The sequence below is a fragment of the Caballeronia sp. M1242 genome (assembly GCF_017220215.1).
Lineage (GTDB): Bacteria > Pseudomonadota > Gammaproteobacteria > Burkholderiales > Burkholderiaceae > Caballeronia.
This window is the reverse complement of sequence record NZ_CP071129.1, coordinates 2728875-2844217: the sequence shown is the minus strand read 5'-3', so window position 1 is coordinate 2844217 and position 115343 is coordinate 2728875. Positions and strand designations below refer to the sequence as shown.

Genomic DNA, 115343 nt, shown 5'->3' with positions numbered 1-115343 from the left:
CCGCCTTCGAACGAGGCGCTTGGTATGATAGCGCAGCGCAAACCCAATCTGGACAAGGGTTTCAAAGATTTACCCTTATGTAACGGGCTGTTCCGGGCGGCCTCCGTAGGGCCGATCACGCGCGGCTCGCTTTCGTATGCCGAAGCCGCCTGATCGGACAGCGCGCCGTTGGTTTTTGCCAACGTTTCATCGCCAATTCCTTGGCCGTTTCGCGCTGTAAGCCTTGTCGGTACTGGCTTTCGCGGATGCAACCGGTCGTGCTTCAGTGCGGCGCGTGTCGGCGTTCGCCGACTATCCGACGCCTCACAGACGCCCGCTTTCCCTCCCAGGTTCGATGCATGACCGATACATCGCCCGTTAGCGAGCCGCTTCTCGCGCTGCACGATCTTCCGGCGCGCTGGAAGACGAAGCGCGTGTTCACCTTCGTCGATGCCGCCGCGCGCTTCGACACTCACAGTCTCTTTCTGGCGCTATGGCGTCTTTGGCGCGACGACGCCTCGCGCTGCGAGCGCCTGCATGTGGTCGCGGTCGCGCCACTGCGCACCCTCGATACGCCGCCGGCCGCCGACAGCGATCCTCTCTTAGCCGAACTTCCCCGCGTCTGGCCGATGCGCGTGCCCGGCGTGCATCGGCTGGAATTCGAAGCGGGGCGCGTCGTGCTCACGCTTGCCGTCGGCGACGACATGCTGTCGAAGCTCTGGCTGCGCGCGGACGCTTTTCATGTCGACGCGACGCCAGACGACGATCCGCGCAAGTGGAGCAAGACGCTCGCGCGCTTCGCGGGCGATGGCGCGACGCTCTGCGTCGACGTCGCCGAGCCAGGCCGCGACTCGTGGACGCGCGCGCTCGCTGCCTCCGGCTTCGAATGCCGTCTTGGCGACGGTCGAATCGCTGGGCGCTTCAGGCCGCGCTGGCGCGTTCGGCGTCATGAGCCGCCGCTGCCCGCGAATGTCACCACGCGCGAGGCCATCGTCATCGGCGCGGGACTGGCGGGGTGCGCGGTGACGTCGTGCTTCGCGTCGCGCGGCTGGCGCGTGACGCTGATCGACCGGCACGCATCGCCCGCGCGGGACGCGTCGGGTAATCCTGCTGGCGTCTTTCATCCGATCGTCTGGCGCGACGACAGCATCGCCGCGCGCCTCACGCGGGCGGGCTTCCTGTGCGCGCTGCAACGATGGCAGACGCTCGAAGCCGCAGGCCACGACTTGGGGCGCAGCGCGGGTTTGCTGCAAATCGCCGATACGGAAGAAGACGCGAATGCGCTCGCCGACGCCATCGCGCGATTCGGCTATCCGCGCGACTACGTGACGCCGATGACGCGCGACGACGCTTCGCGCGTGGCAGGCGTAGAAGTCGCGCGAGGCGGCTGGCTCTTTCCGCGCGGCGGCGCCATTTCGCCGGCCGCGGTCTGCGCGGCTCAACTCGCGGCAGCCGGCGACGCGCTCACCACGCGCATGAATACGGCCGTCGCGCGGATTGCATTCGACGGCCGCGACTGGCGTGCTTTCGACGCCCAAGGCGAACTGATCGCGAAAGCGCCGGTTATGGTGCTCGCCAATGCGCACGACGCGGCGCGTCTGGCCAGCCTGCACGGCGATCCGACCCGCGGCGTGCGCGGCCAGCTTTCGATTGTCGAGGAGAGCCCGCTCGATGCGCTGACGCTGCCCGTGGTCGGCGACGGCTACGCGGTGCCGCTCAGCGCGCGTCGCGCGCTGATCGGCGCGACCTACGACATCGACGCGACTGATCCGCACGTGCGCGAAGCCGGGCATATGGAGAACGTCGAGCGCGTCGGGCGCATGCTCGGCGGGCTGGACGACATACGCGCCGCGCAGGGCCGGGTGGCGTTTCGCTGCGTGACGAGTGATCGCATGCCGATGATCGGCGCGCTCGCCGACGAAGCCGCCGGCCGCCGCGATGCCCGGCGTCTTTCCGGCGCATGGCCGCTCGACCTGCCGCGCACGCCGGGCTTGCACGGCGCGTTCGCCTTCGGTTCGCGCGGGCTCGTCTGGGCGACGCTCGCGGCAGAACTGATCGCGTCCCAAGCGGAGGGCGAGCCGTGGCCGATCGAACGCGAACTGGCCGAAGCCGTCGATCCCGCGCGATTCTTTTTACGAGCGTTACGTCACGGAGAAATCGGCCCGCCCTAGTTATCCTCGGAAATCTGTGGATAAGTCGGCGAAATCCGCAAGAAGGAGCTGTGGGCGCATTGTGTACGTAAACGGGACAAGCCGGAGAGCACCCGTTAACCGCTAAAAGTTGTTCCGAGTTAACGGCGCGAGACGACCGGGTTTACCGCGCGCCTTTTCGATTGGCATGTGCTTGATCGGAAAGCACAAAAGCTAGTTGTCCACAGCGGCTGCGGCGCCTTGTTAACTACTACTACGTTTATATACAGTAAACCTGTAAACACCTGAAGACGACGTCACCGGAAGCACTGGAAACGCGCGGACTGCCGGTCAGCTTTTCCGAAGAAGAACGTCTGCGGTCGGCTTTACCTCATAAGAATCATAAACTTGCAGTTTTCGCCGGGGACATGACTGTGTGGCACAATCGCGCTTCTTCCTGCGTCGCGCCGTCCAGACGGCGGACGCCTCAATGGAACGACGCTTGCAACGCGAAACTCCGATCATCGCGCTGCAACGCCGTTCGCTGCGTCCGGCCAGTCTCGCTCTAAGCGTCGCACTGGACCGGGACGCATCGTCTAATCCGTGCACGGCCGGTTCCGTGACGCCGTGTTCGTTCGTATTCGTTTCGCCTGAATGAACTACGCCCGTGGCGGGAGCGGGTCGTGAGCATGCGTGCCGTCCGCTGACGTTTTTCGCCCACCGCGCGGCCGGACGTGCCCCTCTGCCTGAAGCAACGAAGGAGAAGCCCACACGATGAATTCGGCATTTTCATTTCTGCCCGCCTGGCCGCTCGAACCCGACGCCATTCTCTGGGCCGGTCTCGCGCTCGTCACCGCGGGGCTCGCCGGAGAACTGCTATGGCGCGCGTGGCGTCTGCCGCGCATCACCGGCTATGCGGTGATCGGGCTGATCGCGGGCAACGCGGGCCTCGGCGTGATCGACGCGAGCGCGGGCGGTCTGTCGCGTCCGCTACTTGACGTCGCGCTCGGGCTCTTGCTTTTCGAACTGGGCGGCCGGCTCGATTTGCGCTGGATCCGCCGCAATCCGTATCTGATTCTGTCGAGCATCGCGGAATCGACGCTCACGTTCGGTCTCGTGCTGATCGCGCTGATCCTGTTCCATGTGCCGACGATGCCGTCGGTGGTGATCGCCGCCATCGCGATGTCCACGTCGCCGGCCATGGTCATTCAGCTGAAAACCGAGCTGCGCGCGGAAGGCCAGGTGACGCAGCGCCTGATGACGCTGACCGCGCTAAACAGCATGTACGCGGTGATCGTCGAAAAGCTGGCGGCGGGCGTGCTGCATCAGGAGATTTACGGCAACGCATTCGCGACGATCCTTCAGCCGCTTTATCTGCTGATCGGGTCGCTCGTGCTGGCGTTTTTGCTGGCGCGCGGCTGCAATTTGCTTTATCGACGCCTGAACGCCAACGATGAGCATTCGTTCGTGGCGCTCTTCGGACTCGTGCTGCTTGCCATCGCTATCGCTCACCTCTTCAAGCTCTCGACGATCTTCGCGTTGCTCGCGGCCGGCATCATCGTGAAAAACGCGGACGAGCGGCCGCAGTTGTGGCCGTCGCACTTCGGTTCGGCGGGATGGCTGCTCACCGTCATTCTGTTTGCGCTCACGCTGACATCGTTTGCGTGGCGAGATATCGCGCTCGGCGGCGTCGCGGCGCTGGGCCTCGTGCTCGCGCGCTTCATCGGCAAGCTCGTCGGCGTGCTGATCTTCGCCAAGCCGAGCGGGCTGGAATGGAAGCAGGGCGTGGCGCTCGGCGTGGCGTTGACGCCGATGTCGGCGCTCGCGTATCTGCTCGTCGACGATATGTATGTGCTGTATCCCGATTACGATCCGACGCTGCGCGCCATCGTGATGTGCTCGATCGTGCTGCTGCAGATCGTGACGCCGTTCGTGGTGTACCGTAGTTTGTCGGCGGTGGGCGAGCGGCGCGAGTAAGCGCATTCGAGTATCGCCCGGCCGGCAAAGCATTGATTCAACAAGAGGCGTCATGGCACTAGAACCCTTCATCAACTCGGAACCGTTCACGTTCGGCGTCGAGCTCGAAATCCAGGTCGTGAATACGCACGACTACGATCTGACCAAGGCCGCGTCCGACCTCATGCGTCTTATCAAGGACGAGAAGATTCCGGGCAATATCACGCCCGAGATCACCGAAAGCATGATCGAGCTGTCGACCGGCATCTGCACGACGCACGAACAAGCCGTGACGGACCTGCGCAAGATTCGCGATACGCTCGTGGCGGCGGCCGACCAGCTGAATGTCGGGCTGGCCGGCGGCGGCACGCATGCGTTCCAGCAATGGAGCGACCGCCAGATCTACGACGCGCCGCGCTTTCAGTACATCTCTGAGCTGTACGGCTATCTCGCCAAGCAGTTCACGGTGTTCGGTCAGCACGTGCATATCGGCTGCCCCGACCCGAACAGCGCGCTTTTCCTGCTGCATTCGATGTCGCGCTACATTCCGCACTTCATCGCGCTCTCGGCTTCTTCGCCGTATATTCAGGGCGTCGATACGGGCTTTCACTCCGCGCGGCTCAATTCGGTGTTCGCGTTTCCGCTTTCCGGCCGCGCGCCGTTCGTGCTGACGTGGGACAGCTTCGAGGAATACTTCTCGAAGATGGTCCACACGGGCGTCGTGAACAGCATGAAAGACTTCTACTGGGACATTCGCCCGAAGCCCGGCTTCGGCACCATCGAGGTCCGCGTGATGGATACGCCGCTTTCGGTCGATCGCGCGGCGGCCATCGCGTGTTATATCCAGACGCTCTCGCGCTATCTGCTGCTCGACAAGCCGCTCATGCCGCAGGAAGACGATTACCTCGTCTATACGTTCAATCGCTTCGAGGCATGCCGCTTCGGGATGGAAGGCACGTGCGTCCATCCGCAGACGGGCGAGCGGCGCACGGTCGCCGAAGACATTCTGGCGACGCTCGACGTGCTCGCGCCGCATGCGGAAGCGCTCGGATCGCAGGCCGCGCTCGCGCAGATCGCCGACATCGCGCGCGGCGGCGTCAACGATGCGACTTGGCTGCGCGGCGTGTTCGACAAGGAGAAGTCGCTGCACGAAGCCGTGAGACAGCAATGTCTGCAATGGCGTGCGTGACCGAAGGACTTGAATGCACAAGTCACGAAAATCCTTAAGGCACGCTTAAGACTTTTCGCGCATCGTGATGCTTTGACGGTTGCCCCACATAGGCCGCTTGGAACAAATCCTAAGCGGCTTTATTGTTTTCCGTGTGTATGGAATGCGTGCATGCCGCAGTGAGAATAAAATGCGCGCGCCAACGTTTGAGCAGAAGCTAATGCACTCTCCTCAAGATTTCTGTGAAGCGTCCGTATACATCGAGAAGGCTTCCGGCAATCGCAAACTTAGTCCGGACAACGCAGGAATCCTGTAGCGGTAAGAGTCGTTACCGTGCGTTACGGTCTGTGGAGCCGCTGGCAAAAAACCAGGCACCATGACGGTAATTGGCAATGAACGGCAGTCCTCTTGGCTTGAATGGCAGGTGCTTGGTGGTCCAGAGCGCAGTCTCAACGAAATACCGCGCTTTTCCACGGGTTATCCACAGTTTTGCGTGGATAATTAAGGTGTACGTTTGGTCTCAGTCGCTTAGAATGGCGACTTCGCTGATGGCGGGGTATAGTCGGCGAAAAAGCAGCGCCGGCATCACACAAGAAGGCGCAAAACGAAGAGGGTTGCAATGTCCCCATTCAGGCAAACCGAATTGGCTTGGTACGCCTGAATTTTGAGACGGCGGGGACCACAAACCGGGAGTTATCCCGAAGAACGGGCAACGTGAATCGGGGCGGCTTTCGGGGCGAGGTGTTCGCTTAACAGCGAACGGGCTGTCGAAACCCATAAAGCGGAAAACAAGCGAAATATTATGAGTGAAGGCGTTTACGGAGAGCAGGCGACGGGGCGGGTGACCCACGGCCTGCTGCGGCTGAGCACGGCGATGCGCAGCCAGGCATGGGAATGGGCGGAAGGTGCGGGGCTGACGCCTACCCAGGGTGAAATTCTCGTGTTGCTGATGCAGCGCAAGGGGCCCATGCGCCTCGGCGAAATCGCACGCGAAACGGCGCTGACGGCCGCGACCACGAGTGATGCCGTGAGCACGCTCGAAGGCAAGGGGCTCGTCGAAAAGCGCCGCGCGCTGGACGACGGCCGCGCGCTGGCCGTGCGCCTGACGTCGCGCGGACGCACGGCGGCGAAGAAGGCGCTGCAATGGCCCGACTTCCTGTCGAAGGCGGTCGGCACGCTCCGCGAAGACGAGCAGGCGACGTTCTATCGCACGCTGCTCAAGACCATTCGCCAACTGGAAGCCCAGCAGCACATTCCGGCGCATCGCATGTGTCTCTCGTGCACGCACTTCGAGGTCAGCAAGAACCCGAAGAAGGTCCCGCACCATTGCGCGCTCCTGCAGATCGACATGGCGGACACCGATCTTCGTCTCGACTGTTCGGTATACGAAGAAGGCGATCTGAACACGCAGAAGAAGAGCTGGAAGGTCTTCGCGCAGATCGCCTGAGTTCGGGCGCAGCGGCATTTGCGGCATTCAACGCTGTGAGGCGGCGGCCAGTCGGTTAGACTGTGCCCGTCGCGCCTCGCCGCGAGGCGCGGCTCGTCATTTAGAGACGTTCCGAGCCACGCACGCCGATCCACGGAAAGCCGCCGATGAAACCTGAAGTCTTGGCCATTCGCCACGTTCATTTCGAAGACCTCGGCAGTCTGGAACTCGTCGTCGGCGATCGCGGGCATCTCGTGCGCTATCTCGATGTCGGGCGCGGGCGCATCGGCGCGCCCAATCCGCTCGATCCATCGTTGCTCGTCGTGCTCGGCGGGCCTATCGGCGCGTATGAAGACGCGCAGTATCCGCATCTCGCTCCGCTTTTGTCGATGCTCGAAAAGCGCATCGCCGCGGGGCTTCCCACCATCGGCATCTGTCTCGGCTCGCAACTGATCGCGCGGGCGCTCGGGGCACGCGTCTATTCAACGAATGATCTGGAACTCGGCTGGTCGCCGCTCACGCTGACCGAAGCGGGGCGCGCGTCGCCGTTGCGTCATCTCGAAGCGGACGGTCACGCGGTGCCCGTCTTCCACTGGCACGGCGATACGTTCGATCTTCCCGACGGCGCGACGCTGCTCGCGTCCACCGAGCGATGCGCGCATCAGGCGTTCTCTTGGGGCGACCATGTGCTCGCGCTCCAATGTCACGCCGAAGTGCTCGCGGATCGCTTCGAGAACTGGCTCGTCACTTATCCGGGCGATCTCGCCCGCAGCGGCACGACCGCCGCCGCGTTGCGTGAAGCCACCGCGCAGCATGGTCCCGCGCTGGAACGCGCCGCGCGCGCGATGTTCGGCGAATGGCTCGACCGCTTTCCGGTCGACGCGCATCGCGACTAAGCCCGGCGGCGCTGCACGAACAAAACGCAGGTGCTATTCTCGTTCGCTTCTTTCTTCGCGACGGGCTTAACACATGAGCGCGCTGTTCACTCCGGCCACCCTGCGCAGTCTGCAGTTGCCGAATCGCATTGTCGTTTCGCCGATGTGCCAGTACTCCGCCGAGCGCGGCGAAGCCACGGCGTGGCACATGATCCATCTCGGCCATCTGGCGCTCTCCGGCGCGGGCATGCTATGCATCGAGGCGACGGCCGTGGAGCCGGACGGACGCATCACGCCGGGCGATCTTGGCCTTTGGGACGACGCGACCGAAGCGGCGTTGCGTCCCGTGCTCGCCGCCATCCGCCAACATTCGAAGATCGCGGTGACGATGCAGCTCGCGCACGCGGGCCGCAAGGCATCGAGCCAGAAGCCGTGGGAAGGCGGCCAGCTCGTCTCGGTCGCGGATGGCGGCTGGATGACGCATGCGCCGTCCGCCATTGCTCACAAGCCGGGCGAAACACCGCCGCTCGCGCTGGATACCGCCGGCCTCTTGCGCGTGAAGGAAGCGTTTGCGGCGTCGGCGCGGCGCGCGGCGCGGCTCGGCATCGACGCGCTCGAAGTTCACGCGGCGCACGGTTATCTGCTGCACCAGTTCCTGTCGCCGCTCGCTAATCAGCGCACGGACGAGTACGGCGGCTCGCGCGAGAACCGCATGCGCTATCCGCTCGAAATCTTCGATGCGGTGCGCGCCGCGTTTCCCGCCGACAAGCCGGTCGGCGTGCGCGTGTCGGCGACGGATTGGGTCGAAGGCGGATGGGATATCGAAGACACCATCGCGTTTGCCGCGCAACTGAAGGAGCGCGGTGTCGACTGGATCGACGTTTCCTCGGGCGGCGTATCGCCGCAACAGAAGATTCCCCTCGAGCCCGGCTATCAGGTTCCGTTCGCCAAGGCCGTGAAGGAAGCGACCGGCGTGAATACCATCGCAGTCGGTCTCATCACGGATGCGAAGCACGCGGAAGAGATCGTCGCGAGCGGGCAGGCCGATTTCGTCGCGATGGCGCGCGCCATGCTCTACGATCCGCGGTGGCCGTGGCACGCGGCGGCCGAACTGGGCGCGACCGTCAGCGCGCCGCCGCAGTACTGGCGCTCGCAGCCGCGCGAGCAGAAGCATCTGTTCGGCGACATCTCGTTCGGACAGCGTTGATGCCGAGCGGTTGAGATCGAAGCGCGCGGGAGTGTACGATACCGTGCTGACGGTCGAACGCGGCGCCTTCGAGGCCACCGCGTTTTTTTATTGCCGCAGGCCAAAGCGCCCCACATAGATTCGATATAGAAGGACCATTCGATGAGTTCACGGAGGATCACCGTTCGCCGCTCGGGCGTGCATGGCAAGGGCGTGTTCGCCGCGAAGCCCATCGCGGCCGGCGAAGAGGTGATGGAGTACAAGGGCGAGCGCATCTCGTGGAAAGAGGCGCTGCGCCGGCATCCGCATAACCCGGACGAGCCGAATCACACGTTCTACTTTGCGCTGGAAGACGGGCGCGTGATCGACGGCAAGATCGACGGCAACAGCGCCAAGTACATCAACCATTCATGTGCGCCGAATTGCGAGGCCGAGGAAATCGAAGGGCGTGTGTTCATTCGCGCGCTGCGCGACATCGAGCCGGATGAAGAGCTCAATTACGACTACGGGCTCGTGATCGAAGGGCGCATCACCAAGAAGCTCAAGAAGGAATACGAGTGCCGCTGCGGCGCGAAGAAGTGTCGCGGAACGATGCTCGCGTTGAAGCCGGAAAAGAACGCGAAGAAAGAGAAGAAGTAAGCGGACCGCCGCCTAGTGCCGCGCGGAATCCGTCGCCGAAGCATGCGCTTTGACCGGCAGACGCACGATGAACCGTGCGCCGCCTTCCGGCGCATCCTCGTAATGCACGCTGCCGCCGTGCAGCGCGACGATGTCGTGCACGATGGCAAGCCCGAGGCCCGCGCCGCCTTCCACGCTTTGTCCGTCGCCACGGAAAAATCGCTTGAAGAGATCCGGCTGCTGGTCGCCCGGCACGCCCGGACCGTTGTCCTCGATCACCACTTCGCCGAAGCGCGCGCCGGTCGCGTCGCGCCATTCGCCGACCGTCAGCGTGATGCGCGCGCCGTCATAGCGCGAAGGCGGCACGTACTTGAGCGCGTTGTCGATCAAATTGGCGATCACTTCCCGCGCCAGCACGACATTGCCGCGCACGACGATCGGATGTTCGTTCTCGGGATCATCCGTGCGTTGAAAGCCGAGATCGACGCCGGCCGAAAGCGCGCGCGGCACCCATTCGGCGCCGGTTTCGAACGCGAGCGCGGCGAGATCGAAATCCGCGAAGCGCGCCGCCTGCTCGCCCGGTTCGGCGCGTGCCAGCGACAACAACTGATTCGACAGCCGCACGGCACGGTCCGCCGACGCGCGCAGTTCCTTCACCGCTTCGAGTGCCTTCGCGGGATCGCGTGAACTGAGCGCCTGCTCCGCGTGCAGCTTGACGGCGGTCAGCGGCGTGCGCAACTGATGCGCGGCATCCGCGATGAACTTGCGCTGCGCATCCAGCGCCGCCTGCAAACGCACGAGCAGCGCGTTCATCGCGCTCGTGAGCGGACGGACTTCGCTCGGCACGTGCGATTCGTCGACCGGTTCGAGCGAGATGTGCGTCTGGCGATTGAGCGCGTCGGCCAGATCGGTGAGCGGATTCAGCTGCTGGTTCACGACGCGCCACACGATCACCCAGCCGGCGAGCAGCAACAACAGCAGCGGCATCATGATCGCGACGAGAAACTCGACCGCGATGCGATACCGCGACCCCACGCGCTGCGCCACTTCGACGACGATCGGATTGCCGCGCGGCTGCGGCACGCGAACCTGCGCGGCGCGCACGCTGGTGCCCTGATAGTGCGTCTCGAAGACGTAGGCGTAGTGAATGCGCCGCACGGACGTGCCCGTGAGCGGCAAGTCGGAATCGCCGGCGATTTCCTGATCGCCCGTGCTGATGCGATAGACGAGCTGCTCGATGGGATCGGAGAACATTGCCTGCGCGAGTGGCGGCACGGTGACGGGCGCATCGACGCCGGCAAGCTGAATCTGCTTCGAGATGGCCGTGGCGAGATCCGCGAGCGAGCGGTCCACCACATGCTGCGTGTACTGCCACGCGAGCCAGTACGCCATGAGCCCGCTCATCAGCGCGAGCAGGGACAGCGGCGCGGCGAGGCGGCGCAGCAGTGTGCGCCGCAGGCTCGGAGGCGCGGCAGGGTGAGCGGGCTTCGATCGCGCCAGATCGAGCCAGTCTTCGCGGGCGAAACGCTGATCGCCCGCGCGCCGGGTGGGAAGTCGCAAAGCGTTCTAGGGCAGAAGCGGCCGGTTCCTCACGCCGCCTGCCGGATCTCCTGAAGCAGATAGCCGAAACCGCGCACCGTGACGATTTCCACGCGCGTGTTCTCGAGCTTCTTGCGCACGCGGTGAACATAGACTTCGATCGCCGTGTCGCCGAGATCGCCGCCGAAGTGCGTCAGATGATCCTGCAACTGCGCCTTGCTCACGACGCGGCCATGACGCAGCAGCAGCATTTCGAGCACCGCGAATTCGCGCGGCGAGAGTTCGAGCGGGCGCTCGTCGTTGAAGATGCGGCGATCCACGCCCGAAAGCCGCAAGCCGCCGAGCGTCACTTCGGGGCGCGGCACGTCGCCGTGCGGGCCGCTGCGGCGCATCACGGCGCGAATGCGGGCTTCGAGTTCCTGCGGCTCGAACGGCTTGAGCATGTAGTCGTCGGCGCCGCTGTTCAGGCCCTGCACGCGGTCATGCAGTTCGTCGCGCGCGGTCAGGATGATGACCGGCGTGTGCCGGTTGCCCTGGCGAAAGCGCGAGAGCAGCGTCATGCCGTCGATGCCGGGCAGGCCCAGATCGAGAATGACGAGCTCGTGGCGGTTTTGCGCGAGCGCCTGCTCGGCGAAGATGCCGTCGTGAACCATGTCGACGGTGAAGCCGGATTGCTCCAGGCTGCTTTGAATGCCGCGCGCAATAGGGCGGTCGTCTTCAATCAGAAGGATTCGCATGAAGTCGCTCAGTACAATTGGGTTGCGCTCGAGTCGGCGCCCAGGCCGGTGATTGACGACGCGGCGGCGCAGGTTCGAGCCGGATCAAAACCGTTACCTCTTATGCGGCGCCGCCGGCGCCTCGTTCGCGCGAGCGGCTTTACACCGAATGCCTGTCCCTGGACGTGGCTGTCTGCCACTCGGCGCACCGTCGAGCCGAATCTTCGTGGATGCGGCCGCTTGCCGTCTCTCAGCGGCACTGCGCTGTCCGTGGTGCGCTGCTGATTGTACAGCTTCAAAGTCGCCAGCCTCGTCGACCGGCGAACGCCCGCCGGCAATGGAGCTGAACAAGTTTACGCCGACTTGAAATTCCGCCTACATGAATGAAAGATAGGCTGCGCGGCGGCTTACGGTCTTTCTTTTTTTGCCTTGCAGAGCGCGTGGCACCGGGCGCGGACGGCATTGCGTGCCTTTCGGCAATGTCATGGTTGGTAATACGCCTGTTACCTTGTTGGCTACCGTAAGCCGATGTTCAGGTCATGCACGAGCGGCGCGCTTCCCGCGTGGTTATGGCAGTTTTCCATGGCCGATGCGCTAAAGTCGCATCTTCTCCCGTCTTCGCGCGCGCCCGCCATGCTGGAACTGGACCATTTCGACCTCGCCCTGCTGGATGTCCTGCAACGCTTCGGGCGCGCGACGCATCAGCAGCTCGGCGAGCAGGTGCCGCTGTCGCCGTCGCAGATCGGACGGCGCTTGCAGCGGCTCGAAGCCATCGGCGTCATCGAAGGCTACCGCGTGATGTTGCGGCCTGAGAAGCTTGGGCTCGGCGTGACCGCGTTCACCAGCCTGAAGCTCAAGCATCACAGCGATTCGGTGATCGAGCAGTTCCAGCAGGAAATCGACACGCTGCCCGAAGTGCTCGAATGCCACGCGACGGTCGGCGATGCGGATTATCTGCTGCGCATCGTCGCGCCGGATCTGAACGCGCTTTCCGGCTTCGTCATGAAGAAGCTGATGCGCGTGCCGGGCGTCGACAGCGTGCGCTCGAACATCGTGCTCACGACGTTCAAGCGCAACGGCCCGCTGCCGCTCGCTCACCTCGCGGCGGACGCGTCCTGACCGGCGTTCAGCAGATCGACATACGCGACCGGCACGAGATCCGCCGCGCCCACGCCGAGGCGCTCGAACATGGCGTGCGCTTCCGCTTCGCCGCCGGCCTCGTCGTCGTCCTGCCCGAGCAGCACTTCCAGTTCGACGAAATCGCCGAGACCGTCCACGCGATCCAGATGAATGCGCGTGCGCCCGACCAGAAACACATGCCGCTCCTTCGAAACGATGCCGCGCGTGGTGAGCGCCTGCGCGAGCAGCGCGTGCATGGCTTCGGGATTCGTCACCGGGCTGCGCGAGTAATACGAGACTTTCGGGCCGTCACGGTCGTCGCGTTGATAGAAGATCAGTTCGGACGGCGTGCCGTCGTCGAACTGACGCAGCTTGAGGCGGCCGGTCGGCACGTCATAGAAAAAGTCCTGTTGCCGGAATACGAGCGGCGCATCCGTGGCGAGCGCGGCAGCGCGTTCCCGCAGTTGGTCGAATTGATGCGCGCGTGCCTTGATTTCGATGTTGCGTGCCATGAACGAGGTCTCCGGTTGTCCTTCGGGTGAGGGCGCAACAGCGAGACTAGCAAAGAAACCGTGAAGCTTGGGTTACACGGACCACTGTGAATCGATCAGGCGCAGCGCCGCCGCGATGGCCGGTTCCTCGCGACGCTCGGCGAGCGCGACGAACGAAAGCTGCGTCGGCACGGTGACGCCCTCGACGATCGTGAGCGCGTGCGCATGCGCCTCCGCAAGCGCGATGGAGTCCCGCGCGAGCGACAATCCCACGCCCGATTTCACGAGATCCAGCATCGACGGCTCCTGATCCACTTCCGCGACGATCACCGGCGTCGCGCCGGCCTCGCGGAACACGCGCGACAGCAGCCGGTTATGTGCGGATTCCGGCGGCGTCCAGATCCACGGCAGCTTGGCGAGCGTCGCCCACGCGCGCTTGCCCTTGTTCACGCGGTTGTGCCAGCCGGCCGGCGCGAGCACGCGATACGAGAACGGCGTGAGCCGCACAACATGAAAACGCTCGCCGTCGCGCGAACCGTCTTTTGTCGGATCGCCGATGTAATAGCCGACGTCCAACTCCCGCGAGCGCACGCGTTCCAGCACCCAGCCCGACATGCCGTGACGCAGCGCCGTTTCGATGCGCGGATGCGCTTCGACCAGTTGCCGCAAAAAGCCGCCGAGCCGCAGGAACTCGGGATCGAGAATAGTGCCGATGCGCAGCGTTCCACTCACGTCATGCCGCAGCGCAGCGGCCGCGCGTTGCACGTCGGCGGCGGCTGCGAGGGCGCGTTCGGCGTGCGGCAGCAGGGCTTCGCCATCGCGCGTCAGTAAAAGACCATGCGACGTCCGCGCGAACAGCACGACGCCCAGCGTCTCCTGCAGATTTTTGATCTGCAGGCTGACCGCCGGCTGCGTGAGATGCAGTTGCGCCGCGGCGCGCGTGAGGTTGCCTTCACGCGCCACGGTCAGAAATGCGCGGAGCAGGGTGTAGTCCATCGCCTGATATTAGCGCGTCTTATATCGCTCTTGAACATATCTCATTGGATCGGCGGACGGCGACCGCAGTACGCTTGAAAGAAAGGCGCAGACAAAGAGACACGCAGACGCCACGCAGAACAGGAGACACGTCATGAAACAGAACGCCCGCAAGCTCGAAGGCGAATTCGACTACATCATCGTCGGCGCGGGCACGGCCGGATGCGTGCTTGCCAATCGCCTCACCGAAGACTCCGACGTCACCGTGCTGCTGCTCGAAGCCGGCGGCAAGGACGACTATCACTGGATACACATTCCGGTCGGCTATCTGTATTGCATCGGCAATCCGCGCACGGACTGGCTGTACAAGACGCAAGCCGAACCCGGCCTCAACGGACGCGCGCTGTCGTATCCGCGCGGGCGCGTGCTCGGCGGATGTTCGTCCATCAACGGCATGATCTACATGCGCGGCCAGCGCGAAGACTACGATGAGTGGGCGCACATCACGGGCGATTCGAACTGGTCGTGGGACTCGGTGCTGCCCGTCTTCATGCGCAGCGAGGATCACCACGGCGGAGCGAATCCATGGCACGGCGTGGGCGGCGAATGGCGCGTCGAAAAGCAGCGGCTCAAGTGGAAGATCCTGGAGACGTTCGCGCAAGCCGCGCAGCAAAGCGGCATTCCCGCCACCGACGACTTCAATCGCGGCGACAACACAGGCGTCGGTTATTTCGATGTGAACCAGCGCGGCGGCATTCGCTGGAATGCGGCAAAAGCGTTTCTGCGCGAAGCGATGAAGCGCCCGAACCTCACGACGATCACCGGCGCGCACACGCAACGGCTCGTGTTCGAAGGCACGCGTTGCGTGGGCGTGGAGTATCGCGGCGGCGATGTCGAGTACATTGCGAAGGCGCATCGTGAAGTGATATTGAGCGCAGGCGCGGTGAACTCGCCGCAGATACTCGAACTCTCGGGCATCGGCAATGGCGCGCGCTTGCAGCGGCTCGGCATCGACGTGGTGCGCGATCTGCGCGGCGTCGGCGAGAATCTGCAGGATCACTTGCAGTTGCGCATGGCGTACAAGGTCAACGGCGTGCGCACGCTCAACACGCTTTCGGCGCGCTGGTGGGGCAAGCTCTTCATCGGCATGCAATACGCGTTCATGCGCAGCGGTCCTATGTCGATGGCGCCTTCGCAACTCGGCGTGTTCGCCAAGTCTGATCCGGACGATGCATCGATCAAGCGGCCCGATGTTCAGTATCACGTGCAGCCGTTGTCGCTCGAACGCTTCGGCGAGCCGCTGCATGCGTTCAATGCTTTTACGGCGTCGGTTTGCAATCTGCGGCCGACATCGCGCGGAAGCATCCATATCACGTCGCCGGATGCGCATACCCCGCCGCTCATCGCGCCGAACTATCTCTCGACCGACCGCGACCGCGAAGTGGCCGCGAACTCGCTGCGTCTCACGCGGCGCATCGTGAGCGCGCCGGCATTGGCGCGCTATGCGCCGCAAGAGATTCTGCCGGGCGTGCAGTATCAAACAGAAGAAGAGCTCGCGAAGGCGGCGGGCGATATCGGCACGACGATCTTTCATCCGGTCGGCACATGCCGCATGGGCATCGATAACGATCCGGGCGCGGTCGTCGACAGCCGCTTGCGCGTGCTCGGCGTGCAGGGTTTGCGCGTAGTGGATGCATCGGTAATGCCGGTCATCACTTCGGGCAACACCAATTCGCCGACGTTGATGATCGCCGAACGCGCAAGCGACATGATTCGCGAAGACCGGCGCACGGTGCGGTCGCAAGAAGTCATCGCGGCGGCGCTTGCGTAGCCACAAGCCGTCGCAGAGCACGCGTCATGCCTCGGACGCGTGCAGCGACGGCACTTCGAGGCTTGCATGAGTCAGTGCAAATCCCTTAGTGCAAATCCCAATGATTGCGCTGCATCATTGGCGCGACAATGGCCCCGGATCACGTGATGCTCGCTGTTTGTCGCGCCTGCTTTCCTGCGGTGCGCAACCGGCTACGAAGCGAAGCGGCATCGTGACGGAGACACCGTCCGGTGCGCGCGACAGAAAAATAAAGCGCAGGCGAACACATCGTTCAGCGCCTCACTTCGCATGGAAGGGGACATGATTCTCGGCGACACCATTCTGGAAACGCGAGGGCTCACGAAAGAATTCAAAGGCTTCACGGCCGTGAATGACGTGAACCTGCGCGTGCGCCGCGGCTCGATCCACGCGCTGATCGGACCGAACGGCGCGGGCAAGACCACTTGCTTCAATCTGCTCACCAAATTTCTGGAACCGACTGCGGGCCAGATCGTCTTCAATGGCACCGACATCACGCGCGAGCGCCCGGCGCATATCGCGCGGCGCGGCATCATCCGCTCGTTTCAGATTTCCGCCGTCTTTCCGCATCTGACCGTGCTGCAGAACGTGCGTATCGGCTTGCAGCGGCAACTCGGCACGTCGTTCCAGTTCTGGCGCAGCGAACGTTCGCTCGATGCCTTGAACGATCGCGCGATGGATCTGCTCACGCAAGTCGGCCTCACCGATTTCGCGGATGTGAAGACCGTCGAGCTTTCGTACGGCCGCAAGCGCGCGCTCGAAATCGCCACGACGCTTTCGATGGAACCCGAACTCATGTTGCTTGACGAACCGACGCAAGGCATGGGACACGAGGACGTGGATCGCGTGACCGCGCTCATCAAGAAGGTATCGGCGGGACGCACCATTCTCATGGTCGAGCACAACATGAACGTGATTGCCGGCATTTCCGACACCATTACCGTGCTTCAACGCGGCGAAGTACTCGCGGAAGGCAGCTACGCGGAAGTATCGAAGAATCCGCTCGTGATGGAAGCCTACATGGGCAGCGCCGACGCGGCGCTCACCGGAGCGCACGCATGAGCACGATCGCGGAAGAACGCCGCTCGCGCGAGGCGAACGGCGCGGCGGGGAATGCGCCGGCGCTGGAAATCGAAGGCTTGCAGGCGTGGTACGGGGAATCGCACATTCTGCATGGCGTGGATCTGAAGGTGAATCGTGGCGAAGTCGTCACGCTGCTCGGCCGCAACGGCGCGGGACGCACGACGACGCTTCGCGCCATCATGGGTTTGACCGGGCGGCGCACCGGCTCGATCCGCGTGGGCGGACGCGAGACCATTGGGCTGCCCACGCACAAGATCGCGCATTACGGGGTCGGCTATTGTCCGGAGGAGCGCGGCATTTTTTCGAGCCTGTCGTGCGAGGAGAACCTGCTCTTGCCGCCGCTCATTGGCGATCCGAAACAGGCGATGTCGCTCGACGAGTTGTATTCCATGTTCCCGAACCTCAACGAGCGGCGCGCGAGCCAGGGCACGCGTCTGTCGGGCGGCGAACAACAGATGCTCGCCGTCGCGCGAATCCTGCGCACGGGCGCGAACCTTCTGCTTCTCGATGAAATCTCCGAAGGCCTCGCGCCCGTCATCGTCCAGACACTCGCGCGCATGATCCTGATGCTCAAGTCGCGGGGCTACACGGTCGTGATGGTCGAGCAGAACTTCCGGTTCGCGGCGCCGCTCGCGGACCGCTTCTATGTGATGGAACACGGGAACATCGTCGAGCATTTCGGCGCGGGGGAACTCGAAGCGAAGATGCCGGTGCTGCACGAACTGCTCGGCGTGTGAGAACGCGTCGCGCAGGCAGCACGGCAATGCAAGCAACACCAGCAGCGCAGCAACAATCAAAAACTCATGGAGACTGGAATGAAAAAGAAGACCCTCGCGCGCCTCTCTACTCTTTGCTTTGCGGCTGCGGCGGCGAGTGTGACGCTGATGAGCAGCGGCGCGCAGGCCGCTGATGGCAATAGCGTCAAGATCGGTTTCGTCACCGACTTGTCGGGCCTCTATGCCGACATCGACGGACAAGGCGGGCTCGAAGCCATCCGCATGGCGATCGCGGACTTCGGCGGCAAGGTGAACGGCAAGCCCATCGAACTCGTGTATGCGGACCATCAGAACAAGGCGGATATCGCGGCATCGCGCGCGCGTGAGTGGATCGACCGCGACGGCGTGAACGCGATCATCGGCGGAACGAACTCGGCCACCGCGCTCTCCACCGCGCAAGTCGCGGCGGAAAAGAAGACGCCGTACATCAACATCGGCGCGGGCGCGGACAACCTCACGAACGAACAGTGCTCGCCGTACACGGTCCACTACGCATACGACACCATGGCGCTCGCCAAAGGCACCGGTTCCGCGGTGACGAAGCAGGGCGGCAAGACGTGGTACTTCCTGACCGCCGACTACGCGTTCGGCAAGGCGCTGGAGAAGAACACGTCGGATGTCGTCAAGGCGAACGGCGGACAGGTTCTCGGCGCGGTGCGTCATCCGCTGTCGGCGTCGGACTTCTCGTCGTTCCTGTTGCAGGCGCAAGGATCGAAGGCGCAGGTCCTGGGCCTGGCGAACGCCGGTGGCGACACGATCAATTCGATCAAGGCCGCGAAGGAATTCGGTATCACCAAGTCGATGAAAATCGCCGCGCTGCTGATCTTCCTCTCGGATATTCACAGCCTGGGACTTGAGACGACGCAAGGTCTCGTCGCGACGGATAGCTGGTACTGGAACAAAGACGACAAGACGCGCGAGTGGGCGAAGCGCTACTTCGCGAAGATGAAGAAGATGCCGACGAGCCTGCAAGCCGCCGACTATTCCGCCGTCACGACGTATCTGAAGGCCGTGCAGGCCGCCGGCACGACGGACAGCGACAAGGTCATGGCGCAGATGAAGAAGGCGAAGATCGACGACTTCTACGCGAAGGGCTACGTTCGCGAGGACGGCGCGATGATTCACGACATGTACTTGATGGAAGTGAAGAAGCCGTCGGAATCGAAGGAACCGTGGGACTACTACAAGATCACGGCCACCATTCCGGGCGATCAGGCGTTCGGCACGAAGGCCGAGTCGCGCTGCGCGGCCTGGAAGTAAGTTTCTCGGCGACTGATGCCGCAAGCGGTCCCGCGCGACTGCTTGCGGCCATGCTTCGATCCAACCCTCGGCAGGTTCAATGGAAATATTCGGCATCCCGCTCGCCGCGATGATGAGCCAGTTGCTGCTCGGACTGGTGAACGGTTCGTTCTACGCGATCCTGAGTCTCGGGCTCGCGGTGATCTTCGGCTTGCTCAACGTCATCAACTTCGCGCACGGCGCGCTCTTCATGCTGGGCGCCATGCTCGCGTGGATGGGCTATTCGTACTTCAACGTCCCGTATTGGGCGATGCTGCTGCTCGCGCCGATCATCGTCGGCTTGCTGGGCGTGGTCATCGAGCGATCCATGCTGCGCTGGCTGTACAAGCTGGACCATTTATACGGGCTCCTGCTGACTTTCGGCCTGACGCTCGTGATCGAAGGCGTGTTCCGTTCCATCTACGGTTCGTCGGGCCAGCCGTACGACGTGCCGTCGCTCTTGTCCGGCGCGACGAATCTCGGCTTCATGTTCCTGCCGAACTATCGCGCGTGGGTCGTGGTGGCGTCGCTTGTCGTGTGTTTCGCGACGTGGTTCGTCATCGAGAAGACGCGCATCGGCGCGTATCTGCGCGCGGGCACGGAGAACCCGAAGCTCGTCGAGGCGTTCGGCGTCAACGTGCCGCTGATGATCACGCTGACCTACGGCTTCGGCGTCGCGCTCGCGGCGTTCGCAGGCGTGCTGGCCGCGCCGGTCATTCAGGTGTCGCCGCTCATGGGCCAGTCGATGATCATCACCGTGTTCGCGGTCGTGGTGATCGGCGGCATGGGCTCGATCATGGGCTCGATTCTCACGGGCCTGCTGCTCGGCGTGATCGAAGGCTTCACGCGCGTGTTCTATCCGGAAGCGTCCGCGACGGTCGTCTTCGTCATCATGGCGCTGGTGCTGCTCGTGCGCCCGGCGGGACTCTTCGGCAAGGAAAAATGATGCAGAGAAAAGTGCTCTACGCGCTGTTGCTGGTCGCGTTGATCGCGGTGCCGTTCGCGGGCGTGTATCCGGTCTTCATGATGAAGGTGCTCTGCTTCGCGCTCTTCGCGGCGGCGTTCAACTTGCTGATCGGCTATACGGGCTTGCTGTCGTTCGGGCACGCGATGTTTCTGTCGAGCGCGGGCTACACGGCGGGCTATGCGATCCAGACGCTCGGCTTCACGCCCGAGCTCGGCATCGTGCTCGGCACGGCGGTCGCCACGCTGCTCGGCGTGATCGTCGGACTGCTCGCGATCCGGCGGCAAGGCATCTATTTCGCGATGGTCACGCTCGCGCTCGCGCAGATGGTTTACTTCGTGTTCCTGCAAGCGCCCTTCACGCACGGCGAGGACGGCTTGCAAGGCGTGCCGCGCGGCAAACTGTTCGGCGTCCTCGATTTGAGCAGCGACGTCACGCTCTATTACGTCGTGCTCGTGTTGATGCTGCTCGCATTCGCGCTGATCGTGCGCATCGTGCATTCGCCTTTTGGGCAGGTGCTGATCGCGATCAAGGAGAACGAGCCGCGCGCGGTCTCGCTCGGTTACGACACCGCGCGTTACAAGCTGCTCGCGTTCGTGTTGTCGGCGGGGCTCGCCGGTCTTGCGGGCGCGACGAAGACGCTGGTGCTCGGCTTCGAAACGCTCGGCGATGCGTACTGGACGATGTCCGGCCTCGTCGTGCTGATGACGCTCGTCGGCGGCATGAGCACGATGTTCGGACCGCTGCTCGGCGCAGCGATCATCGTGGCGCTGGAAGACCGGCTCGGTGATATCGGCGCGGGCATCGCGAAGGTGACGGGTGTCGCGTGGTTCAACTCGCTCGGCGAGTCGGTGACCATCGTGACGGGCATCATCTTCATTGCGTGCGTGCTGGCGTTCAGGCGCGGCATCGTGGGTGAGATCGTCGCGCGGGTGAGGCCGTTGCAGGGATAGGATTTAATTGGATATCCGAAATAAACGTGATCAGCAAGCCGGTAGTTAACGGCGCAAAGAGCGCCCTTTTAAGGTGCTTGTATGCACCACTAGGGTAAATGCTAGGTTGTGGCGAAATGATACGGCCATTAATATCCGTCCTAGTTCTGAAGCACCCAGATTTTTGAGGTGGAGAACGAGGAGACATGAGGCACGAAGTGCCCGAGACGAAAGGCGCTGTTGGATGAGTCCAACGGCGCCTTTTTATTTTCGCGGCCGATAATACGATTCGCCTGACGGATTCATTCGCCCCGCGCACCGAGCGCGATTCATCGGTCAGAGCATAGCCACTAAAACGTCTGCCGGATGTGGCCGAAACGCTTGATGCGTGGCGCTTGCATGGCTACACTGCATTTCCCGACTCTTCGGTCGGCGATTCGCAACAGATAATCCGCAGTAAAGAATCAGGCGTTACTTCTATTCGCACACACGATCGACGGGGTGGAAATCAATGAAGTGGGCATCACGCGGTAAGGCGGTCGCAATGGCCGTCGCGGGATTATCGGCGGTATTCAGCACTCAGGTTTTTGCAGACGTGAAAATAGGCGTGACGGTATCGGCCACGGGGCCGGCCGCATCGCTCGGCATTCCCGAAAAGAACACCATCGCGCTATTGCCGAAGGAAGTCGCGGGGCAGAAAGTGCAGTACATCGTTCTGGATGACGCCACCGATTCCACGCAAGCCGTCAAGAACGCGCGCAAGCTCACGAGCGAAGATCACGTCGATGCGCTGATCGGTTCCACGGTCGTTCCGAACTCGCTCGCGATGATCGACATCGCCGCCGACACCACCACGCCGATGATCTCGATGGCCGCGGCCGCGAGCATCGTCGAACCGATGGACAGCAAGCGCGCGTGGGTCTTCAAGACGCCGCAGAACGACTTTCTCATGGCAACCGCCATCGCGCAGCACATGTCGAATCACGGCGTGAAGACGGTAGCGTTCATCGGCTTTTCGGACGCGTACGGCGAGAGCTGGTTCAAGGAGTTCTCGAAGGCGGCGGACCTCGCCAAGATCCGCGTCGTCGCCAGTGAACGCTTTGCGCGCAACGACGCGTCGGTCACCGGCCAGGTGCTCAAGATGATGTCGCAGAACGCGGACGCGGTGGTGATCGCGGGCGCGGGCACGCCGGCCGCGCTGCCGCAGAAGACGCTCAAGGAGCGCGGCTACAAGGGCAAGATGTATCAGACGCACGGTGTCGCGAACAACGACTTCCTGCGCGTATGCGGCAAGGATTGCGAAGGAACGTTCCTGCCCGCCGGGCCGCTGCTCGTCGCCGAACAACTGCCGGACAGCAATCCCGTGAAGCAGGCCGCGCTAACCTACAAGAAGGCGTACGAAGGCGCATATGGCGCGGGATCGGTGTCTACGTTCGGCGGCCACGCCTGGGACGCGGGCTTGATCCTCCAACACGCGATTCCTGTCGCGCTGAAGAAGGGACAGCCGGGCACACCCGCGTTTCGCGAGGCATTGCGCGCGGCGATCGAAGACACGAAGAATCTCGCGGCATCGCACGGCATTTTCAACATGAGCGCGAACGACCACTCCGGCCTCGATCAGCGGGCGCGGGTGATGGTCGAGATCGTCGGCGGCAAGTGGAAGCTCTCGGGCAACTGACCGTCGATATGTAAGTCGATTCCAACCAAGGCGCGTTTCCACCAACGCGCCTTTTTTTCGTTCGAAAGAAGAGGGCGCACAGCCGCGCACGACAGCCTCATTGGTCAGGGAAAACGAGCCTAGGCATGCGCCGGGGTGGTCCATAGATTGGGGCGGCTGAATCGGCAGGGTTATCGATAACAACTCGCAGCAGCGCACCGCGGGGGTGCGCCACAAGCAAGATCGCGTTTGGAGACGAGCAATGAAAACGAAGAAAGCATGGGTCAAAAGCGGCATTGCGCTGGCAGTCGCCGGCAGCGCGATGCTCGGCGCGGGCGCAGTGTTCGCGCAGGTGAAGATCGGCGTGACGCTGTCGGCGACGGGGCCGGCCGCATCGCTCGGGATTCCCGAGAAAAACACCGTCGCGTTGTTGCCGAAGGAAATCGGCGGCAAGTCGGTCGAATACATCGTGCTCGACGACGGCACCGACACGAGCCGCGCCGTGCAGAACACGCGCAAGCTGATCGACGAAGATCACGTCGATGCGATCATCGGCTCGACGGTCACGCCGAATTCGCTCGCGATGATCGATCCGGCGTCGAGCGCCAAGACGCCGATGATCTCGATGGCCGCGTCCGCGTCGATCATCGCGCCGATGGACGCCAAGAAAGCGTGGGTCTTCAAGACGCCGCAAAACGACGCGCTGATGGCCGACGCGATCGCGAGTCACATGGAAAAGCACGGCGTGAAAACGGTGGGCTTCATCGGCTTCGCGGACGCGTACGGCGACGGCTGGTACTCGGTGTTCAACGCGGCGGCGACTGCGCACAAGCTGAAGATCGTCACGAACGAGCGGTATAACCGCCCCGATACATCGGTGACGGGTCAGGTGCTGAAGACGATGGGCGCGAATCCCGATGCCGTGCTGATCGCGGGCGCGGGCACGCCGGCCGCGCTGCCGGCCAAGACGCTGAAGGAGCGCGGCTATAAGGGCAAGGTGTATCAGACGCACGGCGTCGCCAATAACGACTTCTTGCGCGTATGCGGCAAGGACTGCGAAGGCGAGATTCTGCCGGCCGGTCCGGTGCTCGTGACCGAGCAATTGCCGGACAGCAATCCGGTGAAGAAGTCGTCGGCTGCGTACAAGAACGCGTATGAGAAGGCGTACGGCGCGGGCTCGCTCTCGACCTTCGGCGGCCACGCGTGGGACGCCGGACAGATGCTCGCCCGCGCTATTCCCGAGGCGCTCAAGAAGGGTCAGCCGGGCACGCCCGAGTTCCGCGAGGCATTGCGCGCGGCGCTCGAGAATCTGAAGGACCTGCCGGTTTCCCACGGCATCATGAACACGACGCCGAACGACCACAACGGCTTCGACGATCGCGCGCGCGTGATGGTCCAGATCGTCGACGGCAAGTGGAAGCTGCTGAACGATTGACCGCGCAGGGCAATTTCAAGACAGAAGAGCGGCGCGCCGGTGGTGCGCCGCTTTTCCCATGTTCATCGGCCGATCACGGCCCTCACGTTTCGAAGAAGCTCTGAAGAGGAAGTATGGACTTATCGATTGCGGCGATTCTCGCGCAAGACGGCATCACGACGGGCGCCATCTACGCGTTGCTTGCGCTCGCGCTGGTGCTGGTGTTTTCCGTGACTCGCGTCATCTTCATTCCGCAGGGCGAGTTCGTCGCCTATGGCGCGCTCACGCTGGCGGCGCTGCAGACGCAGAAGCTGCCCGCGACCTGCTTTCTGCTCATCGCGATGGGCGTGGGCTGCTTTATCGCCGAAGTCGTGGGTATGGTGCGGCATCCGGGGCGGCATCATCGGATAGGACGGCTCCTGGCCGTGCTCGCGGGCAAGTATCTGCTGTTCCCGGTCGCGGTGTGGGCGCTGACGCAGGCGGTCTTCGCACAGACGCTGCCGATGCTCGCCCAGATCGCGCTGACGCTTTTGATCGTCGTGCCGATGGGACCCTTCGTGTACCGGCTGGCGTATGAGCCGATCGCGGAGGCGAGCACGCTGCTGCTGTTGATCGTCGCGGTGGCCGTGCACTTCGCGATGGTCGGGCTCGGGCTCGTCATGTTCGGCGCGGAAGGCTCGCGCACCACCGCGTTTTCCGACGCCAGCTTCAACGTCGGCAGCGTGTCGATATCGGGGCAGAGCTTGTGGGTCGTCGGCACGGCGCTCGTGCTGATCGTCGCGTTGTACTTCTACTTCGACCGCTCGATTTCCGGCAAGGCGTTGCGCGCGACGTCGGTGAACCGGCTGGGTGCGCGACTCGTCGGCATCGGCACGGCGCAGGCCGGGCGTCTCGCTTTCACGCTCGCGGCGGGTCTCGGCGCGCTGTGCGGCGTGCTGGTCGCGCCGATCACGACCATCTACTACGACTCGGGCTTTCTGATCGGCCTGAAGGGCTTCGTTGGCGCGATCGTCGGCGGTCTCGTCAGCTATCCGCTGGCCGCAGCCGGCTCGTTGCTCGTCGGGCTGCTGGAGTCGTATTCGTCGTTCTGGGCGAGCGCGTACAAGGAGGTCATCGTCTTCACGCTCATCATTCCGGTGCTGCTATGGCGAAGCCTGGCCAGCCCGCATTCCGACGAAGACGAGGAGTAAGCCATGACCTTTCTCCATCGATATCGCTTCTTCTGGCTGTTCCTGCTCGTCGTCTTCGCGCTGCCGGTGCTGCCGGGTCCGGTCGCCGTGCCGGAATACTGGATCACGCTTCTGAACTACATCGGCCTGTATTCGATTGTCGCGATCGGGCTGGTGCTTCTGACCGGCATCGGCGGCATGACGAGCTTCGGACAGGCGGCGTTCGTGGGTGTCGGCGCCTACGCGACCGCGTTTCTGACGACGCGCTATGGCGTCTCGCCGTGGCTCGCGCTGATCGCAGGCGTCGTGCTGACAGCGTTTATCGCGCTGCTGCTCGGCCTCATTACGATGCGGCTGTCCGGGCACTTTCTGCCGCTGGGCACAATCGCGTGGGGGCTCTCGCTGTTCTATCTCTTCGGAAATATGGAACTGCTGGGCAAGTACGACGGCATCAACGGGATTCCGGTGCTGAACCTGTTCGGCTGGCAGCTCGAATCGGGGCGCAGCATTTACTACCTGATCTGGGTCGTGGTGCTGCTCGCGGTCGTGTCTGTTCAGAATCTGCTTAATAGTCGCCCCGGCCGCGCGATTCGGGCGCTGCGCGGCGGCGGCATCATGGCCGAAGCGATGGGCGTCAACACGGCCTGGATGCGTGTCGTCATCTTTATCTACGCGGCGGTGCTCGCGGCTATCTCGGGCTTTCTCTACGCGCATTTGCAGCGCGCCGTGAATCCAACGCCGTTCGGCCTCAACCACGGCATCGAATTCCTGTTCATGGCGGTCGTCGGCGGGGTGTCGCATGTGTGGGGTGCAATTTTGGGGGCGACGATCCTCACCGTGCTGCAGGACTATCTCCAGACGCTGCTGCCGAAGCTTATCGGCGCGAACGGCAACTTCGAGATCATCGTTTTCGGAGTCGTGATGGTCCTGCTATTGCAATACGCGCGGCAGGGCGTATGGCCATTCGTAGCACGTGTGTTTCCGCGAGGGCCGCGCGCGCACGCGCCGGACCACGGCGAGTCTTTGCCGCAGCGCAGCAAACCGGCGGCGGGCGAGCCGCTGCTGATCGTCAATACGGCGCGCAAGCAGTTCGGCGGCCTCGTTGCCGTGAACGACGTCAGTTTCGATGTGAAAGCCGGCGAGATCGTCGGCTTGATCGGGCCGAACGGGGCCGGCAAGTCGACCACGTTCAATCTCGTCACGGGCGTACTGCAGGCGACGAGCGGGGCGATCACGTTCCACGGCGAGCGCATCGACAAGCTGACGTCTCGGGAGATTGTGAAGCGGGGCATCGGACGAACGTTTCAGCACGTCAAGATGCTGCCTGGCATGACCGTGCTGGAGAACGTGGCGATCGGCGCGCATCTGCGCGGCAACACTGGCGTCTGGCGCAGCGTTGTCCGACTCAACGCGGCGGAGGAAGCGCGACTGATGTCCGAAGCGGCGAAGCAGATCGCTCGCGTCGGGCTGGAGAAGCATCTCTACGCCGAGGCGGGCAGTCTCGCGCTCGGTCAACAACGGATTCTCGAAATCGCGCGGGCGCTGTGCTGTGACCCGACTTTGCTGTTGCTCGACGAGCCGGCGGCAGGGCTTCGTTATCAGGAGAAGCAGCAACTGGCCGACTTGCTCCGGAAACTGCGGTCGGAAGGCATGAGCATCTTGCTGGTGGAACACGACATGGATTTTGTGATGAATCTGACCGACCGGCTCGTCGTCATGGAGTTCGGTACCAAAATCGCCGAGGGACTGCCGAAGGACGTACAGGAGAACCCGGCCGTGCTCGAAGCTTATCTGGGCGGGGTGGAGTAATGGCTGAAACCATACTTGAAGTCAGCGACTTGTCCGTACGCTACGGCAAGGTCGAAGCGTTGCACAACGGGAACCTGCAAGTAGCCGCCGGGCAGATCGTATCGGTCATCGGGCCGAACGGCGCCGGGAAGTCGACGCTGCTCAACGCCATCATGGGCGCGTTGCCGCAGAGCGGCCATGCGAAGGGCGTGATCCGCTACATGGGCGATGACGTGTCGACGCTGGCGATCGAGAGGCGCGTTTCGCGTGGAATGTGCCTCGTGCCGGAAAAACGCGAGCTCTTTTCGACGATGACGGTCGAGGACAATCTCGTGCTTGGCGCATACCGCCGTAAGCGGGCGGGCGAGCGCGATTATCTGGATCAGTTGAGCCACGTTTTCGAATTGTTTCCCCGGCTCAAGGAGCGACGCAAACAGGCAGCGGGGACGCTCTCCGGCGGTGAGCGGCAGATGCTCGCTGTGGGCCGGGCTTTGATGGGGAAGCCGCGGCTTCTGATGCTGGACGAGCCGAGCCTCGGACTCGCGCCGTTGATCGTCAAGGAAATCTTCCTTATCGTCAGCGCGCTGAAGCAGACCGGAGTCGCCACGCTTCTGATCGAGCAGAACGCTCGCGCCGCGTTGCAGATATCTGACTATGGATATGTGCTCGAGACCGGCGAGTTCGCCTTGGAAGGGGAGGCGGAAAGTCTGCGGCACAATCCGCGGGTGATCGAGACGTACTTGGGACTGGCGAAAAAGGCGGCGTAACGTTTCAGTCGGGGCAACTTCTGATGGCGTGTTTCACGTGAAACACGCCATTTTTTTCGGCTGTACGTACGGGCGTCGAAAACGACGGCGCGCGATGCCTATATAATCTTGCGATATTCCTTCTTCGGTTCGTGTCGTCCGCACACGAAATCTCCATGCTTTATCCCACAGAATTTGACGTGATCGTCGTTGGCGGCGGTCATGCAGGCACTGAGGCCGCACTGGCTTCGGCGAGAATGGGCTGCAAAACGCTGCTTTTGACCCATAACATCGAAACGCTCGGGCAAATGAGTTGCAATCCGTCGATTGGCGGAATCGGCAAGGGCCACCTCGTGAAGGAGGTCGACGCCCTCGGCGGTGCGATGGCAGCGGCGACCGACGAGTCCGGCATTCAGTTTCGCATCCTCAATTCGTCGAAGGGCCCGGCCGTGCGTGCCACGCGTGCGCAGGCGGATCGGGTGCTCTATAAGCAGGCTATCCGGCATCGGCTCGAAAACCAGCCGAACCTTTGGCTGTTCCAGCAGGCGGTCGATGACTTGATGGTCGAAGGCGACCGCGTGGTCGGCGCTGTGACGCAAGTAGGACTGCAGTTTCGCGCGCGGGCAGTCGTGCTCACCGCCGGGACGTTCCTCGATGGGAAGATTCACGTCGGTCTGAATAACTACGTCGGGGGGCGGGCCGGCGATCCGGCCGCAGTCTCGCTATCGGCGCGCCTGAAGGAGTTGAAGCTGCCGCAAGGGCGGTTGAAAACAGGAACGCCGCCGCGTATCGACGGGCGGACGATCGACTTCTCCGTGCTGGAGGAACAGCCCGGCGACCTCGATCCGATCCCGGTGTTTTCCTTCCTGGGACGCGTCGAGCAGCATCCGCGGCAGATGCCGTGCTGGGTGACGCACACAAATTCGCGCACGCACGACATCATTCGCTCGGGACTCGACCGCTCGCCGATGTACACGGGCGTTATCGAAGGCGTCGGGCCGCGTTACTGTCCGTCCATCGAGGACAAGATTCACCGGTTTGCCTCCAAGGACGCGCATCAAATCTTCCTCGAGCCCGAAGGGCTGACGACCAACGAGTTTTACCCGAACGGAATCTCCACCAGCCTGCCGTTCGACGTACAACTCGAACTCGTCCGGTCGATGCGAGGCTTGGAACACGCGCATATCCTGCGTCCGGGCTACGCGATCGAGTACGACTACTTCGATCCGCGCGCTCTGAAGGCGTCGCTAGAGACAAAAGCGATCAACGGGCTATTTTTCGCCGGGCAGATCAATGGCACGACGGGCTACGAAGAGGCTGCGGCACAGGGGCTGTTGGCCGGCATCAATGCGGGATTGCAGGTTCAAGGGCAGGACGCGTGGTGTCCACGGCGGGATCAAGCCTACCTCGGCGTGTTGGTCGATGACCTTGTGACGCGCGGGGTGTCGGAGCCGTATCGCATGTTCACGAGCCGCGCCGAGTATCGGCTGTCGCTCCGCGAAGACAACGCAGACATGCGATTGACTGAAATCGGCCGCGAAATCGGCGTCATTGACGACGGGCGCTGGGACGCGTTCAGCCGAAAGCGCGACGCTGTTTCACGTGAAACAGAGCGGCTGCGTTCGACATGGGTCAACCCGAAGACGTTGCCGGCGGAAGAAGCGACCGCGTTGCTTGGCAAGCCGATTGACCACGAGTACAGCTTGGCAGACTTGCTGCGTCGCCCCGGCGTGTCGTACGACGGCGTTTGCGCGCTGCGCGGCGGCACGTCCGGTCCCGACGCTCCGCTTGCAGACGATCCAGTCCTTCTCGAGCAGATCAAGGAACAGATCGAGATCGGCGTCAAATATCAGGGCTACATCGAGCGGCAAGCCGACGAAATTGTACGCAACGGCGCGCAGGAGAACACGCGTTTGCCCGAAGGCATCGACTATAACGACGTCCGAGGCCTGTCGTTCGAGGCGCGGCAGAAGCTGATGCAACATCGACCGGAGACGATTGGTCAGGCGTCGCGGATCTCGGGCATCACGCCCGCTGCTATCTCGCTGCTCATGGTCCATCTGAAACGCGGGCTCGGCCGCCGGGGCAAGGGGAGCAGTGGCGAGGAGCAGACGCCTACGACGTCGGCGGTGCAATGACGGATCTCGCTGCGCTGTTGAATGAGGGCGCCGGCGAGCTAAGCGTCGCGCTCTCCGACGAACAGAAACAGAAGCTGCTCGACTACGTCGCACTGTTGAGCAAATGGAACGCGGTCTACAACCTGACTGCGATCCGCGATCCACGGCAGATGCTCATCCAGCACATCCTGGATTCGCTCGCGATCGTGCCCGCAGTCTCGAGCCGAAACGCATCGACGTTGCTCGACGTGGGTTCGGGCGGAGGTCTGCCGGGCATCGTGCTGGCCATCGCATTGCCGGACTTGCACGTAACGCTGAACGACATCGTTCATAAGAAAACGGCATTCCAGTCGCAAGCGAAAGCCCAGTTGGGGCTGACGAATTTGTCTGTTGTGACGGGCCGCGTCGAAGCGCTGAAGCCGGGAATCGACGTCCCCGAAAAATTCGATGTGATCGTGTCGCGCGCGTTCGCAGAGCTCACGGATTTCGCTACACTTGCCCGACATCTGGTTGCGGACCACGGTTGCATCCTTGCGATGAAAGGCGTGAAGCCCGACGCCGAAATCGCGCGCCTATCGCAGGGCGCGGCCGTCAGAAGTATCGAGCGCCTGGCGGTGCCGTTCCTCGACGCCGAGCGACATCTCGTCGAGATTCGATTCGATGCGTGAGGCCTGCCGCACTCTAGCCATGCTGATCTTCTGACAGCGAAGAAACGAGGACATTAAACGATGGCAAAAATCTTCTGCGTCGCAAATCAGAAGGGCGGCGTTGGAAAGACGACGACAGCAGTGAACTTGGCAGCCAGTCTCGCGGGTCTCGGCCAACGCGTGCTGTTGATCGACCTCGATCCGCAGGGGAACGCGACGATGGGCAGCGGCGTGGACAAAGCCGCCTGCGAGAACACGGTGTACGAGGTGCTGGTAGATGGCGTCACGTTGCGCGAAGCACGCGTGAGTCCGGAATCCGTGGGCTACGATGTGCTGCCGGCAAATCGCGAACTGGCGGGCGCGGAAGTGGAGTTGGTCGGCATGGAAAACCGCGAGCGCATTCTACGCGCCGCGATTGCCGACATAGCGCCGGACTATGATTTCGTGCTGATCGATTGTCCGCCCGCATTGTCGCTGCTTACGCTGAACGCGCTGTGCGCGGCGCACGGCGTCATCATCCCGATGCAGTGCGAATACTTCGCGCTCGAAGGTCTCTCGGACCTCGTCAACACCATCAAGCAGATTCACGCCAATCTCAACCGCGACCTCAAGGTGATCGGACTGTTGCGCGTGATGTTCGATCCGCGGATCACGCTGCAGCAGCAGGTATCGGATCAACTGAAGGCGCACTTCGGCGACAAGGTGTTCGATGTCGTCATCCCGCGCAACGTGCGTCTCGCCGAGGCGCCCAGCTACGGCTTGCCAGGCGTCGTGTTCGACAAGGCGTCGCGCGGCGCGCAGGCGTACGTCCAGTTCGGCGCGGAAATGATCGAGCGCTTGCGCGCGCTGCAACCCCAATCGATGCGGCAGGAAACGCCGACGGAGGAACCGAAATGAACGCTGTGATGAAGAAAAAGGGTTTGGGCCGCGGTCTCGACGCATTGCTCGGCGGCAGCGTCGACATCACGGAAGCCGTGCGCGGCGAGGGCACGCCGACGGTGCTGGCGCTCGACAAGCTGCAAGCAGGCAAGTACCAGCCGCGCACGCGCATGGACGAAGGCGCGTTGCAGGAGCTCGCCTCGAGCATTCGTGCGCAGGGCTTGATGCAGCCGATTCTCGTGCGCTCCGTCGGCAACGATCATTACGAGATCATCGCGGGCGAACGGCGTTTCCGCGCGGCGCGTCTTGCCGGTCTCGACGAAGTGCCGGTGCTCGTGAAGAACGTCCCCGATCAGGCGGCCGCGGCGATGGCGCTGATCGAGAACATCCAGCGCGAGGACCTGAACCCGCTGGAAGAAGCGCAGGGCATCCAGCGCCTGCTCGACGAATTCAGCTTCACGCACGAACAAGCCGCCGAAGCAGTCGGGCGTTCGCGGAGCGCGGTGTCGAACCTGCTGCGTCTGTTGAATCTAGCGTCGCCTGTTCAGACGATGCTCCTCGCCGGCGACCTCGACATGGGGCACGCGCGCGCGCTCTTGTCCGTCGACGCCGCCACGCAGATTCAGTTGGCCAACCATGTAGTGAACCGCCGCTTGTCGGTGCGGGAAACCGAGCGCCTCGTCGCCGCGACGCTGAAGCAGACGCCCGCGAAGGCGCGCCCGCCAAGCGACGGCGGACGCGACACGCGTCGTCTGGAGGAGGAGTTGTCGGATCTGCTCGCGGCCAGCGTGAAGATCAAGGTCGGCGGCCGGGGGCGCGGTAAGGTCACGATCGACTTCGGCAATCTGGACGCGCTCGAAGGCATTCTGACGAAGCTGCGCGGCAGCATCGAAACGCCGACGCCCGCAGCGTAAAGGCAAGGGTCGATCTTGTCCGAGCTCGATGCCAAGGGCGTGCGCCCCGACTTGCCGGCACGCATCTGGAAGACGATCACGAAGGAACCGGTGCTCGCGATACTCGTGCTCGCGCTGGTTCTCATCGAGATCGTCCGTCCGCAACCGTTGACGGCGCTGCCGGGTCTGGTCGACTGGCAGACGGTGCTCACGCTCGCCGGTCTGCTGATCCTGACCAAAGCTATAGAATTGTCAGGATTCCTAATGTGGGCGGCGCATCGGCTGGTGCATCACATACATGGCGAGCGCGGGCTGGCGCTGCTACTTGTCGCGCTGGCGGCCGGCCTGTCCACGCTGCTGACGAACGATGTCGCGCTGTTCGCCGTCGTCCCGCTCGCGCTGTCGCTCAACAAGCTGGCGCCGCTGCCGATCAAGAAGCTCGTGATCGTGATCGCGCTGGCAGTCAATGCCGGCTCGATTTTGACTCCGCTCGGCAATCCTCAGAACCTGTTTCTCTGGCAGACGAGCGGCGTTCCCTTCGGCGTCTTCGTGTGGAACCTGCTGCCGTTGTGCGCGGCGCTGATGGCACTGTTGTTCGCGCTGACTTTCGCGATGTTTCGCGCGACGCCGCTCGACCTCTCGGGCGATGCGGAGGCGCATCGGGTCGACCGGAGACTATGCGGCATCAGCATCGTCGCGTTCGGCGTTTTCGTCGCGCTGGCGGACGCGCATCACGCGGGTCCCGCGCTGGCAGCGCTGGCCGTCGGCTTCCTCCTCTGGCGACGCGAGGTCGTGCTGAAGATCGACTACCTCCTGCTGCTCATCTTCGTGCTGATGTTCATCGTGCTTCGCAGTGCTGCCGCGTTGCCGACCATCCACGATGCCATTGCGCGCATCGGCATCCACTCGCCGGTGCGCGCATTCGCCGCCGGCGCGGTGCTCTCGCAGGGCATCAGTAACGTGCCGGCGGCCATCGTGCTCGCGGAGTTCTCGAAGGACTGGCGCGCGCTCGCGTTCGGCGTGAGCGTCGGCGGGTTCGGCGTGGCGATCGGCTCGCTCGCGAATCTCATCGCTGTGCGTCTGTCGGGCGAGAAGGGCATGTGGACGCCGTTCCACGTCGTGTCGATACCCTTCTGGATCGCGGCCATGGTGATCGGCTGGGCGCTCGTTTGAAGCGTCCGACGCAATCGGTTTCAATCTGAAAATCTGCTTGCAATCGCAAGAAAAATCTCGGTTTTGAGACCGTTTTTTAAGGTTCGTCCGCTTGGCTTTTGACGCACCTAAACTATTGAATCCGTGACAACAATCGCTTACAATCCCCCGGATTTATCAGCTAGGCCACCTCGAAAGCGCCGCGAAAGCGCAAGGTGATTCTCCGGACACTGGGTTGAAGGCCCGAAGCCAAGCGCGAGTACTTCGCGCGAGGACCTCGGGCAAATGCGACGCACATGCGCAAACGAAACATGCAAGTCAGTGCTCGCTCGACCGGCGATAACCACGCCACCGGAAATCAGCCGCGCAATTCGACTGACGACTCGTGGGACGCCGAAGCGCAAGATAACAATATCGTTCCGCTCACACGGGATCAGGCAGAAAAGCTGTTCGGCCCGCAAGTGAGTCGTCCATCGCGTGTCACGCCGTATCGCGTCGTGGCGGCGCAAATGGTTTTGTCCCTGGGTGCGACGCTGCTTTGGTGGCTGTTTTACAAGCCGCCGGGCGATGCTGCGCTGTCCGCCTTTCTGGGAGGAGCGATCGCCTGGGTGCCTGCGGCTCTGTTCGCCGCGCGCCTGAAGGCGAGAAGCGGCGCGGAGACGATCATGAGCTGGATGATCGGCGAAGGCGTCAAGATGGGAGCGACGATTGCTATGTTCGTCGCCGTCGCGCTCTGGTATAAGAGCGCGCTGTGGCTGCCGTTGCTCGTCACGTACATCGTCGCGCTGAAAGCGTACTGGGTGGCCATGGCGCTGCGATGACCTTGCGCCGCGGGTCTTCATGACCTCCCGGGTAGGTGCGGCGCAGCGTGGCCGTAGGTAGGATGAACATGAGTGCGGAACGCGTTCCGCACACGGGCCTCTCGCCCCGGAGCCGCGACGCGAAGCGGCGGCTCGGAAGCGAAGGCGGCGAAAGATTTTTGACAATTTGGGTGGCTTTAACGATATGGCAGCTAGCGAAGGAACGCACGCTCTGGATCCGTCCGAGTACATTGCGCACCACTTGCAGAATCTTTCCACGCATCCGCAGACGTCGATCTTCGACATCCACGTCTGGAATCTGGACACGCTGTTCTGGTCCATCGTATGCGGCCTTTTGACCATCATCATTCTGGGCCTCGCGGCTCGTCGGGCGACGTCCGGCGTGCCCGGCCGTTTCCAGTGCGCAATCGAAATGCTCGTGGAAATGGTCGAGGACCAGTCGAAGTCGATGATTCACGGCAGCCGCCGTTTCATCGCGCCGCTCGCGCTGACCGTGTTCGTCTGGGTCGCGCTGATGAACTCGCTCGACTTCATCCCCGTTGACTTGCCTGGCCGCGTGATCGGCTGGCTCGGGCTCGAGCACGCGCTTCCGCATCATCGCATCGTGCCGACGGCCGACTTGAACGGCACCATCGGCATCGCGCTGGGCGTCTTGCTGCTGATGCTCTACTACAACATCAAGATCAAGGGCGCCGGCGGTTTCGTGCACGAACTGCTGTCCGCTCCGTTCGGCTCGCATCCGGTTCTGTGGATTCCGAACCTCGCGCTGAACATCATCGAGTTCGCCGCCAAAACGGTTTCCCTCGGCATGCGACTTTTCGGCAACATGTACGCCGGCGAGCTGCTGTTCCTGCTGATCGCGCTTCTCGGCAGCATGTGGACCTTCGGTGCGAACCTGTCCGTGCTCGGCTTCATTGGCCATGTGATCGCGGGCACGGTGTGGGCAGTGTTCCACATCCTGATCGTGTTCCTGCAGGCCTTCATTTTCATGATGCTGACGCTGGTGTATCTCGGCCAGGCGCATGACACGCACTAACGTGAGCGTGCCGGGGTCCGGAATCGTCAAAGAATCACAGTTTTAATTTTTATAAATCCAGTTCCAAAGTCTTTAATCAAAGGAGTGATCATGCAAGCTTTCATCGCCAACATCCAGGGTCTGACCGCCGTCGGTATCGGCATCATCATCGGCCTGGGTGCAATCGGCGCCTGTATCGGTATCGGTCTGATGGGCGGCAAGTACATTGAAGCATGCGCCCGCCAGCCGGAACTGATGAACCCGCTGCAGACCAAGATGTTCCTGCTGGCTGGTCTGATCGACGCGGCGTTCCTGATCGGCGTTGGTGTGGCAATGCTGTTTGCGTTCGCGAACCCGCTGCTCGCGCGTCTCGCAGGCTGAGGTTTCTCGGAAGTGCGCGTCCGAATTTTTGACAGGACGCAGAACGGAACGGGTGAGGCGCTGATCGAGCACAACAGCCGGTTAGCGCCTTTTAACCGTTTCACTCTCCGATCAAGCAACGTTTAAGGAAACACCGTGAATCTCAACGCAACCCTGTTTGCGCAAATGGTCGTGTTTCTGATCCTCGCGTGGTTCACGATGAAGTTCGTGTGGCCGCCGTTGATCAACGCCCTCGACGAGCGCTCGAAGAAGATTGCCGACGGCCTCGCCGCCGCCGACAAGGGCAAGGCGGAACTGGAAGCCGCGCACAAGCGCGTCGACCAGGAACTCGCGCAGGCTCGCAACGACGGCCAGCAGCGCATTGCTGACGCCGAGAAGCGCGCCGCAGCCGTCGCCGAAGAAATCAAGGCCAACGCGCAAGCCGAAGCCGCGCGCATCATCGCGCAGGCCAAGGCGGACGCCGACCAGCAAATCGTCAAGGCGCGTGAAGCCCTGCGTGCCGAAGTCGCGGCGCTGGCCGTGAAGGGCGCAGAGCAAATTCTGAGGCGCGAAGTCGATCAGAAGGCTCACGCCGATCTGCTGAATCAACTCAAAACCGAGCTCTGATCATGGCCGAATTTGCAACCATCGCTCGTCCTTACGCAGAAGCGCTGTTCCGCGTGGCCGAAACCGGCGATCTCGCGGGCTGGTCCACCTTCGTCGAGGAGCTGGCACAGGTTGCGCGTCTGCCCGAAGTGGAATCAGTCGCCTCGAGCCCGAAAGTGAGCCGCGAGCAGATCACGGACTTGCTGCTCGCCGCGGTGAAGTCGCCGCTCGCTCAGGGCAACGCTCAGGCAAAGAACTTCGTGCGCATGCTGGTGGACAACCATCGTCTGCCGCTGCTGCCGGAAATCGCCGTCCAGTTCGACGAGCTGAAGAACGCCCGTGAAGGTGCGGCCGACGCGCATATCGTCAGCGCGTTCCCCCTCGAAGGCGCACAGTTGAACGACCTGGTCGCAAGCCTCGAACGCAAGTTCGAGCGCAAGCTGAAACCGATCGTCGAAATCGATCAGTCGCTGATCGGCGGCGTTCGCGTGACGGTCGGCGACGAAGTGCTCGATACCTCGGTCCGCGCGCGCCTAGCCAGCATGCAGACGGCGCTCACCGCCTGACGCTTCTTGGAAGCGCCTTAGCTGGCACGCAACAGAATTGACTATCAGGAGCGAATAATGCAACTCAATCCCTCTGAGATCAGCGAGCTGATCAAGAGCCGGATCCAGGGCCTTGAAGCGAGCGCGGACGTTCGCAACCAGGGCACCGTGATCTCCGTGACCGACGGTATCGTGCGTATCCACGGCCTGTCGGACGTGATGCAGGGCGAAATGCTCGAGTTTCCGGGCAACACCATCGGTCTTGCACTGAACCTCGAGCGTGACTCCGTCGGCGCCGTTATTCTCGGTGAGTACGAGCACATCACCGAAGGCGACATCGTCAAGACGACGGGCCGCATTCTCGAAGTGCCGGTCGGCCCGGAATTGATCGGCCGCGTGGTCGATGCGCTCGGCAACCCGATCGACGGCAAGGGCCCGATCAACGCCAAGATGACCGACGCTATCGAAAAGATCGCGCCGGGCGTGATCTGGCGTAAGTCGGTGTCGCAGCCGGTGCAGACGGGTCTGAAGTCGATCGACGCGATGGTGCCGATCGGCCGCGGTCAGCGCGAGCTGATCATCGGCGACCGTCAGTGCGGCAAGAGCGCCGTGGCTGTCGACGCGATCATCAACCAGAAGGGCAAGAACCTCATCTGTATCTACGTCGCGATCGGCCAGAAGGCTTCGTCGATCATGAACGTGGTGCGCAAGCTCGAAGAAACGGGCGCGATGGCTTACACCATTGTCGTCGCGGCTTCGGCTTCGGAATCGGCAGCGATGCAATACCTCGCGCCGTACGCCGGCTGCACGATGGGCGAATACTTCCGCGATCGCGGCGAAGACGCGCTGATCGTCTATGACGACTTGACCAAGCAAGCATGGGCGTATCGCCAGATCTCGCTGCTCCTGCGTCGTCCGCCGGGCCGTGAAGCGTATCCGGGTGACGTGTTCTATCTGCACTCGCGTCTGCTCGAGCGCGCGGCTCGCGTCTCGGAAGAGTACGTCGAGAAGTTCACGAACGGCGAAGTGAAGGGCAAGAGCGGTTCGCTGACGGCGCTGCCGGTCATCGAAACGCAAGCCGGCGACGTGACCGCGTTCGTTCCGACGAACGTGATCTCGATTACCGACGGCCAGATCTTCCTGGAAACCGACCTGTTCAACGCCGGTATCCGTCCTGCGATCAACGCGGGCGTGTCGGTGTCGCGCGTCGGTGGCGCGGCTCAGACCAAGGTCGTGAAGAAGCTGTCGGGCGGTATTCGTACCGACCTCGCGCAGTATCGTGAACTGGCGGCGTTCGCGCAGTTCGCGTCCGACCTCGACGAAGCCACCCGCAAGCAGTTGGAGCGCGGCCGCCGCGTGACGGAACTGCTGAAGCAGCCGCAGTATCAGCCGCTGCAGGTGTGGGAGCTGTCGGTGTCGCTGTTCGCGGCCAACAACGGCTATCTCGACGATCTGGAAGTTGCGCAAGTGCTGCCGTTCGAAAAGGGCCTGCGCGAATACCTGAAGACGAGCCATGCCGATCTGATTAAGCGCATCGAAGACAACAAAGACTTGTCGAAGGACGACGAAGGCGCGCTGCATGCCGCGCTGAAGGACTTCAAGAAGTCGGGCGCTTATTGATCGGGACTGAGGAGCAACGCGCGGCGCGTCATCGGATGGACGCCGCGCGGCTTCGATCAAGGAGTAAGCAATGGCTGGAATGAAGGAAATTCGCGGCAAGATCAAGAGCGTGCAGAACACGCGCAAGATCACGAAAGCGATGGAAATGGTCGCCGCATCCAAGATGCGCCGCGCCCAGGAGCGCATGCGTTCCGCCCGTCCGTACGCTGACCGAGTCCGCGCAATCGCAGCGCACATGAGCGCCGCGAATCCCGAGTATCGTCACCCGTTCATGGTGAAGAACGACGGCGCGAAAGCGGCTGGCCTGATCCTCGTCACGACCGACAAGGGTCTGTGCGGCGGCATGAACACGAACATCCTGCGTGCGTCGCTGAACCGCATCAAGGAACTGGATCAGAGCGGCGTGTCCATCGAGGCGTCGGCAATCGGCGGCAAGGGGCTCGGCTTTCTGAACCGGCTGCGCGCCCGTATCGTGTCGCAAGTCACGCAATTGGGCGACACGCCGCATCTGGAAAAGCTGATCGGCGCGATCAAGGTGCAGCTCGACTTGTATTCGGAAGGCAAGGTCAACGCGGTGTACCTGGCGTACACGCGCTTCGTCAACACGATGAAGCAGGAGCCGGTGATCGAACAACTTCTGCCGCTGTCGATCGACGATCTCCATAAGCAGGAGAGCGAAGCCGAAACGCCGAAGACGTCGTGGGATTACATCTACGAGCCGGACGCGCAAACCGTGGTGGACGACCTGCTCGTGCGCTACGTCGAGGCGCTCGTCTATCAGGCGGTCGCGGAAAACATGGCGTCTGAGCAATCGGCGCGCATGGTCGCGATGAAGGCGGCGTCGGACAACGCGAAACAAGTGATCAACGAACTGCAGCTCGTCTACAACAAGAGCCGTCAGGCTGCGATTACGAAAGAATTGTCGGAAATCGTCGGCGGCGCCGCGGCGGTCTGATTTTGCTGACCGCGTGAAAGAACACAGTATCTAAAGGAAATGCGATGAGTACTACTGCTTTGGTAGAAGGCAAGATCGTACAGTGCATCGGCGCCGTTATCGACGTGGAGTTTCCGCGTGCGGAAATGCCGAAGATTTACGACGCGCTCATTCTGGAAGGCACGGAACTGACGCTCGAAGTCCAGCAGCAGCTGGGCGACGGCGTGGTCCGCACCATCTGTCTGGGTGCATCCGACGGCCTGCGCCGCGGCACGATGGTCAAGAACACCGGCAAGCCGATCAGCGTGCCGGTCGGCAAGCCGACGCTCGGCCGCATCATGGACGTGCTCGGCCGTCCGATCGACGAAGCGGGCCCGATCGAATCGACGAACCTGCGTTCGATTCACCAGCAAGCGCCTTCGTTCGACGAGCTGTCGCCGTCGACGGAACTGCTCGAAACCGGCATCAAGGTTATCGACTTGATCTGCCCGTTCGCGAAGGGCGGTAAGGTCGGTCTGTTCGGTGGCGCCGGCGTGGGCAAGACCGTGAACATGATGGAACTCATCAACAACATCGCGAAGGAACACGGCGGTTACTCCGTGTTCGCGGGCGTTGGTGAGCGTACCCGTGAAGGGAACGACTTCTATCACGAAATGAAGGACTCGAACGTTCTGGACAAGGTCGCGCTGGTGTACGGCCAGATGAACGAGCCGCCGGGCAACCGTCTGCGCGTCGCGCTGACCGGCCTGACGATGGCCGAGCACTTCCGTGACGAAGGTCTCGACGTGCTGTTCTTCGTGGACAACATCTACCGTTTCACGCTGGCAGGCACGGAAGTGTCGGCACTGCTCGGCCGTATGCCGTCGGCAGTGGGCTATCAGCCGACGCTGGCTGAAGAAATGGGCAAGCTGCAAGAGCGCATCACGTCGACCAAGACCGGCTCGATCACGTCGGTTCAGGCCGTGTACGTCCCTGCGGACGACTTGACCGACCCGTCGCCGGCTACGACCTTCGGCCACCTGGACGCAACCGTCGTGTTGTCGCGTGACATCGCTTCGCTGGGTATCTATCCGGCCGTGGACCCGCTCGATTCGACCTCGCGTCAGATCGACCCGAACGTGATCGGCGAAGAGCATTATTCGATCACGCGCGGCGTGCAGCAAACGCTGCAGCGCTACAAGGAACTGCGCGACATCATCGCGATTCTGGGTATGGACGAACTGTCGCCGGAAGACAAGCTGTCGGTCGCGCGCGCTCGCAAGATCCAGCGTTTCCTGTCGCAGCCGTTCCACGTCGCTGAAGTGTTCACGGGTTCGCCGGGCAAGTACGTGCCGCTGAAGGAAACCATTCGCGGCTTCAAGATGATCGTGGAAGGCGAATGCGATCACCTGCCGGAACAGGCGTTCTACATGGTTGGCACGATCGACGAAGCCTTCGAAAAGGCCAAGAAGATCCAGTAAAGGTCGGGTGTAACGAAGCGGACGCCGGCTCACGCCGGCGTCCTCGAACTACGCTCAACCCAGGAGTTGGACAACATGGCAACCATCAAAGTAGACGTCGTCAGCGCGGAAGAGCAGATCTTCTCGGGCCAGGCGAAGTTCGTCGCGCTGCCGGGCGAGTCCGGTGAGCTCGGCATTCTGCCGGGTCACACGCCGCTCATCACGCGCATTCGTCCGGGCGCGGTGCGCATCGAGGCGGAAGACGGCTCGGAAGAGTTCGTGTTCGTCGCGGGCGGCATTCTGGAGATTCAGCCGGGCATCGTGACCGTGCTGGCCGACACCGCCATTCGCGGCGCCGATCTGGACGAAGCCAAGGCCGAGCAAGCGAAGAAGCGCGCCGAGGAAGCGATGCAGAACAACGCATCCGAACTCGAGTACGCTACGGCGCAAGCCGAGCTGGCGTATGCCGCAGCGCAGCTCGCAGCGATTCAGCGTTTGCGCAAGGCGCACGCGAAGCACTGAGCGAGACGCACATTCGCGAGTCAAGAAAGCAGCCTCCGGGCTGCTTTTTTTATGCGGGCATGCCTCGGCAAATGTGCATATCGGATGCGCGACGTTTCCGCTATGCGCCTAACGCATTGATTCGACGAAGCCTCGACCGATCCGACCGACAAGCATTGCGGGTAACACTGAATGCCCGCTCGCGGCGTCGCCATGCACAATGGCCTTCCAATTAGCCTTCATCCGGGCGGAGTCCATCGATGGCACACGAACCGACGCACGCCGGCGCGCAGATCGAACCGCGCGACGGCCTCTCTTATGTCCGCGGCGCGACCCATATCCCGCTCAGCGATGCCACCGTCTCGCGCTTTCTGCTGGAAACGGTCGCGCGCTTTCCAGACCGACCGGCCGTCGTGTTCCGCGAACAAAGCATCCGCTGGACGTGGCGTGAGTTCGCCAACGAGGTCGACGCGCTCGCGACCGCGCTGCTGCAACTCGGCCTCAAAGCGGGCGATCGCGTCGGCATCTGGTCGCCGAATCGCGCTGAATGGCTGCTGACGCAGTTTGCTACCGCGCGCATCGGCGCCGTGCTGGTGAACATCAACCCGGCGTATCGGCTGGCCGAACTGGAATACGCGCTGCAGAAGGTCGGTTGCACGGCCATCATCGCGGCCGAGCGCTTCAAGACGTCGAAATATCTCGACATGCTTCAGGCACTCGCGCCCGAGTTGTCCGACGCCGAGCTCAACGACCTGCACGCGGCCAAGCTGCCTGCGCTGCGCACAGTGATTCGCATGGGCGACGGCACCACGCCAGGCATGCTGAATTTCGACGACGTGATGCGCCGGGGCCGCGCCGCGGTCGACACCGCGCGGCTCGACTCGCTCGAAGCCAAACTCGACGCCCACGACGCGATCAACATCCAGTTCACGAGCGGCACGACCGGCAACCCGAAGGGCGCGACGCTGACGCATCGGAACATCGTGAACAACGCGCGCTTCATCGCGATGGCCATGCGCCTGACCGAGGCCGATTCGCTCTGCATTCCCGTGCCGCTGTATCACTGCTTCGGCATGGTGCTGGCAGTGCTCGCGTGCGTGTCGACGGGCGCGGCGATGGTCTTTCCCGGCGAAGCGTTCGATCCCGCTGCGACGCTCGCCGCCGTTCACGAAGAGGGCTGCACCGCGCTGCACGGCGTGCCGACGATGTTCATCGCGGAACTGGATCACCCCGATTTCGCGAAGTACGACCTGAGCCGCCTGCGCACCGGCATCATGGCGGGCTCGCCGTGCCCGATCGAAACAATGAAGCGCGTGGTGTCGAAGATGCACCTGAGCGAGATCACCATCGCCTATGGCATGACGGAGACGAGCCCCGTATCGTTCCAAAGCTCGACGACCGACCCGCTCGACAAGCGCACGGCCACCGTCGGCCGCATTCAGCCGCATCTCGAGGTGAAGATCGTCGATGCGCTCGGGCAAATCGTGCCGGTCGGCGAAACGGGCGAACTTTGCACGCGCGGTTATTCGGTGATGAAAGGCTACTGGGGCGACGAAGCCAAGACGCGCGAGGCGATCGTCGATGGCTGGATGCACACTGGCGATCTCGCGACGCTCGACGCCGAGGGTTACTGCAATATCGTCGGGCGATTAAAGGACATGCTGATACGCGGCGGCGAGAACATTTATCCGCGCGAAATCGAAGAATTTTTGTTCCGCCATCCCAAGATCCAGTCGGTTCAGGTTTTCGGCGTGCCCGACGCGAAATACGGCGAGGAAGTCTGCGCATGGATCGTGGTGCGTCCGGGTGAGCAGGCGACGGAGCAGGAAATCCGCGCTTTTTGCGAAGGGCAGATCGCGCACTACAAGATTCCGCGATATATCCGTTTCGTCGACGAGTTGCCGATGACGGTCACCGGCAAGGTGCAGAAGTTCGTGATGCGCGCGCAGATGATCGACGAACTGAAGCTGACCGAAGCGAAGACCGCCTGATCGAGATGTCTAAACGGCCGGCAAACGACAAAGGGAGCGCAGCGCGCTCCCTTCTGTCATGGGCAAACGATACGACAAACGCCCGAAGCGCAAGCGCGCAAACGTTTGTCGAGGCGAAAAAAAAGCGGGCCTGGAGCCCGCTAAAAACCACACGCTACGGGGTTAGCGCGAGGAGACCAACTGTGGGAGCTTCGGTCCTGCCTTCAAACCGAAGAACGATCCCAACACGGATGCCCCCTATTCGGAGCGCCAGGCCATGCCGGCTTGCGATTTGCGTTGCCGTTTCCGCAGCGCAATCGATACCACCCGTGTTGAAACCGTTTGAACAGATTGTGGGCGAATTGATTGACGACGGCCGTAACAAAGTGTTTCAGGTTGTAACCCAAGGTGCATAATCGTCGAGCTAAACATTCTCCCCTGAAACCGCTAATGTCTGGCCATTTATTGCGAGTTAATTGGGCCATTTATTCATTTGCCCCGAGGCCAGTGCAAAATGCAGTTTAAACGGCGGCGGCCGATTTCGCTATTCTTCAGAAAAATAGCACGGGCGGACGCATGAAAACGATTTTTTGGTGTGTTTTCAATGCGCGGCCATCACGCAAAACACTAATTGGAGACGTGCATGACGATCGATTCGGACCTTCTTGAGTATTACAGCCGCGTCGCGGAAGCCTTCCCGCCGCTCGGCCCCGACGCGGATGCATCCGCCGTGCGTCAGCGCTTCAAGGCGGTCGCGCAGGCCTATTCGGGCGAGCGCAACGACGCCATCGCCGTCGAGGACATTGACGTTTCTTTACAAAGCCGCACGATTGCCGCGCGCATTTATCGGCCGAAGGCGGCGAGCGGACCGCTGCCGTTGCTCGTTTACTTTCACGGCGGCGGCTGGGTGGTGGGCGACATCGAGACGCACGACGGCCTCGCCGCGCGGCTCGCGCTCGATGCGCAGTGTGCCGTCGCGAGCGTCGATTACCGGCTCGCGCCGGAGAATCCGTTTCCCGCTCCGTGCGACGACGCATTGGACGCGCTTCTGTGGCTGGCCGAACATCGCTCGCGGCTTGGCTTCGCGACGGACAGGCTGGGCGTCGGTGGCGACAGCGCGGGCGCGCATCTGGCGGTCGTCGCGGCGCGCGGCGCGAACCAGCGCGTGGCGGGCCTCGTCAACATGCAACTGCTGCTGTATCCGGTGATGCGACGCCAGTTCGACAGCCCGAGTTGTCTTGCGAATGCCAATGGACCGGGCCTGACCAACGACGAAATGCGCTGGTACTGGACGCAGTTCCTGTCCGGCGCCGCGCCCGACGAGCACGACGTGCGCGCGTTCCCGCTCGCCGAGCCGTACGAGCGGACGCCCGCGCGCGCCTTGATCGTCGCGGCCGCCTACGATCCGCTCTACGACGACGCCTACGAGCTTCAGCGTTTCCTCGAAGCCAACGGCGGACGCGTCGAGATGATCGACGCGACGAACATGACGCATGGCTTCGGCCGCCTGCACGCGCAGTCCGGCGCGGCGCGCGACTGGTTGCGGCAAATCGGCGAGCGCGCGGGCGAACTGCTGCGCGCGGATCGCTGACGCGTTACTTCAACCACTTGTCGACGACAGTCTGAAACTCGCCGGTCGAGCGCGCGAGGTGCAGCCACTGATCCACATACTGCTGCCACGCCACGTCCCCGCGCGGCAGCAGATACGCCTTCTCGCCGAACTGGAACGGCTTGTCCGGATGCACTGAGCACAGACCGGGATTCAGCTTCTGCTGAAGCAGCGTCTCGGAGGCGTCCGTGACCATGACGTCGGCGCGGCCGTCGAGTATCTGCTTGAAGATCGTCACGTTGTCCGGATACTCGATCAGCTGCGAATGCGAGAAGTATTGCTTCGCGAATCGTTCGTTGGTGCCGCCCGGATTGACGATCGTGCGCACGTTTGGTTGGTCGATCTGCGCGACGGTCTGATACTTGTCGACGTCGCCGCAACGCACGATCGGCGTCTTGCCGTCTTCCATGTACGGCGCGGTGAAGAACGCGCGCTTCTGCCGCTCGAGCGTCGTCGACACACCGCCGACCGCGATATCGCACTTCGCGACAAAGTCGTTCATCAGATTCGACCAGGACGTCTTGACGTAATCGGCTTTCGCGCCGAGCGACTTCGCGAGACTGTCCGCGAGATCGATGTCGATGCCTTCGAACTGACCGTCCGGCCGCAAGAACGAGTACGGCTTGTAGTCGCCGGTCGTGCAGACGCGCAGCGTGTGGCGCGCGAGCACTTCGTCGAGCCGCGAGGCGTACGCGGGCGCGGCCTGCACGACGCTGCCGCCCTGAACGGTCTGGGCGTCCGCGACGCTCGATGCGAGAAGCGGCCAAGTCAGCGCGCAGGCGGCAAGACTGAAGGACATGCGTTTCATCGATGCTCCTGGTTCTAGTTGTGATGGGCCGCGACGACGCCGCGGCCATCGATGATAACGAGCGTCCGTGCGTCTGCAAATCATCTCGAAAAGCTCGCGACGCGCGCCGATTTGCCGCCGCGCTGCTGCGAAACCGGGCAGCCGGTCCGGTAGAATGGACGATTCTTCAGGCTTCGGCATCGAGCGACGTGGCACACACTCTTCTCAACGACACCTTTTTGCGTGCGCTGCTGCGCCAGCCGACCGAATACACGCCGATCTGGCTGATGCGTCAGGCCGGCCGTTATCTGCCCGAATACAACGCCACGCGCTCGCGCGCCGGCAGTTTCCTCGGGCTCGCGAAGAATCCGGATTTCGCCACCGAAGTCACGCTGCAACCGCTCGAACGCTATCCGCTCGACGCCGCGATTCTCTTCTCCGACATCCTCACCGTCCCGGACGCGATGGGCCTCGGCCTCAATTTCGTGCAGGGCGAAGGTCCGCGTTTCGAACGCACGGTGCGCACGGAAGACGACGTGAAGCGTCTCTCGGTGCCGGACATCGACGCGACGCTGCGCTATGTCACCGACGCCGTGAGCCAGATCCGCCGCGCGCTCACCGACGCGCAAGGCCGCCAGAAGGTGCCGCTCATCGGTTTTTCCGGCAGCCCGTGGACGCTCGCGTGCTACATGGTCGAAGGCGGCGGCTCGGACGATCACCGGACCGTGAAGGCGATGGCTTACGCGCGGCCCGACCTCATGCACCGGATTCTCGACATCAATGCGCAGGCCGTGACCGCGTATCTGAACGCGCAGATCGAGGCGGGCGCGCAAGCGGTCATGATTTTCGATACGTGGGGCGGGGCGCTTGCCGACGGCGCGTATCAACGCTTTTCGCTCGACTACATTTCCAAGGTCGTCGCGGGTCTGAAGCGCGAACACGACGGGGCGCGCGTTCCGGTCATCACGTTCACGAAGGGCGGCGGGCTGTGGCTCGACGAGATCGCCGCCACGGGCGTGGATGCGGTCGGCCTGGACTGGACGGTGAACCTGGGCGCGGCGCGTGAGCGCGTGGGCGGTCGCGTTGCGCTACAAGGCAATATTGATCCGGCCGTTCTCTTTGCCCCGCCAGAAGCCATTCGCGCCGAAGCGCGCGGCGTCCTGGACAGCTTCGGGAATTTTCCGGGCCACGTGTTCAATCTGGGACACGGCATCTCGCAGTTCACGCCGCCGGAGCACGTCGCGGAACTGGTCGACGAAGTGCATCAGTACAGTCGGGACATGCGCGCGCGCGGCGTGCCCCGTTAATCCGCGATGCTGCACTGCAGCGAACGTCGACAACTGCGGTAGCCGGCGCGTGCGGCCCTGCAATCGCAATCGCCCGCCGTTCGCGGACTCCCCGGATGTCAAGGTGGACTTATGCACATTTTGTTCGTTGCGTCGCGCCATCAGACATATCGGCGGGCGCAGGCCATAAAACCCGGCTATGCTTCCTGCAACTCATTGATTATAAACAACTTATAAGAGTCTTGTCCGATATGTGGACAAACGCACATAAGGGATCCGTGACATTGTTTGCGGCGGCCCGAACGGCACTTCTCAACAAAGTTATCCACAGGCCTGTGGAAAGCAGCGGAAAACGAGAAAAAACCGGCCACTTCTCGGCGACTTTGACACTCCACTTTAAGTTCGAGCGGCCTCGCCTTACGCGGCCGTCGCACGGCCGCAGGGCCGCCTCTCGCGGGCGCTTCGCACAATGACGGACGTGTTCGTGCGAGTCGCCGTCGATCAGCCCATGCCCGTGCTGTTCGACTACCGCTACTCGCTGGAAGGCGAACCGGCCGTCGGGGCGCTCGTCGAGGTACCGTTCGGCCGGCGCGACGTCGTCGGGCTGATCTGCGAGGTGACGTCCGAGACCGACGTGCCGCCCAACAAACTGCGCGACGTGACGCGCATTTGCCGCGAATGCCCGCCGCTGTCATCGCAGTGGATCGCGCTCGCGCATTTCGCGGCGGAATATTATCAGCGCGGACTGGGCGAAGTGGCGCTGCCGGCGCTTCCGCAAGCCTTGCGCGACGCGTCGCGCTGGGATCGGCTGCTCGCGGTCGAGGAGCGCTTCCGGCTGCTGCCCGCTGGTCGCAATGCGCTTCCGGACGCGCTGCCCATTCGCGCCCACGCGCTGCGCCGTCTGGCTGCGGTGCTCGCGGAACATGAGTCGTTGACCGTACCCGACGCCCGCGCGCTGCATCCGAAGGCGTCCGCGACTTTCGACGACTGGCTCGCGCGCGGCTGGATCGAACGCGCCGCGCCAGGCGAAGCGACACGGCCCGACGCGCCGTCATCGCCGACCGGCGGGGCGTCGCTCCCGCAACTCACCGACGAACAACGCGAAGCCGTCGATGCCATCGCGGGCGCGCAGGGCTTCGCGCCGTTCCTGCTGCATGGCGTCACCGGCAGCGGCAAGACCGAGGTCTATCTCCACGCGCTGGCCGCGTTGCTCGCGGCGCGGCCGGACGCGCAGGCGCTCGTCCTCGTTCCGGAAATCAATCTCACGCCACAGTTCGAAGCGGCTTTTCGCCAGCGATTCGCCGCGCTCGCGCCGGATTCCATCGTCACGATGCACAGCGGTCTCGCTGAAGGCGAGCGCGCGCGCAATTGGCTCGCGGCTCACACCGGCAGCGCGCGAATCGTGCTCGGCACGCGGCTCGCCATTCTCGCGTCGATGCCGGGCCTGGCGATGATCGTCGTCGACGAGGAACACGATCCCGCCTACAAGCAGCAGGAAGGCTTGCGCTATTCGGCGCGGGATCTGGCGGTGTATCGCGCGAAGCAACTGGAGATTCCGGTGGTGCTCGGGTCCGCGACGCCCTCGCTCGAAACCTGGTGGCAGGCGGAGCAGGGCCGCTACACGCGACTCACGTTGACGCGCCGCGCGGTCACCGACGCCGCACTGCCGACCGTGCGGCTCATCGATCTGGAGGAAGAGCACCGGCGCGGCCGGGCGTCAGTCGAAGGGCTGTCGGGGCCGCTCATCGCGGCGCTTAAATCGCGGCTGGAGCGCGGCGAGCAGAGCCTCGTCTTTCTGAACCGACGCGGCTACGCGCCGATCCTCTCGTGCGATGCCTGCGGCTGGGTCGCGGGCTGCCCGCGTTGCAGCGCCTATGCGGTGCTGCATAAGCCGGAGCGCGCGCTGCGCTGCCACCACTGCGGCTGGGAATCGCGCATTCCGAAGTCGTGCCCGGATTGCGGCAATATCGATATCGCGCCGATGGGCCGTGGCACGCAACGCGTCGAGGAAACGCTGGCGAGCGTGGTGCCGGGCGCGCGCGTGCTGCGCATCGACGCCGACAGCACGCGGCGCAAAGGCAGCGCGCAGGCGCTGTTTTCGGACGTCCACGCGGGCGAGGTCGATATTCTCGTCGGCACGCAGATGATCGCGAAAGGACACGATTTCCGGCGCGTCACGCTCGTCGGCGTGCTGAATGCGGACACGGCGCTCTTCTCGCACGACTTCCGCGCGAGCGAACGGCTCTTCGCGCAACTGACGCAGGTCAGCGGCCGCGCGGGCCGCGCCGGGCTGCCCGGCGAAGTGCTGATCCAGACGCGCTATCCGCGCCACGCGCTTTACCTCGCTTTGTCGCGACAAGACTACGTCGGATTCGCGAACGCCACGCTCGCCGAGCGACGGGACGCGCGCCTGCCGCCCTTCGTCTATCAGGCGATGCTTCGCGCCGAAGGCCGCACGCTCGAAGCCGCGATCGCGTTTCTCGAAGACGCCGCCGCCGCGTTCGCGCCGTTGCCCGGCGCGGACCGCGTAACCGTCTACGATCCCGTGCCGCTCACCATCGTCAAGGTGTTCAACGTGCACCGCGCGCAACTGCTGCTGGAAAGCGGCTCGCGCGCCGCGCTGCAAACGGCGCTGCGAGCGTGGCAGCCGGTGCTGCGCTCGCTCAAAGGCGTGCTGCGCTGGAACGTGGAAGTCGACCCGCTCGACGTGTAAAACGCGGCGGGCCGATCGCCGCTCGTCAGACTTTCGCGCGCGATGCCTCCGCGCCGCCGCGAACCGGCGTCGCCTCGTCGCGCGTATCGTCGACATGATGCGTGCGCGACGACGCCCCGCGCACGAACAGCACCATGCAAAGCGCGAACATCGCCCAAACCCCGACCACCACCATCCACGTGCTCATGTTGTCGTTCCCCGTAGCTGCTTTTGTAGCGCCGGACGGCGCGCATCGCTTTATATCGGCAGCGGGGACGCATTTACTTAGGGGTTGTCCCAAAAAAGAGTGGGTTAGGGAAACTACTAGGCTATTTCCGCCACCGGACAAGCATCTGAAAAACCACGGAGAAGCCCGCCCCGCAAGGGTTTCGACGCGGTGCAACCCTCTCGAAAATGCCGGTTGCACCTTTTATATCAGCGGAGTACGATTCGCCAACTTTTAGGTCCCTGGCCGGGTAAGCGCGACCGGCAAACGAAGGAAATATGGCGAGCACAACCCTTGGCGTGAAAGTCGACGATTTGCTGCGGTCCCGGCTGAAAGACGCCGCCACGCGACTGGAACGCACCCCACACTGGCTGATCAAGCAGGCGATCTTCGCGTATCTGGAGCGGATCGAGCACGGCCAGCTTCCGCCGGAACTCTCGGGCGTGAACGGCACGTCGGAGATGAGCGACGCCGCGACTGTCGAAGGCGACGAAGACGGCGCGCCGCACCCGTTCCTCGAATTCGCGCAGAACGTGCAACCGCAGTCCGTGCTGCGCGCGGCGATCACGGCGGCGTATCGCCGTCCGGAGCCGGAGTGCGTGCCGTTTCTGATCGGTCAGGCGCGACTGCCGGCCACCGTCGCCGCCGACACCGAAAAGCTCGCGACAAAGCTCGTCGAAACGCTGCGCGCGAAAAGCAAGGGCGGCGGCGTCGAAGGTTTGATTCACGAATTCTCGCTGTCGAGTCAGGAAGGCGTGGCGCTGATGTGCCTCGCCGAAGCGCTCCTGCGCATTCCCGACCGCGCGACGCGCGACGCGCTGATCCGCGACAAGATCAGCAAGGGCGACTGGCGCTCGCACATGGGCCAGGCGCCGTCGTTGTTCGTCAACGCCGCGACGTGGGGCTTGATGATTACCGGCAAGCTCGTGACGACGAACAGCGAAGCGGGTTTGTCGTCGGCGCTCACGCGCATGATCGGCAAGGGCGGCGAGCCGCTGATCCGCAAGGGCGTCGATATGGCGATGCGTCTGATGGGCGAGCAGTTCGTCACCGGCGAGACCATCTCCGAGGCGCTCGCGAACAGCCGCAAGTTCGAAGCGCGCGGTTTCCGCTACTCCTACGACATGCTCGGCGAAGCCGCGACGACGGAAGAAGACGCGCAGCGTTACTACGCGTCGTACGAGCAGGCCATTCACGCGATCGGCAAGGCGGCCGGCGGGCGCGGCATCTACGAAGGCCCGGGCATTTCGATCAAGCTGTCGGCGCTGCATCCGCGCTACTCGCGCTCGCAGCAAGAGCGCACGATGAGCGAACTGCTGCCGCGCGTGCGCGCGCTGGCGCAACTCGCGCGGCGCTATGACATCGGCCTGAACATCGACGCCGAAGAAGCCGACCGTCTCGAACTCTCGCTCGACTTGCTCGAAGCGCTGTGCTTCGATCCGGAACTGGCGGGCTGGAACGGCATCGGCTTCGTGGTGCAGGCGTATCAGAAGCGCTGCCCGTTCGTGATCGACTATCTGGTGGATCTCGCGCGCCGCAGCCGTCACCGTTTGATGATTCGTCTCGTGAAAGGCGCGTACTGGGATACCGAAATCAAGCGCGCGCAAGTGGACGGCCTCGAAGGCTATCCGGTCTACACGCGCAAGATTTATACGGACATCTCGTATCTCGCGTGCGCGAAGAAGCTGCTCGGCGCGCCGGATGCCGTCTATCCGCAATTCGCCACGCACAACGCGTACACGCTGTCGGCCATCTATCACCTCGCGGGACAGAACTACTATCCCGGCCAGTACGAGTTCCAGTGCCTGCACGGCATGGGCGAGCCGCTGTACGAGGAAGTCACCGGCCGCGACAAGCTGAACCGTCCGTGCCGCGTGTATGCGCCGGTCGGCACGCACGAAACGCTGCTCGCGTATCTCGTTCGCCGTCTTTTGGAGAACGGCGCGAACACGTCGTTCGTGAACCGCATCGCGGATGAATCGGTTCCGGTGAAGGATCTCGTGCGCGATCCGATCGACGAAGCGCAAGCCATCACGCCGCTCGGCGCGCCGCACGCGAAGATTCCGCTGCCGCGCCAGCTCTACGGCAACGAGCGCCTCAATTCGATGGGCCTCGATTTGTCGAACGAGCATCGGCTGGCGTCGCTGTCGTCGGCGCTGCTCGCGAGCGCGAATCATCCGTGGCAGGCCGTGCCGATGCTCGAACGCGATGATCCGCAAAACGGCGTCGCACGCGAGATTCGCAATCCGGCGGATCACCGCGATGTGGTCGGCACTGTGGTCGAAGCGTCGTCGCAACAGGTGAGCGCCGCGCTCGCGAACGCCGTGGCCGCCGCGCCGATCTGGCAGGCGACGCCCGTCGAAGACCGCGCCGATTGCCTCTCGCGCGCCGCCGACCTGCTCGAAGCGCAGATGCATACGCTGATGGGCCTCGTCGTGCGCGAAGCGGGCAAGTCGCTGCCGAACGCCATCGCGGAGATTCGCGAAGCCGTCGATTTCCTGCGCTACTACGCGTCGCAGATTCGCGCGGAGTTTTCGAACGACACGCATCGCCCGCTCGGTCCGGTGGTGTGCATCAGCCCGTGGAATTTCCCGCTGGCCATTTTCATGGGTCAGGTCGCGGCCGCGCTCGCGGCGGGCAATCCGGTGCTCGCGAAACCTGCCGAGCAGACGCCGCTGATCGCCGCGCAAGCCGTGCGTATTCTGCGCGAAGCCGGCGTGCCGGCGGGCGCGGTGCAACTGCTGCCGGGCGATGGCGAAACCGTCGGCGCGGCTCTGGTCGCCGATGCCCGCACGCGTGCGGTCATGTTCACCGGCTCGACCGAAGTCGCGCGCCTCATCAACAAGACGCTGTCGGAACGCCTCGATTCCGATGGCCGCCCGATCCCGCTCATCGCTGAAACCGGCGGCCAGAACGCGATGATCGTCGATTCGTCGGCGCTCGCGGAACAAGTCGTCGCGGACGTGATGCAGTCTTCGTTCGATTCGGCCGGTCAACGCTGCTCGGCGCTGCGCGTTCTCTGTCTGCAGGACGATGTCGCGGACCGCACGCTCGACATGCTGACCGGCGCGATGAAACAACTCGCCGTGGGCAATCCAGATCGCCTGTCGGTGGATGTCGGTCCCGTGATCGACGCCGACGCGAAGCGCAGCATCGACGCGCATATCGCGGCGATGCGCGAGAAGGGCCGCAAGGTCGTGCAGCAGCCGCTGCCCGACGCGTGCGCCCAAGGCACCTTCGTGCCGCCGACGCTGATCGAGCTGGAAAGCATCGACGAGCTGAAGCGCGAAGTGTTCGGGCCGGTGCTGCATGTGGTGCGTTACCGCCGTGCGTCTCTTGATAAACTCCTCGACCAAATTCGCTCGACGGGGTACGGACTCACGCTCGGCATCCATACGCGCATCGACGAAACCATCGCGCATGTCATTCAGCGCGCGCACGTGGGCAACATCTACGTGAACCGCAACGTGATCGGCGCAGTGGTCGGCGTGCAGCCGTTCGGCGGTGAAGGTTTGTCGGGCACGGGTCCGAAGGCGGGCGGTGCGCTGTACTTGCAGCGTCTGTTGGCCAAGCGCCCGACCGGCTTGCCGAAGTCGCTCGCGAGCACGCTGGTCGTCGACGAAACGCCGTCCGCCAATACGCCCGCCGCGGCGCTTACCGCGTTGCGCGACTGGGCCATCGGCGAACGCGATCCGCAGACGGCCGCGCGTTGCGACGGCTATCTGCAACACGTGCTGGCGGGCGCGACGGCGGTGCTGTCCGGTCCGACGGGCGAGCGCAACACGTACACGTTGAGCGCGCGCGGGACGGTGTTCTGCGTGGCATCGACGGCGAGCGGCGCGCGCGCGCAATTCGCCGCGGTGCTGGCGACGGGCAACAAGGCGCTCTTCGCGGGATCGGCGGGCGAGCAACTGGTGGCATCGCTGCCGCCCGCGCTGAAGGCGCATGCGTCGGTGAGCAAGGATCCGGCAGCCGGCTACGATGCCGTGCTGTTCGAAGGCGACAGTGACGAACTGCTGTCGCTGGTGAAGGAAGTCGCTAAGCGCCCGGGGCCGATCGTATCGGTGCAGGGCGTCGCGGCGGGCACGTTCGCCGACGCTGGCCACGACGGCGAAGACTACGCGCTCGAACGTCTGCTGACGGAACGCTCGGTGAGCGTGAACACGGCGGCGGCGGGCGGTAACGCGAATTTGATGACGATCGGTTGAGACTTGCGGCGCCCGGTTCAGACAAATTCAAAACAAACGGCAGCAGGCACGGCGATCCCGGCAAAAAGCTGCCATCCACACTGGTATTAGGAGAAGCTATGAAGCACACGATGACCAAGCTGGCAGCCGCCATGACGCTCGCCGGCCTGTCGTTCGCGGGGACCGCATTCGCACAGCAGGCAGACGACGTGAAGGTCGGCTTCGCCGGCCCGATGACGGGCGCGCAAGCCCACTACGGCAAGGACTTCCAGAACGGCATCACGCTCGCGGTCGAGGAATTCAACGCGACGAAGCCGGTGATCGGCGGCAAGCCGGTTCGCATCGTGCTGGATTCGGCGGACGACCAGGCCGACCCGCGCACGGGCACGACCGTCGCGCAGAAGCTCGTGGACGATGGCATCAAGGGCATGCTTGGCCACTTCAACTCGGGCACGACCATTCCGGCATCGCGCATTTACGCGAACGCCGGCATCCCCGAAATCGCGATGGCCACCGCGCCGGAATACACGACGCAGGGGTTCAAGACCGCTTTCCGCATGATGACGTCCGACACGCAGCAAGGCTCGGTCGCGGGTGAGTTCGCGGTGAAGAACCTGAAGGTCAAGAAGATCGCCATCGTCGATGACCGCACGGCTTATGGCCAGGGTCTTGCCGACCAGTTCGAGAAGGCGGCGAAGGCGGCGGGCGGCACGATCGTCGATCGCGAATTCACGAACGACAAGGCTGTCGACTTCAAGGCGATTCTGACCAAGATCAAGTCGATGAATCCGGACCTCGTGTACTACGGCGGCGCGGATTCGCAGGCTGCCCCGATGGTCAAGCAGATGAAGACGCTCGGCTTCCGCGCGCCGCTGATGGCGGGCGAAATGGTGAAGACCGACACGTTCATCAAGATCGCGGGCGAGTCGGCGGAAGGCACGGTGGCATCGCTCGCGGGCCTGCCGATGAATGAAATGCCGGGTGGCGCGGCGTACGAAGCGAAGTACAAGAAGCGCTTCAACGAAGACGTGCAGACGTACTCGCCGTACGCGTACGACGGCGCGATGGCCATGTTCACCGCGATGAAGGCGGCCAACTCGACGGACCCGGCGAAGTACCTGCCGGTGCTCGCGAAGACCGACATGCAAGGCGTGACGACGAACCACCTCGCGTACGACGCGAAGGGCGATCTGAAGAACGGCGGGATTACGCTGTATAAGGTCGTCGGCGGGAAGTGGACGACGTTGCAGAGCGTGGGCGGGAAGTAAGCGCTGTAAGTAGCTCAGGCTTCACTTGGACGGCCCGGCGCGCGCAAGCGCGGCGGGCCGTTTGCCATAGATAGCGCGAATTGCCGTCCTGGATTCGATCGCGTCGCCGACGGCGCATCAGGCAAACGCCGGCGAACAAGAATACGAGCGCACTGCCTACCGCGCTTTCAAGTGCCGTCGCCAACGCTCGACCACCGCACTCATCGCCGCAGGGTGTGTTCGAATCCGGCAGCACGAGATACAAGCTGGTTATACCGGCGACGAGCGCGCCAAAGACCAACAGTCCGGCATAAAGAAGCGCGCGCTTCAATTTAGTTCCCAGAAAAGAATCGTCTTCGCCTGCGGGAGGTCCGCCTTCCGTATTAGCTTTAGAAGTATCATCAGCCGTCTTACCTCGACTCTTCCCCAAGAGCCGGTGCAATGCCCGACGCTTGGGGCAGCCAAGAAGGCGATCTCACTTCCTCCCCTGCTCCCGCACCTGCTCCAACGTCGCCCCGGGCGTGCTCTGATCCTGCGGAATACGAATCTCGATAACCGCCGGCAGCCCCGAACTCACCGCGCGCTCGAACGCCGGCATGAACTGCTCAGTCGCCTCGACACGCTCCCCGTGCGCCCCAAACGCCCGCGCATACGCGACAAAATCCGGGTTCGTCAGCCCGGTACCATGCACGCGATGCGGATAATGCCGCTCCTGATGCATGCGGATCGTGCCGTACTGCGCGTTGTTCACCACCACGAAAATTACCGCCAGTCCATACTGCATGGCCGTCGCGATTTCATGGCTCGCCATCATGAAGCAGCCGTCGCCCGCAAAGGCAATCACCGTGCGCTCCGGATACAGCGACTTCGCCGCGATTGCAGCCGGCACGCCGTAGCCCATCGCGCCGCTCGTCGGAGCGACCTGCGAGCGGAAGTGCCGGTACGCGTAATGCCGATGCAACCACGTCGCGTAATTGCCCGCGCCGTTCGTGAGAATCGCGTCGGCGGGCAAGCGCTCCGAGAGCGTGCGCATGATTTCGCCGAGCTGTACGTCGCCGAGCATCGGGCGCGGCTTGCGCCAGTCGACATACGCGGCGTGCGCGGCGTCGGCGCTTCCGGCCCAGGTAATCTCGGCAGGCGGTTCCAATGAAGCCAGCAGCGACGCAATCTCCGGCATCCCCGAAACGATCGGCAGATCCGCGCTATACACGCGCCCCAGTTCCTCCGCGCCCTGATGAACGTGGATGAGCGTCTGCTTCGTCTTCGGGATGTCGAGCAGCGTGTAGCCGCCCGTCGTCGATTCGCCCATGCGCGGGCCGAGCACGAAGAGCACGTCGGCGTCGCGCACGCGGGCGGCCAGCGCCGGATTGATGCCAAGGCCGACATCGCCCGCGTAGTTCGGATGCTCGTTGTTCAGCGTGTCCTGGAAGCGGAACGCGCAGCCCGCCGGCAGTTGCCATCGCTCGATGAAGCGGGCGAAATCCTGCGTCGCCGCTTCGGTCCAGCCGCTGCCGCCCGCAATCACGAACGGCTTCTTCGCATTCGCCAGCAGATCGCGTAGCCGCTCCATCTGCGCGGGCGCGGGCGACGCCGCGACGCGCTGGTAATGCGGCGCGGGCGGCACGGCTTCGCACGCTTCGGTGAGCATGTCCTCGGGCAGCGCGAGCACGACCGGCCCGGGCCGCCCCGCCATCGCCACATGAAACGCGTGACTCATGTATTCCGGCACGCGGCGCGGATCGTCGATCTGCGCGACCCACTTCGCCATTTGCCCGAACATGCGGCGATAGTCGATTTCCTGAAACGCCTCGCGATCCATATGGTCGCGCGCGCATTGGCCGATGAGCAGGATCATCGGCGTCGAGTCCTGATACGCGGTGTGCACGCCGATAGACGCGTGCGTCGCGCCCGGCCCGCGCGTCACGATGGCGACGCCCGGCCGCCCGGTCAGCTTGCCGACGGCTTCGGCCATGTTCGCCGCGCCCGCCTCGTGGCGGCAGACGATGGTCTGGATCTGCGCGGTCTCGTCGTGCAGTGAATCGAGGACGGCGAGAAAGCTCTCGCCCGGCACGCAAAAGACGCGCTCGACGCCGTGGTGCACGAGCGCATCCACGACAAGACGCGCGCCGGTGGTCTGACGGGAAAGAGCGGAGGAAGCGTCGGAGGTCATGCGGTCAAGTCTCCTGTTGTGTTCCGGCCGAAGCCGGGCATTGCGCGTTGAGCCCTAGAGCTTACGCCGCCGCGCGGCCCGTTGTCCGCTAACAAGCGGAATACAAGCGGAATCTTTTCCCGGCTCGGCGCCGCGGGATCGTCCGGGCGTCGTCCATCAGTCGAAATACCCCTGTTTCCCACCCTTTATCCCGCGATAGGCCGAAGGGCATCTTCGCAATAATGGCTTCACTGAAAAGCGGGCGCCCCAAAACATCCGGCAGCGCCCGCCTCGCAAAGATCGCAGTCTCATACCTCATCGGGGGCAAGTTTGAACATTCGTAAATTCATTGGCGCGAACAGCCGCGACGCTCTGCGCCAGGTTCGTGAAGCGCTCGGCCCCGATGCCGTCGTGTTGTCGAATCGCACGCTGGACGACGGTTCGGTCGAGATCGTGGGCGTGGCGGATCGCGACATCGCATCCATTTCGCCGGCCGCGCACGAACAGGCGCCGGCCGCATTCCCGAGCGCCACGCCGCGCTCCGCGCTCGCGCAAGCCGCAGCCGCCGTGGCCGCGAAGCAACCGGCCGCCGCGAATCCGTACGCGAGCGGCGACGTGTTCTCGTCGGTTTTCGGCGCGAATCCGGAAGTCCATGCAGATGACCTCGATCACCACGACGCCCCGCGCGACGCCTTTGCCGACGAAGCACCGCGCACGATGGCCGAGTCGAACCCGTGGCTGATCGAGCACGCGCGACGCATCGCCGAGCAGGCCGCAACGCCGTCGAATCGTCCGCTTTCGGCATCCGCTGCGATCGCGCGAGGTCTCGGCGTGCCGGTGCCGCCGAAGGCATCCGCGCCGAAAGCCGCCGACCAGCGTGCCGAGAAGCGCGCCGACAAGCCCGAGCCGAGCAACTACGCGCTGCGCGAGTCCGCGCAGCCGAAGATCGACACGCCCGACTGGGCGCGCGAAGCCGCGCAAGTCGCCGCGCGCCGCGCCGCCCACAAGATCAACGCGGGCGCGCCGCAAGCGGAAGCCTCGCCCGACAGCGCGCTCGAAGGTCTGCCCGCGAACGCGGCCGCCGTCGTGACCGACGCGATTCGCGCGCGCATGGAGCAAGTCGTCAACGAAACGGTGATGCACGAGCTCTCGTCGATGCGCGAGATGATGGAAGAGCACTTCTCCGGTCTCCTGTGGGGCGAGCGCCAGCGCCGCAGCCCGGGCAATGCCGGCCTGACCAAGCGCCTGTTCGCGGCCGGTTTCTCCGCGCAGCTCGTGCGCATGGTCGTGGACAACATGCCCGAGATGGAAAGCGCCGAGCACGCGATGGAATGGGTGCAGCAGGTGCTCGAATCGAACCTGCCGGTGATGGCGAGCGAAGACGCGCTGATGGAACGCGGCGGCGTGTTCGCGCTGATGGGCCCGACGGGCGTCGGCAAGACCACGACCACGGCCAAGCTCGCCGCGCGCTGCGTGATGCGCTTCGGCGCGAGCAAGGTCGCGCTGCTCACGACCGACAGCTACCGCATCGGCGCGCACGAGCAACTGCGCATCTTCGGCAAGATTCTGGGCGTCTCGGTCCACGCGGTGAAAGACGCCGCGGACCTGCAACTCGCGCTCTCTGAACTGCGCAACAAGCACATCGTGCTGATCGACACCATCGGCATGAGCCAGCGCGATCGCATGGTGTCCGACCAGATTTCGATGCTCTGCGGCGCGGGTCATCCGGTGCAGCGCCTGTTGCTGCTCAACGCGACGAGCCACGGCGACACGCTCAACGAAGTGGTGCAGGCCTACAAGAGCGCGGCCGACCAGCCGCCGCTCGCGGGCTGCATCCTGACCAAGCTCGACGAAGCGACCAATCTCGGCGGCGTGCTCGATACCGTCATCCGCTACAAGCTGCCGGTGCATTACGTCTCGACCGGGCAGAAGGTGCCGGAGAACCTGTACGTCGCGACCAAGCGTTTTCTGATCAAGAGCGCGTTCTGCATTCCGCGCGAAGGCTCGCCCTTCGTGCCGCAGGACGACGAGGTGCCGGCACTGCTCTCCGCATTGTCCGCGCGCGCCACCACCGAACTGCATGAGGTCCGCTTTGGATAAGTTCGTGCTCGACCAGGCCGAAGGTCTGAGAAGGCTCCTCACGCGTGGCGGTACGCGCGTGGTCGCGGTGGCGGGCGGGCCGGCGGGCATCGGCTGCACGTCGGCGGTCGTGAATCTGGGCGCGGCGCTGTCCGTGCATGGCAAGGACGTGCTCGTGATCGACGAGCGGGCGAACGCGGCATCCGCTGCGCGCCTCGCCGGAACGTCGGGCGCAGGAGCGCTCGCCGCGGTGATGTCCGGCCGCGAAGCGCTTCAGGACGCGGTGACGCGCACGCCGTTCGGCTTCTCGCTGCTCGCCGCGCCACGCGACGAACGCATCAGCCACGACGCCGCGCAGTGCCGCGCGCTGCTCGACGGTCAGGCGGACATCGTTCTGATCGACGCGCAGCTCGATCGATACGGCGCGCTCTCGTCGCTCGCGGCGCAGGCGCATGACTTTCTCATCGTGACGCGGGTGGCCGCGTCCGCGATCACCGAGGCGTACGCGTGCATCAAGCGTCTGCACTACGCCCATGCGATCGGCCAGTTCCGCGTGCTCGTGAATCACGTGCAGAACCCGGCCGACGCGGCGGTCGCGTTCGCCAACCTGTCGGGCGTCGCGAGCCGGTATCTGGCCGTGTCGCTCGTGCAGGCAGGGTATGTGTCCGAGGATGCGCGCGTCACTCGGGCGAAGGAGCTCTCGCGCTGCGTGGTGGAAGCGTTCCCGGCGACAGCCGCGGCGCGCGACTACCGGCAGATCGCGGCGGAGCTTCTGCATTGGCCGATGCGGCCCGCGCCGTCTGAGCGCGAGACGCAGGTCCGGAATGACGCGCGGTTTTCGGTTGGCGAGGCTGACAAGGGCGGACGGGAGACGGGGCGCATGGCGTCGATGTTTTCCAGTCATGCATTGACCAGTACGGCGTCGATGTGATCAAGATTAAGGTGACTCAGATGTACAACGCCCAAGGCAAACTCTCTCAGTCGGACGTCCTGACTAAATATGCGCCGCTCGTTCGTCGGCTCGGACTTCAGCTCGTCGCCAAAATGCCGGCGAGCGTCGATCTCGACGACCTGATTCAGGCCGGCATGATCGGTCTTCTGGATGCGGCGAGCCGCTACAAGGAAGATCAGGGCGCGCAGTTCGAAACCTACGCGAGCCAGCGCATTCGCGGCGCCATGCTCGACGAGCTGCGTGCGAACGACTGGCTGCCGCGCAGCATGCGCAAGACGTCGCGCGAAGTGGAATCGGCGGTGCACAAGGTCGAGCAGAACCTCGGCCGCGCCGCGAGCGAAGTGGAAATCGCCGAGCACATGAAGATGCCGCTCGACGAATATCAGTCGATGCTGCAAGACCTGCACGGCAGCCAGCTGATCTACTACGAAGACTTCGATCGCTCCGCCGACGACGAGCCGTTCCTCGACCGTTATTGCGTCGATCGTTCGGACCCGCTGTCCGCGCTGCTCGACGACAGCCTGCGCGGCGCGTTGATCGAAGCCATCGACAAGCTGCCGGAACGCGAAAAGCTGCTGATGAGCCTCTACTACGAACGCGGCCTGAACCTGCGCGAAATCGGCGCGGTGATGGAAGTGAGCGAATCGCGCGTGTGTCAGCTGCACAGCCAGGCGGTCGCCCGTTTGCGCGCGAAGCTGCGCGAGCAGTCGTGGACGAGCGTCGAGGCGTAATGCGCTAGCCGGCTTCGAAGTCTCGCGCTTCGGCGAACACCGTTTTGCCGATGCCGAGACTTTTCGCGCGATACATCGCGCGGTCGGCGGCGCGCAGCACGGCGTGGATGTCGGCGTGGCGAGCGTCGGCGGCGCTCGACAGCATGCACGCGCCGATGCTCGCCGAGACCGAAACCGGCCGGCCATCCACCGACGTGATCGAAGCGAGCGCCGTGTGAATGCCCTCGGTGATCGCGAGGACGGCCGTGCGGCTCTGCGCCTGAAGCGCGAGCACCACGAACTCGTCGCCGCCCAGGCGCGCCACGGTGTCGCTATTAGACATGCGGCGGGCGAGCACGTTGGCGAACTGCTGCAATAGCAGGTCGCCGACTGCGTGACCGTAGGTATCGTTGACTTCCTTGAAGCCGTCGAGGTCGATCAGAAGCAGAACGGTGTCCTGCGTGGCGTCGGACATCGTGCGATTGACGATGTGTTCCAGCGCGTAGCGGTTCGCGAGACCCGTGAGCGGATCGGTCGATGCCTGACGCGCGAGATCGCGATTGGCGTTGCCGAGACGATCGACGAGCACGGTCAGATACACCGATGCCGCCAGCACGCTCAACGCGAGCCCGAGCGAGGCGGACAGGTTAGCGTTCCACCACGGCTGCCAGAGCGCGAGCGCGCCGATCACGGTCATCGCGGTGGCGCAGGAAACGGCGAGCGTGCGCTTGCCGTAACGGCAGCCCGAGCCGATCAGAAACCAGAAGACCACCCACAAGAGCGGCAGCGCGGTTTCGCCGCCTGCGGCGAGCGCGGCGCCGACGAGCGCCTGATCGGCGATGGTCGTGACCACGAGCCGCTTCTTCGATGGCGACGCCATCCGGCTGACGATCAGCAGCGTGACCGCGCCGTACACCACATAGAGCCCGACGATTTGCGCGACCAGCGACGCATCGCGCGAAGGGTTAAGCCACGCGTAGCAAGTATAGGCAAGCAGCACCGCGGCGCCGAGCACGACGCGCAGCGTGGCTTGCTCGCGTTCGGGATGCCGAAGCGCCGCCCATGCAAACGCATGAGGCCAGCGTGGCGGGTGGTGGGCCTGCTGCATGTGAACCCCTCGATTTTTTCTTGTTCGTTCGGCGCGTTTGTCATGGGCGCGGTCGGCCGTAGGGTTAACGGCAAAGCGTTGCGTTGCTTGAGCTTCGTGGGGATGACGACGAAGCGACAGATGTGAGACTTGCCGCGCCCGGCTGGGATCGAACCAGCAAACCTTTGTCTTTCACTATGCCGTTGTAGAGCCTGCAATCAAGGGCCTTCGTGTACGCCGAGCAGCGGTGAATCAGCATGGCCGATGCAGCCGGTGGCTGAAACGAAACGAGCCAATTGGGCGAAGGTATTGATCGGGCGCGTCCGAGTTGCTTGGAGCCCACGCGGAAGCCAGCGCCGTGGAGCCTAACCGAAACCTCGTGTGTGGTGCGCAGCGGCGCGAGCGGATTGCGCAACTCATGCGCGAGCATGGCAAGGAATTCGTCCATGCCGTCATCCACGAGGCTTCACCACCCAGTTCGTCGGAAGCGGCACAGCCGTTATTTCGACGCGGCGATTCTTTGAGGCATGAACTGACGGCCAAGGAGCCTTGTTATGCCACGCAAACGTTAGAAAGAAACAACGAGCGAATCGGGCGAAGGACTGAGCCCCGACCCCGAGTTGATCCAGCGACTGGTGGCCGCAACGCTTGACCGCGCGAATGAGAGAGCAACTGGCCGCGCAAATGAAGACGATTTCCGAGCGCGCGCTAGGCGGCGAGCAGACGCGCACCTCGGCTACGAGACGGGCTACGCGAAGACGGCGCGCACCTCGACAGCACGAGCCACGAGCGCTTCACGACAGACGACGACTTTCTCGACATCGAGATTCCGCGCGACCGCGAAGGGAACTTCCATCCGGTGCTCATTGCAAAGGGCGAGCCACGCTTTGGCGGCTTCGACGGCAAGATCATCGCCACGTAGCGCGGGAGATCCGCGATTTCCTGCTGGCGATGCACGGCATCGAAGTAACTGCGGACTTCGTCAGCACGGTAACCGGCAGGGCGATCGACGAGGTGCGCGACGGTCAACAGAGACCGCCCGAGCCGATGTATCCCGTGGGCGTTCCTCGCGCTGCGGGACAAGATCCGCGACGAAGGCGTAGTCCGCAACAAGGCGATCTACGTAGCGCTGGGCGTGGGCCGCGACGGCCCGCGTGGCGGGCCGAGGCTCTGGGTGAAACAAACCGAAAGCGCGAAGTTCTGGCCACGCGCGGTCAATGACCTGAAGCCGCGCGGTGTGCAGAACATCGTGCATGATCCACGACGCCTTCGCGCCCGGCTGCCTACCCCGCCACAGCTTCGGTGGCCGCGACGTGTGCCGCCCACATGCCATGCAGCGCGTCTTCCAGATGCTTCGCGAAGCGGGGAGCGTCGCACAGCGGCGAAGCGACGAGTTGCGCGCGCAGGCCGCTGCGGAGCGCTTGCAGTTGCGACGCATCGGCGGCGAACTGCGTGGCTTTGGCGACATAGTCGTCTTCGCTTTGTGCGATCCAGTTGGACAGACCGGCCGCATGCAGCATGCTTTCGCCGATGTGCGACAGAAACCGCTCGCCGCGCAGGCACAGGACAGGCACGCCCATGAACAGGCCGTCCGCCGTCGTCGTGCGGCCCGGATACGAGAACGGGCTCAACGCGATGTCCACCCGACGATACGCGGCCAGATACTCGGCACGCGGCGAACGGTCCTCCAGGATCAGACGCGATGCATCGACGCCGTGTGCAGCGAAACGCGCGACGATCGACTCGCGGGCGTGATCCAGATCGAGATTCTGCGCCTTGATGAACAGACGCGAATGCGCGACGGCATGCAGCACGCGCGACCACAGCGTCACTGTCTGATCCGAAATCTTGGCGAGCTTGCCGAAATAGCCGAACGTCACATGTCCGTTGTCGAGCATCGGCAGGTGGCCCGCGTCCGACTGCTCGGCAGGCGGCGTGAAGCACAAATAGCTGTCAGGCATCCGCCACGCGCGCTCGGTGAAGTGGTGAGCCTCGCTCTCCGGCAACACGTAACGGTCGCCGAGCATGTAGTCGATCGCGCGCACACCCGTACTTGCGAAGTAACCGGGCCAGCTGACCTGCACGGGCGCGGGCTTGCGCGCAAACACGGGCAGGCGGTTGAACTGCGTATGACCCGATGCATCGATCAGCACGTCGATGCGATCGTCGCGGATGCGCGCGGCGGCGGCATCGTCCGTCATACCGGCGAGGCTCGTCCACGTCGCAAAGTGCGGCCGGCTGCGCAGCGTCAGCGCATCTTCGACATCGCGCGTCGCATACGCGTGCAACTCCACTCGCGCTGCATCGACATGATTCACGACGCTTTCGAGCAGGTAGCCGACGGCGTGCTCCTTCAGATCGCCCGACACAATGCCGACGCGCAACGCTCGGCCCGTCGCCGGCGTCGCTTCGACGAGCCAGTCACGGTACGGCGTCACGCCCTGCGTGATGGCTTCGTCGAAACCTTTGGCTTCCTCCAGGTACGCGGCGGGCGTCACTTCGCTGTAGTAATTCGACGCGAACAACCGGTTGCTGCGCGGCGCCGGCAACTCCGGACGCAACGCAATGGCCGTGCTGTACGACTCGATGGCGGCATCCAGTTCGTCGAGCTCCATCATTGTCGTGGCAAGGCTGTTATAGGCTTGCGCGTGATCAGGTTTCAGCGACACGACCTTGACGAACGAATCGACAGCGCCGCTCAGGTCGTGCATCGCGCGCTGCGCAATCCCGAGGTTGTTGTACGCGTCGATATAGTCGGGCTGCTGCGCGATCGCCTGGCGGAAGCACTCGACGGCAGCAGCGGGCCGGTTGTCCGCCTGCATGACGTTGCCGAGGTTGTAATAGAACCCGGCCGCCGGTCGAACCGCGATGGCGGCCATGATCAGCTCGGAGGCTGTCGCGTATTGGCCGAAGGCGTGAGCAACGAGGCCCAGCAGATGCAGCGCTTCGGGGTGGTTCGGATCTGTCGCGAGGATCTCGCGATACAGCGTCTCCGCTTCGTCGAGCCGATCGGCCTGATGGCATTCGACGGCGCGCGCGAGCAGCGCTTCGACAGCGGGATTCGTCGTCGCGGGCTTCGCGGCAGCGGCCACATTGGCTTCCGGCGTCCGCCGACGGGCCGCCGCGCGCGCGTGCATCTTTTCGTTCGCCAGTGCCGCGTCGGCGCGAAAGCGCGGAGACGCATAGAGTCCCGCAGTCGGCTGTTTGACCAGCTCGTCGAGGTTGTCACGCAATGGCTGCAATTCGACCATGCCGAGCGTGTCTATGCCATGCGTGTACAAGCGAGTCAGTTGCGCTTTTGCGCGCATCAACGCTTCCGCGGACATCTGACCCGCAGCCGCCTCGCCGCGCACCATCACTTCCCATTCGTAGTAGCCCGCAACGAGAATGGGACTCGCGACACCCGAATTCTGCGTACCGTGCCGGCGGAAACAGCTCAGATAGCCGCCCAGCAGCACGAGCGGTCCCTTTTCCGCGAGGTTCAGATACATGCTGACGTCGTTGAGGAACGTGATGTCCCAGTCGCGGTACAACATGACCGTCGACATGTCGACGGCATCGCGCACCATCATGATGTTGCTAGGCTCGCCGATGAAGTTGTTCGCCAGCGCGACCATGTGCTCGACGAGTGCCGGACGTTGGACCAACGCAATCTGGCCGGCCGGAACGAGGGGCGGCGGCGTGTGCAGGACGTTGTCGTCGGCGTCGATCAAGACGCGCTCATGAACGGCGATGGCCGAACCGGGATGCCGGCGCAGCGCGTCGACCAACGCTTCCACGGAGCGCGGCATGAGCAGGTCGTCGTCGTAAAGCCACTTGATGTACTCGCCGCGCGCCTGTTCGAACAGCAGAAACGAATTGCGACGCGCGTCCCCGCTGGCATGATGGAAATAGCGAATGCGCGGATCGTCGAAGCTCTCGACGATGGGGCGCAAGCGACCGTCCGCCGTGTCGTCGCCGACCAGGATTTCGATGTCCGCGAAGCTCTGTGCCTGCGCGCTCGCGATTGCCTTCGCAAGATAGTCCGGCTTGAACGCGGGAATGAGGATGCTGACGGTGGTCATGGAAAAGCGGGTCCTGTTCGAGAAAGAGGGCGCACATCGGCAGCCTGAAGTTGCATGGCCGCGCCCGGGCATTCATGGCACGACGGCTTGCATACAGAATAGCGAGCAGTCATTCGACGCCATCCACGGAACAGCGAGGCGTTTTCGTCCTTATTCGCAACTGATGTCGCGCCCGATGTCGCGCTGAATTTCGCTTGCTCATCCTCGCGCGCCCGCGCGAGCGAACCATCCCTTGAAATAGCAGCGTTTGGCCCGCTTGATCAATCGATCGGATTGCCATGGCCGACGCTATTCTCGTTTCATTGGACGTGCGCCCATTGCGCATTCCGCTCATTCGCGTCTGCCATGCAAACACTCGTTCCGGTCACTCAGCCCTACCTGCCTCCCCTCGAGGAGTTTCTTCCGTATCTGCAGCAAATCTGGGACAGCAAGCAGGTGACCAATGGCGGCCCCTTTCACACGCAGCTCGAAGCGGCGCTTTGCGAATACCTGGGTGTCGAGTATCTGTCGCTGTTCTCAAACGGCACCCTCGCGCTCATCACCGCGTTGCAGGCGATGAAAGTGACGGGCGAAGTCATCACGACGCCGTTCAGCTTTGTCGCGACGACGCACGCGTTGCACTGGAACGGCATCAAGCCCGTCTTCGCCGACATCGACCCCGTGACGATGAACCTCGATCCGCGCAAGATCGAAGCGGCCATTACGCCGCAAACCACGGCTATCCTGCCCGTTCACGTCTACGGCAACCCGTGCGACGTGGAAGAGATCGAACGGATCGCCGACACGTATGGCCTGCGCGTGCTCTACGACGCGGCTCATGCGTTCGGCGTGCGCCGCTCGGGCGAGTCCGTGCTGAAGTTCGGCGACATGTCGGTGCTCAGTTTTCACGGCACGAAGATCTTCAACACGTTCGAAGGCGGCGCGATCATCTGCCACGACGCCAAGACGAAGCGCCACATCGACCATCTGAAGAACTTCGGTTTCGCCGATGAAGTCACCGTCGTAAAACCCGGCATCAACGCGAAAATGAACGAACTGCAGGCGGCCTTCGGGCTCTTGCAGTTGCAGCATATGGACAGGATTTCTGTCGCGCGCGCGCGGATTGCGGCGCGCTACGAGGCGGCGCTCTCAGGCGTGAAGGGACTGCTGCTGCCTGTCGCGCCCATCGACAGCACGCGCAACCATTCGTACTTCCCGGTGCGCGTGACGGCAGACTTCCCCATCACGCGCGACGCGCTTTACGATGCGCTGCGTGCGGAAGACATCCTCGCCCGGCGGTATTTCTATCCCCTCATCAGCGAGTTTCCGAGCTACCGCGGACTGCCGTCGGCGGGATCGGCGAATCTGCCCGTGGCGACGGCTATCTCCCGCGAAGTGCTGTGCCTGCCCATCTTCCCGGCACTCGACAGCGACACGCAGGACAGGATCATCGAACTGGTGTTGGCGGCAGCGACGGTGCGTGATCGCGCCAGCGAACTGGCGCACGCGTAAGCGGCCATAGCGTTAGCGCGCTGCCGTTGCACAGGGTCCGTGCGCCATTTATCAAGGTATCTTCTATGTCAAATGTGCTGTCCATGCCCGACGTCTACCTGAATTCGATCGTAGTCGTTCAGGGCGAGCGAATCGAGCAAAACGACGCTTCGACGTTGGGCATTGCCGATGCGAATTACGAGCGCATCGTGCGAAAAACAGGCGTGCACAGCCGGCCTGTCGCAGGTCCCGATCAATATACGAGCGACCTCGCATTCGCGGCCGCGCAACAGCTGCTCGCAGCGAGTCCCGCGACAGGCGTCAGCGCGTTGATCGTCTGCACGCAAACGCCCGATCATCTGATTCCGGGCGTGTCCTCGCGCGTCCACGGTATGGCAAAGCTGGCAAACGATTGCCTCGTCATGGACATCAACCAGGGCTGCTCCGGCTTCGTGCTGGGAACACAGACGGTCGTTGCGTTGCAGCGGTCGTTCCCGACAGAGAAGAGCGCGGTGCTCATCAACGCCGATACGTACTCGCGTCTGCTTCGGCGCGACGACATCACGACACGCGTGCTGTTCGGCGATGCCGCGACGGCATGCGAATTCTCGACGCGTCCGCAAGGATTGCGCTTCTTGTACTGCCGCACCTTCGCAGACGGCTCGGGATACGATGCGTTCGTCGCTCAGGGGTCCGCTATTCGACCGAGCGAGCACGCGCCCGGCATCTACATGGATGGCACAGCGATCTTCAATTTCGCACTGCGCGAAGTCCCGAAAGCGGTCGAAACGGCGTTGAGCGATACCGGGTTGAGCATCAGTCAGATCAGGAAGTTCGTGTTCCATCAGGCGAACGACTTCGTGACATCGCAGTTGGCCAAGAAGCTTCGGCTCAGTGACGAGCAGGTTCCGAACAATTGCGCGTATATGGGCAATACCGTCTCGGCCTCCGTGCCTATTCTGCTCGCGGAACAGATGGCATTGCTCGAGCCCGGCGATATCGTGATGACGGTCGGGTTCGGCGTCGGGTTGTCCTGGGGCGTTGCGCTATTCGAGTACGCAGGCCAGTCTCCGGCGTAATGCCAAAGCGGCGTCACCCAGGTGACGCCAACATAACAAAAAGGCACGACTGCGTAAGTCGTGCCTTTTTGTATTGGGAAAAGCGTACGCCTTCTGCTTCAGCTTACGTCCTCACGCGTGACTGGGCAGCACGCGCACTGGATTCTCGAATTGCGGCGAGATGAAGGTGTTGGGGGCAATGCTGCCCGCATACTGCCGCGGGATGTTCAGGTATGAATGCGCGCCGATCACAGACGCCCGTGCAAGACTGCTGTTCGCGCAGAGGGTGACGAAGTCGCCTATGATCGCCCGTTCACGGACTGAGACATTGGCTTCGAGCGTCACATAGTCGCCGACCGTGACTTCTTCCGTCACCACGACGTTCGGACGCAGCACGCAGTGATGGCCGATTTTGCTGCCGGCACCGACGAAAGCGCCCGCGTGAATGATCGTGTTTTCACCAATGACTGCGTCCGAGGCTATCTGCGCACGGGGCGAAACAAGCGAGACCGCGCGATAGCCGAGCGCGGCTGTCGCCTCGTGGAGCGCGCGTCTCACATCGTTTATATAGAACTCGTTGACAGCGATGGCGATGTCCCACTCCTCTGGCGAGAAGCGTTGGAGTTCGCGCAGATCGAAGACGTAGTAGTCCTTCGACGGAATGTGCAGCATCGACACATTGCGTTGTGGATGCGCCTGCAATGCAATAGCGTAAACGTCGCGCAGAGAATCGTCGGGACCCGCGATCAGCAGAGACTTCATGGCGTACCTTCTTCATTCAGATGTTGCATGTACCACGTCCCCATCGCCGCGAGCGGCGCCTCGTGATCGCCCAGCACGTTGATGCGCGAATCCGACTTCAGCGACTTCTGCAGCGTATTCAGCAAAACCACGTCTTCATCGACGACCCGTTTTTCCGCATGATGGATGCCCCACAGCAGATGCGGCTGCGGCGGCGTGCCGTCCTTGAGCTGTGTCGTGAAAACCCAAGAGTGGTACTCGAACTTGTCCGGCGCGACGGGCACATACTGCTGCAAGAAAAAGTGCTCGCCGTGGATTGAGCCGAAATTCACGTTGGGAAACAGCAGGCAGTTGACCAGCGCGCCTGGATCCGCCGCCCGCTCGAACAAGCCGGAATACCAGCGAGGCGCATAAGGCAAGCTGCACCGCCTGAGCTGCGAAAGATCCGCGAGCTCGACGGGACGCGCCGGTATTTCGCCCGAGTAGAATTCGACGTCCGCAAGAGGACGCCCTTCTCCGAACAATGGAGAAGTGATCGTCGACGCGCCATGCTGCGCACCGTCGCTCGAATATTCGAGCAGCGGCGCGAAGGTGTCCTTATGCACAAACGAAACGTGATTCCAGTCGAGAATGTTCTCGAAGTTCAGCTTCCAGTTGTAATCGACGTTGAACGTCGTGTACGACACTTCGGGCGCGAAGTACGCCGAGATGCCTTCGAGCACACGCAGCATGTCGCTCGAGTATTGTTCGGTGATCGGTATTGGTTCCGCGCTCAGATTGACGAACACGAAGTTGCCGACCACCTCCAGCGCGAACGTCTGCAAACGCAGTTCGCTTCGTTGACTTTTGCAGATCTGGTAGAGCTTGTCGTTCGGGATGCCGCGCAGGCTTCCATCGCCGTTATAGGTCCAGCTGTGATACGGGCAGATTAGCTTGCGTTTGCCGCAGTCGGCCTGCTGAATGGGCATGCCACGATGGGCGCAGGCGTTGCGATAAGCGCGCAGCTTCCCGTCGACCCTCTGTACGAGCACGGGCACGCCGCCCAGGTTACGCGCGATGAAGCTGTTCTCGTCTTGCAGTTGCTGCGTGAGACCGACGAGCAGCCAAAGTTCGCCGAAGATTTTTTTCTGCTCACGATCGAACCACGCTTGGTCCGTATAGCAGGCGGGTGGCAGGACAGGTTCGATCATGGCAAGTATTCATCACTGGGGTGAGTTCGATGCAAAGACGCACGCTTGCGGGCGGCCCCGTGCCTTTCGCGGAACCTAGCGCGTGCCGATCCAGCCGCGCAGCATCGGCTGCGGCGTAAAAGTCGAGCCGCGTTTGAAGACGTTCAGATCGTCCGTGCGGGGTTGCCGAAAACGGTCACGCCCGGCGGGACGTCTTTGACGACGACGGAGCCGATGCCGATCGTCGCTCCAGCGCCGATGGTGACGCCCTTCGCGATCGTCGAGCGCGGATTGACGGTCACGCCTTCGCCGATATTCACGCCGCCCGCGATGAACGTCATTGCACCGATCATGCAATGCTCGCCGACCGTGACGTCGTGTCCGACGATCGTGTAGGTATCGATATAGGTGAACGCACCGATCACGCAGTCCGTCGAAACGACCGCGCCTGGCGTCACGAAAGTGCCTTCGCCGATCCGCACGCGCGCTGCCACGGAGGCGCCATTCTTGAAGCTGAAGAACGCCGCGCCTTGCGCCTGCAACGGCGCCACGAGCTTCTTGCGCCAAACAGGATCACCGACGGCCGGGATGAACAGATCGCCTTCCTGAACCTTGTAGTCGAGCGGATTGCCGACGACAGCGCAATCCAGGCCTTCCGGTATAGCGACGTCTGCGCGCGTGTCGAGGAATCCGCCAAGCTCGATTTCGTCGCGCAGCGAGGCGTCTTTCGACAGCACGTCGTGTACGATGCGGCCCAAACCGCCGCCGCCGATAATCAATAGCCTCTTACGCATGGCTGAATTACCCGACCGTGTGCCCGCCGTCCATCACGAGCGTGGTGCCCGTGATCCATCGGCTTGCGCTGGAAAGAAAAAAGATGGCGGTATAGGCAACGTCATCCGGCAGTCCCAATCCCAGCGGATAACGGGCGGCCGTTTCGTCGATGCTGTCCGTCGTGCGCCGCGCCGCCTGCAGCATGGGCGTCTCCACTGAGCCCGGCGCGAGACAGTTGACGCGAATCGCTCGCTTGGCAACTTCCATCGACAACACGCGCGCCATACTTTCGAGCGCGCCCTTGCTGCCGCCATATGCCCCGACACCCGCCACGCCGATATGTGCCGATATCGATGAGATGAACACGATCGAACCACCGCGGTTCACCGCGTTGCGGACAAGAAGCTGCTGCGTCAGCAAGATCGGGCCCAACGCGTTGATGCGGAACTGGTCTTCGATGTGCGTGCGCGATGCAAGCCTCAACGGTGCCAGCGCAGCGATGCCCGCACTGTGCACGATGCCGTCGAACTTGCCGACGTCTTGCGCCAACTGCTTGATGCTATCGTCGTTGCCCAGGTCGCACGTGAAATAGCCGTGACCTTCGCCGCCCAGTTCGTCGATGAGGCTACGCAAGCGCGCCTCGTCGCGTCCAGTCGCGATCACCGTTGCGCCAGCCTGCGCGCAGCGCACGGCGATCTGCCGCCCGATGCCGGATGAAGCGCCCGTCACGAGTATGCGTTTGCCGCCGAGTGAGAATGCATCTTGCACGGTCATGCCTCTATCAGCGCCGGGAACTTGGCCGATTCGATGTCGACGATCGCGCCGCCCCATGACAGCCCGATGCCGAATCCGCACAGCAGCAGCCGATGCTTTGCGTCGTCGAGCGTGTCGTGAAGCCGCGCGGTCATCGTCACGGGCAGCGATGCGCCGCTCGTGTTGCCGAAGTCATGCAGCGTCGACGGCACTTTCTCCGCGGCGAGGCCGAGCTTCTTGCGGATCGTCTCGTTGATCATGCGGTTCGCCTGATGGAAGACGAAGTAATCGATCTGCTCTTTCTCCGCCTTCGCGTAGTTCAGCAGCGTGTCGACTGCGGGCGGCACGCGCTGCGTCGAGAAGCTGAGGACAGCCGTCCCGTCGAGGATCAGATCCATCGGCGAACGCATGAAGCCGTTCTCGTCCTGATACTTAAGCGTGTGTTGCGTCGTAACAGGCTCGCGATGACCGCCGACGGGCAGCATGATCGCCTTGTGTCCGCTGCCATCGCTGTTCAGGTTGAAGAACATCGGCGCGGCGTTCGCGTCGAACTCCAGCGCGGTCGCGGTGCCGGCGTCAGAGAAGATCGGATCCTTGATTGAACCGGCGCGGTCGCCGACCAGCAGCAGCCCCTTCTTGATCGCGCCCGACGCAATCATGCTGCCGAGCAGATGAATGCCGAACGGATAGCCGGAGCAACCCAGGTTCACATCGAACGCGATGGTCGTGTGCGGCAGGCCGAGACGGTCCTGCAGAATGATGGACGTGGCGGGAATGATGTAGTCAGGCGACTGCGAGACGACGATCAGTGCGTCGATCTCATCGCGTGACCATTCGAGGTCCGCCAGCAACTTCTCCGCAGCGACGAATGCGAGGTCCGAGAAACATTGCCACTCGGGGCACAGACGGCGTTGCCGGATGCCGATGTTGCGCACCAGCCGCTCGCGCTCCGAGCGGATCTGCGGCGGCGCGTCTTCGATGTTGTCAACGACGCGCTTGGGCACGCAGGTCGCCATGCCTGCGAAGCGCACGTTGTGCAGAGTGGAAAGGCCCATGATGTGTGTTATCCGAGCAGCTTGTGCAGGTCGGCCAGCGTCACGCACTTCTTGATGTCGTCGCCGGAGATGGTTTTGCCGAAGTCGGTGTCGAACATGACGATGACGCCGAGCGACGCGAGGGAATCCCACTCAGGCAGGCTGAGGAGTTCCGTTTCCGCCGTGACTTCGACGGGGTCCTGGAAATCGACGGCAATCAGAAATTGTTCGATGAACTGTTCGATCGTGAGTTGCGTGGTGACGGAAGACATCAATGACTCCTTGAATATCGCGACATAGGCGCGAAGGGTGATTCGCTCAGAATGGGCGGCTCGGCGGCGGTCGATGCCGCAGAACCATGCACCAGGATTGTCGGGAGCGTTTGTCATCGCAGCCTGCCAAGCCTGGCTGCCGGAAGTCCTGTCGGAGCGGTCGAACGACGTGGATGGTGCTCACGTCGCCCGTCATCGAGCGGGAGTGGCGGCAGATGATGGGACTATACCGACGCACCCGATCATCCAATTCGGTCAACAGAGGCCGATTCCCCCTCTAAATCAGGGCAATACGGGGAGGTGGACGGGAAGACAGCCCGACGACACGAGTGGGCTGAGGTGCAGCGATCTGGGAAGCGGCGGAAACGTGGGGACGGGAAGACGGCGGTGCGTGCGGTGGAAGGGACCTGCACTGACTGAACACCGACGATCTTTTTGGCGCGCCCGGCTGGGATCGAACCAGCAACCCCTGCCTTCGGAGCTTTACCCGCGCGCGATATTTCATTTATAAACCACCGACTTACGCAACTTGCAAACTGGCAAAACCAAGGCAAAACAAGGTCATTCAAGGCCGACCAAGTCCACCCCAACTGTATCTTCACTGTTCTGGTCGTAGGACCCGTTCGAGCAAGTCTCACCGCATTAACGAGAAATATGGTTACAGCCAGGCAGCTGTATGACAGCATGCCCACAGCATGAATTGTTGCCGGTCATCCTCTTCGCATCGGAGCCGTCTGCGTGCACCCAGTGTGGCATCGTCGACGACCGCGCGGTTAACAAGCAGTTACCTTTGGTACATCCGACATGTGTTGGCCCCGAAAGCGGGGTATGATAGGGCTCATGTCGAGCTTTTCGACAAAAAGCTGCAAAACTGGCAAGGAAATTCCTATGTTGATTGAGTTCAACGTGACCAACTTTCGCTCGATTAAGCACCGGACGACTCTATCAATGGTCAAGGGCACCGGCGATGAGCATCTGGAAACTCACGTCATACCGCCAGGCGCTGCCGGGGTACCGTTGCTCCGCGTCGCTGCGATCTATGGTGCAAACGCGTCTGGGAAGTCGACCATCATTAAAGCGATTGACGCTTTGCAAGAGCTGGTGATTCGATCTTCCAGCAAGCAAAAAGGCGACGTTCTGAAGGAGATTGAACCATATGCGTTTGACTCTGCGTCGGCGTCCGCTCCTACTGAATTTGAGGTTACATTCGTTGCCGAAGATAGCGTCAGATATACGTACGGTCTATCCGCAACCAAGTCGGTTATACACGAGGAGTGGCTATTTGCATACCCAAAGGGTCGTGCACAGCGATGGTTCACGCGGACCCGAAATTCCGAGAGCGGTACGTTTGACTGGGATCTCGGAGATCAATTGAAGGGGAAGAAGAGCATATGGGCAGAAGCAACGCGTGAAAACGCGCTTTTCCTGTCTACAGCTGTTCAGCTCAATAGCGAGCAGTTGAAGCCCGCATATGAGTGGCTCAAGGGAAAACTAAATGTCTGGAACCACGGCTTCTTCCCGAGTGCGTTCAGTGCAGAGATCTCTATGCAGAAGGAAGCCACACGGATTCGCCGCACAATCCTGGCGTTTATGCAAGCTGCGGACTTAGACATTGTTGACTTCAAGGTCGAAGAGGCTGAAGACAGCACCAGAGCGGCGGTCATGCAGGACATCCTTCCCGAGCGGAGAAGTTTTTATGAGCAAGCACTAAAGACTCAGGATGCATTCAAGATCACGACCTATCACCGGGCAGGAAAATCTAAGGTCGGGCTCGACATCAAGGACGAATCGGACGGCACTCGAAAGCTATTTTCTTTGGCGGCCCCGCTTGCCATGATTCTCGCGCTTGGCGAGACTTTGGTCGTCGACGAATTGAGCGAAAATTTGCACCCGTTAATTTTCAAGCTCGTTGTTTCCCTGTTCGTCGATCCCGAGATGAACACTGGAAATGCGCAGCTTATCTTTACAACTCACGACACGTCAATCCTAACGCACACATTCCTGCGCCGCGACCAGATTTGGTTTGCTGACAAAGGCAAGGACCGGACAACCCGGCTCGTTCCGTTGAGTGATTACAAGGTAAGGAAAGGCTTCTCCAGACTGAAAGAGGAGTACCTTGGAGGAGCTTACCGAGGCGTTCCAGTCGTTCGAAAAGCAAAGCTAATGAGCGCTGCGCATGCGCAGGCCTTGGCACAGATCAACGAATCGATGGAGCCTTAATGGCCCGCACACCAAAATCGGCGGGAATGCTCGCACGGCGAAAAGCATCGAAGGTAGCGCTCAAGAGAGTTTTGATTGTTTGCGAAGGTATCAGGACAGAACCACTGTATTTCCGCGACATGATTGCAACACTAGAGCTAACATCGGCACAGGTCGATGTCGAACCGTCGACATCGACCTGCCCCGCAAACCTTGTGCGTTATGCAGAAAAAAGAAAACGGGAAGAAGATTTCGACGCGGTTTACTGTGTGTTTGACAAAGACACGCATGAGCACTTCCCCGACGCGATCGCTCGCCTTAAAGGCTTCAAGGGACGAAAGATTGCGTTGAACATAGAAGCAATTTACTCTATCCCGTGTTTCGAGCTTTGGCTTTTGCTTCACGACGGCTTCTCGACAAAGGCTTACCTCACAGCTACCGAGCTCATCAATGATTTGAAAAAAAGTGAACGGTTCGCCAACTACGTAAAAGCCAAACGCGGAATTTTCCAAGCTACGCGAAAAGATCTTAAGACTGCCTTGAAGCATGCCAGGAAACTCGATGGCTCCGGCGATGATTTCGGTTTGTCGAATCCTCTCACGAAGGTTTATCGCCTAGTCGAGGAGCTTTTCAATCTGTCGGAAGAGCAAGACAAGCTGCTCACGGACTAGAGCGACGACAATGGGGCGCGCTGCACCAATTGCATTAGTTCCTGCGGAGAACGATTCCGCCTTACCCTATACGCGGGGGTGGCGACGGGAGATTAAGCTTGGCATCAAAACACTCCATGCAAGCGGGCCGCAGGCGGAAAGGGGACTGGAATTTTCTCCTCGGACCTTTCGCTGGCGCACCGCGCCGGTTGTCAGTTTTTTCAAGGACCGCTCGTTACTTCGAAGCGTCGGTGTGATGTGGAACTGAAAGGTTCCGCTGCTCAGCGAATGAAAGCTGATTCGGAGCGGTCCGATCGTATACTGAAATTCAGAGGGTCGCTCGAAACGTGAGCAAAAAACATTTGGCACGCTCACGGACTTTAGAGTCACGATCACGCAGGCATTGCTGCAAAGGCGCGATCGCCGCGCTCGGTAAGCCAACATTCGACAACAACGCAATGGTGGTTAGTCGAACCCTCGCATCTCTATCTTGCAATCGTTCGATAATGGAGGAGATGACGTTGGGTTCGCGAACTGCCTAAAGAGCTTCAGGATCGCTGAGGTCCGCCCAGATGGTGCAGAGCCCTCATCCGTATTCTCGGCTTAGGATCACTCAGGCGTGTCAGAAGTCGTGCGGCGGCGGACTGACCTAACGCATTCAACAAAGTCTTAAAGCTTTAGAGTATTGAATGATCGAACTCGAGTAGCACGTCTACCTCGAAACCATCGCCAAGCGGGTGCATTTTTGAGAAACTTTCGTAACTATCACTGTCCGGAAGCTTTGTCGCACCTTCTAATGAGCGCTCGTCTGACTTCCGGGTCGCGGTCATTGATTCTGTCCTGCAAAATCGAACCCTCGAGCGGTGACGAGATGTGACCAAGACCAGTTACGGCCGCGGCTCGCGCCTGACTGTCGTCGCCTTTCGAGAGTTCGGACAGTATTTCAAGCGCTGCTCCGCCCTGGTAGCCCAGCGCTTGGACCAAATCAACGCTACGCGCACCTGTCGGCCGATCACCTGGCGCGCTGCGCTCAGCCGCACACGCAGGTCGTCGACCTGCAGACCGCGGCCAGCTGATTGGACGAACTGTATTTTCACTGTACTGGAGGGGAACGACGCAGCAGAGAAACCGCTGAAACCCTTATCAAGCTTGGCGCGCCCGGCTGGGATCGAACCAGCAACCCCTGCCTTCGGAGGGCAGTACTCTATCCATTGAGCTACGGGCGCTTCGGCGGAAAGCCTTGCGTGCGGGTGCCGGAAGACGGCTGCAAGGCCCATGCGAATCCGAGAGGATACCTGTTTTCCATGGATCCGTCCATCGCGCGGGGTTCGACGCCGCCCGCGAAGCATCACACGATTCGGGTAAACGCCCGCGCGACGGCGCCCGCCGCCTTGCGCCTTCCGGTAAGCGTTCCGTCTATAATCGACCGTGCCCTCGGCGACGCAGGGCGTCAAGCGCGGTAGCTGTCACGCTGTCACTGAACCGACTCACCTAAAAAAACGGGAGACGAGACAAGCATGAGCGAAGCACCCCACGGAGCCCCGATCAAGACACCCGGCCAACTCATCGCGGCGGTCATCGCGGGGTTCGGCATTCCCGTCGCCATCATCGTTCTGCTTGCGGTCTACGTCGACAACACGACGCGCACCGGCGCCGGCACCAATCTCGACGCCTCCGTCGAACAAAGAATCGCGCCGGCCGCGCAAGTGAACATCCGCGACGCCAACGCGCCGCGCGTCTATAAAACCGGCGAGGAAGTGTTCAAGGCCGTGTGCTCGACGTGTCACGCCACCGGCACAGCCGGCGCGCCCAAGTTCGGCGATGCCGGCGCCTGGGCGCCGCGTATCGGCGAAGGCTACGACACGCTCGTCCATAACGCATTGAACGGCAAGGGCGCGATGCCCCCGCGCGGCGGCACCAGCCCCGACGATTACAGCGATTTCGAGATTGCGCGCGCCGTCGTCTACATGGCGAACAACGGCGGCGCGAAGTTCGACGAGCCGGCGCAGCCCGCGCCGGGCGCTGCGGCTTCGGCTTCCGCGCCGGCGGCGGCTTCCGGCGCCGAGGGCGCAGCCGGTGCAAGCTCGACGGACAACGCACAGGCCGCAGCCGCCGTCGCGGCGCTCGCTTCGGTGCCGCAGACGGCATCGGCTCCGGCGGCGGGCGCGCAAAGCGCCGATGCGTCGCAGGCCGGCAAGGCGCTCTACGAGCAAGTCTGCCAGGCGTGTCACGCGGCGGGCGTGCTCAACGCGCCGAAATTCGGCGACAAGGCCGCGTGGGCGCCGCGTCTCAAGGACTCGATGGAGACCGTCTACAACTACGCGCTGCACGGCAAGGGCGCGATGCCGCCGAAGGGCGGATCGAACGCGTCGGATGCCGACGTGAAAGCCGCCGTCGATTACATGGTGAACGCGGCGAAGTAACGCGGGAACGCGGAAGCGTCAGTTCTTCTGCAACATCGCCTTCAACATCGCCATGCGATCCTTCGGCGAGAGCGGCGCTTCTTCGGGCGTCGGGGGCGGGGCGTCGTCGAGCAGCATCTCGGGGATGAAGCGCGAGGGCTCGCACACCACCGTCTCCCGCGCGCGCTTGCGCTTCTTGCACCAGTTCAGATGCAGGCTGCGCTGCGCCCGCGTGATCGCCACATACATGAGCCGGCGCTCTTCCTCGATGCGCGCGTCGTCGATCGGCGCGTCGTCGTCCGAGCCGCCGCGATGCGGCATGATGCCTTCCTCCACGCCGACCAGAAACACGTGCGGATATTCGAGTCCCTTCGACGCGTGCACCGTCGAGAGCCGCACGGCGTCGGGATCTTCGTCCTTGCCTTCGAGCATCGACATCAGCGCGACGGTCTGGATCAGCCCGAGCAGGTTCTTGCCTTCGTCGGCGAGACCGTCGGCCGTGTCGTAGCCGGTCTGTTCCGCTTCAGGCGACGCTTCGGGCTTGGTGCCCTTGCGCTTGAGCCATTCGAGAAACTCCAGCACGTTCTGCCACTTCGATTGCGCCTGCCGCTCGTCGAAGGCATCGTAGAGATACGCTTCGTAGTGGATCGCTTCCATCATGTCGTCGAGCACTTCGGTCGCCGGATCGCGTCCCGCACGGTCCGACAGGCGGCGAATCCACTCGCAGAACGTGCGCAACGGCTCGACTTGCCGCGCCGAGAGCCGCGCCTCGATGCCGCCCATGAACACCGCTTCGAAGAGCGACACCTTCGCCGCGCCCGCGAACGCGCCGAGCGCCTCCAGCGTCGTGTTGCCGACGCCGCGCCGGGGCGTCGTGATGGCGCGGATGAACGCGGGATCGTCGTCGGGATTCGCGATCAGACGCAGATACGCGATCAGATCCTTGATTTCCGCGCGGTCGAAGAACGACTGCCCGCCCGAGAGCACATACGGAATGCGCTCGCGCCGCAGCACTTGCTCGAAAATACGCGCCTGAAAGTTGCCGCGATACAGAATCGCGTAATCGCGAAACGCCGCGCGTCGCTCGAACTTGTGCGCCGACAGACGAAACACGACGGATTCGGCCTCGTGCTCTTCGTCATTGCAGCCGGTCACGGTGATGGTGTCGCCCATGCCGTGCTCGGACCAGAGTTTCTTCTCGAAGAGCTTCGGATTGTTCGCGATGACGTTGTTCGCCGCCGTGAGAATGCGCACCGTCGAGCGATAGTTCTGCTCCAGCTTCACGACATGCAGCTTCGGAAAGTCCTTGCTCAACTGCGCGAGGTTTTCGAGCGTCGCGCCGCGCCAGCCGTAGATGGCCTGATCGTCGTCGCCGACCGCCGTGAACGCGGCGCGCGGACCGGCCAGCAGCTTCAGCAGTTCGTACTGGCAGGCGTTCGTGTCCTGATATTCGTCGATCAGAAGATAGCGCAGGCGGTTCTGCCACTTTTCGCGCACTTGCTCGTTCTCCGCGAAAAGCTGCGCGGGGCGCAAGATCAGATCGTCGAAATCGAGCGCCTGATACGCGTGCAGCGTCGCGGCGTAGCTGCGGTAGACGATCGCGGCCTGATGCTCGTCCTCGTTGCTCGCGAGCACGGCGGCCTGGTCGGGCGAGACCATCGCGTTTTTCCACAGCGAGATGATCGACTGAATTTTGCGGATCAGGCCCTTGTCCGTGGTGCCGAGCTGCTCCTGAACCATGCCGAAGCAGTCGTCGGCATCCATGATCGAAAACTGCGGCTTCAGGCCGACGTGCTCCGCCTCCTGCCGCATGATCTGCACGCCGAGCGAGTGAAACGTGCAGATGGTCAACTGATTGACCGGCACCTTGCGGCCTTCCTTGCCGGGCGTCGTCAGTGTCTTGCCTTCGAGCAGCTTTGCGGTCCGTTCGCGCATTTCGAGCGCGGCCTTGTTCGTGAAGGTGAGCGCGGCAATGTGCTTCGGCTCGAAGCCGCGTCCTTCGATCAGATGCGCGATTTTCTGCGTGATGACGCGCGTCTTGCCGCTGCCCGCGCCGGCGAGCACGAGACAGGGACCATCGAGATAGCGCACCGCTTCGCTTTGGGCGGCGTTGAGACCTGCGGACATCGTTCTGGACTTTGGCGAGTGAGGCGAGCGGCGCAAGATCCAAGCCGCGCCGCCGATTGAACTGCGAACACCGCCGCGCAACCCGTTGATCGCACGGCAAATTCGAGAGCGCGATGTTAACACGATAGAACGCGGCGAGTTTTGGCCCCTGTTCGCTGGCCGATGGCGCTTCTGGCGGCTCAGGCTCATGCCACAATATCCGACCGATTCACGACAGGATGATGCCTTCCATGAGTTCAGCACTGAAAGTCGGCCTGATGGGCTATGGCCTGGCGGGCGCGACGTTCCACGCGCCCGTCATCGAGCATTGCGGCCGCGCGAAGGTCGCCGCCATCGCGACGAGTCAGGCCGAGCGCGCGCTCGCCGATTATCCGGACGCGCGCATCGTCGCCGACTTCGATGCGCTCATCGCGCTCACCGACGTTCCGTGCGTCGTGATCGCCACGCCGAATGACACGCACTTCGACCTCGCGCACCGCGCGCTGTCGGCGCGCAAGCATGTGGTCGTCGACAAGCCGGTCACGCTGTCCGCCCGCGATGCCCGCACGCTCGCCGATCTCGCCGCCGAGCGCGGGTTGCTCTTCGCGCCGTTCCACAATCGCCGCTGGGACGGCGATTTCCTGACGGTGCGCACGCTGATCGAAAGCGGGCGGCTCGGGCGCGTCACGCACTATGAATCGCATTTCGACCGTTTTCGCCCGAAAGTGCCGCAGCGCTGGCGTGAGGAAGCGGCGCGCGGCGGTGGCCTGCTGTTCGATCTGGGGCCGCATCTGATCGATCAGGCGCTGACGCTGTTCGGCGCGCCGCAGACGGTGACGGCGTTCGTGAAGGCGCATCGCGACCACGCGCACGCCCCGGACTACGTGCATCTCGTGCTCGGTTACGCGGACAAGGAAGTGGTGCTGCACGCGAGCGCGCTCGCGGCGCTGGAGCCGCCGCGCTTTTCGATTCACGGCACGCGCGGCAGTTATGTGAAGACCGGCCTCGACGTGCAGGAAGACCAGCTTCGCTCGGGCATGCGGCCGGGCAATCCGGAATTCGGCAAGAATCCGCCGGGGCTTTTGCGCGAAGTGGACGGCGATCACGATCTGCGGCATCAGTTCGCGACGCGCGATGGCGCTTATGTGGAGTTTTATCGCGCGCTGGCGGCGTCGGTGATCGACGGCAAGCCGTTCCCGGTGACGCCGCAAGATGCCGTCGACGTGATGACGGTCATCGAGCTCGCGATGCAGAGCGAGCGGGAAGGGCGGAGGGTGGAGTTCGTGCGGGGGTGAGTGTCAGCGCCTGTTGATGTTGCCGGACGTCGTGCTCACATTTCCGCCGGCGTCGCGGCACGCGACATTTCCCGACACCGTCTGCACCGACCCGCTCGCATCGCCGCACAAGACGTTGCCCGACACGACCGATACGGCCCCGGCTTTTCCGTGCACCGTGAGCTTGTCGCAGGTTTCGACCTCGATCCGCTCGACGTCGCCGTGAATCTCGATGGTGATGCGCGGCGAGTCCTCGCCGCTGACGACTTCGCCGTCCACGGTCACTTGCTTGCCGCGAATGGAGATCTCATTACCGGTGACCGTCCGGCCGTTAATGGTGACTGAAGCCATGATCGATTCGAAAGTGAGTCGGCGAACATCCGAGTGTAGGCGACGGCCGCGCCGCGAAAGTAACGATTCGTGCCAATCACGCCCGTCCGTTTCGGGCAATCGCCCCCGTCCGAATCCGTTTGACAACCCCATTCCCCTCGCGTAAATTCTGCCGCACGCGTCGGGAGAGCGCGTGGCCGCTTCATGGAAGCGAGAGCCGCGCCGCCGAAGGGGCACACCCACAAACTCTCAGGCAAAAGGACCGGCCGCGTCGAGGACACATTCCTCGCACTCTGGAGAGCGGCAACGGCACGCATCAGGCCAGTTGCCCACCGAAGGGGCGCGCGATGGACCGCCAGCACACGCTCGCGAATCCGCGCAATCTCTCAGGTACCGAGGACAGAGGGGTCACGCATCGCAACCGCATCGCGGGTCGGTGTCTTGTCTTGGCTGCATCGTGCGGCGAGCAAGGCGGCCATCCGCAGCGAAAGCGCGCTGCGTGGCCTTTTTTGCTCCGCGAACCGAGGCCCCGATGACCGAACTTCAACACACGCCCTTGCACGCCGCTCACCTCGCGCTCAACGCGCGCATGGTCGATTTCGGCGGCTGGGACATGCCCGTCAACTACGGTTCGCAGATCGACGAGCATCGCGCGGTGCGCACCGACGCTGGCATGTTCGACGTGTCGCATATGCGCGTCGTCGATTTCGAGGGCGACGCGGTCCGCGCGTTCTTTCGCTACGCGATCGCGAACAACGTCGACAAGCTGACGACGCCCGGCAAAGCGCTGTATTCGTGCCTGCTGAAAGACGACGGCGGCGTAATCGACGACCTCATTGTCTATTACTTCTCCGAAACGCGTTTTCGCGTGGTCGTGAACGCGAGCACGGCGGACAAGGACATCGCGTGGTTCGGGAAGCTGAACGCCGACGGTAACTTCAACCTCGCGATCACGCCGCGCGGCGATCTCGGCATCATCGCGGTGCAAGGGCCGAACGCACGCGAGAAGGTCTGGAACGTGCTGCCGGATACGCGAGCCGAAACGGAAGCCGTCAAGCCGTTCAACGCGGTCGTGTTCCCCTCCACGCAGTACGGCGAACTGATGCTCGCGCGCACCGGCTATACCGGCGAGGACGGTTTCGAGATCGTCGTGCCGGCCGCGAACATCGAAAAGCTGTGGAACGCGCTGCTCGCCGCAGGCGTGAAGCCCGCCGGCCTCGGCGCGCGCGACACGCTGCGGCTCGAAGCCGGCATGAATCTCTACGGCCAGGACATGGACGAAACCGTCTCGCCGCTCGACGCGGGTCTCGCGTGGACCGTCGATCTGAAAACGCCGCGCGATTTCGTCGGACGCGCGGCGCTGGAAGCAAACGGCGCGAAGGCGAATTTCGTCGGGCTCGTGCTCATCAAGGAAAACGGTCGTGCGGGCGGCGTGCTGCGCGCGCATCAGAAAGTCGTCACGCCGCACGGCGAAGGCGAAATCACGAGCGGCACGTTCTCGCCGTCCATGCAGGAATCGATTGCGTTCGCCCGCGTGCCGACGGCCGTCGCGCCGGGCGATACGGTGCAGGTCGTCATCCGCGACAAGCAAGTTCCCGCGCGCGTGGTAAAACTTCCGTTCGTGCGCAACGGCAAGGTGCTCGTCGAGCTGGCATAACGCCATCGAGCGCCGTCGCGCCCGTTTCTCCGACCCAGAACCTCACGAACGAACCACGCAAGGAGCATCCAATGAGCATCCCGGCCGATCTGAAATACACCGAATCGCACGAATGGGTCCGCACGGAGTCCGACGGCACGCTGACCGTCGGCATCACCGATCACGCGCAAGAGGCGCTCGGCGACATCGTGTTCGTCGAACTGCCGGCGGCGGGCAAGTCCGTCGCGGCGGGCGACGCCATCGCGGTCATCGAATCGGTGAAGGCCGCCTCCGACATCTACGCGCCGGTTTCGGGCGAAGTCGTCGCGGCGAATGACGCGCTGACGTCGTCGCCGGATCAGGTGAACGGCGCGCCGTACGAAAGCTGGCTCTTCAAGATCAAGCCCGCGAGCGACGCGGGCCTCGACAAGCTGCTCGACGCCGAAGGCTACGGCAAGTCGATCGGCGAATAACTCTCTATCAGACGAGGGCGGCTCCATGCGGGCCGCTTTCGCAGGAATTCACATGAAGCTCGAACACCCGGATCGTCCGATGAACCGCACTTCCCTGTCACTCGCCGCGCTTGAATGCCACGATGCGTTCGCCGGCCGGCACATCGGCCCCGACGAGGCCGACCAGCGCGCGATGCTCGACGCGCTCGGTTTCGCGTCGCGCGCGGCGTTCATCGACGCGGTGATTCCGGACACGATCCGCCGCAAGGAAACGCTGCCGCTGGGCGCGTTCACGCAGCCGAAAAGCGAAGCCGAGGCGCTCGCGGCGCTGCGCAAGCTCGCGGACGAGAATCTGGTGTTCCGAACCTTCATCGGCCAGGGGTATTACGGCACGCACACGCCTGCCGTGATCCTGCGCAACGTGCTCGAAAATCCGGCGTGGTACACGGCCTACACGCCGTATCAGCCGGAAATCTCACAGGGGCGTCTCGAAGCGCTGCTCAACTTCCAGCAGATGGTGATGGACCTGACCGGCCTCGCGATGTCGAACGCATCGCTGCTCGACGAAGCGACGGCCGCCGCCGAAGCCATGACGCTGCTGCAACGCGTCGGCAAGCCGAAGTCGAACGTGTTCTTCGTCGCGGACGACGTGCTGCCGCAAACCATCGAAGTGGTGAAAACGCGCGCGAAGCCCGCGGGTATCGAAGTGAAGGTCGGTCCGGCAGCGGATGCCGCCAGCGCGAACGCATTCGGCGTGCTGCTGCAATATCCCGGCGCGAACGGCGACGTGCATGACTATCGCGCGCTCGCCGAAGCCATTCACGCGGCGGGCGGCCATGTCGTCGCGGCGGCGGATCTGCTCGCGCTCACGCTCATCACGCCGCCGGGCGAATGGGGCGCGGACGTCGCTATCGGCAACACGCAGCGGTTCGGCGTGCCGGTCGGCTTCGGCGGTCCGCACGCGGCGTACATGGCCGTGCGCGACGAATTCAAGCGCCAGATGCCGGGGCGTCTGGTCGGAGTGACCGTCGATGCGCAAGGCAATTCCGCGCTGCGTCTCGCGCTGCAAACGCGCGAGCAGCACATTCGCCGCGAGAAGGCGACGTCGAATGTTTGCACGGCGCAGGCGCTGCTCGCGATTATGGCGAGCATGTACGCGGTCTATCACGGCCCGCAAGGTCTGAAGACGATTGCGCTGCGCGTGAACCGCGTCGCGTCGATCTTCGCGGCGGGCGTCGCGAAGCTCGGCTACAGCATCGCGAACAAGACGTTCTTCGATACCGTCACCATCGAAAGCGGTGCGAACACGACCGCGCTGCATCAGGCCGCTTACGCCGCGCATATCAATCTGCGGCGCGTGAGCGCGACCCAGGTCGGCGTATCGCTCGACGAAACCACCACGCGCGACGACTTGCAGAAGCTCTTCGCGCTGTTCGCAGAAGTCGCGGGCAAGACGGAAACGTTCGACATCGACGCGCTCGACGCGTCCATCAGCGATTCGCTTCCGGCAAACCTCAAGCGCACGAGCGATTACCTCACGCATCCGGTTTTCAACCGCCATCACTCCGAACACGAAATGCTGCGCTATCTGCGCAGCCTCGCCGACAAGGACCTCGCGCTCGACCGCACGATGATCCCGCTCGGCTCCTGCACGATGAAGCTCAACGCCACGTCGGAAATGCTGCCCGTGACGTGGCCGGAGTTCGCGCAGATTCACCCGTTCGCGCCGGCCGAGCAGACGCTCGGCTATCGCACGATGATCGACCAGCTCGAACAGATGCTCGTCGCGTGCACCGGCTACGCGGCCGTCTCGTTGCAGCCGAACGCGGGTTCGCAGGGCGAGTACGCGGGCCTGCTCATCATTCACGCGTATCACGAGTCGCGCGGCGAAGGGCATCGCAATGTGTGTCTGATTCCGGCGTCCGCGCACGGCACGAACCCGGCGTCGGCGCAAATGGCGGGCATGCAGGTCGTGGTCGTCGCGTGCGATGCGAACGGCAACGTCGATATCGAAGATCTCAAAGCGAAGGCAGAGAAGCATTCCGCGAATCTCGCTGCGATCATGATCACGTATCCGTCGACGCACGGCGTGTTCGAGCGCAACGTGCGCGAGATTTGCGACATCGTGCATCAGCACGGCGGGCAAGTGTATGTCGATGGCGCGAACATGAACGCGATGGTCGGCCTGTGCGCGCCCGGCCAGTTCGGCGGCGACGTCTCGCATTTGAACCTGCACAAGACGTTCTGCATTCCGCACGGCGGCGGCGGACCGGGCGTCGGTCCGGTCGCGGTCGGCGCGCATCTCGCGAAGTTCTTGCCGAACCAGACGTCGACCGGCTATCAGCGCGACGAAGCGGGCATCGGCGCGGTGTCGTCGGCGCCGTACGGCTCGGCCGCTATCCTGCCGATTTCGTGGATGTATATCGCGATGATGGGCGCGAAGGGCCTCACTGCCGCCACCGAAAGCGCGATTCTCGCCGCGAACTACGTCGCAAAACGCCTCGCGCCGCATTATCCGGTGCTGTACAGCGGCCCGGGCGGACTCGTCGCGCACGAGTGCATTCTCGATGTCCGGCCGATCAAGGAAGCGAGCGGCATTTCGGTTGAAGACGTGGCCAAGCGCCTGATCGACTACGGCTTCCACGCGCCGACGATGAGCTTCCCCGTGCCCGGCACGCTGATGGTCGAGCCGACGGAATCGGAATCGAAGGAAGAGCTGGACCGCTTCATCGACGCGATGATCGCCATTCGCAACGAAATCCGGGCAGTCGAGGAAGGCCGCGCCGATCGCGAAGATAACGTGCTGAAGAACGCGCCGCATACGGCTGCGGTCGTCACGGCGGACGAATGGAAGCACGCGTACACGCGCGAAGAGGCGGCGTATCCGGTGAAGACGCTCATCGCGCGCAAGTACTGGTCGCCGGTGGGCCGCGCCGACAACGCATATGGCGACCGCAATCTGATGTGCTCGTGCGTGCCGGTTTCGGAGTACGCCGACGCGTGACGCACGGCGCGCCGCGCCGCCCGAAAGCGTCAAGCTTTGTCGGGCGGTTTTGCGGTGCGTTCGAGAACGGCTAACATCTCACCCCGGACCAAGCCAATCAGGGAGTGCGTATGGCGCCGAAGGTGCGAAAGGGGAACGAGGCGAGCCGCTTCAGGGCGACACGCGCGACGCTGGCGACGCTTTGCGCGCTTTCGATGACCGCGCCTGCCGCGCATGCGGCGATGAACTTTTGCGCCGCGCCGGCCATGCAGACGAGCGAGCGCACGAATGCGGATCCCGGCGTGAAGGCGCTGGTGAACGCGGTGCAGGCGCACGTCAACGAGACGCCGAAGGCCCGCGCCACGCTGCACACCGAAGGCACGCTGCCGCACGAAGGCATCTATGACCAAAGCGTCGAAGCGGAGAAAGACCTCGACCTGATGCGCAATGCGGCGCTCGCCTGGCGCGCCACGGGCAACGAGCGCTATCTGCGGCTTGTCGACCGTTTCCTGCTGGCGTGGACCACGACATATCAGCCGAGCTTCAATCCGATCGACGAGACGAACTTCGAATCGCTGATCCTCGCCTACGATCTGACGGCGAGCGCGCTGCCGGTGAAAACGCGCAACGCGGCGAATGCGTTCATCGCGAAGCTGGTGAACGGCTACGTCGCGGATATCGACAAGCAGGCGCGGCCGCTCAAGGGCACATACCGCAACAACTGGCAGAGCCATCGCGTGAAGCTGATCGCGATGGGCGCGTTCACCATCGACGACCGCAAGATGATCGACGCGGCGCAGCGGCTTTTTGTCGAGCATATCGGCGACAACATCGCGCCGGACGGTTCGACGGTCGATTTCGCCGAGCGCGACGCGCTGCACTACGTCACCTACGACTTGCAGCCGCTCGTGACGGCGGCGCTCGCGGCGCGGCGGCATAACCGCAACTGGCTGCCGGAGCGCGCGCCGACGGGCGCGACGCTCGCCGGCGCGCTCAACTGGTTGACGCCGTACGCGCTCGGCACGAAGACGCACGACGAGTTCGTGCATTCGAGCGTCGCCTTCGACGCGAAACGGCGCGAAGCCGGCTTGCCGGGCTACTCGGGCCAGTGGGACCCGAAAAACGCGGCGGAGCTTTTTTATCTGGCGGCGCGTCTCGACGGCCGCTATGCGCCGGTGGCGCTGCGGCTCGCGCCGACGCCGCCCGCGTGGCTCGCGGTCTGTCTGCCGCTGCCGGCGCGGTAATTTTCATTTGCAGGAGCAGTCATGGCAGTCAGCGTTTTCGATCTCTTCAAAGTCGGCATCGGACCTTCCAGCTCGCACACCGTCGGCCCGATGCGCGCCGCGCTCATGTTCGCGCAAGGGCTCGAACGCGACGCGCTGCTGGACGCGGTGACATCGGTCAAATGCGAGCTGCACGGCTCGCTCGGCGCCACGGGGAAGGGCCACGGCACGGATCGCGGCGTCATGCTCGGACTGTTGGGCGACGCGCCGGACACCGTCGATGCCAGCACCATCGTGCCGCGACTCGAAGCGGTGCGCGCAACGAAGACGCTCGCCTTGCTCGGCAAGCACGAAATCCCGTTCACGGTGAAGGACAACATCGCGTTCTATCGGCAGGCGCTGCCCGAGCATCCGAACGGCATGAAGCTCTATGCGTTCGATGCCAGCGGCCAGTTGCTACGCGAAGCCACGTATCTTTCGGTGGGCGGCGGCTTCGTCGTGACGGCGGGCGCGCCGAATACGGCGGTGCTCACGGCGCACGCGCAATTGCCGTATCCGTTCCAGACCGGCGACGAACTGCTGAAGATGTGCGCCGAATCCGGCAAGTCGATTGCGCAACTGATGTGGGAGAACGAGTGCGTCTGGCGCAGCCCCGACGAAATCCGCGCGGGCCTCTTGCATATCTGGGAGGTGATGCAGGATTGCGTCGCGCGCGGGTGCGGCATCGGCAATCCGGATGCGGAAGGGCATCTGCCGGGGCCGTTTCAGGTGAAGCGGCGCGCGCCGCAACTTTATCGCGCGCTGACGGGACGGCCCGAGCAGGCGTTGCGCGACCCGCTTTCGATGATCGACTGGATCAACCTGTACGCCATCGCGGTCAACGAAGAAAACGCGGTCGGCGGCCGCGTCGTGACGGCGCCGACCAATGGCGCGGCGGGCATCATCCCGGCCGTGCTGCATTACTACGACCGCTTCGTGCCGGGCTCGAATGCGCAAGGCGTGATCGACTTCCTGTTGACGGCGGCGGCTATCGGCATTCTGTACAAGATGAACGCGTCGATATCGGGCGCGGAAGTGGGATGCCAGGGCGAAGTGGGCGTCGCCTGCTCGATGGCGGCGGGCGGCCTCGCGGCGGTGCTCGGCGGCACGCCTGCGCAGGTGGAGAACGCGGCGGAGATCGGCATGGAGCACAACCTCGGGCTCACGTGCGATCCCGTGGGCGGCATGGTGCAGATCCCGTGCATCGAGCGCAACGCGATGGGCTCGGTCAAGGCGGTCAACGCGGCGCGCATGGCGATGCGCGGCGATGGCTCGCACTACGTGTCGCTGGATTCGGTCATCAAGACCATGCGCGAGACAGGGGCCGATATGAAGACGAAGTATAAGGAGACGTCGCGCGGGGGATTGGCGGTGAATATTGTGGAGTGTTGAGTTTTTGCTGTGTGCTGGCAGGCGTTCCATCCTGCGAGTGCAACATTTCTTGTACTGAGCGCGCGGCGTCGGTTGAGCGGCTAGCATGGTCGGAGCCAAAACGAATCTATCGACCGCATCCTCGATGCCTGTCTGACGATGACTGCGCACCGCTCAATGCGTCGGTAGAAATACCTGAGAGAAACGCATTGAAACCGAAGGACCTTGCCGCGCACAGGGATGCGTCTAAAACGCTCAGCGGTTCCCCGAAATTCCGGCCAATGGTCAAGCAGCGATGGCCGAAGCCCTTCAACAAGATGGCTCGGCCCCGCGTTCAGGCGACCGACCTCATTCCAGTTTCAGCCGATCACGCCGTGCTTTTCCTGTGGCGCGATGGCGATCAAATCGAAGACCGCTCGTTTTACGGACACCTGGTCTGCACAATGCCGCGTGGCGACATATACCCGCTCTTCGAACTGCATTACCATCCGAGTCACAAGGGGTTGCACTGCAAGCTGCCCTGCAATACGTCGAGCGATTACACAAATCGCTTGTTGCCCGGCGCACCCGAACTCGATCTGAAGTTGCCCAGACGCTTTGACCCGCGTGCCGCCACTGACCGTGCCGCGCTTATCGTATTCTTTTGCAACGCTGTAGGCATAACCATCTCCAACGATCAGGACGGACAAGGCGATCTATTGTGCTAGTAGACCCGCTCAAACAAACGCTCTGCTCTTTGTTCGAAGTGCACGCCGATACCAACGGCGTGCAGCGAATCGTGACGCCGTTGCAGTATCCGGGAACGGGGGATCATGTGGTCGTGCGCATTCGTCCGTCCCAGGGCGGCTATTCGATTGATGAAAACGGAGAAGCCTGCTTCAACGCAGGCATGATGGGCGGGGAAGTGGAATCGGGCGCCGTGGAACGCTGGTCGCAGGAAATCGCGCAGTGGAGTCCCGTTCGGCTGTGCGAGGACGAAGTCATCCGCGCCTCGACCTCAGACGAACGTCTTCTTGCGCCTTACGTCTTTCGTGTGGCCGAGGCGGCACAGCAGCTCTTCGCGGTCGCGACATCCCGCGTCGAGCGTCAGCAGTCGAGTGATTTCAAAGGACGGCTCACCCGCGCGATCGCGGATATCGCCGCCGAGTTCGGGCTCGAGCACCGGTCGGAAGTCGAATTGCCGATTTCCGGCGGGCTTGTTGCCGATCATGTCATTGAGACGCCGACGCCCTCCATCGTCATCGCCGCGACTTCAGCCAAGCGGCTGCTGGAAGGCGAACTCATTCACCTGCAATATCGTGCCGAGAAACTTCCGGGCTCCGTGCTGGCCATTGCGGAAAGTCAGTTGGCGGTCGGCAAGACGGAGTTCGAGCGCGCCAACTACTACACATGGAAGACGGTCGTTTTCGACGCGCGCAATCTTCGCAGTCTCATAAGCTCCGTCCTGCATTGAGACGGATGCTCACGCCCCAATCAAATTAACCACCTTCACATTCCGCGTATCCGGCACTTCCGCATAAGACAGCACCTTCAGCTGCGGCAAGCTCCGGCGCAGGAACCGCGCGAGCATCGCGCGCAGCGAATGCTGCACGAGCAGTACCGGCGGCAAGCCCAGATTCTGCTGACGCATGATCGCGTTCTGCGTCGAGTTCATCAGCGTCTGCGCGAGTCCCGGCTCCAGTCCCGGATTCGGCCCCGTCGATAGCGCCTGCGACAGCACGCGCTCCAGCGTCGGATCGAGGCCCATCACCTGCAAATCGTCCGCGCCCGGATACCACTGTTGCGTGATCGCGCGACCGAGCGCGAGACGCACCGCCGACGTGAGTTCGTACGGATCCGAAATGCGCGGCGCGTGTTCCTGCAACGCGTCGAGAATCGTGCGCATGTCGCGGATCGGCACGCTTTCGTCGAGCAGGTTTTGCAGCACCTTTTGCAGCGTCGTGAGGGAAAGCGTCTTCGGCACGAGGTCTTCCGTGAGCGACGGCGTGTCCTTGCCGATACGCTCCAGGAGCGCCTGCACTTCCTGTCGGCCGAGCAGTTCCGCGGCATGCGTGACGACGAGGTGATTCAAGTGCGTCGCGACCACCGTGCTCGCATCCACCACCGTATAGCCGTACACCTGCGCCTGTTCGCGCATGTTCGTCTCGATCCACACCGCCGGCAGGCCGAACGCCGGATCGGTCGTCTGCGTGCCCGGCAGCGCCGCCGATACCTGACCCGGATTGATCGCGAGCCATTGGCCGGGGAACGCCTCGCCCACGCCGACTTCCACGCCCTTCAGCGCAATGCGATAGCCGTTCGGCCGCAATTCCAGGTTGTCGCGAATATGGATGACCGGCGGCAGGAAGCCGATCTCCTGCGCGAACTTCTTGCGAATGCCCTTGATGCGCTTCAGCAGTTCGCCATCCGCGTTGCGATCCACGAGCGGAATCAGGCGGTAGCCCACTTCGAGCCCGAGCGGATCGATGAGCGCCACGTCTTCCCAGCTCGCCTCCGCATTCTCGGCCGATGCCGCCACGGCCGATGCGATCGGCGTGACATCCGTGACCGCGCTCGTCTTCTTGTTCGCGGCGCGCTTGTTCATCGTGCGCGCGGCGTAGATGAGACCGCCGCCCAGCAGCATGAACGCGAAGTGCGGCATGCCCGGAATCAGTCCCATCACGCCGATGATCACGCCGGTAATCATCAACACGCGCGGGTTCTGGAACAACTGGCCGGTCAGCTGCGTGCCGATGTCCTCATCGGTCGCGACGCGCGAGACGATCACGCCCGCCGCCGTCGAGATGATGAGCGACGGAATCTGCGCGACGAGGCCATCGCCGATGGTGAGGAGCGTGTAGTTGGTCGCCGCGTGCCCGAAGTCCATGTCGTGCTGAAGCATGCCGACGATCAGGCCGCCCACCACGTTGATGACCATGATGAGCAAGCCCGCGATGGCGTCGCCGCGCACGAACTTCGACGCGCCGTCCATCGAGCCGTAGAACTCGGCTTCCTGCGCGACGCTCTGGCGGCGCTTCTTCGCCGTGTCCTCGTTGATGAGACCGGCGTTCAGGTCGGCGTCGATCGCCATCTGTTTGCCGGGCATCGCGTCGAGCGTGAAGCGCGCGCCGACTTCCGCGATACGTCCGGCGCCCTTCGTGATGACCATGAAGTTGATGATCATCAGGATCACGAACACGACGATACCGACCGCGAAGTTCCCGCCGACGAGAAAGTGCCCGAACGACTCGATCACCTGTCCCGCCGCGTCCGGGCCGGTGTGGCCTTGCAACAGCACGATACGCGTCGACGCGACGTTCAGCGACAGGCGCAGCAGCGTGGAGAACAACAGCACGCTCGGGAACGCCGCGAAGTCGAGCGGCTTTTGCGTGTACATGCTGACGAGCAGCACCATCACCGACAGCGCGATGTTGAACGTGAAAAGCAGATCCAGCAGAAACGCCGGCAACGGCAGAATCATCATGCCGAGAATCATGCAGATCAGGATCGGGCCGGCGAGCGCCCGAATGTTCTGCGTGCCCAGCGCGTCGGGGCGTTTGGCGAAAAATCCTGCGCGCGCGTTCATGCTGCGGCTCCCTTGTCAGTGTTACCGTCGTTCAGGGCTTCGGCAGCTTCCTGATCGGCGTCGGCGTCGGATACGCCGCCTTTGTCCAGTTCCTTCGGAACGTCGAGATCGGTGGGATCGTCCGGCTTGATGCCGCCGTCTTCCTTGTAGCGCTTCAACTGGTAGACCCACGCCAGCACTTGCGCGACCGCGCCGTACAACGCGCCCGGAATCTCGCGGTTGATCTCCACGTTGTGATACAGCGCCCGCGCGAGCGGCGGCGCTTCGAGCAGCGGCACGTTGTTTTCGCGGCCCAGTTCGCGGATGCGCGCGGCCACCAGATTCACGCCCTTCGCGACGACGCGCGGCGCGCGCATCTCGCCGTCCGTGTACTTCAGCGCGACGGCGAAGTGCGTCGGGTTCGTCACGATCACGTCGGCGGTCGGAATGGCCTGCATCATGCGGCGGCGGGCGGCCGCGCGCTGCTGCGCGCGGATGCGGCCCTTCACGTGCGGATCGCCTTCACTTTCCTTGTGCTCGCGCTTCACTTCTTCCTTGCTCATGCGCAGCTTCTTCGCGTACGACCACATCTGATACGGCACGTCGACGGCGGCGACGAGAAACAGTCCGCCGATCGCCATGCCGCAACACACGACGATGAGGTGCATGGCGTCGGCGAGCGCGATGCCGAGCGGCTTCGTGAGCAGTCCGAGCACTTCGGCCTTGCGGCTCCAGATTTCCCAGCCCGCCACGCCGCCGACGATGAGCGTCTTCAACACGGACATGCCGAGCTGGATCGGGCCTTGAATCGAGAAGATCTTGCCAAGCCCGCTGATCGGGTTGAGGCGCCCGAAGTTCGGCGCGAGCGGCTTGGTGGTGATGAGCCAGCCGCCGAGCGCCATCGGCGCGGCAAGCGCGGCGAACGCGGTCATCGCGAGCACGGGCAGCACGGCGAGCATGCCTTCCTTGCTGGCGTTGGCCGCGCCGATCATCGTCTGGCGCGTGTCCAGCACGACGTCGTGATTGAACGTGAAGGCGTTGCGCAGAATCGACTGCAAGTGTCCGCTGATGGACCCGGACAGCGCCAGCACACCGAAAAATCCCGCCGCCAGCAGCGCGAACGACGCGAATTCCCGCGAGCGCGCAACCTGACCTTCCTCCCGCGCCTTTTCCAGGCGCTTGGGAGTGGCTGATTCGGTTTTTTCGAGATCGCTTTCTTCTGCCACTGCGTGCTCCGCTTCGTGCTTCGTTGCCCACGGCATGAAGCCGCTTTCTGATGCAAACGATTATTGCGGAAGGCGTCGAGTGGCTATCGGGGGATTAAGTCGGGGAAAGGGGGGTTAATCGACGGATAAACGAAAACGGCGCGCGACCTCGTGCGAGGTCGCGCGCCGCGATGACGAATCGGCAAGACGATCAAACGCCCGGCACGCGCCCGTCCGGGCCGTAGAACCCGGCCTTCGACGGCGCGACGTGCAAGGCGGCGAGCGCCTTGCGGTTGTATTCCATGCGCGTGCGGATCAACACGCCGTTGTTGTTGTTGCCCTGTTTCGCGCGCCGGGCGGCGGCGCAGAGCAGCTTCCATTGCTCGGCGATGCGGGCATCGACTTCGGCGGCGGCTTCCATGCCGGCGAATCCGCCCGGAAAACCGAGCGCGTTCAGATGCGCGTCGCGCTCTTTTTCGAGCCCGCTGATGCGCTCGGTCAGCGCCGTCTTCTGGCCGATGATTTCCGGCAGCGCGGCAAGCGGCTGCGCGGCGATCAGGGCTTTTTCCTCGTGCTCGAGGAGGGCTTCGAAGGCCTGAACGGCGGCGACTTCTTCGGTGACAGTGGCAAGCAGGGCGTCTCTCATTGCAGCTCGCTAAAAACGCGGTTCATAAGCGCCGCCCGGCTCCTGTCCACTTCGCGCGCCGGGACGTTGCCCGGGCCGTTGCGTTCAGCCGCCGGTCGGCGGGGTTCTCGTTTGCAGCAGGTCGCGCGCGGTGCTCAAAATGCCGTCGGCGATCTTGCTGGTGTCCATCTTCAGGCTGCCGTCGCGAATCGCGGCCTTGATCGATTCGACCTTCGCCGTATCGATGTCCGAGCCGTTCGACGCGCGCAGGTCCGACGACAAGGTCGACAGGCTGACCGTCGACTGGCCGGCGCTGCCGTTCGCTTGCGCGGTCGGCGCGGCAGTCTTCGCATCGCCTTGCGATGCACGTTGCAGCCCGTCTTGCAGGCCGCTCAAGGTCGTGTTGCTATTCGATTCGATTTTCACGATGTCCATTCCCGAACGTGTTGAGTCCTTTATCGGCGGTGGCTTTGAAAAACTTTACCCTGCCGGGGAAGGCGCAACCTGCTCGGTGCCTGGTCATCTGCCGCTTTGCCTTGTCCCACAAGGCTTCGACGGCTTTGCAACAAATTGCAACAAAACGTCTGGTGCCGCACACAAGCCCGCTTACATGCGGACTTCGACCGTCTGACTGTCCTTCACGATGCCCGTGATGATTTGTCCGCCGGCCGTCTTCACGCGGACTTGCTGGCCGGGCGCGGCGTTGTTCATCGCGCTGCCGTCGGCGGAAATCGAGAAGCCGCTGCCGTCGGCGATTACGTGAACCGTCTGGCCGATCGCCACCGAACTCGCGGCGCGCAGCATGTCCGTGCGCAGCGGCAAGCCGGCCGGCACGCGCGACAACGCCACCGCGCCGACTGCCTGCGACGGATCGGTGACGACGGCTTGCGGCATCGCCGTAAGATCGCCGTCGCGGGCGATGAGATCGGCGCTTGCGAGCACTTCGCCCGGCGCGATGGCGCGCGCGGCGGTGTAGTACGTCGCGTTGATCGAGACGCGCGCCTGCACATACAGCGTCCACGGCCGCTCGCCGACGCAGCGCACGCCCACGGTCACGCGGCCCCACAGACGCGCGCCGGTCGGCATGAACGGATCGAGCGAGGAGCAGGGCGCGAGGCCGCGCGGGAAGACCGGCGTCACGGTGATATCCACCTTGCCGGGCAAGCCTGCTGCCTGCTGCTGAAGGAACGCAAGCGCGGCGACGCGGATGGATTCGCCGTCCTGCGCGGTCGCGGCGGCTGACGGCGTTTGCGCGGCGGCCGTGGCCGGCGAGAAACTCACGCGTTTCATCGGCGAGCCGGCGGCAGCGGCGGCTGAATAATTAGCGGGGCGAATCGGCGATGCAGCGGCGGCCGCGATCGGGCGCGCGCCAGCCGCGCCGGGCGTCGCATCATCGCGCGTGACGACGACCGGCATGACGTCGCGCGATGCGATTTGCCTTGCGCCGGCCGCGCTGGCATCGCCACGCGAGACGGCGACCGGCGCCTTCGCCGGCGCAGCCGCAGCGGGCTTCGCTTCGCCCGTCCCCGGAACCACGATCAGGCCGCCTGCGTCGTCCATGGCGTCGTCGGCGGCTTCGGCGCGCGCTTCCAGCGCGAGCGCGGCGTGGCGCATCGCGGCGTCGGCGGCGCTCGTCGCGGCGCGATAGCCCGATGCCCGCGCGATGTCCGCCACAGGCGCGGGCGTCGGCGCGGGCGCGGCTGGGGCCACGGCTTTCGACGAACCGAAACTCTTTGCCATTTCCGCGACGGCGGCGGGATTCGTCTCCGCGTTGCCCGGAATCGCGATCATGCCGTCGCTCTGCTGCGCGAACGCGCTTGCCGCGAAGCCGAGCATCAGCGACGCGCCCGCCACGCCGCGCGCCGCTGCGCGCGCGCCGCGCTTCATCGCGCTCGCACGCATCGCAGCGTTCGACGACTGTCTGACGGACCTGCTCATCACTGCTCTCCTCGCCGCCGCGTAGCTAGCGACTGCGTACCTGAAGGGATCGGGCCGCGCGCTGCGGCCACTTCGTGCGGTCGCGGCCATGAAAACGCCGCTTCCCACTCTCGACGCAGATTCTAGATACGCCGGGCCGCGCCCAAGCCTCGAATAGAGGCCGCGTTTCCCGGTTATTCATCGGATTAGTTATTGCGCGCCGCTCCTAAGATGCGTGTCATGCAAAAACCCCCCAGCGATCGGGCGGGGACAGGCGACAACCATCCCCGACGGGACCGGAGAAGAAACGAATGCTAGACAGACTCGACAAGGAACTCGCGTTCGGCCGTGAGGCGCTCGATGTGCGCGCTTACCGGCAGGAACTGCTGTCGTCGAATATCGCGAACGCCGACACCCCCGGCTACAAGGCGCGCGATGTCGATTTCTCGACCGCGCTCGCCGGGGCGCTGAAGAAGGACGGCGCGTCCGCCACGGCCTCGAACACGGCGACGCTCAAGATGGCGCAGCCGGTTTCGGTGAGCGCGAGCGGGTCGCTCGCCGTGACCGCGAAGGGCCACATGTCCGGCACCTCGACGCTCACCGCGTCCGGCGGCTCGACCGACGACTACGGCCGACTCGCGTATCGCGTGCCGAGCCAGCCTTCGCTCGACGGCAACACCGTCGATCTCGACGCCGAACGCGTGCAGTTCGCGGACAACGCGCTGCATTTCGAAGCCGGAATGACCGTGATGACCTCGCAGATCAAGTCGATGTTGTCCGCCATCACGTCCAACAGTTAAGAAAGCCATGCCTTCATTGATGAACATTTTCAGCGTCGCCGGTTCGGCGATGTCTGCTCAGGCGCAGCGCCTGAACGTGACCGCGTCGAATCTCGCGAACGCGGACAGCACGACCGGTCCCGACGGCCAGCCGTACAAGGCGAAGCAGGTCGTCTTCGCCGTCGATCCGCTCGGCGGCGCGAAAAGCGGCTCCGGCCAGCAAGTCGGCGGCGTGCAGGTGACGGGCGTCATCGACGATCCGAGCCCGATGAAAACCAGCTACGACCCGACCAACCCGGCGGCCAACGCGGACGGCTATGTGACGCTGCCGAACGTCGATCCGGTGCAGGAAATGGTCAACATGATTTCCGCGTCGCGTTCCTATCAGGCGAACGTCGAGACGCTCAATACCGCCAAGCAATTGATGCTCAAGACTCTGACCATCGGAACCTGAGGAATCCAACCGTGACGACGAACACCACCATCGGCAGCAACGGCACCACGGTGTCGCAGACGCTGCTGGACACCATGAACGGCACGTCGAGCTCGTCCAGCTCGTCGAGCAGCACCAGCAGCACGAGCGGCACGTCCGCTTCGGACTTGCAGAACACATTTCTCACGCTGCTCGTGACGCAGTTGAAGAATCAGGACCCGACGAATCCCGCCGACAGCTCGCAGATGACCTCGCAGCTCGCGCAGATCAACACGGTGACGGGCATCGGTCAGCTGAACACGTCGCTCAGCTCGCTCGCCACGCAGCTTTCCGCGGGCCAGTCCACGCAGGCCGCCATGCTGATCGGTTCGAACGTGCTCGCGCCGGGAAGCAGCATGACGGTATCGAGCGGCGCGTCGTCGACGTTCGGCGTGCAGCTCGCCAACGACGTGAGCGACCTGCAGATCGTCGTGAAGGACAAGTCCGGCAACATCGTCAACACGCTGGATCTCGGCGCGCAAGGCTCGGGCGTCGTGCCGGTATCGGGCTGGACGCCGGTCGACTCGAAGGGCGCCACGCTCGCCGACGGCACCTACACGATCACCGCGCAGGGCACGATCAACGGCCAGCAGGCGACCGCGACGACGCTGTCGGCCTCGCAGGTGCAGAGCGTCGTGCAAATGACGGGCGGCACGCCGGGCCTGAAGCTGGCGAACGGTTCGACCGTCGCGCTGTCGAGCGTCGCTTCGATTCTTTGATTCCACTTTCCTTTGACGCCGGGATGCGCCCGGCGAAGAGATAAACCATGAGCTACCAACAAGCACTGAGCGGCCTCGGCGCCGCGTCGAGCGACCTCGACGTGATCGGCAACAACATCGCGAACGCGAACACCGTCGGCTTCAAGCAGGGCGCCGCGCAGTTCGCGGACATGTACGCGAGTTCGATGGCGACGGCCGTGTCGAACCAGATCGGCATCGGCACGCGCCTCGCGGAAGTCCAGCAGCAGTTCTCGCAAGGCACGATCACGACGACCAACCAGGCGCTCGACGTCGCGATCAACGGCAACGGCTTCTATCAGCTGTCGAACAACGGCTCGACCGTGTATTCGCGCAACGGCGTGTTCCATCTGGACGACAGCGGCAAGATCGTCAACTCGGCGGGCCTGCAACTGATGGGCTACGCGGCCGATTCGGGCGGCGTCGTCAACAGCGCGAGCACGGTGCCGCTCACCGTGCCGACCGCGAACATCGCGCCGACGGCGACGAAGACGATCACCGCTGCGTTCAACCTGAACTCGCAGGACACGAACCACGCGGCGAGCAGCTTCGATCCGACCAACGGCAACACGTACAACGCGTCGACTTCGGTGGATGTGTACGACACGCTCGGCGGCACGCAGAAGGTGTCCGTCTACTTCACGAAGACTGGCACCGGCTCGTGGGAAGCATTCGCGGGCTACGGCGACCCGGTCACGCAAAAGACCGACCTGGGCGCCGTGACGTTCGATTCGTCGGGCAACCTGACGAGCGGCTCGAAGTTCACGTTCACCATTCCGAACGGGGCGGACCCGTCCGGCGCGACGACGCAATCGTTGACGCTCGATCTCTCCGGCACCACGCAGTACGGCGCGAAGAGCGGCCTCACGAATCTGCATCAGGACGGCAACAGCACGGGCGAACTGACGGGCTTCACCGTCGGCACCGACGGCATGCTGACCGGCAATTACTCGAACGGCGAAACGAAGGCGCTCGGGCAAATCGCGGTCGCGAACTTCAACAACCAGAACGGCCTGCAGAACCTCGGCGGCAACGTGTACGCGCAAACGGCCGCTTCGGGCGCGCCGCAAGTGGGCGTGCCGGGCTCGACGAACCACGGCACGCTGCAAGGCGGCGCGGTGGAAAACTCCAACGTCGATCTGACGAGCGAGCTCGTGAATCTGATCACCGCGCAGCGCAACTATCAGGCGAACGCGCAGACGATCAAGACGCAGCAGACCGTCGACCAGACGCTGATCAATCTGTAATCACCGTCCGCACGCACTAGACGCATCAGGAAAGAAGGAAGCGATTCATGGACCGTCTGATCTACACCGCGATGACCGGCGCAAGCCAGTCGCTGGAACAGCAAGCTGTCGTGGCGAACAACCTGGCGAACGCATCGACCACGGGTTTCAAGGCGCAACTCGCGGCGTTCCGTCAGGTGCCGATGTCGTTCGAGAACCAGTCCGCCGACGGCACGACGCGCACTTTCGTGCTCTCGTCCACGCCGACGGCGGATTACTCGGCCGGCCCGATCCAGCAGACCGGCAATCCGCTCGACGTCGCCGTGCAAGGGCCGGGCTGGCTCTCCGTGCAGACGGCGGACGGCGGCGAGGCGTACACGCGCGCCGGCAACCTGCACGTGGACCAGAACGGCCAGCTCGTCACCGCGAACAACCTGCCGGTGCTCGGCAACGGCGGCCCGCTGTCGGTGCCGCCGGGCGCGGAAGTGACCATCGGCAAGGACGGCACGGTGTCCGCGCTGATTCCGGGCGATCCGCCGACCGCGATTGCGACGGTGGATCAGCTGAAGCTCGTCAATCCGGACCCGGCCACGCTCTCGCGCGGCGACGACGGTCTTTATCGCACCGCGTCGGGCGACCCCGCCGATGCGGACCCGAACGTGGTCGTGGCCGGCGGCGCGCTCGAAGGCAGCAACGTGAACCCGGTCTCCGCGATGGTCTCGATGATCACCAACGCGCGCCAGTTCCAGATGCAGACGAAGCTCATGGAATCGGCGGACCAGAACGAACAATCGGCCAACAAGCTGCTCAACTTCTCCTAAGCGGCCTGCAAGACACTAGGACAACACAGACATGAATCGCTCTCTCTATATCGCCGCGACCGGCATGAATGCGCAGCAGGCGCAGATGGACGTCATTTCGAACAACCTCGCCAACGTGAGCACCAACGGCTTCAAGGGCTCGCGCGCCGTGTTCGAAGATCTGCTGTACCAGACCACGCGCCAGCCGGGCGCGAACTCGACGCAGCAAACCGAACTCGCCTCGGGCGTGCAGCTCGGCACGGGCGTCCAGCAAGTCGCAACGGAACGCCTCTACACGCAGGGCAATCTGCAACAGACGGGCAACTCGAAGGACGTGGCCATCAACGGTCAGGGCTTCTTCCAGGTGACGATGCCCGACGGCACCACGGCCTACACGCGCGACGGCTCGTTCCAAACCAACGCGCAGGGCCAGCTCGTCACGTCGAGCGGCTATCAGCTGAACCCGGCCATCACCATTCCGACCAACGCGACGTCGATCACCATCGGCTCGGACGGCACCGTGTCCATCACGCAGCCGAACTCGACGGCCGCGACGAACGTCGGCTCCATTCAGCTTGCGACCTTCATCAACCCGGCCGGTCTGGAAGCGCGCGGCGAGAACCTGTTCTCCGAGACGGGCAGCTCCGGCGCGCCGAACGTGTCGCAGCCGGGCCTGAACGGCGCGGGCACGTTGCAACAGGGCTATGTCGAAGCGTCGAACGTGAACGTGGTGCAGGAACTGGTCAACATGATCCAGACGCAGCGCGCGTACGAAATCAACAGCAAGGCCGTGACCACGTCGGACCAGATGCTGCAAACGCTTTCTCAGATGCAGGTTTAACCCTCTTTTCAACGGATGAAAACGCAAGGGATGGCGTCACACTAACGCTTCATTCAGCTTCATACGAGTCACCAAGATGTCGCCCACTCAAATCTTCACGCGTGCAGCGGTTGCCGCACTCGTCGCCGCGCTCGGCGCATGCGGCCTCGTGCCGAAGGAGCCGATCGTCCAGCAGCCGATGACCGCGCGTCCGCCGCAGCCGCCCAGCGGCGGGCGCTCGCCCGGCGCGATCTACAACGCGGGCTACGCGGGCCGGCCGCTCTTCGAAGACCAGCGTCCGCGCAATGTCGGCGACATCTTGACCATCGTGATCTCGGAAAACGTGAACGCCACGAAGTCGTCCGCGGCGAACACCAACCGCGGCGGCACCGGCTCGTTCTCCGTGCCGACGACGCCCGGCATCTTCGGCGGGCTCTTCAACAACACGAACCTGTCCGCGACCGGCGCGAACAAGTTCACGGCGGCGGGCGGCGCGAGCGCGGCGAACACGTTCAGCGGCACCCTCACCGTCACCGTCACCGAAGTGCTGCCCAACGGCAACCTGATGGTGAGCGGCGAAAAACAGATGCTCATCAATCAGGGCAACGAATTCGTGCGCTTCTCGGGCGTCGTCAATCCGACGACCATCTCGGGCAGCAACACCGTGTACTCCACGCAGATCGCCGACGCGAAGATCGAATATTCCGCGAAAGGCTATATCGACGAAGCGCAGAACATGGGCTGGCTGCAGCGCTTCTTCCTCAACGTGGCGCCGTTCTGATCATGAATCCGCTTCTTCGTTTCGTTTCGTTCTCGCTCGCGGCCGCGCTCGTGGCCCTGACCTCCGCGCAGCACGCGCACGCCGAGCGCCTGAAAGACCTCGTCTCGTTCCAGGGCGTGCGCGACAACCCGCTGATCGGCTACGGCCTCGTCGTCGGTCTCGACGGCACCGGCGACCAGACCATGCAGACGCCGTTCACCACGCAGAGCTTGACGAACATGCTCGGCAATCTCGGCATCACGGTGAACTCGGCCACGACGCAGAACATGCAGTTGAAGAACGTCGCCGCCGTGATGGTGACGGCGACGCTGCCGCCTTTCGCGCGTCCCGGCGAGGCGATCGACGTCACGGTGTCGTCGCTCGGCAATGCGAAAAGCCTGCGCGGCGGCACGCTGCTCATGTCGCCGCTCAAGGGCGCGGACGGCCAGGTGTACGCGATGGCGCAGGGCAACCTCGTCGTCGGCGGCGCGGGCGCGAGCGCGAACGGCAGCAAGGTGCAGGTGAACCAACTCGCGGTGGGGCGCATTTCGGCGGGCGCCATTGTCGAGCGCGCGGTGCCGGCGGCGTTGCAGCAGCAAGGCGGCGTCATGCAGATGGAACTGCGCGAGATGGACTTCGACACGACGCAGCGCATCGTCGCGGCGGTGAACAACCAGTTCGGCATGGGCACGGCGCTCGCGCTCGACGGCCGCACCATCCAGCTGCGCGCGCCGCAAGACGCCAGCGAGCAGGTGCAGTTCATGGCGCAATTGCAGAACATCGACGTGCGTCCGGCGCAGGCCGCCGCGAAGGTGATTCTCAACGCGCGCACCGGCTCCATCGTGATGAATCAGATGGTCACGCTGCAGAACTGCGCGGTCGCGCACGGCAATCTCTCGGTCGTCATCAACACGCAGACGGCGGTGAGCCAGCCGAACGCGCTCTCGAACGGGCAGACGGTGGCGGCGAAGCAGTCGCAGATTCAGCTGAAGCAGGACAGCGGCGCGCTCAAGATGCTTTCGGCCGGCGCGAATCTCGCGGATGTCGTGAAGGCGCTCAACGCGCTCGGCGCGACGCCCGCGGACCTGATTTCGATTCTCCAGTCGATGAAGGCGGCAGGCGCGCTGCGCGCCGACCTCGAAATCATCTAAGGAGCCCGGCACATGAACTCGAACCTGACGAGCGGCATCGCCAACTCCGCGCTGGCATCGACCGATGGGAGCGGTGGCCTCGCGAATCTCTCGAACCGCTTCGCGCTCGACACGCAGGGCTTCGATGCGCTGCGCGCGCAGGCGCAGGCCAATCCGCAGCAGGGCCTGAAGGCGGCCGCCAAGCAGTTCGACGCCGTCTTCACGCAGATGATGCTCAAGAGCATGCGCGACGCGACGCCGTCCGACAGCCCGTTCGATTCCAACGATTCGAAGTCCTTCACCGCGATGCTCGACCAGCAGTTGTCGCAGCAGATGTCCTCGAAGGGCATCGGCGTGGCGGACATGATGCTCAAGCAGCTGATGCGCAACGCAGGCGGCAAGACCGACGCGGGCGGCATGGGCGGCGGCGCCAACGCGATGACCGCGATGAACGCGATGAGCGGGCTCTCGGGCGGCGGCGGCGATATCGAATCGAACGCGGGCAACATCGCCGCGATGAACGCGATGGCGAAAGCCTACGCAGCCGCGCAGGCCAACAAGAACGGCGCGTCGCTCTCGGAAGGCAAAGGGTATACGGCGGCTAGCGCGCTCGAACCGCCGGCCCACGGCGTCGGCTCCGACAAGGTGAATGCGTTCGTCGAGCGGCTCGCTGCGCCCGCGCAGGCGGCGAGCGCGGCGACCGGCATTCCGGCGCGCTTCATCATCGGCCAGGCGGCGCTGGAATCGGGCTGGGGCAAGCGCGAGATCAAGCACGCGAACGGCGCGACGAGCCACAACATCTTCGGCGTGAAGGCGACGCCCGGCTGGACCGGCAAGACGGTCGATTCGGTCACGACCGAGTACGTCAACGGCCAGCCGAAAAAGGTCGTCGAGCGTTTCCGCGCCTACGATTCGTACGAAGATGCGCTCAACGACTACGCGAGCGTCATCAAGAACAATCCGCGCTATGCGCCGGTGATCGAGGCGTCGCGCGACGTGGCGGGCTTCGCGCACGGCATGCAGAAGGCTGGCTACGCGACCGATCCCCACTACGCGAAGAAGCTGATTTCGATCATGCGACAGATCGCCTGACGACGCGCCGATAAGGTGCATCGCGCGGAAGATAACGGACCACGTGTCCAGCAAACGTTTTACGTCGGATGGGACGGCGCACCACATAAGAAAGTTGCGAGCGCGCCTAAACTTTCCAACAGGCATGCCGCTAACCCGAAGACGACAGTGCCGGATCGATAGCGGTCCGGCGAGCCGCGCGGCGTGGGCCGCAGGCGATGCGCGGGCAAAATGGACACGGCTAGCACCATGAATAGTTATCAGAAACACGACGTCGCCGAGGAAGACAGCGACCACAACGTGGATTTCGGACGCCGGAATCCGCTGGAAATCGGCGTAGCCCTGCGCAATCTGGCCAATCGCGGCGATTTCCTGACCGCGCAATATGGCGACGCGCAGATCGTCACGCGACTCCTCGATGTCGATGTGACGTCGCACCGCTTCACGTTCGACTGGGGCGGCGTCGCGGAGCAGAACCGCGATGTGCTGCAAGCGCCGAAGCTGATTTTCCACGCGGCGCCGGATGGCGTGCGCGTCGAGTTCACGACGGCCACGCCGCGCGAGACGACGTTTGACGGCCGTCCGGCTTTCGAGGCGGAATTTCCGTCGGTGCTGTACTACATGCAGCGCCGCGAATACTTCCGCGTGGAAGCGCCGGTGCTGGACCCGTACATTTGCAGCGGCTCGCTGCCGGGCGGCGACCGGTTCCGTTTCGAGGTGCATGATTTGTCGCTGGGCGGCGTGGCGTTACGCACGACCGACGAGCGCGTGGCCGACATGGAACTGGGCGTGGAAATTCAGGATGCCGAACTGCACTTCACTGCGACGGGCAAGGTGACGCTCGATATGAAGCTGGTGTCGCATCGCGAGTCGACTACGCTCAAGGGCGACCGGCGGTTCACGCTCGGGTTCAAGTTCACTTCGATGCCGGGGTCGGCGGAGAATACGCTGCAGCGGCTTATTACTCAGCTTGAGATGAAGCGGCGGGCTCTCGCCCGGTGATCCCTTTTGCGGTTTCTTGGAACCGCAATTGGACCGCTTTTCTTTCTTCGCTTGTGCGTTGCTGTGTCCCGAGGCGTCGGTTCGCGGTCTTCCTTTCGTGGAACTTGTAGTCGCGTCGGTCTATTGGCGTTGCCCCTTCCTAGGGCGGGGCGCGCGCCAGTAACTTGCCGCTTGTTTCGCGAAACTTGTATTCGTGTCGGTCTATTGGCGTTGCCCCTTCCCGGGGCGGGGGTTACTTTCTTTGCTGCTGCAAAGAAAGTAACCAAAGAAAGCAGCTTTTTTGCCCGCGGTTTCGAATGAAGGTGCACTCCGCACAAATGCATTGGCACTCAGCTTGAATCAGCCCTGAATCACCCTCCACGCCCGCTGTCCGCCACGTCCTCCGAGCCCCTTGGCTCGACAGAACCAGTGAAATACTTCGCACCACTGAACGACAAAGTCAACTGAACGTGTCTTAGGCGTGCCACGCCGCCCTAGGCCCAGCAGGCCGACGCCCGACACGTGCCCGCGCGTCGGCGCTCATTGCGACTTCTCTCTATCCCTGTCGCGCGTCCATTGGCTTAGCTTGGCTTTACATGGCTTTGGCTTTGGCTCTGGCTTGAGACTATCTCTACGCGGAGCCGTTGTGTCCTGTTGGTTTTGTCGAGCCAAGGGGCTCGGCGGACGTGGCGCTCAGCGGGCGCGGAAGGTGATTCAGGGCTGATTCAAGCTGAGTGCCAATGTCGTTCTGCGAAGTGATCACTCTCTAACTGCTGCGGGCCAAAGAAAAGCTGCTTTCTTTGGTTACTTTCTTTGCAGCAGCAAAGAAAGTGACCCCCGCCCCGGGGAGGGGCAACGCTAATATACCGACGCGAATACAAGTTTCACGAAAAAAGCGGCGAGGTACCGGCGCGCGCCCCGCCCCGGGAAGAGGCAACGCTAATAGACCGACACGAACACAAGTTCCACGAAAAAGAGCGGCAGCAAAACAGAACCAAACCTGAGAATTAGCCCAAGAACCCCCCGCACATCGCCGCATACCAACCGCAACGTCCGAAGCAAAATGCAAGAACCCAAACAACGCCCGCCGCAGGCGAAAACCGAAAAGCATCAAAAAGGAAACCATTAAATTTCCCCGGCGAACAGCCGATATAACGTGCAATCAAGCGGCAGCGCCAGAAAAGGATTCGTGCATGTCCAACAACATCATCAACATCGGCTTGTCGGGCCTGAATGCGGCCCAGTGGGGCCTCACGACGACCGGCCAGAACATCAGCAACGCCGCAACGCCCGGTTATACGCTGGAGAAGGTCGCGTACCAGGAAGCGTCCGGTCAAAGCACCGGCTCCGGCTATCTCGGCAATGGCGTGCAGACCGTCACCGTCACGCGACAGTACAGCCAGTACCTGACGACGCAAGTCAACAACACGCAGTCGGCGAGCAGCGCGGCGAACACCTATTACACGATGCTCTCGCAGCTCAACAACCTCGTCGGCGATCCGACGTCGGGCATCGCGGCGGGCGTCAGCAACTATTTCTCCGGCCTGCAATCGGTGGCGAACTCGCCGAGCAGCACCGCCTCGCGCCAGTCGCTCGTCAGCAGCGCGCAGACGCTCGCCGACCAGATGACCTCCGCCGGCGAGCAATACGACCAGCTGCGCCAGAGCGTCAACACGCAACTGTCGAGCGCCGTCTCGTCCATCAACAACTACGCGCAGCAAATCGCCGATCTCAACAAGCAGATCAACGGTGCAAGCGCGTCGGGCCAGCAGCCGAACCAGTTGCTCGATCAACGCGATCAGGCCGTGACGAACCTCAGTTCGATGATCGGCGTGCAAGTGGTGCAGCAGGACGGCAACTACAACGTGTTCATCGGCAACGGGCAGCCGCTCGTCGTCGGCAATACGCAGTACGGCCTGCAAACGGTGACGTCGCCCTCCGATCCGAGCGAGCTGACCGTCGCGTTCAAGCGCACCGACGGCACGCCGCAGACCGCCGCGAACACGCAGTACATCGACAACTCCGCGCTGACGGGCGGTGTCGTGGGCGGCCTGATCGACTTCCGCACGCAGACGCTCGATCCCGCGCAGGCGCAACTCGGCGCCATCGCGACGAGCTTCGCCTCGCAACTGAATAGCCAGAACGCGCTCGGCCTCGACCTGAGCGGCAACGCAGGCGGCGCGCTCTTTTCGACCGGCACGCCCAGCGTGTATTCCGACGCGCGCAACAAGGGCAGCGGCAGCGTGGCCGTCTCGTTCGCCGACGCGTCGCAGCCTTCCACGGGCGATTACAATCTGACGTACAACGGTACGGACTACGAAGTAACCGATCCGACGTCGGGCAAGTCGCTCGGCAGCATTACGCCGCCGGCCAACAGCGGCACGTTCGACGGCCTCAACATTACCGTGTCCGGCACGATGCAGAAGGGCGACTCCTTCAGCATTCAGCCGACGCGCGGCGCGCTCGACAACTTCGCGCTGACCACCAAGAGCCCCACCGCGATCGCGGCGGCATCGCCCGCGGTGAGCTCGGCATCGACCTCGAACACGGGCACCGGCTCGATCACGTCGGCGACGGTGGCGGCGGGCTACAGCATGCCGTCGAACATCTCGCTCACGTACGACAAGGCCGCAGGCGGCTTCACGTCGAACGTCGATGTGACCGTGAACGGCACCGCGTACACCGCGAATTCGACAATTCCGTACGACGCCTCTAAGGGACTCACGATCACGTCCAACGGCGTGAGCGCCACATTGAGCGGCGTCCCCGCCGACAAGGACGTGTTCAACATCGCCGCCAACAAGGGCGGCACGAGCGACGGCAGCAACGCGCTCGCGATGGCGAACCTCGTCTCGGCGAAGTCGCTCAACGGCGGCACCGATACGCTCACGGGTTCGTACGCGAGCTACGTGAACGACATCGGCAACCAGGCCAATCAGCTCAAGGCGACGAGTTCGTCGCAGACGGCGCTGCTCAATCAGGCGACAGCGGCACAGCAGTCCGTGCAAGGCGTGAACCTGAACGAGGAAGCGGCCAACCTTATCCAGTATCAGCAGCTCTATCAGGCGAACAGCAAGGTGATTCAGACCGCGTCGTCGCTGTTCCAGACGCTGCTCGGCATCTTCAACTGAGGCAACTCGCGATGCGCATTTCCAGTTCCCAGTATTTCAATCTGAACGTCGCTTCCATGAGCGACCAGCAGAGCACGCTGGCGTCCATGTATCAGCAGATCTCGTCGGGCAAGCGCATCATGACCGCGTCCGACGATCCGCTCGGCGCGGCGCAGGCCGTGCAGCTCACGATGCAGGGCAACGCGCTCACGCAATACGGCACGAATCAGACGAAGGCGCTCTCCTCGCTGCAACAGGAAGACTCCACGCTGAGCGACGTGAGCGACGTGATGCAAAGCATCAAGACGAAGCTCGTGCAGGCCGGCGACGGCTCGCTGACCGACGCGAACCGCTCAGCCATCGCCAATGCGATTCAGGGCTATCGCGATCAGCTCATGAACATCGCGAACACCACGGACAGCGACGGCAATTACATTTTCTCGGGCCTCAAGGGCGGCACGCAGCCGTACACGAACAACCCGTCGGGTGTCGGCGCGACCTATTCGGGCGATGCCGGCCAGCGCACGGTGCAGATCAGCGCAGGACGTTCGATTGCGGTAGGCGACCCGGGCCAGTCGATTTTCGGCAGTGTATCGCCGACGGAAAGCACGCCTGTTTCGAGCGCGGCTGCCACGAACACGGGCACGGGCACGATCAGCGGCGTGAGCGTCTCCGACCCGAGCAATCCGAATAACGGCAGCACGTACACGATCCAGTTCGCCGTCGATGCCACCGCGGGCACGACGAGCTACACGGTCACGGCGGTGCCGGCGGACTCATCGTTGCCGACGACGCCGACCGCATACACGGGCAGCGCCGACATCACGGTCGGCGGCCAGAAGGTGTCCGTTGCGGGCGCGCCCGGCAATGGCGACAGCTTCACGGTGCAGCCCGCGACCGCGGGCAACAACGATATCTTCGCGACGCTCGACAACCTCGTGAGCGCGCTGAAGCAACCGACCGGATCGGACAGCGCGCATGCCGCGCTGACCAACGCGCTGACGACCGCAGGCACGAAGATCACCAACACGTTCAACAACGTGCTGGCGGCGCAGACCGTGGTGGGCGGACGCGAGCAGCAGATTCAATCGACGCAGACGGCGATGCAGACGACGCAGACGCAGAACGCATCGGATCTGGCGAACCTGACGCAGATCGACCTGGTTTCGTCGATCAGCTCGTATGAGTTGACGCAGAACTCGCTTCAGGCGGCGCAGATGGCGTTCACGCAGATTCAAAAGATGTCGTTGTTCGATTATCTGGGCGGGTAAGCGGGCGGTTTGGCGGAAAGCGGTAGTAGGTTGCGGGGCATGGTTCGGGAGAGCTTTGCCCCGTTGTTGTTTTCGGCGCCGCGCGACGACAAAGGCGTAGCGTCGTTGCTGTCGGTCGGTCTGCCGTCTCGACTGTAGACGTTGAACCGGACGAATGAAGGCACGGGTCGCTGAAGCCGATAACAGTTTGCGGGGCGTTGCTCGGGAGAGCGGTGCCCCGTCGTCGTTTCCGGCATCGCACGAGGACGAAGGCGTAGCGTCGTTGCTGACGGTCGGTATGCCCTCTCGATCGCCGCGAGTGGATATGCGTGTCGAACGATCGATGAAGTCGGAGAGAAGTAGCACAGGCTGAACCGGAAGGGTTAGCGCGCGGTATTCGCGGGGTGTTGCTCGGCAGAGCGGCGCCCTGTTGCTGCCTCTGGCATCGCACAACGACAGTGGCGCAACTTCCTTGCCGAAGTCGGTCTGCCGTCTCGACCGCCGCAATCAGATACGAGTGTCGATCGACCGATGGCGTGCGAAGGAAGTGGCAGACGTTGAACCGGACGCATAAGCGCGCGATTTCGCTGAAAGCGATAGTAGTTCGCGGGACATTGCGCAAAAGAGCGGTGCCCGATGTTTCTCTGGCATCGCACGACGACGGTGGCGCAGCTTCGTTGCTGACGGGCGGTCTACCGTGTCGAGCGCCGCAATGAGAAACGCGCGTCGATCGACCGATGAGACGCTAAGGAAGTGGCAGACGTTTCGAACCGGGCGGACAAGCGCGCGGTGTTCGCGGGGCGTTGCGCGAAAGAGCGGTGCCCCGTTGCTGTCCCCGGCATCGCGCGACGACAGTGGCGCAACTTCGTTGCTGACAGTCGGTCTGCGGATTCGACCGCCGCGCCGAGATACGTGCGTCGACCAACCGATAACGTGGCAGGCAACAAACCAAACACCGAGGCGGCATCCCGTCGCCGCCCAAAGCTCAATAAAGCGCCCCAGCCACCCGCCCGACCTGCGCGATACCCGCATCGAAGATGCGCAAGAAGAACGGCATCAGGTTAGGCAACATGAGCTGCAAGAGCAGCAAGCCGACCAGCATCGTGATCGGGAATCCCACCTGAAAGATTCCGATCTGCGGCGCCGCCCGATTCAGAATGCCCAGCGCCAGATTAGAGATGAGCAGCGCCGCCACGATCGGCAGCGAAAGCAGCAGGCCCGTGCCGAAAATACTGGTCCCATAGCCGACAAGCACGCGCCAGCCCTGCGCATGCGATGCCGCCGCCACCACGTTCGCCTCGATCGGCACGTTCTGGAACGTCGTCACGAGCGCGCTGATCAACTGCAGATGGCCGTCGAACACGAGAAACGCGAGCATCGCGAGCGTGTTCAGATAGCGCGAGATGACCACCGCATTGCCGCCCTCGCGCGGATCGTAAAGCATCGCAAAGCCGAGGCCCATCTGCTGGCCGATGAACTCGCCCGCGGCATCGACGGCGGCGAATGCGATCTGCATCGTCATGCCGATGGCCGCGCCGATCAGAAACTGATTGACGATGATCCAGATGCCCGCCGCCGAGAACACCGTGGTTTGCGGCATCGCGGGCAAGGTCGGCGCGACGATCAGCGTGATGAACGCTCCAAGCGCGATCTTCACGCGCGCCGGTATCGCCATGTGGCTCAGCACTGGCGCGGTGGCGAGGAGCGCGAGAATGCGCACGAACGGCCACAGGAACGCGGTGAGCCAGCCGTTCAGTTGCGCGTAGGTGACGGAAAACATCGAACGCTTTAGCCCGTGATCGCGGGCGTGATCGTGAACACGTGGCGCATGTAGTCGAGCAGCGTCGAGAGCATCCACGGTCCGGCGATCACGAGCGTCACGGCCACCGCGATCAGCTTCGGAATGAACGAGAGCGTCGATTCGTTGATCTGCGTGGCCGCCTGAAACAGGCTCACGACGAGACCCACGACGAGCGCGACCAAGAGCAACGGCGCGGCGAGCAACAGCGCGACGACCATCGCCTGATGCGCCATCGTCATGACGGATTCGGGTGTCATGCGCGTCTCCTTACGATACGAAACTTTGAGCCAGCGAGCCGATGAGCAACTGCCAGCCATCGACGAGCACGAACAGCATCAGCTTGAAAGGCAGCGCGATAGTCGTGGGCGACACCATCATCATGCCCATCGACATCAGCACGCTCGCCACCACCATATCGATGATGAGGAACGGAATGAAGATCGTGAAGCCGATCTGGAAACCAGTCTTCAGCTCGCTCGTGATGAACGACGGCACGAGCAGCGAAAGCGGCACGTCTTCCGGGCCGTTCATCGGCGGAGCCTTCGAAATGCGGGCGAACAACGCGAGATCGGATTCGCGCGTCTGCTTCAGCATGAACTGCTTGAAGGGCGCGACGCCGCGCGTCATGGCCTGATCCATCGCGATCTGGCCTTCGGAGAAGGGTTTGTACGCGTCGTTGTAGGCGCGGTCCAGCACCGGCGACATCACGAAGAACGAGAGAAAGAGCGCGAGGCCGACGAGCACCTGATTCGGCGGCGTGCTCGACGTGCCGAGCGCCTGGCGCAACAGCGACAGCACGATGATGATGCGCGTGAAGCTCGTCATCATCAGGACCATCGCGGGCAGGAACGAGAGCATCGTCAGCAGCAGCATGGTCTGCACGCTGAGCGAATATGTCGTGCCGCCGTTGGGGCCGGGGCTCGTGTTGAACGCGGGCAAACCCGCCGTGCTCTGCGCGAGGGCCGCGAGCGGCGACAGCGCGATGACAACCGGAAGCGCGAGCTTCACGCCCCGCGCGATGTGACGACCGACCTGCATTACTTGCTCCCGCCGACGAACTGCATGAGACGCTTGAGCGCGTCGCCAAGCCGCTGACTCTGAAAAATGACGAATGTGATAGCCATGATGTCCTGCCTCTTTCGATAGCATGAATTGTTGACTATCCCGGCCGCAAACGATGGCGCGAACAGAAGGGCAATTCGGCGCTAACTCGTTCTATTGCGAGAGCGCGTCGCCCAAAGCAAATCGGGCGTGGCCCTTGCGGAGCACGCCCGATGAATCGGCTGAACGAACAGGCTTTACTTGCCGGTACTGACGAACTTCTGGAGCCGCTTGTTCGCTTCGCCGGCGAGCGCATCGCGAAAGCGCTGGCCGAACGAACCCGGCAACGTTTGCGCGGGCGATCCCGCAACGCCGGCCGGCACTTCCGCTTCGGCAGAACCGGCGGGCATCGTGTGCAGAAGCCGCACATTGCCGGGGCCTGCGCCGAGCACGAGCCACGTATCGCCGACTTCGACCACTGCCACGCGCTCCTTGTTGCCGAGCGATGCGCCGCCCACCACCTTGACGAGCCCGCTGCGCTTGCCGCCCTGATAGCCGAACTTGCGGGCGAGCCATGCGCAGCCGAACACGAAGCCGATCACGACGGCGAGCCCGAGCAGCGTTTGCAGCACCGCGCCGAAGCCGAGCGACGGCACCGCGCTGCCTGCGCCGACGCCCGAGGCGATCTGCGCGGCATGATTCACGGCGTTCATGTCGGCGGCATGGGCGAACATCGGCGCGGCCAACACGACAACGGTGGCGAGGCGTTTCATCGATTCAGCTTCCGGATACGTTCGGACGGCGTGATGATGTCCGTCAGGCGAATGCCGAACTTGTCGTTCACGACCACCACTTCGCCCTGCGCGATCAGACAGCCATTCACGAGCACGTCCATCGGCTCGCCTGCGAGGCCGTCCAGTTCCACGACCGAGCCCTGCGCCAGTTGCAGCAGGTTGCGGATCGCGATCTTCGTGCGCCCGAGTTCCACCGTCATCTGCACGGGGATGTCGAGAATCATGTCGATGTCGTTGCGCGTCGAGGGCGCCGCGGCCTTCGACAGCGGCTGAAACACGCCCGCCGATGCGACCGGCGCTTCGTTGCCGTTCTGTTCGGCAAGCGCGCTCGCCCAATCGTCCATCGAGAGTTCTTCGTCTTTCATGTCGGTCGCGCCGGGCTGGGTGCCTTCCTGCATCAGATCACTCATAACTACCTTCCTTCGTCGAATCGCTGGCGCTGCTGATCATGTTCTGGACACGCAGCGCATATTGACCATTGAAAATTCCGTAACCGCATTCCATCACCGGCACGCCGTCCACTTTCGCGACGACCTGCTCGGGAATGTCGATCGGCAAGACATCGCCCGCGCGCATGTTGAGCAGCTTCGCGAACGACGAGCGAATCTCGGCGAGATCCACCGTCAGTTCCACTTCGGCCGACTGCACCTGCTGCGAGAGCACACGCACCCAGCGGCGGTCCACTTCGAGCGCTTCGCCCTGAATCGGCGAGGAGAGCACGTCGCGGATCGGCTCGATCATCGAGTACGGGAAGCAGATGTGCAGCGTTCCGCCGATGGAACCGAACTCGATGGTGAACTGCGTCACGATGACGATTTCGTTCGGCGTCGCGACGTTGGCGAACTGCGTGTGCATCTCCGAGCGCATGTACTCGAACTGGAGCGGGCGCACGCTGCGCCACGAGGCCGCGTAATGCTCGAACACGAGGTTCAGCAGC

General features: G+C 63.3%; 98 protein-coding genes, 1 tRNA gene, 4 pseudogenes and 2 riboswitches (1 of these 105 only partly in view). Of the genes and pseudogenes, 69 read left to right on the top strand and 34 right to left on the bottom strand.

What is annotated here, in order from left to right:
• Positions 1 to 338 precede the first annotated feature (338 nt).
• From mnmC to JYK05_RS13225, 7 genes are all read left to right on the top strand, one after another.
• Positions 339 to 2150, top strand: coding sequence for a bifunctional tRNA (5-methylaminomethyl-2-thiouridine)(34)-methyltransferase MnmD/FAD-dependent 5-carboxymethylaminomethyl-2-thiouridine(34) oxidoreductase MnmC (gene mnmC, locus JYK05_RS13255; RefSeq protein ID WP_206467270.1), 1812 nt, complete (start codon positions 339 to 341; stop codon positions 2148 to 2150).
• A gap of 732 nt (positions 2151 to 2882) precedes the next feature.
• Positions 2883 to 4085: a cation:proton antiporter gene (locus JYK05_RS13250; protein ID WP_206467269.1), complete on the top strand. Its 1203-nt coding sequence runs from the start codon at positions 2883 to 2885 to the stop codon at positions 4083 to 4085.
• A gap of 52 nt (positions 4086 to 4137) precedes the next feature.
• Positions 4138 to 5253: a YbdK family carboxylate-amine ligase gene (locus tag JYK05_RS13245; RefSeq protein ID WP_175938712.1), complete on the top strand. Its 1116-nt coding sequence runs from the start codon at positions 4138 to 4140 to the stop codon at positions 5251 to 5253.
• 781 nt (positions 5254 to 6034) lie between these two features.
• On the top strand, positions 6035 to 6679 hold the full coding sequence (locus tag JYK05_RS13240; protein ID WP_175938710.1) for a MarR family winged helix-turn-helix transcriptional regulator: 645 nt from the start codon (positions 6035 to 6037) through the stop codon (positions 6677 to 6679).
• A 146-nt stretch (positions 6680 to 6825) separates the two neighbouring features.
• Positions 6826 to 7554: a glutamine amidotransferase gene (locus tag JYK05_RS13235; protein ID WP_206467268.1), complete on the top strand. Its 729-nt coding sequence runs from the start codon at positions 6826 to 6828 to the stop codon at positions 7552 to 7554.
• 73 nt (positions 7555 to 7627) lie between these two features.
• A complete protein-coding gene (locus JYK05_RS13230) occupies positions 7628 to 8740 on the top strand; it encodes an NADH:flavin oxidoreductase/NADH oxidase (RefSeq protein WP_206467267.1) in 1113 nt (370 codons plus the stop codon).
• Positions 8741 to 8881: 141 nt separating this feature from the next.
• Positions 8882 to 9358 carry an SET domain-containing protein gene (locus tag JYK05_RS13225; RefSeq protein ID WP_206467266.1) on the top strand — a complete coding sequence of 159 codons (477 nt, stop codon included), beginning with the start codon at positions 8882 to 8884 and terminating at the stop codon, positions 9356 to 9358.
• Positions 9359 to 9370: 12 nt separating this feature from the next.
• On the opposite strand, the gene JYK05_RS13220 is transcribed toward JYK05_RS13225, so the two are convergent.
• Positions 9371 to 10897, bottom strand: coding sequence for a sensor histidine kinase (locus JYK05_RS13220; RefSeq protein WP_241269809.1), 1527 nt, complete (start codon positions 10895 to 10897; stop codon positions 9371 to 9373).
• 29 nt (positions 10898 to 10926) lie between these two features.
• The gene (locus JYK05_RS13215; RefSeq protein ID WP_035962098.1) at positions 10927 to 11613 is read right to left on the bottom strand and encodes a response regulator transcription factor; all 687 of its coding nucleotides are present in this window, start codon (positions 11611 to 11613) and stop codon (positions 10927 to 10929) included.
• Between the two features lie 612 nt (positions 11614 to 12225).
• Between JYK05_RS13215 and JYK05_RS13210 the strand changes: the two genes are divergently transcribed.
• The gene (locus JYK05_RS13210; protein ID WP_175938702.1) at positions 12226 to 12711 is read left to right on the top strand and encodes an Lrp/AsnC family transcriptional regulator; all 486 of its coding nucleotides are present in this window, start codon (positions 12226 to 12228) and stop codon (positions 12709 to 12711) included.
• Here JYK05_RS13210 and JYK05_RS13205 read toward each other — a convergent pair.
• Both JYK05_RS13205 and JYK05_RS13200 read right to left on the bottom strand, forming a co-directional pair.
• Positions 12687 to 13223 carry a class IV adenylate cyclase gene (locus JYK05_RS13205; protein WP_206467265.1) on the bottom strand — a complete coding sequence of 179 codons (537 nt, stop codon included), beginning with the start codon at positions 13221 to 13223 and terminating at the stop codon, positions 12687 to 12689. The two genes, JYK05_RS13210 and JYK05_RS13205, sit on opposite strands and share 25 nt — an antisense overlap.
• Positions 13224 to 13295: 72 nt before the next feature.
• Complete coding sequence (locus JYK05_RS13200; RefSeq protein WP_206467264.1) at positions 13296 to 14198, bottom strand: LysR family transcriptional regulator; 903 nt, start codon at positions 14196 to 14198, stop codon at positions 13296 to 13298.
• Between the two features lie 133 nt (positions 14199 to 14331).
• Between JYK05_RS13200 and JYK05_RS13195 the strand changes: the two genes are divergently transcribed.
• From JYK05_RS13195 to JYK05_RS13065, 27 genes are all read left to right on the top strand, one after another.
• Positions 14332 to 16008 (top strand): GMC family oxidoreductase, encoded by a 1677-nt coding sequence (locus tag JYK05_RS13195; protein ID WP_206467263.1) that lies wholly within the window; start codon positions 14332 to 14334, stop codon positions 16006 to 16008.
• A 300-nt stretch (positions 16009 to 16308) separates the two neighbouring features.
• Positions 16309 to 17088, top strand: a complete 780-nt coding sequence (locus JYK05_RS13190) for an ABC transporter ATP-binding protein (protein ID WP_175938694.1) — start codon at positions 16309 to 16311, stop codon at positions 17086 to 17088.
• Positions 17085 to 17846, top strand: coding sequence for an ABC transporter ATP-binding protein (locus tag JYK05_RS13185; protein WP_175938692.1), 762 nt, complete (start codon positions 17085 to 17087; stop codon positions 17844 to 17846). The genes JYK05_RS13190 and JYK05_RS13185 overlap by 4 nt, the downstream gene beginning before the upstream one ends.
• A gap of 78 nt (positions 17847 to 17924) precedes the next feature.
• A complete protein-coding gene (locus tag JYK05_RS13180) occupies positions 17925 to 19145 on the top strand; it encodes an ABC transporter substrate-binding protein (protein ID WP_206467262.1) in 1221 nt (406 codons plus the stop codon).
• Between the two features lie 79 nt (positions 19146 to 19224).
• A complete protein-coding gene (locus JYK05_RS13175) occupies positions 19225 to 20109 on the top strand; it encodes a branched-chain amino acid ABC transporter permease (protein ID WP_175938688.1) in 885 nt (294 codons plus the stop codon).
• The gene (locus tag JYK05_RS13170; RefSeq protein WP_175940556.1) at positions 20109 to 21080 is read left to right on the top strand and encodes a branched-chain amino acid ABC transporter permease; all 972 of its coding nucleotides are present in this window, start codon (positions 20109 to 20111) and stop codon (positions 21078 to 21080) included. The genes JYK05_RS13175 and JYK05_RS13170 overlap by 1 nt, the downstream gene beginning before the upstream one ends.
• A 490-nt stretch (positions 21081 to 21570) precedes the next feature.
• Positions 21571 to 22737: an ABC transporter substrate-binding protein gene (locus JYK05_RS13165; protein WP_206467261.1), complete on the top strand. Its 1167-nt coding sequence runs from the start codon at positions 21571 to 21573 to the stop codon at positions 22735 to 22737.
• Between the two features lie 241 nt (positions 22738 to 22978).
• Entirely contained in the window at positions 22979 to 24151 is a 1173-nt protein-coding gene (locus JYK05_RS13160; RefSeq protein WP_206467260.1) for an ABC transporter substrate-binding protein, read from the top strand.
• A gap of 113 nt (positions 24152 to 24264) precedes the next feature.
• The gene (locus tag JYK05_RS13155; RefSeq protein ID WP_206467259.1) at positions 24265 to 25320 is read left to right on the top strand and encodes a branched-chain amino acid ABC transporter permease; all 1056 of its coding nucleotides are present in this window, start codon (positions 24265 to 24267) and stop codon (positions 25318 to 25320) included.
• A 3-nt stretch (positions 25321 to 25323) separates the two neighbouring features.
• Positions 25324 to 27108, top strand: coding sequence for an ATP-binding cassette domain-containing protein (locus tag JYK05_RS13150; protein WP_206467258.1), 1785 nt, complete (start codon positions 25324 to 25326; stop codon positions 27106 to 27108).
• Entirely contained in the window at positions 27108 to 27854 is a 747-nt protein-coding gene (locus JYK05_RS13145) for an ABC transporter ATP-binding protein (RefSeq protein WP_206467257.1), read from the top strand. Before JYK05_RS13150 ends, JYK05_RS13145 begins: the two co-directional genes overlap by 1 nt.
• A 155-nt stretch (positions 27855 to 28009) precedes the next feature.
• Positions 28010 to 29971, top strand: coding sequence for a tRNA uridine-5-carboxymethylaminomethyl(34) synthesis enzyme MnmG (gene mnmG / locus JYK05_RS13140; protein WP_206468293.1), 1962 nt, complete (start codon positions 28010 to 28012; stop codon positions 29969 to 29971).
• A complete protein-coding gene (rsmG, locus tag JYK05_RS13135; protein ID WP_206467256.1) occupies positions 29968 to 30618 on the top strand; it encodes a 16S rRNA (guanine(527)-N(7))-methyltransferase RsmG in 651 nt (216 codons plus the stop codon). Before mnmG ends, rsmG begins: the two co-directional genes overlap by 4 nt.
• A gap of 60 nt (positions 30619 to 30678) precedes the next feature.
• Positions 30679 to 31494 (top strand): ParA family protein, encoded by an 816-nt coding sequence (locus JYK05_RS13130; protein WP_206467255.1) that lies wholly within the window; start codon positions 30679 to 30681, stop codon positions 31492 to 31494.
• Entirely contained in the window at positions 31491 to 32390 is a 900-nt protein-coding gene (locus JYK05_RS13125) for a ParB/RepB/Spo0J family partition protein (RefSeq protein ID WP_206467254.1), read from the top strand. The genes JYK05_RS13130 and JYK05_RS13125 overlap by 4 nt, the downstream gene beginning before the upstream one ends.
• A 15-nt stretch (positions 32391 to 32405) precedes the next feature.
• On the top strand, positions 32406 to 33542 hold the full coding sequence (locus JYK05_RS13120; RefSeq protein ID WP_371826386.1) for an SLC13 family permease: 1137 nt from the start codon (positions 32406 to 32408) through the stop codon (positions 33540 to 33542).
• Between the two features lie 275 nt (positions 33543 to 33817).
• Positions 33818 to 34342, top strand: coding sequence for an ATP synthase subunit I (locus JYK05_RS13115; protein ID WP_206467253.1), 525 nt, complete (start codon positions 33818 to 33820; stop codon positions 34340 to 34342).
• 184 nt (positions 34343 to 34526) lie between these two features.
• A complete protein-coding gene (atpB, locus tag JYK05_RS13110; protein WP_175938667.1) occupies positions 34527 to 35378 on the top strand; it encodes a F0F1 ATP synthase subunit A in 852 nt (283 codons plus the stop codon).
• Positions 35379 to 35468: 90 nt separating this feature from the next.
• Positions 35469 to 35738: a F0F1 ATP synthase subunit C gene (gene atpE / locus JYK05_RS13105; RefSeq protein WP_175938665.1), complete on the top strand. Its 270-nt coding sequence runs from the start codon at positions 35469 to 35471 to the stop codon at positions 35736 to 35738.
• 135 nt (positions 35739 to 35873) lie between these two features.
• Positions 35874 to 36344, top strand: a complete 471-nt coding sequence (locus tag JYK05_RS13100) for a F0F1 ATP synthase subunit B (protein ID WP_175938663.1) — start codon at positions 35874 to 35876, stop codon at positions 36342 to 36344.
• 2 nt (positions 36345 to 36346) lie between these two features.
• Complete coding sequence (locus tag JYK05_RS13095; protein ID WP_175938660.1) at positions 36347 to 36889, top strand: F0F1 ATP synthase subunit delta; 543 nt, start codon at positions 36347 to 36349, stop codon at positions 36887 to 36889.
• Positions 36890 to 36946: 57 nt separating this feature from the next.
• The gene (gene atpA / locus JYK05_RS13090) at positions 36947 to 38488 is read left to right on the top strand and encodes a F0F1 ATP synthase subunit alpha (protein WP_175938658.1); all 1542 of its coding nucleotides are present in this window, start codon (positions 36947 to 36949) and stop codon (positions 38486 to 38488) included.
• Positions 38489 to 38558: 70 nt separating this feature from the next.
• Positions 38559 to 39443: a F0F1 ATP synthase subunit gamma gene (gene atpG / locus JYK05_RS13085; RefSeq protein ID WP_206467252.1), complete on the top strand. Its 885-nt coding sequence runs from the start codon at positions 38559 to 38561 to the stop codon at positions 39441 to 39443.
• A gap of 44 nt (positions 39444 to 39487) precedes the next feature.
• Entirely contained in the window at positions 39488 to 40882 is a 1395-nt protein-coding gene (atpD, locus tag JYK05_RS13080) for a F0F1 ATP synthase subunit beta (protein ID WP_175938653.1), read from the top strand.
• A 75-nt stretch (positions 40883 to 40957) separates the two neighbouring features.
• Positions 40958 to 41383 carry a F0F1 ATP synthase subunit epsilon gene (locus JYK05_RS13075; RefSeq protein WP_175938650.1) on the top strand — a complete coding sequence of 142 codons (426 nt, stop codon included), beginning with the start codon at positions 40958 to 40960 and terminating at the stop codon, positions 41381 to 41383.
• 239 nt (positions 41384 to 41622) lie between these two features.
• Positions 41623 to 43353: an AMP-binding protein gene (locus JYK05_RS13070; RefSeq protein ID WP_206467251.1), complete on the top strand. Its 1731-nt coding sequence runs from the start codon at positions 41623 to 41625 to the stop codon at positions 43351 to 43353.
• A 622-nt stretch (positions 43354 to 43975) separates the two neighbouring features.
• Positions 43976 to 44923 (top strand): alpha/beta hydrolase, encoded by a 948-nt coding sequence (locus tag JYK05_RS13065; RefSeq protein WP_206467250.1) that lies wholly within the window; start codon positions 43976 to 43978, stop codon positions 44921 to 44923.
• Between the two features lie 4 nt (positions 44924 to 44927).
• Here the strand turns inward: JYK05_RS13065 and JYK05_RS13060 are convergent, their stop codons facing one another.
• Entirely contained in the window at positions 44928 to 45749 is an 822-nt protein-coding gene (locus JYK05_RS13060) for a transporter substrate-binding domain-containing protein (protein ID WP_206467249.1), read from the bottom strand.
• Positions 45750 to 45937: 188 nt separating this feature from the next.
• Between JYK05_RS13060 and hemE the strand changes: the two genes are divergently transcribed.
• Complete coding sequence (gene hemE, locus JYK05_RS13055; RefSeq protein ID WP_175938643.1) at positions 45938 to 47035, top strand: uroporphyrinogen decarboxylase; 1098 nt, start codon at positions 45938 to 45940, stop codon at positions 47033 to 47035.
• 448 nt (positions 47036 to 47483) lie between these two features.
• Entirely contained in the window at positions 47484 to 49727 is a 2244-nt protein-coding gene (locus JYK05_RS13050) for a primosomal protein N' (protein ID WP_206467248.1), read from the top strand.
• Positions 49728 to 49752: 25 nt separating this feature from the next.
• On the opposite strand, the gene JYK05_RS13045 is transcribed toward JYK05_RS13050, so the two are convergent.
• Positions 49753 to 49914 (bottom strand): hypothetical protein, encoded by a 162-nt coding sequence (locus JYK05_RS13045; RefSeq protein WP_175938639.1) that lies wholly within the window; start codon positions 49912 to 49914, stop codon positions 49753 to 49755.
• A gap of 296 nt (positions 49915 to 50210) precedes the next feature.
• On the opposite strand from JYK05_RS13045, the gene putA reads away from it, so the two are divergent.
• Positions 50211 to 54140 carry a trifunctional transcriptional regulator/proline dehydrogenase/L-glutamate gamma-semialdehyde dehydrogenase gene (putA, locus tag JYK05_RS13040; RefSeq protein ID WP_206467247.1) on the top strand — a complete coding sequence of 1310 codons (3930 nt, stop codon included), beginning with the start codon at positions 50211 to 50213 and terminating at the stop codon, positions 54138 to 54140.
• 98 nt (positions 54141 to 54238) lie between these two features.
• Positions 54239 to 55387 (top strand): branched-chain amino acid ABC transporter substrate-binding protein, encoded by a 1149-nt coding sequence (locus JYK05_RS13035; protein WP_206467246.1) that lies wholly within the window; start codon positions 54239 to 54241, stop codon positions 55385 to 55387.
• Between the two features lie 454 nt (positions 55388 to 55841).
• On the opposite strand, the gene JYK05_RS13030 is transcribed toward JYK05_RS13035, so the two are convergent.
• The gene (locus JYK05_RS13030; protein ID WP_206467245.1) at positions 55842 to 57536 is read right to left on the bottom strand and encodes a thiamine pyrophosphate-binding protein; all 1695 of its coding nucleotides are present in this window, start codon (positions 57534 to 57536) and stop codon (positions 55842 to 55844) included.
• Between the two features lie 309 nt (positions 57537 to 57845).
• Here JYK05_RS13030 and flhF point away from each other — a divergent pair, with 309 nt between their 5' ends.
• Genes flhF through JYK05_RS13015 form a run of 3 tightly spaced genes read left to right on the top strand, consistent with a single transcriptional unit; the run spans position 57846 to position 61277 of the window.
• The gene (gene flhF / locus JYK05_RS13025) at positions 57846 to 59615 is read left to right on the top strand and encodes a flagellar biosynthesis protein FlhF (RefSeq protein WP_175938631.1); all 1770 of its coding nucleotides are present in this window, start codon (positions 57846 to 57848) and stop codon (positions 59613 to 59615) included.
• Positions 59608 to 60525 carry a MinD/ParA family protein gene (locus JYK05_RS13020; protein ID WP_206468291.1) on the top strand — a complete coding sequence of 306 codons (918 nt, stop codon included), beginning with the start codon at positions 59608 to 59610 and terminating at the stop codon, positions 60523 to 60525. The genes flhF and JYK05_RS13020 overlap by 8 nt, the downstream gene beginning before the upstream one ends.
• A 20-nt stretch (positions 60526 to 60545) precedes the next feature.
• Entirely contained in the window at positions 60546 to 61277 is a 732-nt protein-coding gene (locus tag JYK05_RS13015; RefSeq protein ID WP_175938629.1) for an RNA polymerase sigma factor FliA, read from the top strand.
• A gap of 4 nt (positions 61278 to 61281) precedes the next feature.
• Here the strand turns inward: JYK05_RS13015 and JYK05_RS13010 are convergent, their stop codons facing one another.
• Together JYK05_RS13010 and JYK05_RS26670 are read right to left on the bottom strand one after the other, a co-directional pair.
• Positions 61282 to 62364: a diguanylate cyclase gene (locus JYK05_RS13010; RefSeq protein ID WP_206467244.1), complete on the bottom strand. Its 1083-nt coding sequence runs from the start codon at positions 62362 to 62364 to the stop codon at positions 61282 to 61284.
• A 337-nt stretch (positions 62365 to 62701) separates the two neighbouring features.
• Positions 62702 to 62788 (bottom strand): annotated as a pseudogene (locus tag JYK05_RS26670) (histidine kinase dimerization/phospho-acceptor domain-containing protein); the annotation flags it as partial.
• A 375-nt stretch (positions 62789 to 63163) separates the two neighbouring features.
• On the opposite strand from JYK05_RS26670, the gene JYK05_RS26665 reads away from it, so the two are divergent.
• Entirely contained in the window at positions 63164 to 63265 is a 102-nt protein-coding gene (locus JYK05_RS26665; protein ID WP_371826424.1) for a hypothetical protein, read from the top strand.
• A gap of 129 nt (positions 63266 to 63394) precedes the next feature.
• Positions 63395 to 63532 (top strand): annotated as a pseudogene (locus tag JYK05_RS26660) (transposase); the annotation flags it as partial.
• Positions 63533 to 63626: 94 nt separating this feature from the next.
• Here the strand turns inward: JYK05_RS26660 and JYK05_RS13000 are convergent.
• On the bottom strand, positions 63627 to 65480 hold the full coding sequence (locus JYK05_RS13000) for a tetratricopeptide repeat protein (protein ID WP_241269911.1): 1854 nt from the start codon (positions 65478 to 65480) through the stop codon (positions 63627 to 63629).
• A 597-nt stretch (positions 65481 to 66077) separates the two neighbouring features.
• A pseudogene (locus tag JYK05_RS26315) lies at positions 66078 to 66407 on the bottom strand (glycosyltransferase family 2 protein); the annotation flags it as partial.
• Between the two features lie 345 nt (positions 66408 to 66752).
• On the opposite strand from JYK05_RS26315, the gene JYK05_RS12995 reads away from it, so the two are divergent.
• Together JYK05_RS12995 and JYK05_RS12990 are read left to right on the top strand one after the other, a co-directional pair.
• Entirely contained in the window at positions 66753 to 67898 is a 1146-nt protein-coding gene (locus JYK05_RS12995; protein WP_206467242.1) for a DegT/DnrJ/EryC1/StrS aminotransferase family protein, read from the top strand.
• Between the two features lie 65 nt (positions 67899 to 67963).
• The gene (locus JYK05_RS12990) at positions 67964 to 68956 is read left to right on the top strand and encodes a 3-oxoacyl-ACP synthase III family protein (RefSeq protein ID WP_206467241.1); all 993 of its coding nucleotides are present in this window, start codon (positions 67964 to 67966) and stop codon (positions 68954 to 68956) included.
• A 111-nt stretch (positions 68957 to 69067) separates the two neighbouring features.
• Here JYK05_RS12990 and JYK05_RS12985 read toward each other — a convergent pair whose 3' ends face one another.
• From JYK05_RS12985 to JYK05_RS12960, 6 genes are all read right to left on the bottom strand, one after another.
• A complete protein-coding gene (locus tag JYK05_RS12985) occupies positions 69068 to 69697 on the bottom strand; it encodes a hypothetical protein (protein ID WP_206467240.1) in 630 nt (209 codons plus the stop codon).
• Entirely contained in the window at positions 69694 to 70866 is a 1173-nt protein-coding gene (locus JYK05_RS12980) for a Rieske 2Fe-2S domain-containing protein (protein ID WP_206467239.1), read from the bottom strand. The genes JYK05_RS12985 and JYK05_RS12980 overlap by 4 nt, the downstream gene beginning before the upstream one ends.
• Positions 70867 to 71009: 143 nt before the next feature.
• Positions 71010 to 71639: an acetyltransferase gene (locus JYK05_RS12975; protein WP_256443314.1), complete on the bottom strand. Its 630-nt coding sequence runs from the start codon at positions 71637 to 71639 to the stop codon at positions 71010 to 71012.
• Positions 71640 to 71646: 7 nt separating this feature from the next.
• Positions 71647 to 72393: an SDR family NAD(P)-dependent oxidoreductase gene (locus JYK05_RS12970; protein WP_175938612.1), complete on the bottom strand. Its 747-nt coding sequence runs from the start codon at positions 72391 to 72393 to the stop codon at positions 71647 to 71649.
• Positions 72390 to 73427 (bottom strand): ketoacyl-ACP synthase III, encoded by a 1038-nt coding sequence (locus JYK05_RS12965; RefSeq protein WP_175938610.1) that lies wholly within the window; start codon positions 73425 to 73427, stop codon positions 72390 to 72392. The genes JYK05_RS12970 and JYK05_RS12965 overlap by 4 nt, the downstream gene beginning before the upstream one ends.
• A gap of 8 nt (positions 73428 to 73435) precedes the next feature.
• Entirely contained in the window at positions 73436 to 73795 is a 360-nt protein-coding gene (locus tag JYK05_RS12960) for an acyl carrier protein (RefSeq protein ID WP_241269808.1), read from the bottom strand.
• 771 nt (positions 73796 to 74566) lie between these two features.
• On the opposite strand from JYK05_RS12960, the gene JYK05_RS12955 reads away from it, so the two are divergent.
• On the top strand, positions 74567 to 75898 hold the full coding sequence (locus JYK05_RS12955; RefSeq protein ID WP_175938609.1) for an ATP/GTP-binding protein: 1332 nt from the start codon (positions 74567 to 74569) through the stop codon (positions 75896 to 75898).
• The gene (locus JYK05_RS12950; protein ID WP_206467237.1) at positions 75898 to 76548 is read left to right on the top strand and encodes an RloB family protein; all 651 of its coding nucleotides are present in this window, start codon (positions 75898 to 75900) and stop codon (positions 76546 to 76548) included. The genes JYK05_RS12955 and JYK05_RS12950 overlap by 1 nt, the downstream gene beginning before the upstream one ends.
• A gap of 307 nt (positions 76549 to 76855) precedes the next feature.
• Here the strand turns inward: JYK05_RS12950 and JYK05_RS26655 are convergent.
• The 3 genes and pseudogenes from JYK05_RS26655 to JYK05_RS12935 form a co-directional block, all read right to left on the bottom strand.
• Positions 76856 to 77047 (bottom strand): annotated as a pseudogene (locus JYK05_RS26655) (HEAT repeat domain-containing protein); the annotation flags it as partial.
• Between the two features lie 245 nt (positions 77048 to 77292).
• Entirely contained in the window at positions 77293 to 77511 is a 219-nt protein-coding gene (locus JYK05_RS26650; RefSeq protein ID WP_175938603.1) for a HEAT repeat domain-containing protein, read from the bottom strand.
• Positions 77512 to 77677: 166 nt separating this feature from the next.
• Positions 77678 to 77753, bottom strand: a tRNA-Arg gene (locus JYK05_RS12935).
• 291 nt (positions 77754 to 78044) lie between these two features.
• Here JYK05_RS12935 and JYK05_RS12930 point away from each other — a divergent pair.
• Entirely contained in the window at positions 78045 to 78950 is a 906-nt protein-coding gene (locus JYK05_RS12930; RefSeq protein WP_206467236.1) for a cytochrome c5 family protein, read from the top strand.
• Positions 78951 to 78968: 18 nt separating this feature from the next.
• On the opposite strand, the gene JYK05_RS12925 is transcribed toward JYK05_RS12930, so the two are convergent.
• A complete protein-coding gene (locus tag JYK05_RS12925; protein WP_206467235.1) occupies positions 78969 to 81056 on the bottom strand; it encodes a UvrD-helicase domain-containing protein in 2088 nt (695 codons plus the stop codon).
• Between the two features lie 230 nt (positions 81057 to 81286).
• On the opposite strand from JYK05_RS12925, the gene JYK05_RS12920 reads away from it, so the two are divergent.
• Positions 81287 to 82330 carry an oxidoreductase gene (locus JYK05_RS12920; RefSeq protein ID WP_206467234.1) on the top strand — a complete coding sequence of 348 codons (1044 nt, stop codon included), beginning with the start codon at positions 81287 to 81289 and terminating at the stop codon, positions 82328 to 82330.
• A 3-nt stretch (positions 82331 to 82333) separates the two neighbouring features.
• Here JYK05_RS12920 and JYK05_RS12915 read toward each other — a convergent pair whose 3' ends face one another.
• Complete coding sequence (locus tag JYK05_RS12915; protein ID WP_175938596.1) at positions 82334 to 82660, bottom strand: hypothetical protein; 327 nt, start codon at positions 82658 to 82660, stop codon at positions 82334 to 82336.
• Between the two features lie 151 nt (positions 82661 to 82811).
• Positions 82812 to 82915: riboswitch (glycine riboswitch) on the top strand.
• A 7-nt stretch (positions 82916 to 82922) separates the two neighbouring features.
• Positions 82923 to 83052: riboswitch (glycine riboswitch) on the top strand.
• Positions 83053 to 83171: 119 nt separating this feature from the next.
• Between JYK05_RS12915 and gcvT the strand changes: the two genes are divergently transcribed.
• From gcvT to JYK05_RS12890, 5 genes are all read left to right on the top strand, one after another.
• Positions 83172 to 84296, top strand: a complete 1125-nt coding sequence (gene gcvT, locus JYK05_RS12910; protein WP_206467233.1) for a glycine cleavage system aminomethyltransferase GcvT — start codon at positions 83172 to 83174, stop codon at positions 84294 to 84296.
• A gap of 71 nt (positions 84297 to 84367) precedes the next feature.
• The gene (gcvH, locus tag JYK05_RS12905) at positions 84368 to 84748 is read left to right on the top strand and encodes a glycine cleavage system protein GcvH (protein ID WP_175938591.1); all 381 of its coding nucleotides are present in this window, start codon (positions 84368 to 84370) and stop codon (positions 84746 to 84748) included.
• Positions 84749 to 84800: 52 nt separating this feature from the next.
• Positions 84801 to 87731 (top strand): aminomethyl-transferring glycine dehydrogenase, encoded by a 2931-nt coding sequence (gene gcvP / locus JYK05_RS12900; protein ID WP_206467232.1) that lies wholly within the window; start codon positions 84801 to 84803, stop codon positions 87729 to 87731.
• Between the two features lie 194 nt (positions 87732 to 87925).
• The gene (locus JYK05_RS12895; protein ID WP_241269910.1) at positions 87926 to 88954 is read left to right on the top strand and encodes an alginate lyase family protein; all 1029 of its coding nucleotides are present in this window, start codon (positions 87926 to 87928) and stop codon (positions 88952 to 88954) included.
• A 21-nt stretch (positions 88955 to 88975) separates the two neighbouring features.
• Positions 88976 to 90364, top strand: coding sequence for an L-serine ammonia-lyase (locus JYK05_RS12890; RefSeq protein WP_206467231.1), 1389 nt, complete (start codon positions 88976 to 88978; stop codon positions 90362 to 90364).
• A 338-nt stretch (positions 90365 to 90702) separates the two neighbouring features.
• Here the strand turns inward: JYK05_RS12890 and JYK05_RS12885 are convergent, their stop codons facing one another.
• Entirely contained in the window at positions 90703 to 91032 is a 330-nt protein-coding gene (locus JYK05_RS12885; RefSeq protein WP_175938583.1) for a hypothetical protein, read from the bottom strand.
• Between the two features lie 125 nt (positions 91033 to 91157).
• Between JYK05_RS12885 and JYK05_RS12880 the strand changes: the two genes are divergently transcribed.
• Positions 91158 to 91796 carry a hypothetical protein gene (locus JYK05_RS12880; RefSeq protein WP_241269807.1) on the top strand — a complete coding sequence of 213 codons (639 nt, stop codon included), beginning with the start codon at positions 91158 to 91160 and terminating at the stop codon, positions 91794 to 91796.
• Positions 91797 to 91805: 9 nt separating this feature from the next.
• On the opposite strand, the gene flhA is transcribed toward JYK05_RS12880, so the two are convergent.
• From flhA to flgM, 4 genes are all read right to left on the bottom strand, one after another.
• Positions 91806 to 93908 carry a flagellar biosynthesis protein FlhA gene (flhA, locus tag JYK05_RS12875; RefSeq protein WP_206467229.1) on the bottom strand — a complete coding sequence of 701 codons (2103 nt, stop codon included), beginning with the start codon at positions 93906 to 93908 and terminating at the stop codon, positions 91806 to 91808.
• Positions 93905 to 95113: a flagellar biosynthesis protein FlhB gene (gene flhB / locus JYK05_RS12870; protein WP_206468289.1), complete on the bottom strand. Its 1209-nt coding sequence runs from the start codon at positions 95111 to 95113 to the stop codon at positions 93905 to 93907. The genes flhA and flhB overlap by 4 nt, the downstream gene beginning before the upstream one ends.
• A gap of 190 nt (positions 95114 to 95303) precedes the next feature.
• Positions 95304 to 95738 (bottom strand): flagella synthesis protein FlgN, encoded by a 435-nt coding sequence (locus JYK05_RS12865; protein WP_206467228.1) that lies wholly within the window; start codon positions 95736 to 95738, stop codon positions 95304 to 95306.
• Between the two features lie 84 nt (positions 95739 to 95822).
• Positions 95823 to 96143, bottom strand: coding sequence for a flagellar biosynthesis anti-sigma factor FlgM (flgM, locus tag JYK05_RS12860; protein WP_175940550.1), 321 nt, complete (start codon positions 96141 to 96143; stop codon positions 95823 to 95825).
• Position 96144: 1 nt separating this feature from the next.
• Here flgM and JYK05_RS12855 point away from each other — a divergent pair, with 1 nt between their 5' ends.
• Positions 96145 to 96348 (top strand): hypothetical protein, encoded by a 204-nt coding sequence (locus JYK05_RS12855; RefSeq protein WP_175938574.1) that lies wholly within the window; start codon positions 96145 to 96147, stop codon positions 96346 to 96348.
• Here the strand turns inward: JYK05_RS12855 and flgA are convergent.
• Positions 96324 to 97655, bottom strand: a complete 1332-nt coding sequence (gene flgA / locus JYK05_RS12850; protein WP_206467227.1) for a flagellar basal body P-ring formation chaperone FlgA — start codon at positions 97653 to 97655, stop codon at positions 96324 to 96326. The two genes, JYK05_RS12855 and flgA, sit on opposite strands and share 25 nt — an antisense overlap.
• A 290-nt stretch (positions 97656 to 97945) precedes the next feature.
• Between flgA and flgB the strand changes: the two genes are divergently transcribed.
• The 12 genes from flgB (at position 97946) to flgL (ending at position 110791) form a co-directional block, all read left to right on the top strand.
• Positions 97946 to 98434: a flagellar basal body rod protein FlgB gene (gene flgB / locus JYK05_RS12845; RefSeq protein ID WP_206467226.1), complete on the top strand. Its 489-nt coding sequence runs from the start codon at positions 97946 to 97948 to the stop codon at positions 98432 to 98434.
• Between the two features lie 7 nt (positions 98435 to 98441).
• Complete coding sequence (flgC, locus tag JYK05_RS12840) at positions 98442 to 98867, top strand: flagellar basal body rod protein FlgC (protein WP_175938568.1); 426 nt, start codon at positions 98442 to 98444, stop codon at positions 98865 to 98867.
• Between the two features lie 11 nt (positions 98868 to 98878).
• A complete protein-coding gene (locus JYK05_RS12835) occupies positions 98879 to 99604 on the top strand; it encodes a flagellar hook assembly protein FlgD (protein ID WP_175938567.1) in 726 nt (241 codons plus the stop codon).
• A gap of 47 nt (positions 99605 to 99651) precedes the next feature.
• Positions 99652 to 100869, top strand: a complete 1218-nt coding sequence (gene flgE, locus JYK05_RS12830) for a flagellar hook protein FlgE (protein WP_206467225.1) — start codon at positions 99652 to 99654, stop codon at positions 100867 to 100869.
• Between the two features lie 47 nt (positions 100870 to 100916).
• Positions 100917 to 101669 carry a flagellar basal-body rod protein FlgF gene (gene flgF, locus JYK05_RS12825; RefSeq protein WP_175938563.1) on the top strand — a complete coding sequence of 251 codons (753 nt, stop codon included), beginning with the start codon at positions 100917 to 100919 and terminating at the stop codon, positions 101667 to 101669.
• A gap of 31 nt (positions 101670 to 101700) precedes the next feature.
• Positions 101701 to 102489: a flagellar basal-body rod protein FlgG gene (gene flgG / locus JYK05_RS12820; protein ID WP_175938561.1), complete on the top strand. Its 789-nt coding sequence runs from the start codon at positions 101701 to 101703 to the stop codon at positions 102487 to 102489.
• A 76-nt stretch (positions 102490 to 102565) separates the two neighbouring features.
• Positions 102566 to 103249, top strand: a complete 684-nt coding sequence (locus JYK05_RS12815) for a flagellar basal body L-ring protein FlgH (protein WP_206467224.1) — start codon at positions 102566 to 102568, stop codon at positions 103247 to 103249.
• Between the two features lie 2 nt (positions 103250 to 103251).
• Positions 103252 to 104379, top strand: a complete 1128-nt coding sequence (locus JYK05_RS12810; protein ID WP_175938557.1) for a flagellar basal body P-ring protein FlgI — start codon at positions 103252 to 103254, stop codon at positions 104377 to 104379.
• Between the two features lie 12 nt (positions 104380 to 104391).
• Positions 104392 to 105450, top strand: a complete 1059-nt coding sequence (flgJ, locus tag JYK05_RS12805) for a flagellar assembly peptidoglycan hydrolase FlgJ (protein WP_175938555.1) — start codon at positions 104392 to 104394, stop codon at positions 105448 to 105450.
• A 228-nt stretch (positions 105451 to 105678) separates the two neighbouring features.
• A complete protein-coding gene (locus tag JYK05_RS12800; protein ID WP_175938554.1) occupies positions 105679 to 106431 on the top strand; it encodes a flagellar brake protein in 753 nt (250 codons plus the stop codon).
• A gap of 1172 nt (positions 106432 to 107603) precedes the next feature.
• A complete protein-coding gene (flgK, locus tag JYK05_RS12795; protein WP_206467223.1) occupies positions 107604 to 109541 on the top strand; it encodes a flagellar hook-associated protein FlgK in 1938 nt (645 codons plus the stop codon).
• Between the two features lie 11 nt (positions 109542 to 109552).
• On the top strand, positions 109553 to 110791 hold the full coding sequence (flgL, locus tag JYK05_RS12790) for a flagellar hook-associated protein FlgL (RefSeq protein ID WP_175938550.1): 1239 nt from the start codon (positions 109553 to 109555) through the stop codon (positions 110789 to 110791).
• 964 nt (positions 110792 to 111755) lie between these two features.
• On the opposite strand, the gene fliR is transcribed toward flgL, so the two are convergent.
• From fliR to fliM, 6 genes are all read right to left on the bottom strand, one after another.
• On the bottom strand, positions 111756 to 112550 hold the full coding sequence (fliR, locus tag JYK05_RS12785) for a flagellar biosynthetic protein FliR (RefSeq protein WP_175938547.1): 795 nt from the start codon (positions 112548 to 112550) through the stop codon (positions 111756 to 111758).
• A gap of 8 nt (positions 112551 to 112558) precedes the next feature.
• Positions 112559 to 112828 carry a flagellar biosynthesis protein FliQ gene (fliQ, locus tag JYK05_RS12780; RefSeq protein WP_175938546.1) on the bottom strand — a complete coding sequence of 90 codons (270 nt, stop codon included), beginning with the start codon at positions 112826 to 112828 and terminating at the stop codon, positions 112559 to 112561.
• A gap of 10 nt (positions 112829 to 112838) precedes the next feature.
• Complete coding sequence (fliP, locus tag JYK05_RS12775; RefSeq protein WP_206467222.1) at positions 112839 to 113609, bottom strand: flagellar type III secretion system pore protein FliP; 771 nt, start codon at positions 113607 to 113609, stop codon at positions 112839 to 112841.
• A gap of 260 nt (positions 113610 to 113869) precedes the next feature.
• Positions 113870 to 114385, bottom strand: coding sequence for a flagellar biosynthetic protein FliO (gene fliO / locus JYK05_RS12770; RefSeq protein WP_175938542.1), 516 nt, complete (start codon positions 114383 to 114385; stop codon positions 113870 to 113872).
• The gene (fliN, locus tag JYK05_RS12765) at positions 114382 to 114816 is read right to left on the bottom strand and encodes a flagellar motor switch protein FliN (RefSeq protein ID WP_175938540.1); all 435 of its coding nucleotides are present in this window, start codon (positions 114814 to 114816) and stop codon (positions 114382 to 114384) included. The genes fliO and fliN overlap by 4 nt, the downstream gene beginning before the upstream one ends.
• Positions 114809 to 115343, bottom strand: the 3' portion of a protein-coding gene (gene fliM, locus JYK05_RS12760) for a flagellar motor switch protein FliM (protein ID WP_175938539.1). The gene runs 467 nt beyond the window's last position; only the last 535 of its 1002 coding nucleotides appear in the window; its start codon lies off the right edge, out of view; the stop codon is at positions 114809 to 114811. The genes fliN and fliM overlap by 8 nt, the downstream gene beginning before the upstream one ends.

Excerpts from the sequence above, each read along its gene's own strand:
- mnmC (WP_206467270.1), top strand. The coding sequence starts at position 339 with ATGACCGATACATCGCCCGTTAGCGAGCCGCTTCTCGCGCTGCACGAT.
- JYK05_RS13250 (WP_206467269.1), top strand. The coding sequence starts at position 2,883 with ATGAATTCGGCATTTTCATTTCTGCCCGCCTGGCCGCTCGAACCCGAC.
- JYK05_RS13245 (WP_175938712.1), top strand. The coding sequence starts at position 4,138 with ATGGCACTAGAACCCTTCATCAACTCGGAACCGTTCACGTTCGGCGTC.
- JYK05_RS13240 (WP_175938710.1), top strand. The coding sequence starts at position 6,035 with ATGAGTGAAGGCGTTTACGGAGAGCAGGCGACGGGGCGGGTGACCCAC.
- JYK05_RS13235 (WP_206467268.1), top strand. The coding sequence starts at position 6,826 with ATGAAACCTGAAGTCTTGGCCATTCGCCACGTTCATTTCGAAGACCTC.
- JYK05_RS13230 (WP_206467267.1), top strand. The coding sequence starts at position 7,628 with ATGAGCGCGCTGTTCACTCCGGCCACCCTGCGCAGTCTGCAGTTGCCG.
- JYK05_RS13225 (WP_206467266.1), top strand. The coding sequence starts at position 8,882 with ATGAGTTCACGGAGGATCACCGTTCGCCGCTCGGGCGTGCATGGCAAG.
- JYK05_RS13215 (WP_035962098.1), bottom strand. The coding sequence starts at position 11,613 with ATGCGAATCCTTCTGATTGAAGACGACCGCCCTATTGCGCGCGGCATT.
- JYK05_RS13210 (WP_175938702.1), top strand. The coding sequence starts at position 12,226 with ATGCTGGAACTGGACCATTTCGACCTCGCCCTGCTGGATGTCCTGCAA.
- JYK05_RS13205 (WP_206467265.1), bottom strand. The coding sequence starts at position 13,223 with ATGGCACGCAACATCGAAATCAAGGCACGCGCGCATCAATTCGACCAA.
- JYK05_RS13200 (WP_206467264.1), bottom strand. The coding sequence starts at position 14,198 with ATGGACTACACCCTGCTCCGCGCATTTCTGACCGTGGCGCGTGAAGGC.
- JYK05_RS13195 (WP_206467263.1), top strand. The coding sequence starts at position 14,332 with ATGAAACAGAACGCCCGCAAGCTCGAAGGCGAATTCGACTACATCATC.
- JYK05_RS13190 (WP_175938694.1), top strand. The coding sequence starts at position 16,309 with ATGATTCTCGGCGACACCATTCTGGAAACGCGAGGGCTCACGAAAGAA.
- JYK05_RS13185 (WP_175938692.1), top strand. The coding sequence starts at position 17,085 with ATGAGCACGATCGCGGAAGAACGCCGCTCGCGCGAGGCGAACGGCGCG.
- JYK05_RS13180 (WP_206467262.1), top strand. The coding sequence starts at position 17,925 with ATGAAAAAGAAGACCCTCGCGCGCCTCTCTACTCTTTGCTTTGCGGCT.
- JYK05_RS13175 (WP_175938688.1), top strand. The coding sequence starts at position 19,225 with ATGGAAATATTCGGCATCCCGCTCGCCGCGATGATGAGCCAGTTGCTG.
- JYK05_RS13170 (WP_175940556.1), top strand. The coding sequence starts at position 20,109 with ATGCAGAGAAAAGTGCTCTACGCGCTGTTGCTGGTCGCGTTGATCGCG.
- JYK05_RS13165 (WP_206467261.1), top strand. The coding sequence starts at position 21,571 with ATGAAGTGGGCATCACGCGGTAAGGCGGTCGCAATGGCCGTCGCGGGA.
- JYK05_RS13160 (WP_206467260.1), top strand. The coding sequence starts at position 22,979 with ATGAAAACGAAGAAAGCATGGGTCAAAAGCGGCATTGCGCTGGCAGTC.
- JYK05_RS13155 (WP_206467259.1), top strand. The coding sequence starts at position 24,265 with ATGGACTTATCGATTGCGGCGATTCTCGCGCAAGACGGCATCACGACG.
- JYK05_RS13150 (WP_206467258.1), top strand. The coding sequence starts at position 25,324 with ATGACCTTTCTCCATCGATATCGCTTCTTCTGGCTGTTCCTGCTCGTC.
- JYK05_RS13145 (WP_206467257.1), top strand. The coding sequence starts at position 27,108 with ATGGCTGAAACCATACTTGAAGTCAGCGACTTGTCCGTACGCTACGGC.
- mnmG (WP_206468293.1), top strand. The coding sequence starts at position 28,010 with ATGCTTTATCCCACAGAATTTGACGTGATCGTCGTTGGCGGCGGTCAT.
- rsmG (WP_206467256.1), top strand. The coding sequence starts at position 29,968 with ATGACGGATCTCGCTGCGCTGTTGAATGAGGGCGCCGGCGAGCTAAGC.
- JYK05_RS13130 (WP_206467255.1), top strand. The coding sequence starts at position 30,679 with ATGGCAAAAATCTTCTGCGTCGCAAATCAGAAGGGCGGCGTTGGAAAG.
- JYK05_RS13125 (WP_206467254.1), top strand. The coding sequence starts at position 31,491 with ATGAACGCTGTGATGAAGAAAAAGGGTTTGGGCCGCGGTCTCGACGCA.
- JYK05_RS13115 (WP_206467253.1), top strand. The coding sequence starts at position 33,818 with ATGCGCAAACGAAACATGCAAGTCAGTGCTCGCTCGACCGGCGATAAC.
- atpB (WP_175938667.1), top strand. The coding sequence starts at position 34,527 with ATGGCAGCTAGCGAAGGAACGCACGCTCTGGATCCGTCCGAGTACATT.
- atpE (WP_175938665.1), top strand. The coding sequence starts at position 35,469 with ATGCAAGCTTTCATCGCCAACATCCAGGGTCTGACCGCCGTCGGTATC.
- JYK05_RS13095 (WP_175938660.1), top strand. The coding sequence starts at position 36,347 with ATGGCCGAATTTGCAACCATCGCTCGTCCTTACGCAGAAGCGCTGTTC.
- atpA (WP_175938658.1), top strand. The coding sequence starts at position 36,947 with ATGCAACTCAATCCCTCTGAGATCAGCGAGCTGATCAAGAGCCGGATC.
- atpG (WP_206467252.1), top strand. The coding sequence starts at position 38,559 with ATGGCTGGAATGAAGGAAATTCGCGGCAAGATCAAGAGCGTGCAGAAC.
- atpD (WP_175938653.1), top strand. The coding sequence starts at position 39,488 with ATGAGTACTACTGCTTTGGTAGAAGGCAAGATCGTACAGTGCATCGGC.
- JYK05_RS13075 (WP_175938650.1), top strand. The coding sequence starts at position 40,958 with ATGGCAACCATCAAAGTAGACGTCGTCAGCGCGGAAGAGCAGATCTTC.
- JYK05_RS13070 (WP_206467251.1), top strand. The coding sequence starts at position 41,623 with ATGGCACACGAACCGACGCACGCCGGCGCGCAGATCGAACCGCGCGAC.
- JYK05_RS13065 (WP_206467250.1), top strand. The coding sequence starts at position 43,976 with ATGACGATCGATTCGGACCTTCTTGAGTATTACAGCCGCGTCGCGGAA.
- JYK05_RS13060 (WP_206467249.1), bottom strand. The coding sequence starts at position 45,749 with ATGAAACGCATGTCCTTCAGTCTTGCCGCCTGCGCGCTGACTTGGCCG.
- JYK05_RS13050 (WP_206467248.1), top strand. The coding sequence starts at position 47,484 with ATGACGGACGTGTTCGTGCGAGTCGCCGTCGATCAGCCCATGCCCGTG.
- JYK05_RS13045 (WP_175938639.1), bottom strand. The coding sequence starts at position 49,914 with ATGAGCACGTGGATGGTGGTGGTCGGGGTTTGGGCGATGTTCGCGCTT.
- putA (WP_206467247.1), top strand. The coding sequence starts at position 50,211 with ATGGCGAGCACAACCCTTGGCGTGAAAGTCGACGATTTGCTGCGGTCC.
- JYK05_RS13035 (WP_206467246.1), top strand. The coding sequence starts at position 54,239 with ATGAAGCACACGATGACCAAGCTGGCAGCCGCCATGACGCTCGCCGGC.
- JYK05_RS13030 (WP_206467245.1), bottom strand. The coding sequence starts at position 57,536 with ATGACCTCCGACGCTTCCTCCGCTCTTTCCCGTCAGACCACCGGCGCG.
- JYK05_RS13015 (WP_175938629.1), top strand. The coding sequence starts at position 60,546 with ATGTACAACGCCCAAGGCAAACTCTCTCAGTCGGACGTCCTGACTAAA.
- JYK05_RS13010 (WP_206467244.1), bottom strand. The coding sequence starts at position 62,364 with ATGCAGCAGGCCCACCACCCGCCACGCTGGCCTCATGCGTTTGCATGG.
- JYK05_RS13000 (WP_241269911.1), bottom strand. The coding sequence starts at position 65,480 with ATGCACGCGCGCGCGGCGGCCCGTCGGCGGACGCCGGAAGCCAATGTG.
- JYK05_RS12995 (WP_206467242.1), top strand. The coding sequence starts at position 66,753 with ATGCAAACACTCGTTCCGGTCACTCAGCCCTACCTGCCTCCCCTCGAG.
- JYK05_RS12990 (WP_206467241.1), top strand. The coding sequence starts at position 67,964 with ATGTCAAATGTGCTGTCCATGCCCGACGTCTACCTGAATTCGATCGTA.
- JYK05_RS12985 (WP_206467240.1), bottom strand. The coding sequence starts at position 69,697 with ATGAAGTCTCTGCTGATCGCGGGTCCCGACGATTCTCTGCGCGACGTT.
- JYK05_RS12980 (WP_206467239.1), bottom strand. The coding sequence starts at position 70,866 with ATGATCGAACCTGTCCTGCCACCCGCCTGCTATACGGACCAAGCGTGG.
- JYK05_RS12975 (WP_256443314.1), bottom strand. The coding sequence starts at position 71,639 with ATGCGTAAGAGGCTATTGATTATCGGCGGCGGCGGTTTGGGCCGCATC.
- JYK05_RS12970 (WP_175938612.1), bottom strand. The coding sequence starts at position 72,393 with ATGACCGTGCAAGATGCATTCTCACTCGGCGGCAAACGCATACTCGTG.
- JYK05_RS12965 (WP_175938610.1), bottom strand. The coding sequence starts at position 73,427 with ATGGGCCTTTCCACTCTGCACAACGTGCGCTTCGCAGGCATGGCGACC.
- JYK05_RS12960 (WP_241269808.1), bottom strand. The coding sequence starts at position 73,795 with ATGACAAACGCTCCCGACAATCCTGGTGCATGGTTCTGCGGCATCGAC.
- JYK05_RS12955 (WP_175938609.1), top strand. The coding sequence starts at position 74,567 with ATGTTGATTGAGTTCAACGTGACCAACTTTCGCTCGATTAAGCACCGG.
- JYK05_RS12950 (WP_206467237.1), top strand. The coding sequence starts at position 75,898 with ATGGCCCGCACACCAAAATCGGCGGGAATGCTCGCACGGCGAAAAGCA.
- JYK05_RS12930 (WP_206467236.1), top strand. The coding sequence starts at position 78,045 with ATGAGCGAAGCACCCCACGGAGCCCCGATCAAGACACCCGGCCAACTC.
- JYK05_RS12925 (WP_206467235.1), bottom strand. The coding sequence starts at position 81,056 with ATGTCCGCAGGTCTCAACGCCGCCCAAAGCGAAGCGGTGCGCTATCTC.
- JYK05_RS12920 (WP_206467234.1), top strand. The coding sequence starts at position 81,287 with ATGAGTTCAGCACTGAAAGTCGGCCTGATGGGCTATGGCCTGGCGGGC.
- JYK05_RS12915 (WP_175938596.1), bottom strand. The coding sequence starts at position 82,660 with ATGGCTTCAGTCACCATTAACGGCCGGACGGTCACCGGTAATGAGATC.
- gcvT (WP_206467233.1), top strand. The coding sequence starts at position 83,172 with ATGACCGAACTTCAACACACGCCCTTGCACGCCGCTCACCTCGCGCTC.
- gcvH (WP_175938591.1), top strand. The coding sequence starts at position 84,368 with ATGAGCATCCCGGCCGATCTGAAATACACCGAATCGCACGAATGGGTC.
- gcvP (WP_206467232.1), top strand. The coding sequence starts at position 84,801 with ATGAAGCTCGAACACCCGGATCGTCCGATGAACCGCACTTCCCTGTCA.
- JYK05_RS12895 (WP_241269910.1), top strand. The coding sequence starts at position 87,926 with ATGACCGCGCCTGCCGCGCATGCGGCGATGAACTTTTGCGCCGCGCCG.
- JYK05_RS12890 (WP_206467231.1), top strand. The coding sequence starts at position 88,976 with ATGGCAGTCAGCGTTTTCGATCTCTTCAAAGTCGGCATCGGACCTTCC.
- flhA (WP_206467229.1), bottom strand. The coding sequence starts at position 93,908 with ATGAACGCGCGCGCAGGATTTTTCGCCAAACGCCCCGACGCGCTGGGC.
- JYK05_RS12865 (WP_206467228.1), bottom strand. The coding sequence starts at position 95,738 with ATGAGAGACGCCCTGCTTGCCACTGTCACCGAAGAAGTCGCCGCCGTT.
- JYK05_RS12855 (WP_175938574.1), top strand. The coding sequence starts at position 96,145 with ATGTCCATTCCCGAACGTGTTGAGTCCTTTATCGGCGGTGGCTTTGAA.
- flgA (WP_206467227.1), bottom strand. The coding sequence starts at position 97,655 with ATGAGCAGGTCCGTCAGACAGTCGTCGAACGCTGCGATGCGTGCGAGC.
- flgB (WP_206467226.1), top strand. The coding sequence starts at position 97,946 with ATGCTAGACAGACTCGACAAGGAACTCGCGTTCGGCCGTGAGGCGCTC.
- flgC (WP_175938568.1), top strand. The coding sequence starts at position 98,442 with ATGCCTTCATTGATGAACATTTTCAGCGTCGCCGGTTCGGCGATGTCT.
- flgE (WP_206467225.1), top strand. The coding sequence starts at position 99,652 with ATGAGCTACCAACAAGCACTGAGCGGCCTCGGCGCCGCGTCGAGCGAC.
- flgF (WP_175938563.1), top strand. The coding sequence starts at position 100,917 with ATGGACCGTCTGATCTACACCGCGATGACCGGCGCAAGCCAGTCGCTG.
- flgG (WP_175938561.1), top strand. The coding sequence starts at position 101,701 with ATGAATCGCTCTCTCTATATCGCCGCGACCGGCATGAATGCGCAGCAG.
- JYK05_RS12815 (WP_206467224.1), top strand. The coding sequence starts at position 102,566 with ATGTCGCCCACTCAAATCTTCACGCGTGCAGCGGTTGCCGCACTCGTC.
- JYK05_RS12810 (WP_175938557.1), top strand. The coding sequence starts at position 103,252 with ATGAATCCGCTTCTTCGTTTCGTTTCGTTCTCGCTCGCGGCCGCGCTC.
- flgJ (WP_175938555.1), top strand. The coding sequence starts at position 104,392 with ATGAACTCGAACCTGACGAGCGGCATCGCCAACTCCGCGCTGGCATCG.
- JYK05_RS12800 (WP_175938554.1), top strand. The coding sequence starts at position 105,679 with ATGAATAGTTATCAGAAACACGACGTCGCCGAGGAAGACAGCGACCAC.
- flgK (WP_206467223.1), top strand. The coding sequence starts at position 107,604 with ATGTCCAACAACATCATCAACATCGGCTTGTCGGGCCTGAATGCGGCC.
- flgL (WP_175938550.1), top strand. The coding sequence starts at position 109,553 with ATGCGCATTTCCAGTTCCCAGTATTTCAATCTGAACGTCGCTTCCATG.
- fliR (WP_175938547.1), bottom strand. The coding sequence starts at position 112,550 with ATGTTTTCCGTCACCTACGCGCAACTGAACGGCTGGCTCACCGCGTTC.
- fliQ (WP_175938546.1), bottom strand. The coding sequence starts at position 112,828 with ATGACACCCGAATCCGTCATGACGATGGCGCATCAGGCGATGGTCGTC.
- fliP (WP_206467222.1), bottom strand. The coding sequence starts at position 113,609 with ATGCAGGTCGGTCGTCACATCGCGCGGGGCGTGAAGCTCGCGCTTCCG.
- fliO (WP_175938542.1), bottom strand. The coding sequence starts at position 114,385 with ATGAAACGCCTCGCCACCGTTGTCGTGTTGGCCGCGCCGATGTTCGCC.
- fliN (WP_175938540.1), bottom strand. The coding sequence starts at position 114,816 with ATGAGTGATCTGATGCAGGAAGGCACCCAGCCCGGCGCGACCGACATG.